This is a genomic window from Nonomuraea sp. NPDC050663 (genome assembly GCF_044456985.1).
Taxonomy (GTDB): domain Bacteria; phylum Actinomycetota; class Actinomycetes; order Streptosporangiales; family Streptosporangiaceae; genus Nonomuraea.
In genome coordinates this window covers 1-115343 of record NZ_JBITGL010000021.1, presented here as the reverse complement: position 1 = coordinate 115343, position 115343 = coordinate 1, and the positions used below count along the sequence as shown (strand labels likewise).

At 69.2% G+C, this 115343-nt stretch carries 107 protein-coding genes, 1 tRNA gene and 2 pseudogenes (1 of these 110 running past the window's edge); 60 read left to right on the top strand and 50 right to left on the bottom strand.

All coding sequences use genetic code 11. The features are described 5' to 3' along the window. Positions 1–938, top strand: the 3' portion of a protein-coding gene (locus ACIBH1_RS42150) for an RNA polymerase sigma factor (RefSeq protein ID WP_397319699.1). The gene continues 259 nt to the left of window position 1, outside the view; 938 of the gene's 1197 nt are visible here — the last part of the coding sequence; the start codon falls outside the window, past its left edge; its stop codon occupies positions 936–938. Between the two features lie 24 nt (positions 939–962). Here ACIBH1_RS42150 and ACIBH1_RS42145 read toward each other — a convergent pair whose 3' ends face one another. The 4 genes from ACIBH1_RS42145 to ACIBH1_RS42130 form a co-directional block, all read right to left on the bottom strand. Beyond that, on the bottom strand, positions 963–3728 hold the full coding sequence (locus tag ACIBH1_RS42145) for a P-loop NTPase fold protein (protein ID WP_397319698.1): 2766 nt from the start codon (positions 3726–3728) through the stop codon (positions 963–965). Between the two features lie 40 nt (positions 3729–3768). Continuing rightward, positions 3769–4983, bottom strand: coding sequence for an MFS transporter (locus ACIBH1_RS42140; protein ID WP_397319697.1), 1215 nt, complete (start codon positions 4981–4983; stop codon positions 3769–3771). A gap of 136 nt (positions 4984–5119) precedes the next feature. Then, positions 5120–7060 carry a tetratricopeptide repeat protein gene (locus tag ACIBH1_RS42135; RefSeq protein ID WP_397319696.1) on the bottom strand — a complete coding sequence of 647 codons (1941 nt, stop codon included), beginning with the start codon at positions 7058–7060 and terminating at the stop codon, positions 5120–5122. 57 nt (positions 7061–7117) lie between these two features. Beyond that, on the bottom strand, positions 7118–7270 hold the full coding sequence (locus ACIBH1_RS42130) for a hypothetical protein (protein WP_397319695.1): 153 nt from the start codon (positions 7268–7270) through the stop codon (positions 7118–7120). 141 nt (positions 7271–7411) lie between these two features. Here ACIBH1_RS42130 and fxsT point away from each other — a divergent pair, with 141 nt between their 5' ends. After that, a complete protein-coding gene (fxsT, locus tag ACIBH1_RS42125; RefSeq protein WP_397319694.1) occupies positions 7412–9958 on the top strand; it encodes an FxSxx-COOH system tetratricopeptide repeat protein in 2547 nt (848 codons plus the stop codon). Here the strand turns inward: fxsT and ACIBH1_RS42120 are convergent. Both ACIBH1_RS42120 and ACIBH1_RS42115 read right to left on the bottom strand, forming a co-directional pair. Next, positions 9927–11207, bottom strand: a complete 1281-nt coding sequence (locus tag ACIBH1_RS42120) for an HEXXH motif domain-containing protein (RefSeq protein WP_397319693.1) — start codon at positions 11205–11207, stop codon at positions 9927–9929. The genes fxsT and ACIBH1_RS42120 overlap by 32 nt on opposite strands. A 9-nt stretch (positions 11208–11216) precedes the next feature. Continuing rightward, complete coding sequence (locus ACIBH1_RS42115) at positions 11217–12443, bottom strand: FxsB family cyclophane-forming radical SAM/SPASM peptide maturase (RefSeq protein WP_397319692.1); 1227 nt, start codon at positions 12441–12443, stop codon at positions 11217–11219. Positions 12444–12667: 224 nt separating this feature from the next. Between ACIBH1_RS42115 and ACIBH1_RS42110 the strand changes: the two genes are divergently transcribed. The 4 genes from ACIBH1_RS42110 to ACIBH1_RS42095 all read left to right on the top strand — a co-directional run bounded on the left by ACIBH1_RS42110 (position 12668) and on the right by ACIBH1_RS42095 (position 15778). Continuing rightward, positions 12668–14074 (top strand): serine hydrolase domain-containing protein, encoded by a 1407-nt coding sequence (locus ACIBH1_RS42110; protein WP_397319691.1) that lies wholly within the window; start codon positions 12668–12670, stop codon positions 14072–14074. Between the two features lie 13 nt (positions 14075–14087). Then, the gene (locus ACIBH1_RS42105) at positions 14088–14807 is read left to right on the top strand and encodes a MerR family transcriptional regulator (protein WP_397319690.1); all 720 of its coding nucleotides are present in this window, start codon (positions 14088–14090) and stop codon (positions 14805–14807) included. A 61-nt stretch (positions 14808–14868) separates the two neighbouring features. Continuing rightward, a complete protein-coding gene (locus tag ACIBH1_RS42100) occupies positions 14869–15411 on the top strand; it encodes a DUF305 domain-containing protein (protein ID WP_397319689.1) in 543 nt (180 codons plus the stop codon). 10 nt (positions 15412–15421) lie between these two features. Beyond that, a complete protein-coding gene (locus ACIBH1_RS42095) occupies positions 15422–15778 on the top strand; it encodes a DUF5655 domain-containing protein (protein ID WP_397319688.1) in 357 nt (118 codons plus the stop codon). A gap of 17 nt (positions 15779–15795) precedes the next feature. On the opposite strand, the gene ACIBH1_RS42090 is transcribed toward ACIBH1_RS42095, so the two are convergent. Beyond that, on the bottom strand, positions 15796–18450 hold the full coding sequence (locus ACIBH1_RS42090; protein ID WP_397319687.1) for a LuxR C-terminal-related transcriptional regulator: 2655 nt from the start codon (positions 18448–18450) through the stop codon (positions 15796–15798). Between the two features lie 172 nt (positions 18451–18622). Here ACIBH1_RS42090 and ACIBH1_RS42085 point away from each other — a divergent pair, with 172 nt between their 5' ends. Continuing rightward, a complete protein-coding gene (locus ACIBH1_RS42085) occupies positions 18623–19525 on the top strand; it encodes a hypothetical protein (protein WP_397319686.1) in 903 nt (300 codons plus the stop codon). Here ACIBH1_RS42085 and ACIBH1_RS42080 read toward each other — a convergent pair. From ACIBH1_RS42080 to ACIBH1_RS42065, 4 genes are read right to left on the bottom strand one after another with little or no spacing between them, the layout of a single operon-like run. After that, positions 19509–19850 (bottom strand): DUF4387 domain-containing protein, encoded by a 342-nt coding sequence (locus ACIBH1_RS42080; RefSeq protein WP_397319685.1) that lies wholly within the window; start codon positions 19848–19850, stop codon positions 19509–19511. The genes ACIBH1_RS42085 and ACIBH1_RS42080 overlap by 17 nt on opposite strands. Then, complete coding sequence (locus ACIBH1_RS42075) at positions 19843–21228, bottom strand: acyclic terpene utilization AtuA family protein (protein WP_397319684.1); 1386 nt, start codon at positions 21226–21228, stop codon at positions 19843–19845. Before ACIBH1_RS42075 ends, ACIBH1_RS42080 begins: the two co-directional genes overlap by 8 nt. Continuing rightward, positions 21225–22250: an NAD(P)-dependent oxidoreductase gene (locus ACIBH1_RS42070; protein WP_397319683.1), complete on the bottom strand. Its 1026-nt coding sequence runs from the start codon at positions 22248–22250 to the stop codon at positions 21225–21227. The genes ACIBH1_RS42075 and ACIBH1_RS42070 overlap by 4 nt, the downstream gene beginning before the upstream one ends. Beyond that, positions 22247–23542 carry an MFS transporter gene (locus ACIBH1_RS42065; protein WP_397319682.1) on the bottom strand — a complete coding sequence of 432 codons (1296 nt, stop codon included), beginning with the start codon at positions 23540–23542 and terminating at the stop codon, positions 22247–22249. The genes ACIBH1_RS42070 and ACIBH1_RS42065 overlap by 4 nt, the downstream gene beginning before the upstream one ends. Before the next feature lie 134 nt (positions 23543–23676). Here ACIBH1_RS42065 and ACIBH1_RS42060 point away from each other — a divergent pair, with 134 nt between their 5' ends. From ACIBH1_RS42060 to ACIBH1_RS42045, 4 genes are all read left to right on the top strand, one after another. Next, positions 23677–24402 (top strand): GntR family transcriptional regulator, encoded by a 726-nt coding sequence (locus tag ACIBH1_RS42060; RefSeq protein ID WP_397319681.1) that lies wholly within the window; start codon positions 23677–23679, stop codon positions 24400–24402. A 128-nt stretch (positions 24403–24530) separates the two neighbouring features. Further along, complete coding sequence (locus ACIBH1_RS42055) at positions 24531–25658, top strand: tartrate dehydrogenase (protein ID WP_397319750.1); 1128 nt, start codon at positions 24531–24533, stop codon at positions 25656–25658. Between the two features lie 13 nt (positions 25659–25671). Continuing rightward, entirely contained in the window at positions 25672–26154 is a 483-nt protein-coding gene (locus tag ACIBH1_RS42050; RefSeq protein WP_397319680.1) for a pyridoxamine 5'-phosphate oxidase family protein, read from the top strand. A 163-nt stretch (positions 26155–26317) separates the two neighbouring features. After that, complete coding sequence (locus ACIBH1_RS42045; RefSeq protein ID WP_397319679.1) at positions 26318–26548, top strand: hypothetical protein; 231 nt, start codon at positions 26318–26320, stop codon at positions 26546–26548. Here the strand turns inward: ACIBH1_RS42045 and ACIBH1_RS42040 are convergent. Next, positions 26506–27288: a class II aldolase/adducin family protein gene (locus ACIBH1_RS42040; protein ID WP_397319678.1), complete on the bottom strand. Its 783-nt coding sequence runs from the start codon at positions 27286–27288 to the stop codon at positions 26506–26508. The two genes, ACIBH1_RS42045 and ACIBH1_RS42040, sit on opposite strands and share 43 nt — an antisense overlap. A gap of 117 nt (positions 27289–27405) precedes the next feature. Between ACIBH1_RS42040 and ACIBH1_RS42035 the strand changes: the two genes are divergently transcribed. Next, the gene (locus ACIBH1_RS42035; protein ID WP_397319677.1) at positions 27406–28632 is read left to right on the top strand and encodes a helix-turn-helix domain-containing protein; all 1227 of its coding nucleotides are present in this window, start codon (positions 27406–27408) and stop codon (positions 28630–28632) included. Positions 28633–28658: 26 nt separating this feature from the next. Further along, complete coding sequence (locus tag ACIBH1_RS42030; protein WP_397319676.1) at positions 28659–29186, top strand: carboxymuconolactone decarboxylase family protein; 528 nt, start codon at positions 28659–28661, stop codon at positions 29184–29186. A 42-nt stretch (positions 29187–29228) separates the two neighbouring features. Here the strand turns inward: ACIBH1_RS42030 and ACIBH1_RS42025 are convergent, their stop codons facing one another. Genes ACIBH1_RS42025 through ACIBH1_RS42015 form a run of 3 tightly spaced genes read right to left on the bottom strand, consistent with a single transcriptional unit; the run spans position 29229 to position 31836 of the window. Further along, entirely contained in the window at positions 29229–30410 is a 1182-nt protein-coding gene (locus ACIBH1_RS42025) for an MDR family MFS transporter (protein WP_397319675.1), read from the bottom strand. Continuing rightward, positions 30407–31441 (bottom strand): PLP-dependent cysteine synthase family protein, encoded by a 1035-nt coding sequence (locus ACIBH1_RS42020; protein ID WP_397319674.1) that lies wholly within the window; start codon positions 31439–31441, stop codon positions 30407–30409. The genes ACIBH1_RS42025 and ACIBH1_RS42020 overlap by 4 nt, the downstream gene beginning before the upstream one ends. Before the next feature lie 56 nt (positions 31442–31497). Beyond that, positions 31498–31836, bottom strand: coding sequence for a hypothetical protein (locus tag ACIBH1_RS42015; RefSeq protein WP_397319673.1), 339 nt, complete (start codon positions 31834–31836; stop codon positions 31498–31500). 66 nt (positions 31837–31902) lie between these two features. Here ACIBH1_RS42015 and ACIBH1_RS42010 point away from each other — a divergent pair, with 66 nt between their 5' ends. Further along, the gene (locus ACIBH1_RS42010) at positions 31903–32913 is read left to right on the top strand and encodes a hypothetical protein (protein ID WP_397319672.1); all 1011 of its coding nucleotides are present in this window, start codon (positions 31903–31905) and stop codon (positions 32911–32913) included. A 7-nt stretch (positions 32914–32920) separates the two neighbouring features. On the opposite strand, the gene ACIBH1_RS42005 is transcribed toward ACIBH1_RS42010, so the two are convergent. Next, positions 32921–33919 carry a LacI family DNA-binding transcriptional regulator gene (locus ACIBH1_RS42005; protein ID WP_397319671.1) on the bottom strand — a complete coding sequence of 333 codons (999 nt, stop codon included), beginning with the start codon at positions 33917–33919 and terminating at the stop codon, positions 32921–32923. A gap of 96 nt (positions 33920–34015) precedes the next feature. Between ACIBH1_RS42005 and ACIBH1_RS42000 the strand changes: the two genes are divergently transcribed. The 3 genes from ACIBH1_RS42000 to ACIBH1_RS41990 are packed head-to-tail and all read left to right on the top strand — an operon-like array spanning position 34016 to position 37156. Next, positions 34016–34963 (top strand): alpha/beta hydrolase, encoded by a 948-nt coding sequence (locus tag ACIBH1_RS42000; protein WP_397319670.1) that lies wholly within the window; start codon positions 34016–34018, stop codon positions 34961–34963. Between the two features lie 2 nt (positions 34964–34965). Then, complete coding sequence (locus tag ACIBH1_RS41995; protein ID WP_397319669.1) at positions 34966–35895, top strand: alpha/beta hydrolase; 930 nt, start codon at positions 34966–34968, stop codon at positions 35893–35895. 19 nt (positions 35896–35914) lie between these two features. Further along, positions 35915–37156, top strand: coding sequence for an MFS transporter (locus ACIBH1_RS41990; RefSeq protein WP_397319668.1), 1242 nt, complete (start codon positions 35915–35917; stop codon positions 37154–37156). Between the two features lie 4 nt (positions 37157–37160). On the opposite strand, the gene ACIBH1_RS41985 is transcribed toward ACIBH1_RS41990, so the two are convergent. Continuing rightward, a complete protein-coding gene (locus ACIBH1_RS41985) occupies positions 37161–37706 on the bottom strand; it encodes a carboxymuconolactone decarboxylase family protein (protein WP_397319667.1) in 546 nt (181 codons plus the stop codon). 86 nt (positions 37707–37792) lie between these two features. Here ACIBH1_RS41985 and ACIBH1_RS41980 point away from each other — a divergent pair, with 86 nt between their 5' ends. Beyond that, positions 37793–38632, top strand: a complete 840-nt coding sequence (locus ACIBH1_RS41980; RefSeq protein ID WP_397319666.1) for a helix-turn-helix domain-containing protein — start codon at positions 37793–37795, stop codon at positions 38630–38632. On the opposite strand, the gene ACIBH1_RS41975 is transcribed toward ACIBH1_RS41980, so the two are convergent. From ACIBH1_RS41975 to ACIBH1_RS41965, 3 genes are read right to left on the bottom strand one after another with little or no spacing between them, the layout of a single operon-like run. Beyond that, positions 38573–39001: a DoxX family protein gene (locus tag ACIBH1_RS41975; protein WP_397319665.1), complete on the bottom strand. Its 429-nt coding sequence runs from the start codon at positions 38999–39001 to the stop codon at positions 38573–38575. The genes ACIBH1_RS41980 and ACIBH1_RS41975 overlap by 60 nt on opposite strands. A gap of 35 nt (positions 39002–39036) precedes the next feature. Further along, positions 39037–39390: a hypothetical protein gene (locus ACIBH1_RS41970; RefSeq protein WP_397319664.1), complete on the bottom strand. Its 354-nt coding sequence runs from the start codon at positions 39388–39390 to the stop codon at positions 39037–39039. 1 nt (position 39391) lies between these two features. Beyond that, entirely contained in the window at positions 39392–40033 is a 642-nt protein-coding gene (locus tag ACIBH1_RS41965; protein ID WP_397319663.1) for a winged helix-turn-helix transcriptional regulator, read from the bottom strand. Between the two features lie 90 nt (positions 40034–40123). On the opposite strand from ACIBH1_RS41965, the gene ACIBH1_RS41960 reads away from it, so the two are divergent. After that, positions 40124–40504, top strand: coding sequence for a nuclear transport factor 2 family protein (locus ACIBH1_RS41960; RefSeq protein WP_397319662.1), 381 nt, complete (start codon positions 40124–40126; stop codon positions 40502–40504). Here the strand turns inward: ACIBH1_RS41960 and ACIBH1_RS41955 are convergent. Further along, positions 40480–42579 carry a sensor histidine kinase gene (locus tag ACIBH1_RS41955; RefSeq protein WP_397319661.1) on the bottom strand — a complete coding sequence of 700 codons (2100 nt, stop codon included), beginning with the start codon at positions 42577–42579 and terminating at the stop codon, positions 40480–40482. The genes ACIBH1_RS41960 and ACIBH1_RS41955 overlap by 25 nt on opposite strands. 127 nt (positions 42580–42706) lie before the next feature. Between ACIBH1_RS41955 and ACIBH1_RS41950 the strand changes: the two genes are divergently transcribed. From ACIBH1_RS41950 to ACIBH1_RS41940, 3 genes are all read left to right on the top strand, one after another. After that, positions 42707–43054: a luciferase family protein gene (locus ACIBH1_RS41950; RefSeq protein WP_397319660.1), complete on the top strand. Its 348-nt coding sequence runs from the start codon at positions 42707–42709 to the stop codon at positions 43052–43054. 51 nt (positions 43055–43105) lie between these two features. Beyond that, positions 43106–43519, top strand: a complete 414-nt coding sequence (locus ACIBH1_RS41945) for a DUF3592 domain-containing protein (protein WP_397319659.1) — start codon at positions 43106–43108, stop codon at positions 43517–43519. A gap of 88 nt (positions 43520–43607) precedes the next feature. Beyond that, positions 43608–44123 (top strand): hypothetical protein, encoded by a 516-nt coding sequence (locus ACIBH1_RS41940; RefSeq protein ID WP_397319658.1) that lies wholly within the window; start codon positions 43608–43610, stop codon positions 44121–44123. Here the strand turns inward: ACIBH1_RS41940 and ACIBH1_RS41935 are convergent. Together ACIBH1_RS41935 and ACIBH1_RS41930 are read right to left on the bottom strand one after the other, a co-directional pair. Then, a complete protein-coding gene (locus tag ACIBH1_RS41935; protein ID WP_397319657.1) occupies positions 44120–44452 on the bottom strand; it encodes a YciI family protein in 333 nt (110 codons plus the stop codon). The two genes, ACIBH1_RS41940 and ACIBH1_RS41935, sit on opposite strands and share 4 nt — an antisense overlap. A gap of 73 nt (positions 44453–44525) precedes the next feature. After that, entirely contained in the window at positions 44526–44963 is a 438-nt protein-coding gene (locus ACIBH1_RS41930; RefSeq protein ID WP_397319656.1) for a YdeI/OmpD-associated family protein, read from the bottom strand. Between the two features lie 205 nt (positions 44964–45168). On the opposite strand from ACIBH1_RS41930, the gene ACIBH1_RS41925 reads away from it, so the two are divergent. After that, positions 45169–47337: a hypothetical protein gene (locus tag ACIBH1_RS41925; protein WP_397319655.1), complete on the top strand. Its 2169-nt coding sequence runs from the start codon at positions 45169–45171 to the stop codon at positions 47335–47337. Between the two features lie 83 nt (positions 47338–47420). Here the strand turns inward: ACIBH1_RS41925 and ACIBH1_RS41920 are convergent, their stop codons facing one another. Then, a complete protein-coding gene (locus ACIBH1_RS41920) occupies positions 47421–47846 on the bottom strand; it encodes an MFS transporter (protein ID WP_397319654.1) in 426 nt (141 codons plus the stop codon). Positions 47847–48059: 213 nt separating this feature from the next. Here ACIBH1_RS41920 and ACIBH1_RS41915 point away from each other — a divergent pair, with 213 nt between their 5' ends. The 18 genes from ACIBH1_RS41915 to ACIBH1_RS41830 all read left to right on the top strand — a co-directional run bounded on the left by ACIBH1_RS41915 (position 48060) and on the right by ACIBH1_RS41830 (position 67374). Then, on the top strand, positions 48060–50960 hold the full coding sequence (locus ACIBH1_RS41915; RefSeq protein ID WP_397319653.1) for an AAA family ATPase: 2901 nt from the start codon (positions 48060–48062) through the stop codon (positions 50958–50960). Positions 50961–51064: 104 nt separating this feature from the next. After that, positions 51065–52624: a BTAD domain-containing putative transcriptional regulator gene (locus ACIBH1_RS41910; RefSeq protein ID WP_397319652.1), complete on the top strand. Its 1560-nt coding sequence runs from the start codon at positions 51065–51067 to the stop codon at positions 52622–52624. Between the two features lie 23 nt (positions 52625–52647). Then, positions 52648–53469: a S8 family serine peptidase gene (locus ACIBH1_RS41905; protein ID WP_397319651.1), complete on the top strand. Its 822-nt coding sequence runs from the start codon at positions 52648–52650 to the stop codon at positions 53467–53469. A gap of 10 nt (positions 53470–53479) precedes the next feature. Further along, positions 53480–54106, top strand: a complete 627-nt coding sequence (locus ACIBH1_RS41900; protein WP_397319650.1) for a GAF domain-containing protein — start codon at positions 53480–53482, stop codon at positions 54104–54106. Positions 54107–54121: 15 nt separating this feature from the next. Next, the gene (locus ACIBH1_RS41895; protein WP_397319649.1) at positions 54122–54307 is read left to right on the top strand and encodes an aroma-sacti cluster domain-containing protein; all 186 of its coding nucleotides are present in this window, start codon (positions 54122–54124) and stop codon (positions 54305–54307) included. Continuing rightward, positions 54307–57177: an AAA family ATPase gene (locus tag ACIBH1_RS41890; RefSeq protein WP_397319648.1), complete on the top strand. Its 2871-nt coding sequence runs from the start codon at positions 54307–54309 to the stop codon at positions 57175–57177. Before ACIBH1_RS41895 ends, ACIBH1_RS41890 begins: the two co-directional genes overlap by 1 nt. Then, complete coding sequence (locus tag ACIBH1_RS41885) at positions 57174–58190, top strand: RimK family alpha-L-glutamate ligase (RefSeq protein WP_397319647.1); 1017 nt, start codon at positions 57174–57176, stop codon at positions 58188–58190. Before ACIBH1_RS41890 ends, ACIBH1_RS41885 begins: the two co-directional genes overlap by 4 nt. A gap of 45 nt (positions 58191–58235) precedes the next feature. Beyond that, positions 58236–59039: a thiopeptide-type bacteriocin biosynthesis protein gene (locus ACIBH1_RS41880; protein ID WP_397319646.1), complete on the top strand. Its 804-nt coding sequence runs from the start codon at positions 58236–58238 to the stop codon at positions 59037–59039. Further along, on the top strand, positions 59036–61510 hold the full coding sequence (locus tag ACIBH1_RS41875; RefSeq protein ID WP_397319645.1) for a lantibiotic dehydratase: 2475 nt from the start codon (positions 59036–59038) through the stop codon (positions 61508–61510). The genes ACIBH1_RS41880 and ACIBH1_RS41875 overlap by 4 nt, the downstream gene beginning before the upstream one ends. A 17-nt stretch (positions 61511–61527) precedes the next feature. Next, entirely contained in the window at positions 61528–61662 is a 135-nt protein-coding gene (locus ACIBH1_RS41870; RefSeq protein ID WP_397319644.1) for a hypothetical protein, read from the top strand. Positions 61663–61674: 12 nt separating this feature from the next. Next, a complete protein-coding gene (locus tag ACIBH1_RS41865; protein ID WP_397319643.1) occupies positions 61675–61812 on the top strand; it encodes a hypothetical protein in 138 nt (45 codons plus the stop codon). A gap of 17 nt (positions 61813–61829) precedes the next feature. After that, a complete protein-coding gene (locus ACIBH1_RS41860) occupies positions 61830–61967 on the top strand; it encodes a hypothetical protein (RefSeq protein ID WP_397319642.1) in 138 nt (45 codons plus the stop codon). 45 nt (positions 61968–62012) lie between these two features. Then, complete coding sequence (locus ACIBH1_RS41855) at positions 62013–62147, top strand: hypothetical protein (protein WP_397319641.1); 135 nt, start codon at positions 62013–62015, stop codon at positions 62145–62147. A gap of 88 nt (positions 62148–62235) precedes the next feature. Further along, positions 62236–62370 carry a hypothetical protein gene (locus ACIBH1_RS41850; protein ID WP_397319640.1) on the top strand — a complete coding sequence of 45 codons (135 nt, stop codon included), beginning with the start codon at positions 62236–62238 and terminating at the stop codon, positions 62368–62370. A 16-nt stretch (positions 62371–62386) separates the two neighbouring features. Beyond that, complete coding sequence (locus ACIBH1_RS41845) at positions 62387–62545, top strand: hypothetical protein (protein ID WP_397319639.1); 159 nt, start codon at positions 62387–62389, stop codon at positions 62543–62545. Between the two features lie 119 nt (positions 62546–62664). Next, a complete protein-coding gene (locus tag ACIBH1_RS41840; protein ID WP_397319638.1) occupies positions 62665–63771 on the top strand; it encodes a lanthionine synthetase LanC family protein in 1107 nt (368 codons plus the stop codon). After that, complete coding sequence (locus ACIBH1_RS41835; protein ID WP_397319637.1) at positions 63768–65561, top strand: ABC transporter ATP-binding protein; 1794 nt, start codon at positions 63768–63770, stop codon at positions 65559–65561. The genes ACIBH1_RS41840 and ACIBH1_RS41835 overlap by 4 nt, the downstream gene beginning before the upstream one ends. Then, the gene (locus tag ACIBH1_RS41830) at positions 65554–67374 is read left to right on the top strand and encodes an ABC transporter ATP-binding protein (protein WP_397319636.1); all 1821 of its coding nucleotides are present in this window, start codon (positions 65554–65556) and stop codon (positions 67372–67374) included. The genes ACIBH1_RS41835 and ACIBH1_RS41830 overlap by 8 nt, the downstream gene beginning before the upstream one ends. A gap of 461 nt (positions 67375–67835) precedes the next feature. On the opposite strand, the gene ACIBH1_RS41825 is transcribed toward ACIBH1_RS41830, so the two are convergent. Then, positions 67836–69674: a NosD domain-containing protein gene (locus ACIBH1_RS41825; protein ID WP_397319635.1), complete on the bottom strand. Its 1839-nt coding sequence runs from the start codon at positions 69672–69674 to the stop codon at positions 67836–67838. A gap of 297 nt (positions 69675–69971) precedes the next feature. Between ACIBH1_RS41825 and ACIBH1_RS41820 the strand changes: the two genes are divergently transcribed. Together ACIBH1_RS41820 and ACIBH1_RS41815 are read left to right on the top strand one after the other, a co-directional pair. Then, positions 69972–71102, top strand: coding sequence for a sensor histidine kinase (locus ACIBH1_RS41820; RefSeq protein WP_397319634.1), 1131 nt, complete (start codon positions 69972–69974; stop codon positions 71100–71102). Then, a complete protein-coding gene (locus tag ACIBH1_RS41815) occupies positions 71099–71749 on the top strand; it encodes a response regulator (RefSeq protein WP_397319633.1) in 651 nt (216 codons plus the stop codon). Before ACIBH1_RS41820 ends, ACIBH1_RS41815 begins: the two co-directional genes overlap by 4 nt. Here the strand turns inward: ACIBH1_RS41815 and ACIBH1_RS41810 are convergent. Next, positions 71746–72351: a DUF2306 domain-containing protein gene (locus ACIBH1_RS41810; protein WP_397319632.1), complete on the bottom strand. Its 606-nt coding sequence runs from the start codon at positions 72349–72351 to the stop codon at positions 71746–71748. The genes ACIBH1_RS41815 and ACIBH1_RS41810 overlap by 4 nt on opposite strands. 134 nt (positions 72352–72485) lie before the next feature. Between ACIBH1_RS41810 and ACIBH1_RS41805 the strand changes: the two genes are divergently transcribed. Continuing rightward, complete coding sequence (locus tag ACIBH1_RS41805) at positions 72486–73472, top strand: NAD(P)-dependent alcohol dehydrogenase (protein WP_397319631.1); 987 nt, start codon at positions 72486–72488, stop codon at positions 73470–73472. A gap of 436 nt (positions 73473–73908) precedes the next feature. Here ACIBH1_RS41805 and ACIBH1_RS41800 read toward each other — a convergent pair. The 9 genes from ACIBH1_RS41800 to dnaA all read right to left on the bottom strand — a co-directional run bounded on the left by ACIBH1_RS41800 (position 73909) and on the right by dnaA (position 86279). Beyond that, positions 73909–73985, bottom strand: a tRNA-Ile gene (locus ACIBH1_RS41800). Positions 73986–74082: 97 nt separating this feature from the next. Then, complete coding sequence (locus tag ACIBH1_RS41795) at positions 74083–74805, bottom strand: DUF3566 domain-containing protein (protein WP_397319630.1); 723 nt, start codon at positions 74803–74805, stop codon at positions 74083–74085. A gap of 3 nt (positions 74806–74808) precedes the next feature. Next, positions 74809–77304, bottom strand: coding sequence for a DNA gyrase subunit A (gene gyrA, locus ACIBH1_RS41790; protein WP_397319629.1), 2496 nt, complete (start codon positions 77302–77304; stop codon positions 74809–74811). Between the two features lie 33 nt (positions 77305–77337). Beyond that, a complete protein-coding gene (gyrB, locus tag ACIBH1_RS41785; protein WP_397319749.1) occupies positions 77338–79260 on the bottom strand; it encodes a DNA topoisomerase (ATP-hydrolyzing) subunit B in 1923 nt (640 codons plus the stop codon). Between the two features lie 306 nt (positions 79261–79566). Then, positions 79567–80028: a DUF721 domain-containing protein gene (locus tag ACIBH1_RS41780; protein ID WP_181610574.1), complete on the bottom strand. Its 462-nt coding sequence runs from the start codon at positions 80026–80028 to the stop codon at positions 79567–79569. Positions 80029–80533: 505 nt separating this feature from the next. After that, positions 80534–81805 carry a DNA replication/repair protein RecF gene (gene recF / locus ACIBH1_RS41775; RefSeq protein WP_397319628.1) on the bottom strand — a complete coding sequence of 424 codons (1272 nt, stop codon included), beginning with the start codon at positions 81803–81805 and terminating at the stop codon, positions 80534–80536. Positions 81806–82066: 261 nt separating this feature from the next. Then, a complete protein-coding gene (gene gnd, locus ACIBH1_RS41770; protein ID WP_397319626.1) occupies positions 82067–83002 on the bottom strand; it encodes a phosphogluconate dehydrogenase (NAD(+)-dependent, decarboxylating) in 936 nt (311 codons plus the stop codon). 108 nt (positions 83003–83110) lie between these two features. Next, complete coding sequence (gene dnaN, locus ACIBH1_RS41765) at positions 83111–84247, bottom strand: DNA polymerase III subunit beta (protein ID WP_397319625.1); 1137 nt, start codon at positions 84245–84247, stop codon at positions 83111–83113. A 514-nt stretch (positions 84248–84761) separates the two neighbouring features. Then, on the bottom strand, positions 84762–86279 hold the full coding sequence (gene dnaA / locus ACIBH1_RS41760) for a chromosomal replication initiator protein DnaA (RefSeq protein WP_397319624.1): 1518 nt from the start codon (positions 86277–86279) through the stop codon (positions 84762–84764). A gap of 476 nt (positions 86280–86755) precedes the next feature. Between dnaA and rpmH the strand changes: the two genes are divergently transcribed. From rpmH to ACIBH1_RS41715, 9 genes and pseudogenes are all read left to right on the top strand, one after another. Continuing rightward, complete coding sequence (gene rpmH / locus ACIBH1_RS41755) at positions 86756–86893, top strand: 50S ribosomal protein L34 (RefSeq protein ID WP_181610579.1); 138 nt, start codon at positions 86756–86758, stop codon at positions 86891–86893. A gap of 54 nt (positions 86894–86947) precedes the next feature. Beyond that, positions 86948–87313: a ribonuclease P protein component gene (rnpA, locus tag ACIBH1_RS41750; protein ID WP_397319623.1), complete on the top strand. Its 366-nt coding sequence runs from the start codon at positions 86948–86950 to the stop codon at positions 87311–87313. Then, positions 87313–87576, top strand: coding sequence for a membrane protein insertion efficiency factor YidD (gene yidD, locus ACIBH1_RS41745; RefSeq protein WP_397319748.1), 264 nt, complete (start codon positions 87313–87315; stop codon positions 87574–87576). Before rnpA ends, yidD begins: the two co-directional genes overlap by 1 nt. Positions 87577–87580: 4 nt before the next feature. Beyond that, on the top strand, positions 87581–88522 hold the full coding sequence (yidC, locus tag ACIBH1_RS41740) for a membrane protein insertase YidC (RefSeq protein ID WP_397319622.1): 942 nt from the start codon (positions 87581–87583) through the stop codon (positions 88520–88522). 15 nt (positions 88523–88537) lie between these two features. Then, positions 88538–89041 (top strand): protein jag, encoded by a 504-nt coding sequence (locus tag ACIBH1_RS41735; protein WP_397319620.1) that lies wholly within the window; start codon positions 88538–88540, stop codon positions 89039–89041. A gap of 229 nt (positions 89042–89270) precedes the next feature. Then, positions 89271–89573, top strand: a pseudogene (locus ACIBH1_RS41730) (RsmG family class I SAM-dependent methyltransferase); the annotation flags it as partial. Between the two features lie 111 nt (positions 89574–89684). Further along, positions 89685–90152 (top strand): annotated as a pseudogene (rsmG, locus tag ACIBH1_RS41725) (16S rRNA (guanine(527)-N(7))-methyltransferase RsmG); the annotation flags it as partial. 227 nt (positions 90153–90379) lie between these two features. Next, on the top strand, positions 90380–91225 hold the full coding sequence (locus ACIBH1_RS41720) for a ParA family protein (RefSeq protein ID WP_397319619.1): 846 nt from the start codon (positions 90380–90382) through the stop codon (positions 91223–91225). 1032 nt (positions 91226–92257) lie between these two features. Continuing rightward, on the top strand, positions 92258–93244 hold the full coding sequence (locus tag ACIBH1_RS41715) for a ParB/RepB/Spo0J family partition protein (protein WP_397319618.1): 987 nt from the start codon (positions 92258–92260) through the stop codon (positions 93242–93244). Between the two features lie 410 nt (positions 93245–93654). Here ACIBH1_RS41715 and ACIBH1_RS41710 read toward each other — a convergent pair whose 3' ends face one another. After that, positions 93655–94701 carry a threonine aldolase family protein gene (locus ACIBH1_RS41710; RefSeq protein ID WP_397319617.1) on the bottom strand — a complete coding sequence of 349 codons (1047 nt, stop codon included), beginning with the start codon at positions 94699–94701 and terminating at the stop codon, positions 93655–93657. A 181-nt stretch (positions 94702–94882) separates the two neighbouring features. Between ACIBH1_RS41710 and ACIBH1_RS41705 the strand changes: the two genes are divergently transcribed. Continuing rightward, positions 94883–95023: a hypothetical protein gene (locus ACIBH1_RS41705; RefSeq protein WP_397319615.1), complete on the top strand. Its 141-nt coding sequence runs from the start codon at positions 94883–94885 to the stop codon at positions 95021–95023. Between the two features lie 284 nt (positions 95024–95307). Here ACIBH1_RS41705 and ACIBH1_RS41700 read toward each other — a convergent pair whose 3' ends face one another. Together ACIBH1_RS41700 and ACIBH1_RS41695 are read right to left on the bottom strand one after the other, a co-directional pair. Then, the gene (locus ACIBH1_RS41700) at positions 95308–96261 is read right to left on the bottom strand and encodes a D-alanine--D-alanine ligase (protein WP_397319614.1); all 954 of its coding nucleotides are present in this window, start codon (positions 96259–96261) and stop codon (positions 95308–95310) included. Between the two features lie 361 nt (positions 96262–96622). Beyond that, positions 96623–97855 carry a PLP-dependent aminotransferase family protein gene (locus ACIBH1_RS41695; RefSeq protein WP_397319747.1) on the bottom strand — a complete coding sequence of 411 codons (1233 nt, stop codon included), beginning with the start codon at positions 97853–97855 and terminating at the stop codon, positions 96623–96625. 240 nt (positions 97856–98095) lie between these two features. On the opposite strand from ACIBH1_RS41695, the gene ACIBH1_RS41690 reads away from it, so the two are divergent. After that, positions 98096–98713, top strand: coding sequence for a GNAT family N-acetyltransferase (locus ACIBH1_RS41690; RefSeq protein WP_181610589.1), 618 nt, complete (start codon positions 98096–98098; stop codon positions 98711–98713). 93 nt (positions 98714–98806) lie between these two features. Here ACIBH1_RS41690 and trxA read toward each other — a convergent pair whose 3' ends face one another. From trxA to ACIBH1_RS41650, 8 genes are all read right to left on the bottom strand, one after another. Then, complete coding sequence (gene trxA, locus ACIBH1_RS41685; protein ID WP_397319612.1) at positions 98807–99121, bottom strand: thioredoxin; 315 nt, start codon at positions 99119–99121, stop codon at positions 98807–98809. A gap of 16 nt (positions 99122–99137) precedes the next feature. Then, entirely contained in the window at positions 99138–100067 is a 930-nt protein-coding gene (trxB, locus tag ACIBH1_RS41680; protein ID WP_397319611.1) for a thioredoxin-disulfide reductase, read from the bottom strand. 114 nt (positions 100068–100181) lie between these two features. Then, positions 100182–100976, bottom strand: coding sequence for an anti-sigma factor family protein (locus tag ACIBH1_RS41675; protein ID WP_397319610.1), 795 nt, complete (start codon positions 100974–100976; stop codon positions 100182–100184). After that, complete coding sequence (gene sigM, locus ACIBH1_RS41670) at positions 100966–101589, bottom strand: RNA polymerase sigma factor SigM (protein WP_397319609.1); 624 nt, start codon at positions 101587–101589, stop codon at positions 100966–100968. Before sigM ends, ACIBH1_RS41675 begins: the two co-directional genes overlap by 11 nt. 15 nt (positions 101590–101604) lie before the next feature. Beyond that, positions 101605–103095, bottom strand: coding sequence for a protein kinase family protein (locus ACIBH1_RS41665; protein ID WP_397319607.1), 1491 nt, complete (start codon positions 103093–103095; stop codon positions 101605–101607). 85 nt (positions 103096–103180) lie between these two features. Beyond that, a complete protein-coding gene (murJ, locus tag ACIBH1_RS41660) occupies positions 103181–104770 on the bottom strand; it encodes a murein biosynthesis integral membrane protein MurJ (protein WP_397319606.1) in 1590 nt (529 codons plus the stop codon). Further along, positions 104767–106848: a DUF6049 family protein gene (locus ACIBH1_RS41655; protein ID WP_397319605.1), complete on the bottom strand. Its 2082-nt coding sequence runs from the start codon at positions 106846–106848 to the stop codon at positions 104767–104769. Before ACIBH1_RS41655 ends, murJ begins: the two co-directional genes overlap by 4 nt. 47 nt (positions 106849–106895) lie before the next feature. Beyond that, the gene (locus tag ACIBH1_RS41650) at positions 106896–107324 is read right to left on the bottom strand and encodes a hypothetical protein (RefSeq protein WP_397319746.1); all 429 of its coding nucleotides are present in this window, start codon (positions 107322–107324) and stop codon (positions 106896–106898) included. Between the two features lie 159 nt (positions 107325–107483). Here ACIBH1_RS41650 and ACIBH1_RS41645 point away from each other — a divergent pair, with 159 nt between their 5' ends. Both ACIBH1_RS41645 and ACIBH1_RS41640 read left to right on the top strand, forming a co-directional pair. Continuing rightward, positions 107484–108893, top strand: a complete 1410-nt coding sequence (locus tag ACIBH1_RS41645) for a CCA tRNA nucleotidyltransferase (protein WP_397319604.1) — start codon at positions 107484–107486, stop codon at positions 108891–108893. An 11-nt stretch (positions 108894–108904) separates the two neighbouring features. Beyond that, positions 108905–110083 (top strand): adenosylmethionine--8-amino-7-oxononanoate transaminase, encoded by a 1179-nt coding sequence (locus ACIBH1_RS41640; RefSeq protein WP_397319603.1) that lies wholly within the window; start codon positions 108905–108907, stop codon positions 110081–110083. Here the strand turns inward: ACIBH1_RS41640 and ACIBH1_RS41635 are convergent. After that, complete coding sequence (locus ACIBH1_RS41635) at positions 110028–111329, bottom strand: MFS transporter (protein WP_397319602.1); 1302 nt, start codon at positions 111327–111329, stop codon at positions 110028–110030. The two genes, ACIBH1_RS41640 and ACIBH1_RS41635, sit on opposite strands and share 56 nt — an antisense overlap. An 85-nt stretch (positions 111330–111414) precedes the next feature. Here ACIBH1_RS41635 and idi point away from each other — a divergent pair, with 85 nt between their 5' ends. After that, the gene (idi, locus tag ACIBH1_RS41630; RefSeq protein ID WP_397319601.1) at positions 111415–111999 is read left to right on the top strand and encodes an isopentenyl-diphosphate Delta-isomerase; all 585 of its coding nucleotides are present in this window, start codon (positions 111415–111417) and stop codon (positions 111997–111999) included. On the opposite strand, the gene ACIBH1_RS41625 is transcribed toward idi, so the two are convergent. Then, on the bottom strand, positions 111947–112336 hold the full coding sequence (locus ACIBH1_RS41625; protein ID WP_397319600.1) for a winged helix-turn-helix transcriptional regulator: 390 nt from the start codon (positions 112334–112336) through the stop codon (positions 111947–111949). The two genes, idi and ACIBH1_RS41625, sit on opposite strands and share 53 nt — an antisense overlap. Before the next feature lie 92 nt (positions 112337–112428). On the opposite strand from ACIBH1_RS41625, the gene ACIBH1_RS41620 reads away from it, so the two are divergent. Further along, on the top strand, positions 112429–113025 hold the full coding sequence (locus tag ACIBH1_RS41620) for an NAD(P)-dependent oxidoreductase (RefSeq protein WP_397319599.1): 597 nt from the start codon (positions 112429–112431) through the stop codon (positions 113023–113025). Between the two features lie 69 nt (positions 113026–113094). Here ACIBH1_RS41620 and ACIBH1_RS41615 read toward each other — a convergent pair whose 3' ends face one another. After that, positions 113095–114174 carry an inositol-3-phosphate synthase gene (locus ACIBH1_RS41615; RefSeq protein ID WP_397319598.1) on the bottom strand — a complete coding sequence of 360 codons (1080 nt, stop codon included), beginning with the start codon at positions 114172–114174 and terminating at the stop codon, positions 113095–113097. 13 nt (positions 114175–114187) lie between these two features. Next, on the bottom strand, positions 114188–114745 hold the full coding sequence (locus ACIBH1_RS41610) for a PadR family transcriptional regulator (protein WP_181610604.1): 558 nt from the start codon (positions 114743–114745) through the stop codon (positions 114188–114190). A 134-nt stretch (positions 114746–114879) separates the two neighbouring features. On the opposite strand from ACIBH1_RS41610, the gene ACIBH1_RS41605 reads away from it, so the two are divergent. Continuing rightward, positions 114880–115269 carry a DUF5318 family protein gene (locus tag ACIBH1_RS41605; RefSeq protein WP_397319596.1) on the top strand — a complete coding sequence of 130 codons (390 nt, stop codon included), beginning with the start codon at positions 114880–114882 and terminating at the stop codon, positions 115267–115269. The last annotated feature ends 74 nt before the right edge of the window (positions 115270–115343 follow it).

The window sequence follows — 115343 nt, the reverse complement described above, 5'->3', positions numbered from 1 at the left end:
CGTGGCCCGTGCTGCCGGAGCCGGACGACCGGCTGCGGCTGGTCTTCACCTGCTGCCACCCGGCGCTGCCCCGCGAGGCGCGGGTCGCCCTGACCCTGCGCGTCGTGTGCGGCCTGACGACGGCGCAGATCGCCGCCGCCTTCGTCGTGCCGGAGACGACCGTGGCCCAGCGCATCACCCGCGCCAAGCGCAAGATCGCCGATGCGGGCATCCCGTACCGGATCCCCCGCGGCGAGGAGCTGCCCTCCCGCGTCCACGAGGTGCTGACCGTCATCTACCTGCTGTTCAACGAGGGCTACCTGGCGACCGCCGGCGAGCCGGCGCACCGGCGTGACCTGGTCGACGACGCCGAGTGGCTCGCGGCCCTGCTGCACGGCCTCATGCCCGACGAGCCGGAGGCGGGCGGCCTGCTGGCGCTGATCCGCCTGCACCGGGCCCGCACCGCCGCCCGCTTCGACGCGGGCGGCCGCATCGTGCTGCTCGCCGACCAGGACCGCGCGCTGTGGGACCACGAGGCCATCGCCGACGCCGTCCGGCTGCTGACCCGTACGGCACAGCGGCACCTGTCGCCCGGCCCCTACCAGCTGCAGGCCGCCATCGTGGCCTGTCACGCGGAAGCCCCCCGGTGGGAGGAGACCGACTGGGAGCAGATCGTGCTCCTCTACGACATGCTGCTGATCCTGGCCCCCTCGGCGGTGACCCGGCTGCACCGGGCGATAGCCGTACGGCATGCGCGGGGGCCCGGGGTCGCCATGGCGCAGCTGGACGAGCTGGGTGAGGCGCTGGACAGGTACGCGCTCTTCCACGCCACCCGCGCCGAGTTCCTGCGCGAGCTCGGCAGCCACGACGAGGCGCAGGTGGCCGACCGGCGGGCGCTGGAGCTGACGGCCAACCCGGCCCAGCAGGCTCTGCTGGAGGAGCGTCTGACCTGGGTCTGAAGCCACATGGAGGAACGGCCGTCGTCAGCCCCTGGAGCGTCGGGCCAGGTGGTTGAGCAACTCAGGGTGCAGGAAGTGATACATGCCGGGGGCGACCTCGCGGATCAGGCCTGCCTCGGCCATCGACCGGACGGCAGCCGCGACTTCCATGCCACGCACCCCTCTGGTCCGGAACAGGCTCCTGATCTCCGCGTCCTCGATCGAGAAGATCTCCTTCCCCTCGACCGCGAGGTGCTCAGCCAGGTAGCTGAGTACCGGTCCCAGGCTCGCGCCACCCGCTTCAGTCAACCTGCGTGTTGCCCAGTCCGCGTACGCCTGGAACAGATCCACGTCTTCACCACCAGGTGACGCGATCAGTCCGTCAGTTGCGGCAACGAGCGCGGACAGCAGGGCCGGGCTCTCCAGCGCCTTGTCGAACCCCTTCAACCTGCCGGCATCCAGACCCTCTTGGACCAGCAAGGCGGCCGCATCCTGAGAAACGACCCCTTCAATGCGGACGACTTCGAACGACTCGTCCTCGATGAGTTGGCCCCGCAACTGACGGCCACGGTCGGTCAGGACTATGCGGGCGCCAGTTACGTGCTGCCACCTCAGGAGCGCACTCACCAATCGGCCGCGGGCCGACACCTCCACCTCGTCCAACCCGTCGAGCACCACCACCAGTGGTGCCCGGGAGACGAGTGCGAACGCATCAGTGCTCGGGATGCGGTACTCGTCGGTCAGCGCTCGAGTCATCCAGAGCTCTAAGCCTCCTTCGGCGGGCTTCAGCCAGCGGCACCGGATGAAGACGGGAATCTCACCGCCGCTTCGACGCTCCAGCAAGCGCTGCGTGATCCGGGCCGCCAGCGTGGTCTTGCCACTTCCCGGCGGGCCGACGATGAGCAAGCCGGGTCGCTCTCGGGACACCATGTCGTCCAGGCTCAATACTTGCGAACTCACGACGTCACGCACAATGAGATCCAGGAGTCGGCCTCCCTCTGCCACGAGCTGGCCGACGTGGCGCTCCACACGATCCGCCAGAAGGCTCAGAGTGTCCTCAAGCAAGGGGTTGCCCAGGCGCGAGAGAATGGGTCCGGTCACGGTCACGGAGTCCGACGACATGGGTTCGGGCTCCGTGACCGACGTCGATACCTTCACCAGATCGATGTAGGAGCGGACATCGGCAGGAATCGGACGCTTGAGGCTCATGAAGCAGCGCACGAGGTCCACAGCGAGCGGGCTCCAGTCCGGAATATCCTCGCCCTGCGCGGTCTCGATGTCCTCAGCCACTCGCTGGAGAAGCGTGGCGTCTTCATTGAGTCTGCCGTAAAAGGCGGCGTCGCCATCCCGGATAAGAAGGATCGATGTGAGAACTCCGACATCATAGGGGTTGAGGCTTCTGGCTCTGGCCACCCGATCTTGAAGGATCAAGACGTTCACGAAGCGCTTGATCGTGCGGGGATTACGGGGCAACCCGATCGCGAGCAGGGGACGGGCGTGCTTGATCTCCGGCGGCAGGAGAGCCGCCAGATACCCGTTGAACTCATCCTTCGAAAGCCGGGGCATCTCGAAGGGAAACTGGATGATCTTGTCGAGATAGTTCACCGCATGCGGCTCACCGTACTTTTCCCGGATGGCGGCGATCAGCGGATCCTTTGCGACACCGAGAACGAAGACGCAGTTGTCCCGGTTGAAGTGGAGTGTGAGGGCCTCCAAAAGCGTGGTGATCTGCTCTGCCGCGCAACGATCGAGGTCATCGACGAAGACCACCAGTCGGTCCTTGCCTGATCTCTTCAATGCCCGTTCGATGAGCAGGCTCAGCTGTTCATCGAGTCGGGTCCTTTCTGAGCGGACACGAAAGCTGGTCTCGTCATATTCGCGCAGTGATCTGCGCACGTCATCCAAGTTCAGCCCCACGGACTTCTGCAGCACGAGGGAGCTCATGGACACGGAGATCGAGCGGAGCACCCGGCTGATGTCTTCCCGGTGGCTGAGCCCGAGTTCGGCCACGATGGTATGGAGCAGGGGGAGAACCGGGTTGCCGTCGTACTGGTGGGGCCAGGGGTCGAACCACACATGAGCGCAGCGCTGGTGATTGTCCTCCAGGGCCTGTCTGACCTGTCGCATCAACGAGGTCTTCCCCATACCCCATTCGCCGAAGATGCCGATGACCATCGGCGGCGTGGCCGCGCTCGCCAGGTGGGCCAATTCGCTGGCGTACTCGGCACGGTTGAGACCGTCGGACGCGCTTGGTTCATCGCTGTGGGTAAAGACGCCGAGAACCTCGTCTGTCCCGTCGTCGGTGGGCATAGCCTGCGCAGCCGTACGGCGACGCTGCCGTCGTACATGACGAAACGCCCATATTGTCAGGCCACTGATGAGCACAAGGATGCCTACACCCCAGTAGATCGCGGGGGTGAGATACTCCCACCATGTCTCAGTGACAGCCAGCGGACGCCGGTCGATTCCGGCCGGGGAAATCAGCAGCAGTTGGCCGCTGGCCACCCCGAGGTGCTTGCCCGGGGCGATGACGACTTCGGCCACGCCGCCGGCCGGGAGGCGGACCAGGCCATCCTGCGGAACCTGGAGAACAGTGGCCACCTTGCCGACCACCTGTATCCGAACCGCGGTCTCCGGCCCCGGGTTGGCGATGAGGACCGAGAGCTTTCGCCCGTTCACAAGGTCGGCCAGCGGAATGCTGAACGAGGTGGTTTCGACGAACTCCGGTTTCGCCGGCTCAGCGAGCGCCTGAACCACGCCGCCGAAGAGAAACATCAGTAACAGCGTGCAGGTGATCCACGCATGACGCATATCTAGATTTTTACTCACGTAGGCCACACGAGCGGCACGACTAGTGAATCAGGCATTCCCGAAGGCGGCGCACCGTGGTCATCATGACGGCCAGCACACCCGTGGTGGCGGCCATCACGATGATGGTGATTCCTGGATCGGTGAACTCGTACAGAAGAGTTGCAAGGACAGGACCGAAGGCTATCGTGCTGTAACTACCCAGCCGCGAGACGCTGATGACCCTGCCAGGCACATGGCTCATGAGCCTCCTGACGGTCACGTTGCTGAGCCCGCCTGCCGTACCAATCATGAAAAGGGCGACGGCGAACGTCCATGGAGCCAACCCGAAGCTGGGAATGAGGGCGAGCGCCAGGCCGCACACCCAGAGATGAGCCAGGAGCGTGACGCTGTCCGATCTCAGTCGCTGCAGCGGCGCCAGCAGAGCGCCCAGGACTCCGCCCACACCCGACATCGCCAAGATGATGCCGATCGTTGCGGTGTGAAGGCCGCGTGCCGACTGATAGGAAATGAACACCACGATCAGCGATTGGACGAAAAGGTTGATGACGGCGGTCAAGAGGGTCGCCGTTCGCAGGGGGAGGTTGGCCCACAACTCCGTGAATCCCAATCGCATCCGGCCGTCGGACGATGCCCGGGAGGTGGCCGTGGGCTCTGGGGACTCCCTCGAAACCCGACGGAGGAGTCGAGAGGATCCGATGAAGGCCACGGCGTTCATCACGAATGACACCGAATGGTGCAGGCCGTGGAGAGCACCGGCCAGTGGGCGCCCTGCGAGGACGACCGCGTGCGCCGTGGTCTCATGAAGAGCAAGACCCGTCACGACGTCCCTGCGACCAGCTGTTACAGCAGGAATGAGAGCCGTCTCGGAGAGAGACGAGACAACCGACAAGCATCCCTCGAGGAAAGCGCCCCCCAGAAGAACCCACATGATCCACTGACGGTCGAACGGTGCGGTCCACACCACACAGAAGAGGACCATGACGACCGCGCCACGAACAGCTTCACTCCGGATCATCACCCTGACCGGACCGAGACGGTCGATCAGCATGCCAGCGGGCACGTAGCAGAAAAGCCCCGGCACGGTTGCGGCGAATACCACGACGGCAGTCCATGTAGCCGAGTCCGTCAGGCTGTATCCGAGCAGCGGATACGTGACGCTCAGGGTGCGGGTTCCCAGCATGGAGAGAGCTGACGCACTCCATGAACGGCGAAATTGGACATTTTTAACCAGGAGCCGCTGATAAGGACGAATCACCCCCCGTTTGGTCCCCCTGGATTCGCCCGTCGCGGAAATCCCCAACGGTGGATACGCTACGCGCTCATCAGAGGTCAGTAAGGGCGTTGACACTCGTCAGAGAGTAAAGCATCCCGGTCCCGATCACGATGGTTAGTCAGCCTTGGCGTCCCAGTCGCGCGGCTTCTTCCACCAGGCCCGGCGGCAGAAGAACAGGATGACCCTCACCTTGCTGGGCCCGGCGAGCCAGTCGCCCCGCTTCCGAGTGACGCCCTGCCACGTGCATGACCCTGGCAGCGCGAAGCAGGGTGGAACTGTCACGTTCGTCGTCCATCGCAGGAATGACCTCAAGTGCCTTCGCGACATTACCGCTGAGTGCCATGGCGAGCGCATAGGCCGTCTTGGTGGAGGCCGGGTGCGGGGATCTCACCCGGTTGAGATCACGCAGGGCCATTTCCGGTTGGGTGAGGTCTGCCATGATTTCGGCTCGTGCGCGCAGCGCCTCATTCGCATTCCCCTGCATCGCCAGGGTGTCGTCGAGGACGTCAATGGCGCCGTTCGCACTACCCGAAAACCACAACCCCCAGGCAAGCTCAGTCTGGATGGCGGAATTCCTCGGCTCTCGTCTGACGGCGGACTCCAAGGTGTTCACGGCCTGGTCGAAGAGCCCTCTTTGGATCAGGATCCGTCCGACAGCAGTGAGCAGCGTTGCGACCGTCCTATTCGACGCGGGACCCGCCGCGGCGGTCTGGTAGTGGGACTGCGCCGCAACCAGGTCGTTCTCGCGATAGGCGATGTTTCCCAGCAGGACTTCGACCGCGGCGGCCGGTGGTCCTGACTCCGTCAGCCGGGCCGCTTCAGCTCGGACGGCGGCGATGTCGTACCAGCCCGTGTGATACGCAGCAACGGCGATGCGGAAATGGTCATCGCCGGTCGGTTCTGTCGGGTGGGGGACTTCCTGGAACGTCAACGGAACGATCAAGCGCTCATGTCGGATCCGCAGGGTCCCCCTCGATAAGGAGAGGAGCCGCCCGGCGACCAGGGCGTCCAGGGCACGGCCCGGCATACCGGCAGCCACGGCGACCTCGCGCTGAACACCTTCCGGCAGCCCTTCGGAACTGACGAACACATCCCATAGTCGTTTTCGGAGATCGGCGCTCTCTCCGGCGAAATGATCCTCGGCCACCTCCTCGAGAAGGCGGTCACAGTATGCGGCCAGGGACCGGTCCGCAGGAGCCAGATCCTGATCGGTGATCTCCAGCCGATCCGAAGGTAGGTGTTCAAGGGCAGATGTGCAGGCGAGCTGCAACAACAGTGGATCCACGGCGGACGCCGCCCCGCGCAGATCGTCGATCAGTGATTCGGCCACGCCCGGAGCGAAGGTACGGCCGTCGTCCTCGACGGGCTGCACCAACGCATCGAGAGCTCCCTTCACCGTCAACGGCTGCAGCACGAACGATGGTCTGGTCAACAGCCGGCTCAGCCTGGAGTGGTCCAGCAGGGCGTCGTGGTGCTCGTCATCCGCAATGATCAGCAGGTGCAACGGTAAGTCGCTGTCCAGGGCGTCACACACTTGGTCAAGAAGATCGGCCGCATGGTCAGTCATTTCCCGGCCGTCGAAAAGGCCTGCTACATCATCGATGGCTGCCAGGACCGGGACTTTGTTCCCCGAGGAGTCGCGTCTGACCGGCCTCCCGCTCAGAAATGTGTGGAGCGATTGGTTCGACAGCGTCGTCACGGGTTCGTGGGGCGCCCAGGACGACACCAACGCCGTGACGAGCGGATTCCCGTCCTCGCGGATCAAGGCGATCGGCATCCAAGGCGGCATCCACAGTCGTCCGGCGGGGAGCACATCTGTCCGATACGGGGCCAGCAAGGGTGTGATGCCCGCTGCCAGGAGCGATGACTTCCCGACGGATGCCGCACCGCGCAAGATCGTGACCGGGTTCGTCTGCCACGCCGTCGCAAGCTCGGCGGCCTCGGTTTCCCTACCGAAGAAGCGGAGGGAGTCTTCGCGGCGGAAGGCGTGAGCGCCCACGAATCCCAGCTCCCGGTGTAATTGGCGGCCGTGTGGATTCATCGCCAGTGTCCCGTCCACGCAGCGATTCTGCCAGTCTGTTCGGCTCCATCCGAGGGGCAGAGAAGAACCTGTGCATCACAATGCAGATTGAAAGCCGGCCGTGATGTCGTTGCTGGCCGCGGCCAAATGCTCGTATGCCCTGATCAGAGCGGGTGACTGTGCATTGAGAAGAAGTTCGAGGTCGATCTCGTTCACGTCTAGCAGCCCCTGAAAGGAGTCTTCACCCATCTGCGCTCCTGGATTTCGGACGAACCAGTATTGAAGTTTCGGCACGCACTTCTGATCTTGTGTCTTATCTCGATTGTGAGGCGGCAATTGGGCGAAATCAATCTAGGATCTGACATAGCGGGATGTTCCACGGGAGGCAGCGTGAGTGAGCAGGCAAACGAGCGACCGGTGCTGCGGAGGCCGAAGGTCTGGGGAAACGTTCCGCCCAGGAATCCCAACTTCACAGGACGCGCATCCCTGCTGGAACAACTGAGATCCCGTATGGGCGCACCCGAGCCCACTGCGGTCATCGCCGAAGCGCCCACTCCTCACGCCCTCCATGGCCTGGGCGGCGTCGGAAAGACCCAGTTGGTGACGCAATACGCCTGGGTGTATGGCCACGAATATGACGTTGTCTGGTGGATCGTGGCCGATCAGGCCCACCTGGTTCCCGCCGCGCTCGCCGACCTCGCACCTGAACTCGGACTGCAGAAAGCCAGCCTGGTGGGCATCGACGAGGCGGTGGTCTCCGTACGGCGGGCGTTGCAGCAGGGCAGCCCGTACGGCCGGTGGCTACTGATCTTCGACAACGCCGACGACCCGGAATCCGTGCGTCAGTTCTTCCCCGACGGCGGCCCCGGTCACGTCCTCATCACCTCCCGGAACACCCGGTGGAGTGCCGCCACGCACAGCGTGCCGGTCGATGTCTTCACAAGAGAAGAAAGCGTCGAGTTCCTCCAGAAGCGTCTCCGTAGGGGGATCACCGCGGACGAAGCCTTCCGGCTCTCAGACGCGCTGGGCGACCTCCCCTTGGCCCTGGAACAGGCTGCTTCGTTCAAGGCCGAGACCGGCATGTCCACCGACGAGTACATCGACGCGCTGACCGCGCAAGCTAGACGGACCCTGAACGTGGGTCAGTCCACCGACTACCCGCAGTCCCTGACAGCGGCGTGGCAACTCTCCGTGCAAGCAATCGAGTCGCGAATGCCATCAGCAGCGACTCTGCTGCGATGCCTTGCGTTCTTCGGCCCCGACCCGATCCCCAGAGACCTGTTCCGGCTGGGGAACAGCGCGGGCATCGCGGGCGAACTCGGTGAGATCCTCAAGGACCCGTTGATGCTGTCGAGCGCCTTCGGCGAGTTGAACCGATTCGCCCTCGCTCGGATCGACAACGAAGCCGGTACTGTCCAGGTGCATCGGCTGATCCAGGCATTGCTGCGAGACGCCCTCGGCAAGGAACTGCAGGAGCAGTTCCGACACGATGTGCACCTGCTGCTGGCCGCCAGCTCGCCGGAGGACCCCGAGAACACGACGATGTGGCGACGCTTCGGCGAGCTGGTCAGCCACATCGGGCCGTGCCGCCTCCGCACGTGCCCTGCTCCTGGCCCACGCTCGCTGTCCATCAAGCTTGTCCGGTTTCTGTACCGCCGAGGTGACTATCAAGCCGCCAAGCTCCTGGCCGAGACTCTCTCGGACGAGTGGACACGCGCCTCCGACGAGAACGATCTCGACGTGCTCCGGGTGAACCGGCACAGGGCGACCGTGCTCTGGTACCTCGGTGAATTCGCCGAATCTCGACGGATCAGCGAGGAAACTCACAGGCTGCTCAGTGCCAAATTCGGCCCCGCGAACGACGAGACCCTGCGCGTCGCCGCCATCTACGGGGCGAATCTGCGCGCAAAGGGCGACTTCAAGGCCGCGCTCGATCTCGATTCAGCCTCGATGACTGCAAGCGAGGAGAACTTCGGCGCTCGTGACCCGCTCACATTGCGCGCAATCAACAACCTCGCCCTCGACTACGCACTGCTGAGCGACTTCCGCAGGTCCCAGGACCTGCACAAGCTGGCATACCTTGAGCAGAGCAGCGCAAGAAAGGGCGTCGGCACCGCGGACGTCCTGGTCGCCTGGAACGGACTGGCCAGAGTTGTAAGGCTCAGCGGCGACTACGAGCAGGCGATCGAATTGGGCAAGGAGGCCTACGAGTTCGGGCGTCGGGAACTGTCGGCTGAGCATCCACTCACTCTCGTCACAGCCAAGGAACTCTCCATCGCCGAGCGCAGCAACGGCGACCTGGAGGCCGCGCACATCCGTGCTGAAGAGACCCACGGCCGGTTGCTGAGACTCCTCGGAGCCGACAACCCCGACACCATGGCGGCAGCCGTGGCGGTCTCCAACTGCCTCCGCGAAAGCGGCCATTTCGACGAGGCACTGCGCTGGATCAAGGATGTGCAGCCCAGATACATTCGCGTGTTCGGTGAGGAGCACCCCTTCGTCTACGGGTGCAGGACCAACATGGCCCTGGCGCTTAGACTCCGCGGCGACGTCTCAGCAGCGAGAAAGCTCGACACCAGCGTCCGGACAAGCCTGCTCACCCGACTCGGTGCCTTCCATGAATACACATTCGCCTCGACGATGAACCTGGCCAGCGACTGCGCCGCGCAGACGGATTGGGACGAGGCCAGGCGTTTGGGCGATGACACACTGCGCTCACTCACAGCCACGTATGGCCCCGAGCACTACCTCACGCTGTCGGCGGCCATCAATCTGTCCATGGACCTGCGTTCCTTGGGATCCACACAGGAAGCCGAGGATCTATGGAAGCGCACCATGGAGCTGTACGAGAAGACGCTCAGGTCTAGTCACGCAGAGGCCAGGCGTGCCAACAGCGGTGAGCGGTTCAGCTGGGACTTCGATCCAGTGGTGCTGTAGCCGGACGACCGTTGCGGCTCGTCCAGGCCACACGGTGTGCCTCCGCTTGGCGGTGCGCCTCCATCAGTGCGTCCCCGGGGACGGCCTCGTCCAGCCAGGTGGACAGTGTTCGAGTCATGCCCATGACGAACCGTTCGCCCTGAGGGGTCAAACGTTCGCTGTCCAGTAGCGTGCGACACGCGTCAAAGGCCGAACGGCGCCAGTGCGCGAACTCCGCATGGGACCGTGGTTCGTTGTCGGCCTCCCGCTGCCTGCGCCAGAAGCCGGCGACGCCGAGGTATGCGTAGGTCCCTTGCAGCAGTCCGCTGAGCGGCCGTGGGTCCGGACGCCATGGAGCGTAGTAGCGACGCTCGTCCGGCCTGGTCAACGGCGTCATATCGAGGATGGCGCCGAGCTTGGCGTGCTGCACTTCATGGGCCAGCGTCGACGCCAGCCATAGACCGTCGAAGGGTGTGGATGCGGCCATGGCGCCGAAGGCAGTGCGCGATGACGCGCTGTTCTGGCTTCCTGCCGGCGCGCTGATCGGAACGAATGCCGACAGGATCAGCTGCGACTCCATCGCGATGGTCCAGTGGTCCTTGGCCAGCAGGCCCCATGCCTCATCCAGGCACGACTGCCACGTGGCCACCTCCGCACCCGAGAGCCTGTCTCGTAGTTCCTCGGTCTGAGGCCATCGGTGTGGGTCGAGATCGTCGATCACGAAGCACGGGCCGCCCTGTACCCCGATACGGCGCAGTGGCACCCACCACTCACGGTCCTGCGGGATGTCGACGAACCGCCCGTCAACGCTGAGTGCACCGTCCCGGACTTCGATCTCGACCAGTCCCGTCACGCCAGTCATCACCCTCCCGACAGAGGGCATCGTCAGACCGTTCCCATCCGTCGGCACCTGGATTCTGCAGTCGACTCTGGCGTGAACGGCAGCCGCGGCCGCCACGGCGCCCAGCCGTGCCGGTTCGACCATGACCCGCTCCCCGTGAAGGAGCGCGCGAAGCGTGCGCAGGGCCCAAAGTCCCACAGCCGGGTAGGTGATCACCGCCCTCACCGCGTCAGGCGCCTCCCTGGCCATCTCAGCGAGCAGCTGGAATCCGGGCTGCGCACTCTCGGCCTGGTCTGCGATGCCCGTGATGAGGGTTCGGTTCTTGCTGTGCTGGGCCGCGACGAGGAGGGCCGCCGCATCGGCACCGCCGGCACCTGCTGCGAGCAGGTCGAATGCCCTGGCGGGTAGCTCGTGCAGACCCAACTCCATGAAGTCTCCTCAGCGTGTCGACTGCCTCAGGTCCGTGGCCAGGCGCCGGCGGATGTGATCAATCAGGTGGTAGAGATCGGCACTGTAGACAGAGGGGTTGAGGAAGCCACTCCCGCTCCGGTACCTGTGCGGATACAGGCCCGCGCCGCAGACGCGACCGTAGTCACAGGCCTTGCAGGTGTCGCTCAGCCCTTCCCAGCCCATTTGCCTGGCGACGACGCCCGGGTGCCGGAGCACACGATCAAACGTGTGGTCCACGATGTTGAAACCGGTGGCGGGCGCACCTTCGGCTACCACCTTGAGTGAGTCCGTCTGCTCAATCGTGCCGTCGGTTTCGATCACGACCAGAGTGGATGGGGTCAGCCCGACGGACTCACTCGCCGACGCCCCGCCGAGCAGCAAATGGATAATCTCTTCGAACAGCCTGATCACGATATCGGTACCGCTGGCGTACCAATAATCGTAGATGGCGATCAACCAGTCCGCATATGGCGTCTCGCCAGAGTCCCGGCCTCGCCCTGGAGGAGGAGAGTCCCAGGTCGCGTGCGGCAACAGGAAATCCACAGAAGGGGGCGCGAACTCCGCCAGCGCCCGATACGTCTCGATGGGATCGTTGGTCAGGTCGATGGTGCACAGGAGACCGCTGTAGAGCCGCCTGTACGGAGCGCTCATGAGCAGGTGCAGTGCACGTGCGACGGCCGCGTAGCTACCTCGTCCGTCGGCGAAGCGCCGGTTCCTGTCGTTCGTGTCCGGGTTGCCGTCCAGGCTCACACCGACGCGGACACCCAGCGACAGGAAGGTCTGCAGGGCGCTCTCATCGAGCAGCACCGCATTGGTCTGCACGGCCGCCTCGACCTGAAGTCCTGGTCCTGCCTCCCCGCGGACGACCTCCACGACCTTCCCCAGATAGTCGTGGCCCGCCAGCAGTGGTTCGCCCCCGTGCAGGATTACGCGAACAGAAGACACCCCGTGTGCCGTGGCGTGTTCAGAAATGCGCTGGGCCGCCACCGAGATGAGTTCTGGGCTCATAACCATGGGTTTGGTACGCCAGCTCTGGTCGGCAAGCGTGTAAACGTAGCAGTAGTCACAGGAGAGATTGCAGCGACTGTGAACCTTGAGAAGAAACTGCCGGAACGGATGACCACGCCAGCCATCGGCACGCATCGCGTCGATATCGAGCGAAGCCGGCCACTCTTGCGAAGAATCCCCAATGGTGGTCATCAGCTCGAAACACACCCCGCAACCCCGCCAATGAGTGCATCCCGATGCTAACCGAGACGCCCGAAAAGCGGGAGACCTAGAGGTATGACACATAAGTCATGATTTGTGGCACTTCTGGCAGCCAAGGTGATCGACACCAGGCGCGACGGTTTGCAGGAGGGGCGCTGGATCGGTGTGCGCACAAATTTCTCGTCAAGGGCTTGACCCTGCCCCTAGGGCAACCTTCGACGATTGCTCACATGAATGCCAACGCGCTGAACACCACCGCCACCAAGATCCGTGACCACATCGCCGCCGCCTGCGAATCCGACGCCATCCCCGGCTTCGTGGCCGGCATCCACCAAGGGGGCGAGCAGGTCGTCGTCGCCCACGGCACCGCCAACGTCACCACCGGCGCCCCGATGCTGGAGCACACCGGCTTCCTCCTCGGCTCCGTCACCAAGGTGCTGACCACGACCCTGGTGCTGCAGCAGGTCGACCGCGGAGTCCTCGACCTGGATGCCCCGGTGGTGACGTACCTGCCCGAGTTCGCGGCCGTGTCCGAGAAGATCCTGGTCCGCCACCTGATCGGCCACACCAACGGCATCGACGCCGACCTGTACTTCCCCGGCGACAAGGGCCGCGACGCCCTGAAGGCCTACGTCGAGGGCATGCCGACGGGCACCCTGTTCGAGTCCGGCGAGCAGCTCAGCTACTCCAACGGCGGCATGATCGTGGCCGGGCGCCTGCTGGAGGTCGTGACCGGCCTGCCGTACCCCGAGTTGCTCGCCCGCGACGTCTACGGCCCGGCCGGCATGACGGACTCCAGCACCTCCGCCGAGCAGGCCATCCTGCGCAGCACGGCGGTCGGCCACTTCCTCGACCTCGAGACCATGGCCCCCAGGCCCACCACCATGTTCACCCTGCCCGACACCTGGGGACCGGCCGGGGGAACGCCGATCGGCACCATCGCCGACCTGCTCACCTTCGGGCGCACCCACCTCGCGGGCGGCGTCTCGCCGTCGGGCACGAGGGTCCTGTCGGCCGGGTCTACCGCCCTCATGCAGCAGGTCTCCTTCGACATGGACAGCCCCAACACCCCGCCGATCGGCCTGGGCTGGGTCCTGTACCCGTTCGGCGGCACGACGGTGCTGGCCATGTCGGGCGCCTCCCCCGGCGGGGTCTCCCTGCTGTGCGTCATCCCGGAGCACGACCTGGTCTTCGCCGCGTACGGCAACAGCCCGGGGGCGATCATGCTGCAGGACCGGCTCCTGCAGCTGATCCTCACCGAGCACCTGGGCGTCGAGCTCCCCCGGCTGGTGGCAGGCGAGGAGCAGGACGTCGATCTCACGCCGTACGCAGGCACCTACCGCTCGAACCAGCTCCGCATCGACGTCAGCGTCGTCGACGGCCAGCTGGAGGAGGTCACCACCTACGAGCCAGCGGACCCCTCCCAGGAGCGGATCTTCACCGAGTTCGCCGGCGGCACGACCTCGGCGCCGCCGCAGCGCTACGTGCCCGTGGGCCCAGGGCTGTTCGCGCCCGCCGGATACCCGCTGGAGGCCTTCGACGGTTACCTGCGCCTGCTGCTCGTCTCCTACCACGACGTCCGCGACGGGCAGGCGCGCTTCCGCAACGGCGGCGGCCGGCTGGCCCGCCGGTCATGACAGGATCTCCCCCATGCTCACGATCGGCCAGCTCGCGGCCTATGCCGGAGTGACCATCAAGGCCATACGCCACTACCACGAGCGCGGCCTGCTCACCGAGCCGGAGCGCGACTCGTCCGGCTACCGCCGCTACAGCGCCGGCGACGCCGTCACCCTCATCAAGATCCGCACGCTGGCGGGGGCGGGCGTGCCGCTGGCGCGGATCAAGGACCTGCTCGACGCCGACCCCGACACCCTGGCCGCGGCCATCGGCGAGATCGACCGTGACATCGACGAGCGGATCGCCCAGTTGCAGGTGACCCGCGACCAGCTCTCCCAGCTGCGCGGCGGCGACTGGCTCTACGTCTCCCCGCAGGTCGCCGACTACCTCGACGACCTGCGGAGCCTCGGCGTCAGCGAGCGCGCGGTCCGGGTGGAGCGAGACGGCTGGATCCTCATGCAGACCGCATCGCCCGACGCCGCCGCCTCGTGGATCGCCGAGAAGCGCGAGCTCATGGCCGACCCGGAGTTCCGCGACCTCTACCTCGCCCACGACGCCGCCTACGACTGGTCGCCGGACGACCCGCGCCTGCCCGGCCTCGCCGACCGCACGCGGACCTGGCTCATGATGCATCCGAGCCGGTCGGAGTGCGAGCCGGTCGACAACCCCGAGATCGCCAAACTGGCCGCCCAGACGCAGCCCGGAGCGTCGTCCCCGGCCTGGGACCGGCTCGCCCGACTGATGGGCGGCTGAGGCGTCGAACCGCGACGGGTGCCGGCGCGTATCTCCCCGTGAACCTCACGAAGGGAGTGCCATGTCAGCCGTGCGCCTGGCGGGGATCGTCCTGGTGCTGGCCCTCACGGGCGCCTGCGCCGCGGCGGCGAGCCCGCCCGTCCCGTCGGGCGCCGGCTACAACCCGGCCGATCTCGCCTTCTCCCAGCAGATGATCCCGCACCACCTGCAGACCATCCAGCTCGCCGAGCTCGCCGTGGAACGATCGGGTGACGGCGGGGTGCGCGGGCTGGCCACGGACCTGATCAAGAAGGAGAAGGCCGACATCGCCCTGATGTCGGGGTGGCTGCGCGGCTGGGGCGCGGCGGTGCCGTCCAAGGCGCCCGACGGCGGGCACACGATGCCGGGCATGCTCTCCCCCGTGCAGTTCGACGTGCTGGAGCGGCGCGATGGCTCGGGGTTCGACCGGTTGTGGAAGTCCGTCCTTGCCGCGCATCTGGGGAGCGGGATACGGATGGCCGAGACGGTCAGGGCCGGCGGGCAGCACCCGCCGACGGCCGCGTTCGTGGAGACGCTCATCGCCGAGCAGACCGACCTGATCGGCGAGCTCGGCGGGCCTGCGTAGGCTGATGAGGGTGCCGACTGTCGAGGAGTTCTTCGAAGATTCCCCGGAGGGGCCGGCGATCTATCAAAAGATCGCCGGAGCCGTCGAGTCCATCGGTGAGGCCACCGTCCGGGTGTCCAAGAGCCAGATCGCCTTCCGCCGCCGCAAGGGCTTCGCCTACGTGTGGCGGCCGGGCACGTACGTCGATTCCGATGTGCCCGTCGTCCTGAGCATCGTGCTGGACCACGCGATCGACTCGTCCAGGTTCAAGGAGGTGGCCCATCCCGCGCGTCAGGTGTGGATGCACCACATCGAGATGAGGGCCGTCGCCGACGTCGACGACGAGATCAGGCGCTGGCTGGGTGAGGCGTACGGCCAGGCGGGCTGACCGCCGCGTGGCCGGTGCTAGACCAGGACGCGCTTCAGCTCCGCGCGGCTCGTGACGCCGAGCTTGCCGTACACGCTCTGCAGGTGGTTGTCGACCGTCCGAGTCGACAGCACGAGCTGCTCGGCGATCTGCTTGCTCGACAGGCCCGCGCACGCCAGCCTGGCGATCTCCGCCTCGCGCCGGGTCAGGCCGGGAGCCGTCAGGCCCGCGACCGCCGGGGTGGCGAGGCCCTCGCATCGGGCGGCGAGCGTCCAGGCCCGGCCCGCCGCGACGCGCGAGGCCGTCGCCCGGCCTGAGCGTTCCCACGCGGCAGCGGCCTGGGCCAGCGCCTCGGCCGCGAACGGGATGCAGCCGAGCCGCTCGAACGCCGCGGCCACCTCCTCCAGGGCGGCGCCGTCGCCGGCCGCCGCGGCCCGGCAGTGCGCGAGCACGACGGGCGCGTAGAGGCCCTCCAGCGGACCCTCTTCCAGGAATGGCAGGTGCTCGGCGGCCAGGTCCGCGTAGCCGAGCCGGGCGACCGTGTGCAGGGCGGCCGTCACGAACGGCAGCAGCCCCATGCCGCGGCCATGGGCGGCGGTCTGCGCCGCGAACGCGGCGGCGCCCCGGGTGTCGCCCTCGGCGGCGAGCAGCCACGGTTCGGTCAGGTAGCGCCACATGGCGTGCAGCGAACCGTGGCGCGACTGCCCGGCCACCCCCGAGTCGAAGGCCACGCGAGCACCGATCGCGTCACCGGTGAGGGCCAGCACGTGGGCACGCTCGATGAGCACCATGCCGGACAGCACGTCGTCGCCCTTCGGCTCGTACGGCAGGGCGACGTGCCTGCGAGCCTCGGCGAACCTGCCGCGCAGGCGTGCCGCCGCCGATCGCAGGATCGCGATGTTGTCAGCCGCGTAGACCGACCCCCTGCCCCGGCCCAGCAGCGGCTCCATGCGCTCCAGCACGTCGTCGGCGCCGTCGAGGTCCGCCGACATGAGGCAGGTGAGCGCCCAGTTGGAGTACAGCGGCTGGACGATCACCGGGACGGCGTCGTGCCATTCGGGCAGGTCGTCGAGCGCGTCGCGGATGTCGGCGATCGCCTCCCCGTAGCGGCCCAGCGTCCCGAGCGTGGCCGACCGGCAGTTCAGCGCCTGCGCCTTGACGGCAGCCGTCTCGGGAGGCTCGGCGAGCAGGGCCTCCGAGAGCGAGAGGATACGGCCGAGATCGCCGGAGCCGCCGACGATCACCAGGAGCAGGCAGCTCAGATCCTGGCGCAGGGACCGCTGGGTGATCTCCTCGCGGACGCGGGTGAGCAGGCCGACCGCCTCGTCCAGGCGGAACTGCCCGAAGGCCAGGCTCCAGGCGCGGGTGAGCGTCAGCTCGGTACGGCGGCGCTCGTCGCAACCCTCCTCGGGCACCGACTCCACCAGGGCCAGCGCCTCCTCCGCGCGACCCGAGTAATTGAGCAGCGTGCCGTACATGATGGCGGCGTCGGCGCGGTACCCGTCGGGCACGTCGGCGCCCGAGCTGTTGTCCCACGCGGCCCCGGCCAGGCGCAGCCCGAGCGGGTAGTCGTGCGCGGCCCACGCGGTCCGCGCCGCCCGCAACAGCGGGGCGGGCCGGGTGGGAGTCCCGCTCTCCAGGCGCCAGGCGGCGACGCGCAACACGTCCTCCCTGCGGCGGGCGCCGGTCGCCTCGACGGCCTCGGCCAGCTCCCGGTAGCGGCGGCGCAGGCGCAGGACGGGCGCGCGGGCACGGACCACCTCGCCGTACAACGGGTGGGCGAGCCTGACCTCCGTACGCCTGCCACCCGCGACCACCTGGACCAGGCCGCGCTCCTCCGCCTCCTCGACGGCCTCGTGTCCGGCCACGGTCACCAGCGGGGCCAGGCCGATCGGCTCGGCCAGCGCGACCAGCTCCAGCACCGCCGTCACCGCCTCGCCGTACCTGCCCATCCGGCGCCCGATCACCTCGATGAGACGCGGGGCACGCGGCACCTCCCCGTCGAGCCGCCACACCTGGCCAGGCCGCGCGAGAACACCGCCCTCCAGCGCCGCGGCCACCAGCTCGCGCAGGAGCAGCGCGTTGCCCTGGCTCAGCTCGTGCAGCCGCACCGCCGCCGACCGGTCGACCTGGCCGCCGAGCACACCCGACAGCAGCTCGGCCGTCTCGTCCTGCGCGAGCGGGTCGAGGTCGAGACGGGCGCCCCGGTCGTCCTCCCACAGGGCCGCGACCGAGTCGGGGCACTCCTGGCCCGTCCGCACCGTCGCCAGCACGCGCACGCGGGCGGACAGCTGGTGGGCCAGGGCGGCGGAGGAGGCGTCGAGCAGATGCGCGTCGTCGACGACCAGGAGGGACGGGTGGCGTGCCAGGATCGCGTCCGCGGCCCAGCGCAGCGGGTTGGCGCCCGGTTCCCCACCGGGCAGCAGCGGGGCGAAGGCGCCCAGCGGGAGCGCACCGGCCGCGTGGGTGCCGCGCACCCGGACGGGCGCCTTGAACGAGGCCGCCAGTTCCGACGCCAGGCGGGACTTGCCGACGCCCGCGGCGCCGGCGATCACGATGTTGCTGCGCCGCAGGATCGTCAGGGCACGCTCGCGCTCGGCCACCCGGCCGACGAACGGCCACGCGTCAGGCGCTCTCCCGGCCGTCGCGCGGCCCGCAGGTGTCGTGCCACTTGCCCATGGCCCCGTGCTCACGGCGACTCCCACGTCCCTCGCTGACGTGCCGACGAGCAAATCGTACGACCGCGACACCCGCCACGGCCTGAGTAATCACCTGAGTAACCGACTACTCAGGCCCCCCGCCACCCCACGCGCGACAGTCATGAACAGGGCGCCCACCCGATCCGACTCCCCAGAGGAGACCGCGATGACGAACCGCTTCCGCCCGCCCTGCGGACAGGCCAGGCCGATGCTGATCTTCTGCCTGCTGAGCGCCACGATGGCCACAACCCTGTCGGACGCCTCCGCGAACGCCGACGTCCACCCCTGGTCAGGCATGTACTTCAACGGCTTCAAGCACCCCTACCAGGACGGCCAACCCAGGCGCCGCCCGTCGGCCGCCGAGGCGTCCATCACCGTCCCGTGCCTTCCCGACACCGCCCCCGCCGGAACCTACTACGCGTGGGTCGGCCTGGGCGGCGTCTGGGAACGCCCGATGGTCCGCGCGGGCCTGGCGGCGCGGCTCGTCCGCGACGGCGACCGCGTCGAGAAGTCGTACTTCGCGTTCGGCGAGTACCTGGTCAACCGGCCGGCCTTCGCCGACACCCCGCGCGGCCCCCGTCCCCGCTCCCGCGTCCCGTCGGACGGCGCCCGCATCGACGTGGGCGGCGACAACCTGGCCATCACGTGCAACACGTCGGTGTTCTTCCGCGTCCACGCCGGGGGCGACGTGATCGTGGGCACCCGTCGCGCCCGCGTCGCGAACTACCCCGCCCGATGGCGTCCGCGCTTCAGCTCGGCGCAGTTCGTCGTCCAGGACGCCGTGGGCGCGCCGCTGTTCCGGGCGGCGGGCGGGGCGGCGATGGACAACCCCCGGGTGCTGCACGGCACTTCCACGCTGGGCGTCGGCGAGCTCGCGTGCCTCCAGGGGACGGTCAATCCGTGCGCGAAGTGGGTGCAGGCCGGGGTGAACGTGGTCCCGCCGAGCGCGGACCGGCCGTCGAACCTGTGCTTCCGCCCGGCCGCCACCCGGCCCGCCGCCCCGCCGCCCGGCTACCCGGGCGAGCTGTTCCCCGGCGGCGACGCCAGACCCGTCAGGAACCTCTGCTGACTCGCGGAGGAACGAGCGCCGCCAGCGGGACGTGGTGCTGCCCGGCGTGGATGTCGCGGTCGCGCAGCGATCCCTGCGCGACCGGGCGGGGGAAGGAGATCTTCACGACGTTCAGCGCAGGGATGCGGAAGATCAGCACGGCCGCCGGATCCAGCGCGTACAGCCGGGCCACGACCTCCTCGTTGACGAACTCCTCGTCGGCGACGATCGCGTAGTCCTCGGCCGAACGCATGAACAGCTCCATGGTGATCCAGAACGGCCCCGCGTTCTTGGACCGCACCTCCAGGGCCAGCTCTCCGAGCGTGAGCTCGCGATCGTCAGTCACGTGACGCCTCCTCGGCGATCTCGACGCGGAACAGCTCGGACGGCTCGTCGACGTCCACGACGTGGTTCAGCACGAACTCGTACGCCGGGCCGCGCTCGATCTCCGCGGGCGAGGTGGCGAAGGCCAGGCTCGGCAGGTAGGCCATGTCAGGAGTCGGCAGGTGCAGCATCAGCGGGTTGGCGATCTTGGCCACGGCGGTGGCCGTCGCCTGGTCGGGGGCGTTGACCAGCAACATCGCCCCCACCTCCCGGGGCGGCCCGGTCGCGGGGTCGAGGTCTTCGAGCACCGCGTTGTAGCCGTACAGGCGCAGGTCCACGGCGTACTGCGGCGGTTCGAGCCCGAGCGTCTGCCGCACCCTCGCACGCAGGATCCTGTGCATCAGCGCCGCCCACTCCTCGATCTTGGACAGGATGTGCGGGTCGCGGATCGCGGTGAACGACATGGTCTCGTACCCCGTGACCCGCGCCCCCTCAAGCTTGATCGTGTGCTGATCGGCGAGCTCGAAGCGCGAGCCCTCGACGCGGACGCGCCGCTCGTCGAGCGCCGTGTAGACCGCGCCGGAGACGTCGAGGGTGCCCGCCGGCTCCCGCATGCGGAACGGGTCGACGGTCTCGTACAACATGTGCGCGGCCACCGACGTCGGCGTGCAGGAGTTGGCCGGGTCAAGCGGCTCGATAGTGAAGCCGTCGTGGTCGATGGTGGCCAGGACGCCTCCCGCGCGCGGGTTGGTGGTGCACTGGCCGCCGCACTCGACGATCTTGGAAGCGTGCCAGGTCGGCCCGGCGGGCATGCCCAGCATCAGCGGGTACGCGGCCGCCACCGCGGTGTCGGTGGCCCGCCCGGCGAGCACCACGTCGGCCCCGGCCCGCAGCGCCGCGACGATCGGCTCGTGGCCCATCATGCCGACGATGTGGCTGCAGGAGTCGAGCGTGGCGGCGTCGAGATCGCCCAGCGGCGGGAGCGGATGGATCCGCCCCTCGTTGAGCCGCTCCTTCAGGGTCTCCGCCCGCTGCTCGCTGTAGATGCGGGCGATCCTGAGAGACAGGCCCTCCTCGCGCAGGATCGTCTCGGCGATGCCCGCAACCCAGTCGACGCCCGAGTCGGTGCCGCTCGTGCCGCACGAGCCGATGACCACCGGGATGCCGGCCGCCGCCGAGGCGCGCAGCAGGATCCGCAGGTCGCCCGCCACGGCGGCCGCCGCCGTCTTGGCGGTGCCTGAGCCCAGGTAGTAGGGCCCCGAATCGGTGGAGCCGCCGTCGACGGCGATCACGTCGGCGCCCAGCGCGATCCCCCGGTCGACCGTCTCGGACGGGAAACCCGCCCCGAGCATCCCGACCGGGGTCAGCACCCTGACCGACTCCCGTGGAGCTTCTGTCATCTCGTCCTCGTTTCTTCGGTGGTCAGCAGGTGGGCGTTGAGCGAGCAGCGAGGCCGTCCCCGCAGGGCGGCCACCAGCTCGCGGGCGCCCTCGACGCCTGCGGCGCGGCGGGCTTCGGCGGTCTGGCCGGCCAGGTGGGAGTAGACGGTGATGCCGGGCACGTCGCGCAGCGGGCTGCCGGCGGGGAGCGGCTCGGTCTCGGTGACGTCGAGGGCCGCCCCGGCGATCCGCCCGGCCCGTACGGCATCGGCCAGGGCGTTCTCGTCGACGATCGCGCCGCGCGCGGTGTTGATCAGGTGGGCGGTGGGTTTCATCCTGGCCAGCGCGGCGGCGTCGATCAGGTGCCGGGTGGCGGGGGTGAGGGCGGCGTGCAGGGACACGAAGTCGGAGGCGGCGAGCAGGTCATGGAGCTCCACAAAGGCGACACCGGCACCGGTATTGGCACCGGCATTGGCACCGGCACCGGGACCGGGACCGGTGGGCGATGCCGGCGCGCTGGCCGTGGTGCACAGCACCCGCAGCCCGAAGGCCGTCGCCAGCGGCACCACCGCGCGGGCCGCGAAGCCGTACCCCAGAAGCCCGAGCGTCTTGCCGCGCAGCTCGAAACCGTCCTCGCGCGGCCACCGGCCATCCCGCACCCCCGCGGCCACCGGCACCAGCCGGCGCGCCTGAGCCAGCAGCAGCGCCATCGTGTACTCGGCCACCGCGTTGGCGTTGACCCCCGGCAGGTTGCTCACCGAGACGCCCGCGCGCGTGGCCGCCTCGACATCGACGGAGTCGTAGCCCACCCCCGTGCGCACCACCGCCCGCAGCCCGGAGGTCCGCGCGAACACCTGCGCCGTCATCGGCTCGTTGGCGATCAGCGCGCCCTCCGCGCCGTCGAGGATCGCGACCAGCTCGTCGTGCCCGCGGGGCCCGCGCAGCGGGTGGTGTCGCGTGACGAAGCCCTCCTGTCGCAGGAAGAGATCGACCTCGTCGCCCGGCACCAGGTAGTCGGTGGTGACCACGACCGTGCGCGTCACAGGGCCCTCCCCTCCGCCGCGGCGCCGCGCTGGAGCCGGTCGACGCGGATGACCAGCACGATGGCGATGACGGCCAAGACCGTGATGTGCAGGAGCATCAGGTGCCAGCCGGTCAGGTCGACCGCCAGCCCGACGAGCGCGGGACCGGCGAGCGCGCCGCCAGCCCAGCCGACGGTGTACAGACCCGTGTAGGTGCCGACGACCCTGGCCGACGGAGCCAGGTTCCACAGGACGACGACCGCGTTGATCATGAAACCGGCCGCTCCGGCGGCGGCGAGACACAGCGCGACCATGGTCGCGACGGGGTTCTGGACCACGGCTCCCAGGATCGTCCCGGCCGCGAAGATCGCCATTCCGACCATGATGACCCGCAACCGCCCGAACCGCTCGGCCAGCAGGGCGGCGGGGAAGGCGGCCAGGATGTAGGCGATGCCGCTGGGCAACGTCAGCCCGCCCGCCTGGCCGTCGGACAGACCCAGCGCCTCGACGCCGTAGGGCGTCATGAGGGCGCGCGATGCGGCCCAGGCGCCGCCGAAGACGAACACGGTGACGATCATCAGCAGCCGGCTGCGGTCGGGGTCACGCGCCAGGTCACGAAGAATCGCCCCGATCTTCGTCCCGGGGACCCGCCCCTCGGCACCGGTCGGCGCGGCGGCGCCCTTCGCTCCCGCGTCCGCTGTATCGGCCGCGTCCGCTGTGTCCGCCGCGTCCTCGGCGAGGGCCGCCTGGTAGCCCGCCGAGTTGCTGTCGCGAACCTTCCACACCAGTACGGCGGCCGCCGCCAGCATGAGCCCCGCGGGTACGGCGAACGCCAGCTGCGGATGGTCGTCCACGAGCAGCAGACTGACCAGCGCCGCGACGATCACCGTCAGCGCCGCCGCCGTCTTCACCGCCGCGTTCGCCCGGCTCCGGCGCTCCGGCCTGATGAAGTCGGGCAGGAGCGACTCGCTGATCGGCTTGAAGCTGTTCATCACCACGGCGTAGAGGAAGATCAGCAAGATCAGCCACCCCAGCGAGGCGGCATGCGGGATGAGCAGGAACAGCAGGGCGCCCAGCGGCATCATGACCGCCAGGTAGGGGATGCGCCGCCCCCACACCGTGCGCGTGTTGTCGGAGCGGTTGCCCATGGCGGGCTGGATGAAGACCCCCAGCAGGTTGTCCATGCCCATGAGCAGCCCGATCACCGCCGCGCTCGCGATGTAGTCGCGCAGCAGCTCGGGCACACGACTGTCGTAGAAGTTCCAGGTCGACTCCTGCGCGAATACGGCGAGGGCCACGTAGAACGTGATCATCCTTCCGGAGTGGACCGCACGTCCTTGGGTTTCGCTGCTCACTGACGACCTCCTCGGGGGGTGTGGCAGGCGTCACAATACTTGCTATAGCAAAACTGTCAAGCAACAGCATCTGGCTTTGCTACGGTGAACCCATGACGGTCAAACCGCCAACCGACGCGGGCAGCGAAACCCGGGCCGATCTCGCCTACCAGTCCCTGCGCGAAGCGATCGGGTCCGGCGCGCTGCGCCCGGGGCAGAAGGTCACCGAGCGCGGCCTCGCCGAGCAGCTCGAAGTCAGCGCCACCCCCGTGCGTGAAGCGCTGCGCCGCCTGGAGCAGGACGGGCTCATCCAGCGCACCGGCCCCCGCACAGTCGTCGTCGCCGACATCGCCGAACGCGCCATCGCCGACCTCGCCGAGGTCGAGATCGGCCTGCGCGGCCTCGTCGCCCGCTTCGCCGCCAGACACGCCACCGCCGACCAGCTCGACACGCTCGACGCGATCCTCGACGCCACCGACGACCTCCTGATCGTCATCGTCACCCGGCACCGCAACGGCGAGAACGTGGAGCGGCAGCTCATCGCGCTGCTCGACCACATGCAGGAGTTCAACGAGACCCTGAACGCGTGCGCGGCCAACCCGGTGCTGGTGCGGCTGCTGGAGCAGTCGCAGGTGTTCTCCAAGCCGGAGCGGCGGGCGCGCATTCTTGAGCAGATCGCCGTGAACGACCGGTTCGGCCTCGACCGCTACTCCACCCACCGCGCCCTGGTGCGGGCCCTGCGCGAGGGCGACTCGGTGAGCGCCGAGCGGCTCGTCATCGAGGACGCCCAGGGCTCGCTGACGGACCTCGGCGCCCACACGGAGCGGAGACCCCGATGACGAACACCCACCCACCCGAAGCGACGCCCCCGACCCCCGCAAGCTCGCCGGGCACGACCACGCCCACGCCCGGCCCGCTCGAAGCGGCCGCCCCGGCTCCGGGCTCGCGGCCCCGGCGCCAGGCCCCCATGTCCGACCCCGCCGCCCCACGGCCCCGCACCCACCGCATCGCCGTGATCCCCGGGGACGGCATCGGCACCGAGGTCGTGCCGGAAGGCCTGCGCGCCCTTGAGGCGACCGCCGGCGTGTACGGCCTCGACCTGCGCTTCGACCACTTCGACTTCGCCAGCGCCCCCTACTGGCAACGCCACGGCGCGATGCTCCCCGACGACTGGAAGGAAACCCTCGCCGCCTACGACGCGATCTTCTTCGGCGCCGTCGGCTGGCCCGCGGTCGTCCCTGACCACGTGTCGCTGTGGGGCAGCCTGCTGCAGATGCGGCGCGGCTTCGACCAGTACGTCAACCTGCGCCCCTGCCGCCTGATGCCAGGCGTGCGCAGCCCGCTCGCCGGCCGCGAACCGGGCGAGATCGACTTCCTGGTCGTGCGGGAGAACACCGAGGGCGAGTACTCCAGCATCGGGGGCCGCATCTTCGAGGGCACCCCGCGCGAGACAGTCCTGCAAGAGACCGTGATGACGCGGTTCGGCGTCGACCGGGTCCTGCGCTACGCCTTCGAACTCGCCTCCCGCCGCCCCGCCCGGCACCTCACCTCGGCGACCAAGAGCAACGGCATCTCGATCTCGATGCCCTACTGGGACGAGCGGGTCGAGGAGATGGCCAAACACTTCCCCGAGGTCGCCCACGACAGGTGTCACATCGACGCGCTGGCCGCCAACTTCGTCCTCCACCCCGACCGCTACGACGTCGTGGTCGCCAGCAACCTGTTCGGCGACATCCTGTCCGACCTCGGACCCGCGTGCACCGGCACGATCGGCATCGCCCCGAGCGCCAACATCAACCCCGACCGCACCTCCCCCAGCCTCTTCGAGCCGGTGCACGGCTCGGCTCCCGACATCGCGGGGCTCGGCATCGCCAACCCCGTCGGGCAGATCTGGTGCGCTTCGATGATGCTCGACCACCTCGGCCACCCGGAGGCGGGCGCCCACCTGCTGGCCGCCATCGAGGACGTCCTCGCGGCGGGGCCGGCCGACGCCCCGCTCACCCCCGACCTCCACGGCACCGGGACCACGGAGGAACTGGGCGCCGCGATCGCCGACCGGATCAGGGAGCGGGCGCCGATTGTCGGTCGGGGATGACATCATCCGGCTCATGACCGAATCATTCAGCGCCTTGAAGGACGAGTTCCTGACGTTCACCTCGGAGATCATCTGGTGCACCGTGACCACGGTCGACGGCCAGGGCCGCCCCCGCTCACGCATCCTGCACCCGATCTGGGAAGTGATCGACGAACGCCCGGTGGGCTGGATCTTCACCGCCAACGCCGGCGTCAAGGGCGCCCACCTGGCCGCCAATCCCCAGGTGGCCTTCTCCTACTGGAGCCCCGAGCAGAACGTCGTCCTCGGCGAGGCTGCCACGTCGTGGGTCGACGACGTGGAGACCAAGCGCCACGTGTGGGAGATGTTCACCACCGCCCCGCCGCCGCTCGGCTACGACCTGCGCGAGTTCGGCCTGCCGGGGCCGGAGTCCGAGGGGTTCACGGTGCTGCGGCTCGATCCGTGGCGGGTCCAGGTCCTCGACGCGGCCAGCTTCGCCCGCGGCCACTTCACACCCCGGACGGCGCTCTTGAAGTGAGCCCGCCCCGGATGGCGCTCCTGGATCGAGGCCGCCCCGGAGGCGGTGACACCCTGCACGGCAACCCTCGGGGCGGCACGGCAACCTGAGGCTCTCCACGGGCCAGCGCGGCAACAGGGGTCTCTCCTCATGCCCGCCCGCCCCGTCTCTCAATACTGGCCGCGTGAGCGAACTCCCTTGCTGGCCTGACGATTTCACCGCCGTGGTGCGGCCGCCTGCCGTACGAGCGGGAGCCGATTTGATTCGCCTCATCCCCGAGGCGGGCGCAGGCGGGCACGAGGAGCTGACGGCGGCGGGAGACCTGTACACGACGCTGTACGAACTGCACGCCAGGGGATGCCGGACGGAGGCTCAGTCGAACATGTCGGTGTCGGAGCGCACGATCTGGTCGTAGAGCGGCTGGAAGTTGATCCAGCCGACCAGGTCGTTGCCGATCTGGCCGTGGGTGAGCTTGGCCTGGTCGTGCTCGATGGACACGGTCGGGCCGGCCGCCTTGGCCAGCAGCTGGGCCTGGCACGAGCGCTCCATCGTGATGAACCACCAGGCGGCGGCGTCGACGGAGTCGCCCACGGTCAGCAGCCCGTGGTTGCGCAGGATGACGGCCTTGTGCGAACCGAGCGCGGCGGCGATCCTGCGGCCCTCCTCGGTCTCCAGCACCACGCCCGTGTAGTCGTCGAACAGGCCGTGGTCCTCGTAGAAGGCGCAGGCGTCCTGGGTCAGCGGTTCCAGCTGGGTGCCGAGCGACGACAGCGCCTTGCCGTACACCGAGTGGGAGTGGGCGGCGGCGACCGCGTCGGGGCGGGCCTGGTGCACCATCGAGTGGATGGCGAAGGCCGCCTGGTTGACGTGGTACCTGCCGTGGACGACCTGGCCCTCGTGGTTGACCAGGATCAGGTCGCTGACCCTGATGTGCTTGAAGCTCATGCCGAACGGGTTGACCCAGAAGTAGTCGGAGTGTTCGGGGTCGCGGGCGGTGATGTGCCCGGCCACGCCCTCCTCGAAGCCGAACCTGCCGAACAGGCGCAGCGCGGCCACCAGCCGTTCCTGGCGGTGGCGCCGCTCGTCCTCGACGTTGTCGAACTTCTGCGGGAGGCGGAAGGTCAGCTGGTCGGTGGGGATGGGGTCGAGGTTCACGTCGTCTCCGCATCGAGCGAGGGCCGGGGTTCCAGAATCCCGCTCGGTGCCAGGGGTCACAACGGGCACGGGTCGTGAATCTGACAGCCGTGATTGTGCGGTGGCACAATGCCCGGCGTGAACGGACCAGGACCTGCGGCGTTGACCGCACGGCTGCTCGCCCGAGTCGACGAGCTGGCGATCGAGCTGGCCCGGCGGGTGCGGGCGGCCGAGATCGAGCTGACCGTTGTGCCGGAAGACGACGTCGCCACGGTCTGCGCCGAGCAGTTGCGGGTCTCCCTCGCCCACCTCGGCGGCGGGGCGGCGTCGCCGACCGACGTCGCCAAGGCCAACGCGCGCAGGCGGGCGCTGCGCGGCATCCCGCTGGCGGCGCTGCTGCACAGCTACCGGATCGGCACCCAGTTCCTGTGGGAGCGCATCGCCGCCGAGACCACGCCCGCCGAGCATGCCGTGCTCATCGAGAGCGCCGGGGAGCTGTGGCTCGGCCTCGACCTGCTGTCGGAGACGATCCGGGAGGCGTACAGGGAGGTGGAGGCGGAGCGTGAGCTGCGTGACCGGCTCGATCGTGACCGGCTGTTCGACGCGCTCCTCGGCACGGACCCCGCGCGGATCCGGGAGGCGGCCGACGCGCTGGGGCTGCCGCAGCGGGGGCGCTTCCACGTCATCGCCACCGACGCCACCGCCGACCTGCCGCCCGCTGCCGTGCAACGTCACCTGCCCACCGAACGCCTGGCCGTCCTCGCCATGCCCGCCCCCGCCCCAGGCGGCCATCCAAGCGGTCAACCAGGCCGCCTGCCCGATGGATCACGCGGCGGCCGACCAGGCGGCGCACCCGAGAGCTCACTCGGTGGCCCGCCCGGCAGCCCGCTCGCCGGCCCGCCCTCGTCTTTCCCGCCGCTCGCGGGTGGGCGCTTCGGGGTCAGTCCCGCCTATCACCAGCTCTCCCAGACCGCCGCGGCGCTGCGCCTGGCCCGGCTGGCGCTCGCGGCCGTGCCGCCCGGCGCCGAGGCCGTCTGCCATTACGGCGACCGCCCGATCGCCACGCTGATCGCCGGGAGCCCGGAGACCGCCGACGACCTGGCCCGCCGGGTCCTCGGCCCGCTGCTCGACCTCCCTCGCGACGAGCGCGACACCCTCCTGTCCACCGCGCGCGCCTGGTTCGACGCCGCCGGTTCGACACCGGCCGCGGCGACCGCGTTGTTCTGCCATCGCAACACGGTCCGCTACCGGCTCGGCAAACTACAGGAGCTCACCGGCCGCTCGGTCGACCACCCGGTGCAGGCGGCCGAGCTGCTCCTGGCTCTGGAGACGATCACCTTGCTGGAATACCCTAAGGGGGTATAGCGTTCCGAGTGATCGAGGAGGACACGATGAGACGCCTTCAACCACTCGACCCGCAGCAGGCCCCCGACCAGAAGTCGCGCGAGATCCTCGGCGACATCGTCGCCAGGCGCGGCGGCGTGGGCGACATGGTGGCCACGATGGCCCACTCGCCCGCCCTGCTCCAGGGCTACCTCGACTTCTCCCGCGCGATCAAACGCGTGAAGATCCCCCGCCCGCTGAGCGAGAAGATCTCCCTCGCGCTCCAGGAGTGGATCGGCTGCTCGATGTGCCTGTCGGCGCACACCAAGGCCGCGCGGGCGGCGGGTCTCAGCGAAGCCGACATCGAGCTGGCCCGCCAGGGCACCTCCACCGACGCGCGCGAGGCCGCCCTGATCGGCGTGGCCGTGCGCGTGCTGGCCGAGCCCTCGTCCCTCACCGACGCGGACGTGGCCGAGCTGCGCGCCCACGGGTGGAGCGACCGGGTGATCGCCGAGATCGTCGGGCTCGTGTCGCTGAACCTGCTGACCGGCGCCTTCAACCTGCTGATCGGCCTGGAGCCCGAGCCGGCGGACTGAGCTTGGAGCCGAGCCGCCAGCCCCAGGCAGCCCCGGCCCGCCTCAAGCCGTCTGGCCGACCTTGCCCGGCTCGCTCGCCCGCAGCCTTCCGGTGCGGGCGAGCGTGCCCATGGCCAGGGCGCAGGCGCACCCCAGCACGACCATCCCCCACCAGGGCAGGCCCGGCACCCCGGTGTCGAAGGCGGCGCCGGTGAGCAGGGTGCCCGCCGCGATGCCGATGCCCGACAGCGTGTTGTAGAAGCCGTAGTACGTGCCGACCAGTCCGTCGCCCCCGACCGTGGCGATGGTGGCCATCTCGAACGGATACACGATCATCGTCGCCACGGTCAGCAGGCACGTCGTCATCAGGGCGGGCACGAGCCCGGAAACCATCCCGAGCGGCACGAACGCCACCCCCATGAGCCACAGCCCCCTGACGATCGCCTGCTCGGCCGTCCATCGGGCCTTCACCCACGCGGTCAGCCGTACCTGCCCTGCCATGGCCAGCCCGCCGGAGACGGCGAACAGGATCGCCGTGCCGTACGGACTGCCCGTCGCGAGCGGCAGGGCCAGATAGATCTGGAAGGACAGCACGTAGGAGCCGATCATCGCGAGCGAGAAGAGCACGAAGGCCCGGTTGCGCAGCACCTGCCGCCAGTCGCCGAGGACGGAGCCCCGCGCCCCGGCGCCGCCCGCGCGGGCGGGCAGCGCGCGTGCCTGGACGGCGGCGAGCATCGCGAACAGGCCCGCCGCGACCAGGCAGGAGACGCGGAAGCCGACCGCCTGGAGCGCCAGCCCGATCAGCGGCCCGATGAGGATCCCGCCCTGGTAGAAGGCGTTGAACAGGGCGAAGGCCTCGACCTTGCGCTCGCCGGCCTCCTGCGCCAGGTAGGCGCGGGCGGCCGGGTTGAAGAAGGCCCCGGCCAGCCCCGTCAGCACCGACGCGACGATCAGCACCGGCACCGATTCGACCAGTCCGAGCAGCCCGAAGCCGATCGTGCGCAGGATCAGCCCGGTGAGGATCATGGGCTTGTATCCGAGCCGGTCGGCCAGCGTGCCGCCGATGAGGAACAGGCCCTGCTGGCTGAGGTTGCGCACGCCGAGGACCAGGCCGGTGAGCCAGAGCGCCAGGCCCAGATCGCCGGAGAGGTAGGCGGCCAGGTACGGCATCAGCATGTAGAAGCCGATGTTGATGGTCAGCTGGTTGATCAGGAGCAGCCGGACGGGCCGGCCGAACGACTTCACCTGTCACCGCCGATCGGGTCGACGACGGTCGTGCATCTTGTCCATCGCTCCACCTCGACGGTGGGATGCGCGATCTCGTCCGGCTCGGGTTCCGGCTTGCCTCCCAGCAGGCCGTGTTCGGCGCAGTAGACGTCGTCGAAGACGGTCTCGGCGTAGCGTTCCGGTCCGTCGGGGAAGACCGCCGCGATGGCGGTGGCCGCGGGTTCGGTCCTGGCCAGCCACGACGCGACGAGGGCGACGGCTCCGACGCTCCACCCGCCGGAGGCGTAGCGAGTCGCGGCGAGCCGGCGGCTGGCCCACACGGCTTCCGCCGGGGCGACCCAGTGGACCTCGTCGAAGGCGTCGTAGTCGACGTTGCGCGGGTGGATGCTGCTGCCCAGCCCGCGCATCAGCCGGGACCTGGCGGGCTGGCCGAAGATGGTGGAGCCGATCGTGTCCACCCCCACCAGCCGCAGGCCCGGCCGTACCTTCTGGAGCGCGCGGAAGACGCCCGCGCTGTGCCCGCCGGTGCCCACGCTGCAGACCAGCACGTCGATCCGGCCGAGCTGCGCGGCGAGCTCGGCGGCCAGGCCGGCGTAGGCCGCGACGTTGTCGGGGTTGGCGTACTGGTCGGGGCAGTAGGCGCCCGGATGCTGGGCCAGCAACTCGCGCACGCGCATCCGCCTGGCCTCCTGCCAGCCTCCTGCCGGGTGCGGGTCGGGGACGGTGTCCACGGTGGCGCCGTAGGAGCGCAGGAGCCGGAGCATCAGCGGCTCCATGCCGGGATCGCCGACGAGGATCACCGGATGCCGGTGGATGATGCCGGCCAGCGCGAGGCCGAGCCCGAGTGTTCCGCTGGTCGACTCGATGATGGGGCGGCCGGGGGCGAGCTCGCCCCGTCGCCTGGCCTGCTCGATCATGTGCAACGCCGGACGGTCCTTGATCCCGCCCGGGTTGCGGCCTTCGAGCTTGGCCCAGAAGCCGCGCTCTCCCGACCAGAGTTCCGGCACCCACAACACCGGGGTGTTGCCGACCAGGTCAGCCGTGTCCATGTGAAGATTTCCCGCCTTCGTGAAGCCGCGACAGATGCCCGTACCACCGGGCCGGTCTACGTGCGGGCTTTGCACAGAAGGTCGAGAAGTCCCTGGCCGGCGGGGAGATGGGCCGCCGGAGCGCGGCGGCGGTCGGGCGCCGCGTCGGGCGGGCCGAACTGCGGCGACGACGTCACGGGCAGCCTGGCCGGTGGAGCGGGGAGCGACGACTGCGGCTGCACCGTCGGGGTGTCGCAGCTGTGCTCGGAGTCGTGGTGGTGCACGTCGTCGACCGGCTGGCTCATCGCGATCGCGGCGGCGGTCGCGGAGTCCGCGTGGGAGTGCGGGGTGACCATGCAGAGGAGCATGATGAGCATGGCGAACACCCACGACCAGGCCCGGGTGTCGACTCTCACGGAGAGTCACGCTACATCACTCTGAGTCAATGCCAACCTTTGCACGGAAAGGCGCGTCTCACCCGCATGGGACTGTTGTTCTCCGGCACCGCCGCGACCGTCGCCCTGCTTCTCACCGCGGCGCCCGCCGTTCAGTGGAAGGTCGTCCACCACGACCGGCACGCCTCCTACGACGCGGTGACCGTGACGCCCGGCGGAGCGGTCTGGGTCGCCGGGACCAGGAGCGGCAAGCCCGTTCTCCTCAAGAACCTCAAGCGGGTCGCCGGACCCGGCTTCCGCGTGCGGCGCCTCGCGTCGGCCTCCGACACCAGGGTCTGGGCCTTCGGCACGTCGCGATACGCCCGCTGGGACGGCAGACGCTGGCAGGTCAAGCCGTGGCCCTACGGCCGGGTCGACCGGGCGAACTCCATCGGTAAGAACCTGTGGGTCATCGAGGACTCGACCATCTTCTCCGGCAAGGCCGGCTGGAAGGCGCGCTCCACGCTGCGACGTCTGGACGGCTCGGCGTGGCGCAAGGTCCCCACCCCGATCGTGGTCAAGGGAATCGACGGCAAGTGGGCGGCGGGCTCCGTCCGCGGCACAGCGGCCATGGCCCGCTGGTCGGGCACGGCCTGGCGCGCGGTCCCCCTCCCCGCGGTCCCGTCCTCGCACGCCGGCCAGATCTCCGAGCTGACGGATGTCGCCATGGACGGCGAGACCGGCCGGATCATGGCCGTCGGCTGGACCGCCTGGCCGTGCGGCACGGTCAAGCCCGCCTACTGCGGCGAGACCCTGCTGCTGTCCGGCTACCCGGGCAGCTGGACCTTCGAGGTCCGCAGGGAGCCCGGCATCCAGCCGCGCGCCCAGGCAGAGCCCGACGGCAGGGGCGGCGCCTGGATCGTCTACGACGCCAAGGGCGGCGGCAGCGGCTTCCTGCACATCCTCCCCGACGGTGTCGAGGCCGGCGGGTTCCCGGCTCCCGCGAATAGGGGCGCGGCCGTCCGCGACCTGGCGGTCAAGCTGGGCAGCGGTTCGGTCTGGGCGGTCGGCGGCACGCCTTCACGCCGCGACGGCTCCGTCTGGGCCTACCGCCCCTGAGCGGTCGTCAGGCGGTGCCTCTGACGACGAGTTCGGGCGCGAGGGTGATGCGGACCGGCGTGCGGTCGGGTGTCTCGATGACGAGCCTGAGCAGGTCGGCGGCGTTCCTGCCCGACTCGACCAGGGGCTGGCGCACGGTGGTGAGGTCGAGGCTGTCGGCCAGGAGCCCGTCGTCGAAGCCGGCGATCGCGAGCTGCCCGGGAACGCTCAGTCCGGCCCTGCGCGCGCTGGTGAGCAGGGCGGCGGCGAAGCCGTCGTGGTGGGCCACCAGCGCGGTGGTCTCGGGCGCGGTGTCGAGCAGCGCGGGAAGGGCCGACTTCGCGGCGGCCGGGTCTCGCTCGGTCAGCTGGAACAGCTCCAGGTGGTAGCCGGCCTCCGCCCCGCCCGCCTCCTGGAGCGCGCGGCGGATGCCGTCGAGGCGGAGCGAACCGGCTGAGTCGTAGGCGGTCGCCACGTAGGGCTCTAGCACGTAGCCCAGGCGGCGGTGCCCGCGTCGCAGGAGATGATCGGCCAGCAGGTGTCCGGCCGGCTCGTTGTCGAAGTCGACGCTGGAGAAGCGCGGGTGCGCGACGTCGACCAGGACGGTGGGCGGGCCCCAGTCGGCCAGCCAGGTGGCGCGCTCCTCCGAGACCGGCAGGCCCATGATGATCATGCCGTCGACGTCGCCGCGCACGGGCAGCGCGTCGAGGAGCGGCTCCTCGATCACGGTCGCGGACGGCGTGTCGTGGACGACGACCTCGAACTCCGAGCTCGTCAGCGCGGAGAGGATGCCCGACAACCGCGTGCGGTAGGACTCGTAGCTGGTGAACGGCGCGATGACCGCGATCTTGCCGACGCGCTCCCTGGCGCGCTCCGAGGCGGTGGCGCGGGGGCGGTATCCGAGCTGGCCCGCGGCCTCCACCACCCGCGCTCGGGTGCCCGCCTTGACCCGGTCGGGATGGTTCATCACCAGGGACACCGTCGAGATGCTGACACCCGCGCGCTGGGCGACGTCGTAGATCGTCACTTCGCCTCGGCCGCCCACATTGTCACCCTAGCGCATTGACCTGGTCGGCTCTGGTTCATAAAGTGCTTTATCGAAGCACTTCGAAAGGAGTCGGATGTGACGAGAGCCGACGTGGCCCTCGCGGCGGGTTGCGAGCCCGCCGTCGTGGAATGGGTGCGTGACGCGGAAGGGATCGCGGCCACCCTGCCCGACCTGGCCTCCCCTGACGCACGACTGTGGCGCAAGGCGGCCACCGTCCTGTCCGACGAGCTCGCCAGGAGGTACACCCTCCCCGCGCCCGAGGACTGCCGGGTGACGGAGCACCTCGTGCCCACCAGGGACGGGCAGGTCACCGTCCTGCGCTACCAGGCGCCGGGCGGCTCCGGCCCGCGTCCCGCGCGGCTCAGCCTCCACGGCGGCGGCTTCATCCTGGGCAGCGTGCGGGAGGAGGTCAATCACCGCATGTTGTCCGCCATGACCGTGGAGGGCGGCTGGGACCACTTCGACGTCGACTACCGTCTGGCGCCGGATCATCCCTTCCCGGCCGCCCTCCACGACAGCCTCGACGTCCTGGCCTGGCTGATCGGCAACGCCGCCGACCTCGACGTCGACCCGCGGCGGGTCGGGGTCGTCGGCACCTCGGCGGGCGGCAACCTGGCCGCGATGGTCGCCGTCCACGCCCGTGACGTGCTGCACCACCAGATCCTCAACGTCCCGATGACCACCATGGACCTGGAGGGCGACGCGTCCTACCAGGCCTATGCCGCGCTGGAGGGCTCCCTTGACCTCGCCGCCCTGCGCCGGATGTACCAGGGTCCCGAGGAGACGGCCATGCCGATGACCGCCGACCTGACCGGCCTGCCTCCCGCGCTGGTGATCACCGCGGAGGCCGACCCGCTGCGCGACTCCGGCGAGGCCTATGCCGTACGGCTCGGCGAGGCGGGCGTGGACGTCACCCACTGGCGGGCGCCGGGCCAGGCGCACGGCTCCTGCTCGCTCACCAGAACCTCAGCCATCGCCAGGGAGTGGCAGTCCCGCCTCGCCCAGTACACCGGAAGGAACTGACCATGGCCATCGACCCCGCACTGATCACCGCACTCACCGGACTCGGCGTCGCCCCGCCCGAACCCTCCCAGGAGCCCGCGGAGTACCGCGAGCGGGCGCTCGCCTACGAGCAGGCGGTCTACCCGGCGCTCGGGCTGCCCGCCCCCGACGTGCCGACCCGCGAATTCACCGTCGACGGCGAGCTGCCGGTCAAGGTCCGCCTGTTCTACCCGCGCGAGGCGCACGGCCGCCTTCCGGTCAGCATGTTCCTGTTCGGCGGCGCCTGGCGGCAGAGCGGCATGCACCACCCCTACCCGGCCGCGCTCTGCGCGCTGCGCGCCGAGCGGGCCGGCGTCGTCATCGCCGCCGTCGACTACGCCCTCGCTCCCGAGCACCGCTTCCCCGCCGCCCTGGAGCAGACCTACCGCGTGCTGGAGTGGCTGGTCGCGGAGGCGGAAACGCTCGGCGTCGACCCCGCGCGCATCGCGTTGTCCGGCCAGTCGTCGGGAGCGAACCTGACCGCCGCCCTCACCCACGTCAACCGCGACCGCGCCAACCACCCCATCGCGCTGCAGATCCTCGAGGTGTCGGCGCTCGACCTCAGCGGCGGCCACCTGGACTTCACGGCGGGACCCGGCTCGCTGGAGGACTTCCAGCTGGTCGTCGACAACTACCTGCCGACGGGCGTCGCGCCGAAGGACCCGTACGTCTCGCCGCTGCTGGCGAGCTCCTTCGAAGGGCTGCCGCCCGCCCTCGTGATCACCGCCGAGCACGACGTGCTGCGCGGCGACGGCGAGGCCTACGTCACCGCGCTCGCCGCCGCGGGCGTCCCCGCGGCCGGGATCCGGATGGTCGGCCAGACCCACGAGAGCGGCATGTTCGAGCAGGTGCTGCTGACCGCCCGCATCGGCCAGGGCATCGTCACCGACGCCCTCCGCGGCCTGCACGACTGATCAGATGGAACCCCCCACCATGACTGCGGTCGCCGACATCCCAGGAACCAAGCAGCGCGCCTGGTTCCTCCCCCTCTTCCTGCTCTCCTATCTCGGCGTGGCCTTCGCCACCCTGTCGGCGGGCGGGGTCTCCATCCCGCTGCGGCTGGCCGTCCTCGATCCCGCGAACAAGACCCAATGGTTGTCGATCACCACCGCCCTCGGCGGCATCGCCGTCATGGCGGTCACCCCGCCCCTCGGCCGGCTCAGCGACGGCTCGGCCGGCCGCTTCGGCATCCGCCGGCCGTACATCGTCGCCGGGGCGGTCATCGGGTCGGCGGGCATGCTCTTCCTCGCGCTCGCCCCCAGCGCGCCGGCCATCGTGGCCGGCTGGATCCTGACCCAGGTCGGCTTCGCCTCGGCGAGCGTCGCGCTGAACGCCCTGATCGCCGACCAGATCCCGAGCCGGATCCGGGCGCGCGTGGCCGCCGCGTTCGGGCTCGCCACCACGCTCGGACCGCTGTTCGGCAGCGTCATGGTCGCCGCCCTGCCCGGCCAGGAGCCGCTGTGGTTCCTGATCCCCGTCGTGGCGGTCACCGTGTCCAACGCCGGGCTCGTCCTGGTGCTGCGCGACATCGTGCGGACCGAGCGTGTACGGCTGGACGTGCGGACCCTGCTCGCCAGCTACTGGGTCGACCCGCGGCGGCACCCCAACTTCGCGTGGGCCTGGTTGTGCCGCTTCCTGGTCACCATGTCGATGGTCACCGTCGCGACCTACCTGCTGTACTACCTGATCGACGTCCTGGGCATGTCGCAGCAGGAGGCGGCGGAGAAGTTCAGCCTCGCCCTGGGCGCCTTCCTGGCCGCCAGCGCCGCGACCACCCTCGTGGCGGCGTGGATCTCCGACCGGACGGGCCGCCGCAAGACCATCGTCTGGACCTCCGCGGCCTTCACCGGCGCCGGGCTGGCGATCCTCCTCGTCGCGCCCACCTTCGGCATGGTGCTGGTCGCCATCGTCATCGCGGGCATGGGACAGGGCGCCTACATCTCCGTCGACGTGGCCCTCATGACCGAGGTGCTGCCCGCCGACACCTCGGCGGGCAAGGACCTGGGGGTGGTGGCGCTGGCCTACCAGCTCCCCCAGGTTCTCGCGCCGCTGATGGCCGCACCGCTGATGGCCATCGGCGGGGGCGGGCCGAACTACTTCGCGGTCTACGTCGCCGCTGCCGCGCTGTCGGTGCTCGGGGCGCTGGCCATCCTGCCCGTGAAGGGAGTGCGGTGACGGGTCATTTCCAGGCCTGAGCACGCAGGGGCTCGTCCAGTTCGATGCGCCCGGCGAGGTTGTCGACCAGGCCGACCAGCGTCGCGAACGCGCACTCGGTGACCAGTTGCAGCAGGTCGTCCTGCCCCAGCCCGGCGGCCGCGGCCCGCCGTACCACCGCCTCGTCGACGGCGCCGCGGGCGAGCACCAGGGCCCTGGCGAAGGCGTAGACCCCGGCGTGGACCTCGTCGCGCGGTTCGGCGCCGCGCCGCATCGCCTCGATGTCGCCCGGGTCTACGCCCAGCCGGACGAGCACGGTCGAGTGGAAGGCGACGCCGTACGCGTTGCCGACGGCGACGCCGACCGCGACGCCGGCGATCTCCCGCCGCACGGGATCGAACGAACCGCCGCCCACGGCGCGGCGCAGCCCGTCGAAACCCGCCAGGAGGGTGGGGCTGGCCGCGATCGTGGCGGCGAAGTTCGGGACGAAACCGAGGTCGGCCTCGATGCCGTCGAGGATCGCCCGGGATTCTGCCGGGACGGATTCAGGGGTGAGAATCGTAAGGTTCATGGATGGACCTTCACCCCGGCCGGTGCGCGGTGGCGATTCCCTCGCGGGGAAGGGACGCGCGCGGGAGCCGGTCGTAGGGTCGGTCCATGGAGTCGTCCTTCGGCGCCCTGGTGCGCTACTGGCGCAGGGTGCGCGCGATGAGCCAGCTCGATCTCGCCTCGGCCGCGATGACGACCCCGCGGCACATGAGCTTCCTGGAGACGGGCCGCTCCAACCCGAGCCGGGAGATGGTGCTCAGGCTGGCGGGCGCGCTGGACGTCCCGCTGCGCGACCGCAACGGGATGCTCCTGGCGGCCGGGTTCGCGCCGCTGTTCGCGCACAGCGGGCTCGACGACCCGGCGCTGCGGCGGGTGGCGTCCGCCGTCGGCCGGATGCTCGACCGGCACGATCCGCTGCCCGCCGTCGTGCTGGACCGCGGCTGGAACGTGCTGCGCGCCAACCGGGGCGCGGCACGCCTGTTCGGCACGCTGCTCGCGCCCGCGCCCGTCCCGGCCGACGCCAACGTGCTGCGGCTGATCATCGAGCCGGGGCCGGTCCGCGACGCCGTCGCCAACTGGGAGGAGGTCGTGCCCGCCCTCCTCGAACGGGCCAGGCGCGAGGCCGTGGGCGGCGTGCTCGACCTGGCCACCGCCGAGCTGGTGATGGAGCTCAGGTCACGTCCTGACGTCGGGGCGCTCATCGCGGCGCCGCGCACCACACCCGCGCCGATCCCGATCGTCGACGTGCACTTCCGGGTCGGGGACGGAGTGGTGCGGTTCTTCTCGGTCGTCTCCACGATCGGGACCCCGGTCGACGTGACGGCGCAGGAGCTCCGGATCGAGGCGTTCTTTCCCTCGGACGACGAGAGCGCCGATCGCTGGAGCGGCTCAGCCGGGACCGGCCAGGCCGAGGAAGGCCCGTACGGCAGGCCCGTAGTCGCCCGCTGACTGGACGGCCACGCCGGCCTGGAGCCGTACCAGCAGCACGACGACGGCGAGCAGCGCGAAGGCGACCGCCCCGGGAAAGCCCGTGGCGGGCGCGAAAGCGCGAGCACGCACGTGCACCCCGATCGCGACGAGGAAGTACAGCAAGACGCCGACCGCGGCGGCCAGACCCACCCACGGAACGACGAAGCCGATCACCAGCCCGGCCGCTCCAGCGGCCAGGAGAACGCCGAACGGGCGGGTCAGCGACCGGGACAGGCCCAGCCTGTCGGCAGTGACGATCGCCGTCTTGTGGTGAATCAGGTTGAGCACCGCCGCGACCCCGAGCGCCAGCGCGAGCACCGATCCCACGACCACGTAAGCACCAGACACGGCCGCCCCCTACCCCGGCACGATCCGAGAAACGGCTACGCGTCTCCTCGTGCCAGAGCGGCCACGTAGTCGTGGGCGTCGCGGGCCGCGTTCCGCCACAACGTGAGGGTCGCCGCGTCGTTCTCCTGGGCCGGGAGTGCGATCCATTCGCGCATGGTCCGCTTCCCCATGGTCACCCGCTCGGCGGTCCCCGCATCGAGGTGCCGCCGGACCCCGTCCTCGGGCAGCTTCACGATGAGCTCGCCCCCGTGGCCGAGGAAGGCGAAGATCTTGTCGCCGGTGCGGAGGCCGGGATTGCGGAACATCGTTCCCAGGACGACGTCGGGTTCCGCGCCGAAGTCCGCGGCGATCTCCTCGAGGAGACCCAGCGCGTCATGCTCGTCGGTCATCTCATCGTCCTCCGTTCGGCAGGAGGCGTCGGAAGGCCTCGGCGGAGCCGTCGACGGCCAGGCCCTGCGCCTGGGCCGTCGACAGAGTCATCAGTCCGGTGAAGAGCGCGACGAGTACCTGCGGCGGTGCGGTGATCGTCGCGTCGACGTGCCGTCCGCTCGAAGGGGGGCGCACGTCGATCTGGCCGTGCTCGGCTGTGACGTCGCAGCCGTCGTGCAGGTCGCCGACGCGAACCGTGACCGCCGGCTCGCCGGGTGAGGCGTCGCGGCAGAGGTGGCGCAGCGGCAACGCGAACCAGTGCACCCTGAACTCGTCGTCGTCGGGCGGGTCGAGCATCAGCGGGGCGCCCCACCGGACCAGCTCGCGGACGACCCCGCCGAGGTCGCGCCCGCGGTCGGTGAGGCTGATCAGCGTCGCGGCCACCGGAGGCGGCTCGTCGCTCCGGGCGATCAGCGCGGCCGCCTCCATCTCGCGCAGACGCTCGGCCAGCAGGTTGCTGGCGATGCCGGGCAGGCCGCGCCGCAGGTCGGAGAAACGGCAGGGGCCTTGCGACAGGAGTTCGCGCACGATCAGCAGGGTCCAGCGGTCACCCACCACATCCAGGGCGCGCGCCATCGAGCAGTACTGATTGTACGAACGCATGCCTTCGAGTTTAGCGCTGATGGTTGAGAAATTAAATCTCGTAGTTTAGTTTTTCAACCATACCAGACCAGACCAGATGAGGAGATCGACATGCCTGTCGTCAGCATCGACGCGCCTTCGGTGATCCAGGCGTACTACCGAGTCCTCACCAGCGGGATCGAGGCCTACGGGGAAGGAGAGGAGCTCGCACCCCTGCTGGCCGACGACCTCCGGTTCGAAGGGCCGATCGCCGGACAGGTCACCGGCGCGGCCCGCTTCCTGCAGGGAGTCAAGGGGTTCATCGCCAATGTCGGAGCCATCGATCTGATCCAGGAGGTCAACGACGCCGACGAGACGGCCGTGCTCTACGACGCCCACCTGCCCAAGGGAGTCGTCAGGCTCGCCGAGTTCTTCACGCACGCCGAAGGCAGGATCCAGCGGCTGCGCCTCCACTACGACCCCGCCGATTACGTGGCCAAGGGCGGCCGCTGAGAGGGCCGCGCCGCAAGCGGAAGCGTGACCGTCACCGTGGTGCCCCCGTCCCGATCCCCTGTGATGAGGCAGATCCCACCGAGCTCCGCCGTACGCTCGCGCATCAAGGCCCGCCCGCTGCCCCGCAGGCTCCCCGGTGGCGGCGCGTCATCGTTGATGACCAGGTGCAACGCCGAGGGTTCGCGCCGCACCGAGACCCTGACCTCGGTGGCGTGATCACGAACGGTGCTGAGCGCCTCGGAGACGATCCGATAGACGGCCACCTCGACCACGGCGGGCAGGTCGGACAGGTCACCGGCGAACGTCATCTCCGTGGCGGGCCCGCCAGGCCCCGCCAGAGCCCGCAGCGCGTCCTCCAGGCCCAGGTCGTCGAGAGCAGGCGGACGCAGACTGTGCACCAGCTGCCGCAGGTCGTCGGTGACCGTGTCCATGGACGAACGCAACTCCCTCAGCAGCCCGTCGGCGGCGTCAGGAGAGTCCTTCAGGGTGCCGCGGGCCTCGCTGACGATCGTGGCCATGCCCGTGAGCGCCCGGCCCAGGCCGTCGTGCAGGTCGCGGCGCAGGCGCCGCCGCTCCTCCTCGCGGGCCACGACGAGCCGCTCACGCGAACGCTGCAGGTCGGCCGCCATGCGTACGGCATGCGCCACGTCGGCCACGTACGGCACCAGCGCCGCGAGCACCCGCTCGTCGTGCGCGACGGGGAACCTGCGCGGCGTGGGCGAGCCCACCAGGAGCCGCCCCACCCACTCGCCATGCCAGACCAGCGGCACCTCACGCGGGGAGCCACCCCCCTGCCCGCCTGCCGTACCCCGCTCGTGCGGCGCGCCCTTGGAGTCGCCCGCCTGGTCGCCTGGCGCACCCGTCGAGACGCCGGGTTGATCGCCTGGCGCACCCGTCGAGACCAGGCGCACGCCGGTCACCTCGACCGCGACCCACTGCACCGCAAGCCCCCTGCGCAGCACCTTCGCCACCGACGCCAGCGCCTGCTCGGGATCGCCCTGCCGCACCTCCTGGATCAGGAGCGCGACCAGCGCGCCCGGATCCCCCACCGGCCCGTAGAAGAGCCGGTCGACGGCCCGTTGCAGGGTACGGCGCAGCGGCTGGAAGAACGCGCCGGTGAGGAGGGCCGACACCAGCCCCGCGATGTGGTCGTATCCCGACATCAGCAGGCTCGAAACACCCGCCACCCCCAGGTACACCGCGGCGATCACCACCAGCAGCCCAGCCGCGACGAACGCCCTGCTCAGCACGGTGTCGATCCCGTACAGGCGGTAGCGCATCACCGAGAACACCAGCGCGACCGGGATGAACGCCGCCCAGACGATCTGCACCCAGTCCAGCGCGGGCACGACCAGGCCGACGATCATGAAGACGATGTAGCCGCCCAGGGCGAACAGCGGCCAGCCGATCTGCCGCCTGCTCACCGGATCGGCCCGCCGGAAACGCACCAGCAGCGACAGGGCGGCCAGCGGCAGCGCCACCAGGATCCCGGCCCACGCCACGGTCCAGATCGCCGCGTCGTACGGCCCCAGCGTCGCGATCTCCAGCGGGTTGGGGATGCGGGCGGGCAGCGGGTATCCCTTGGCCGGTGGGCCCGGCCTGAACACCTGGCGGACCAGCTCGACGCCGATCGAGGCCACGCCCAGCCACGCCACCCAGCGCCAGCGCCGCGACGGCAGCCGGCCGTCCGGGGAGTAGAGCGGGAGCAGCACCTCCAGCAGGAGACTGGAAGCCGCCCACCCGAAGTGCGCCGGGAACCGCACCCACCCCGCCAGGACGGGGTCCCCGGCGGCCGCGGTGGTCAGCATCAGAGCACGAAAGAACTCGTAGACGGCGCCACCCAGCCCACCCAGGCACATCATCCACGCCAGCCTCAGCCGCGGCCGGGACGCCAGCAGGAAAGCCCCGAGCACGGGGAAGGCGAATCCCGCGACGCTCAGCGGCGTGAACATGCCGGGCAGCCGCCACTCGTCGGGCAGGACGGCATTCATGACCAGGGCCGCGGCGGCCAGAACCGGGGAGACCACGGCCAGGACGACGGCTACGGCGAACGTCCGGGTTGATGCCCGCGCCATCCCGCTCCTGCCCCGCTTGTGGCTCCGATCCTGGCCCGACCCTAGCCTGCTCGCGGATGTCGTTGAAATTGATAACAGTTGAGGAACGGCTCGTGACCAGACGTGCAGCGGCGAGCAGCATGAAGGCATGGCACGGACTCCTGTCGGTCGTCCGACGGTCCAGCACGGCGCGTATGTCGCCCGCGCCGTTCGCGAGTTACGGCACTGGTCAGCGCTCGCCGTCCGGGAGACGGCCCGCGGCGTCGCCGCAAGCGTTGCGGGGACCCCGATCCTCAGGTCCATCGGCCGGGACGGGATGCTTCTCCACCTCACCGCCCCCGTGATCCAGAGGCTAGAGCCCCAGCTGTGGGAGTCGGGTCAGGTGCATGCGTGCGGTGACGAGGCCTGGGTGTCGTTGAACATCGACAACGAGCCGGACCTGGAGTTGCTGCTCGCGCTGACCAGCGTGGCCATCAAGGCTCACGCACCGGGGTGAGTCGCCTAACCGTTCTGCAGGTATCGATGCCTGGCGACAACCGGGGGTGGAGTGTCTCTAGAATTCCGGGCCTTCTTAACCGCTCTGGTCGCGCTCTTCTTTCTCGGCACGACCGTTTACTCGGTCGCTGAGATGCGACGGAGTGCGACCATCTTGGACGGCGGGATACGCACCACAGCGTCGATCGCCACGGTGGAGGATCGCGCGCGGGGCAAGGATCCCATCTCGGTCTTCTTCAAGACCGAGACAGGTGAAACGATCTTCGCCGCGTTGTCCGACTCGACCGACGCGCAGGGCCTACGGCCCGGAGACACGATGGAGGTCATCTACGACCCCAGGAACCCCGAGCATGTCATCGCCGCCCGGATCGCCGACCTGACTCACCACTACGTCATGATCGCCTTCACCGCCTTGCTGGCGCTCGGCGCGGCGTGGTCAGGCATCCGAGACTGGCGCAACCGGTAGCCACCAGTGGTTGATGACCGGTGCGAACCGTGGACCGCGCCGGCTATCGACTGGCCGGTTTCGCGGCGAGACTGGACAATCCCCTGTCGTGATGGGCATCCCCGGCTACGAGCCGACCTTTCTCGTCGGCCTCAAGGCCATCCGCAAGCAACACGGACCGGCCCTGGCCGCGCTGGCGGGCCGAACCCTGACTCGCTCTGCCGTGGTGCGTTTTGTCGAGGACGGCGACTGGTATGCCGAATGCCCTGTCGTCCTGGGCTTCGACGGCATCCAAGCGGAGATCACCCACTCGAAGTTCGACGAGCTCTCGATCACCTGGAACACCATCGACACCACGGCCGCGATCTCCGGCTGGGAGGACGACGAGCTGACTCCGGCATGGTCCGGCGACGAACGGCTTGAGCCCTTTGGCGGCCAGACGTTGCGCGAGGTCACCCTGCTTGAGTGGCGGCCTTCACGTCGCGATCTCGCAGCGGGAACCCTGGCCGTGGAGTTCGTGTTCGAGACAGGCCGTTTCCACATCGCCAACGCTCTCGACGAGAACAGCATAGAGGTCGGCGAGCCCCACCCCGAGTGGGTGCGTCACCGCCTGGGCCACTGCTAGGGCGCCTCGCTCAACGGCCACACCTCGACCACGCCCTGCGCCACCGCGCACGGCGTCTTCGACACGAGCTCGATGGCCTCCTCCAGGCTCGCCGCCTCGATGATCCCGAACCCGGCCACCGGCAGAGCCGAGGACATGTAGGAGCCCTTCTCCACGGTCACACCGGCACCGTCGTGGTTGCGCACCCGCACAGGACTGCCGGCGATGCCCGTGATGGCCCCGCCCTCCACCAGCCGGGCGTCATGCGCGTGCGCCTCGTCCCGCACCGCCGCATCCGTGCTGTCGTAGCCGTCCTGGTCTCCGTATCCGATGGTCACGAATCTCGCCACAGCAGAGTCCTTCCCCTCGTCCGTGTGAACTGCTCACGGGTACCGACTCCGCCCGACGAGGGAATTCATCGGTTCACCCGTCCCGCAGTGCCGCCAGCGCCTTCTCGATCCGCCGTGCGCGCGTCTCGGGCTTCTTCGCCCCCTCGATGGCCAGCACGTGCTCGCGCTTGCGGCTGTGGGCCAGCCGCTCGTAGGCCGCGCGTGCGTTCGGGTCGGCGTCCAGAGCCTGGGCGAAATCCTCGGGCTCGACCACCACGGGAGGCTCGGAGTCGAGCTCCACCTCCACTTCGACCTCATCCCCCGTCACGACGCCGGCGGCCTGCCGGTTGGCGTTGCTCAGGCCGAGCAGGTACCGGCCACGCATGATGGCCACCCGGCTCTTCCACGAGTGCCCGTTGACCGTGATGATCACCCTCGGCCGCTTGCCTCCCCCGAGCGCGTCGACGACCTCTTCGGGCACCTCCAGCCCCCTCATGGGCTCCACGGGCTCCACGGCGGCTCGAAACTTCATGACCTGCTCCAGCTGTCTCGTCGGGTTGCCACGGAGGCTATCGCCCTCCCGCCGACCCAGGTTGGAGGCCAGGTACGGCAAGCGACACGCGCCGCGACGACGACGGCTATGCAAGGCAATGACCGCCCTTGCGCAGATTAATCCTCGGTCAGGGTTGCGTGGCGTTCGCGCGGCTTACGCTGCCACCCGGCACAAAGTTGATCACATGTTGACATCGTGGATGGCCCCGTTGATCGCCCTGGTGCTCGCGGCCGGCGGCGTCGCCGTACCCGCGGCGGCTTCGCCCCCGACGCGCACGGCGCCGCAGAGAGCGGAAGCGAGCCAGTCGAGCCCCGTGCGAAGTACGGCGGCGGCAGCGGTCAAGCGGGCGCCGAAGCGGCGCGCCGACCAGCCCCGGCAGGTGACGTTCGTGGCCCGCCAGTGCCCTGAGTACACGGACATCATGGCCAATCTGGCCCGCAACAACATCCAGGAGTCGCTGCGCGACCTGGGCAAGGATTCTGTCTACACCGCAGGCCAGCCGATCGACCCGGCCATCGAGGAGCCCAACCACCCCAACTGCGACCCCCTGATCGGGTGGCGCTTCACCTGGGGCAGCGGGATCGCGGGCAACCGGGTGGACCTGCTGAGCGTGGTGAGCGGCGCGGCCGGCACGACCCCCGGCACCCTGCCTTCCACGCCGTGGCTCGACGGCCTGGGCCAGCCGACCGGCAACGACCTTGAAGGCGCGGTGACCGTCACCCTGACCCAGGCCCAGCTGAATCTGCTCAACCAGGGACGGCTGTGGGTGCAGGGCGGATACACGAACGACCCGCTTCTCGCCTCGGTGTTCGGCCGCGGCGTCTATGGTTTCGGCGCGCTGCGCTGCGCCGTGGACGATCTCAACGGTGACAACGTCGAGAGCATTTCCTTCCCGGCCGGCCGTACGCACGTGTTCTGCTACTACTACGCCGTCACCCCGCCGCCCGACGCCGGGACGATCATCGTCCGCAAGGAGGTCGTCGGGGGCGGCCAGGACAAGCACACCTTCTCCTACAACGGGAACGTCTCCTACAACCCCGGGGGCGCCTTCGACCTCAGCGCCGCTCCGGGATCTCCTGGGTCGATCACCTTCTACCGCGGCGAAACGCGGCCGGTCGACGAACCCTGGGACTTCACCGAGAACGTCCCGGATGGCTGGGAGCTGGACTCGGTGACCTGCACGTCCGCCACAGGCCAGAGCGAGACCACGGTCAGCGGCGCGAGAGTCGAGGTGACGCTGGCGGGCGAGGACACCGTCACCTGCACCTACGTCAACACGCGGGTCTTCGCCAACGGCATCTCGCTGTTCAAGCGGACCATCGGCGGAGTCGGCGGTCCGTTCAGCTATGAGGTGACCCGGCCGAGGGGCGTCACCGAGCCGGTTGGCACGGCCACCACCACGCAGGAAGGTGTCAGCGAACTCGCCGGCGTGGTGACCAATGCCGTCGCCGGCGACTACGTCCTCACCGAGACGCTGCCCGCTCCGACCGAGGCCGGCTCCTGGTCACCCTTGGGCATGGAGTGCGTTGACGTCGACGACGTGGCCTCGCGCGGCAGGATGTCCCGCGCCACGGGCATGCGCGTCGAGTATCGGGTGACGCTGACGGACAGCCCGGTGAACTGCGTGTTCACCAACGAGTTCACGCCCAACGAGCGACTGCGCGTGGAGAAGCTCACCATCGGCGGGTACGGCAGAGCCGACTTCCTGATCCGCTCCGCAGACCCCCGCATCGCCGCCCGGGCGAGGGAGCGCGGCCCCCAGCGCGAGAGCGTCACCACCGCCCCGGGGCGCAACCCGGACTCCTTCACCCTGAACAACCTCACGCCCGGCCGCTACTTCGTCACCGAGCTGGACCGGCAGACCGCGTCCGGCTACTGGGAACTGACGTCGATCGTGTGCGACGGCGAGTCCTTCCCGATCGTCGACGCCACCGCCAGCGTCGACATCAGCCCGGGTAGCCCGGACCACACCTGCCGCTTCACTGACCGTTTCGTCCCCTGGGGCGGCAGCCTCGCCCTAGAGAAGCTGATCAAGGACCCGCGAGGCTTGCGCACCGGCCTGGTGCGCATCGAGGCGGTATGCCAGGACGGCCACCGGGCCACCTGGAGCGTCGCCAGGGGCCGGACCGGCCTGATCCGCCTCCCGCGCCCGCTGTCCCTCCCCCAGCCGACCAACTGCCGCGTCACCGAAACGGCAACGGGCGCGGGACGACCGATCAGGGTGGCGATCAGCCACCGCGTGAACGGCGGCCCGTCATCCCCGGGCCGCAGCGTGATCGTCAGCGCGGGGGGCCTGGGGACGACCACGGTCCGCTTCGTCGACCGCTACCGCACCAGGGCACGGATGAAGTGACCTGACCGTCTAAGGTCGTCAGACACGCAGAACGGCCGCTGTCCGACGCTCGGGCAGCGGCCTTGTGCTGGACAGACCGCTGGTCACCGCTCGGTGATCCAGCGGGCGGCCAGCAGGCCGGAGGCGGCGGTGAGGACCGCGGCCGCGATCACCGTGGCGTTCAGCCCCAGGGCGTCGGCGAGGACTCCGGCGACCAGGGCGCCCGCGGCGTACCCGATGTCCCGCCAGAACCTGTAGGTGCCCAGCGCGTGGATGCGCCACGCGGGATGGGCGTGGTCGGAGACCGAGGCGATCAGCGTCGGGTAGACCATGACGGTACCGATGCCGAGCGCGACAGCTGAGAGGATGCCGGCCAGGAGCGGCCGGTCCAGCAGGGCCAGGGCCAGGACGAACCCGCCCGACTGGACGAGCATGCCACCGACGATCAAGGGCTTGCGGCCGATGCGGTCGGCCAGGTGACCGGCGGGGATCTGGCCGACACCCCACAGCAGCGGGTTGACCTCCCTCACGTGAGTGCCCCGTCGTGCGTGGTGAGCACCGCGGAGCGGTCTCCGCTTCACCGTGACCGCGACGACGACCGTCGACTCGCTCGCCATAAGGGTCAATAGGTGCTCAAGAGGTGATTTCGGGCTATTACTAACCACCCGCAGTCGCGGAGTAGCCGATCGAAACCCGCCGCGCGGGTGATGATCTCCTGATCAAGCGGTGCCTAACCTGACGCCATGCGCTTTCGCTCACCCCTGCTGATCGGCCGAGATCGGGAGAATGCGCTTCTCACCGCGCACCTGCACGACGTACGGCAGAGGCGCGGCGGCGCCGTCTTTCTGATCGGGGATGCCGGGATCGGAAAGTCCAGGCTGGTCGCCGACTGTACCCTTCAAGCGCTGGACGACGGCATGGTCGTGCTACGTGGCCGCGGTAGCGGCTCCAGCCGCGATGTGTCGTTCAAGCCGCTCAGGGAGGCTCTGTTCTCCTTCGCCAGAACCCATGGCCCCCCGAACGATCCCACGCTCGACGCCTACCTGCCCGCGCTGACCACCCTCCTGCCGGAGTGGCGGAGCACGCAGGGCCCCGAGCATCTCGAATCGCTCATCGTGCTGTCGGAGGCCGTGCTCCGGCTGCTGATCGCGATCGGCCGCGACCGGGGTGTCGTCCTGGTCCTGGAGGATCTGCACGACGCCGATGCACAGACGCTCGCGGTGGTGGAGTATCTCGCCGACAACCTCGACGGCCTGCCGATCATGCTCCTGGCCAACCTGCGTGGGCACAGCAGCCAGGCGCAGCGGGTGGCCGACGACTGCGCCCGGCGACGGGCTGCCACCCTGATCGGGCTCGAACCGCTGACCGGCGCCGACCTGGGCGCCCTGGCCGCCGCCTGCCTCGGCTGCGATCCCGACGAGTTGCCGCCCCGGCTGCTGCGCCATCTGGAGCACACCGCCGACGGCAACCCGTTCGTGGTCGAGGAACTGCTCAGCGCGATGGCCGGGAACGGCGCCCTGGAACTGGAGGCTGGGCGATGGCAGCTGACCAGCGACCCCGCCACCCAGGTGCCGGTCACGCTGATCGAGAGCATCGCCGTACGCGCCGAGCAGATCGGCCCGGCCGGCCAGAAGATCCTGCACGCTGCCGCGATCTTCGGGCGGCGTTTCCCTGTCGCGCCGCTGCAGGCGATCGTCGGGCTGTCGGATCGCGACATGCTGGCGTTCCTGCGCGCGGGGGTGGCCGCGCAGCTCATCAAGGCCGACGAAGCCGAGACCGGCTGGTACACCTTCCGTCATACGCTCACCGCCGAGGCTCTGCTCGGCAACCTGATTCCGACCGAACGCACGATGATCGCCCGCCGGGCGGTGGCCGCGGTCACCGCCCTCCAGCCCGGCCTTCCCGGCGAGTGGTGTCGGGTGGTGGCCGGCCTGCACGTGGTGGCCGGCGAGCAGTCGGAGGCGGGACGGCTGCTGGCCGACGCCGGGATACGGCTGCTGGAGATCGGCGCCGCCGGGGCGGCGATCAGCCTGCTGGAGAACGCCTACGAGCGGCTGCGGGACGACCTCCCCGAGGTGCGGGCGGAGGTGCTGGTCTCGCTGCTGCACGCGCTGTCCGAAGGCGGGCAGGCGGCGCGGGCCGTGGCGCTGGCCGATGAGGTCTCCGAACTGGACTGCTCGGGTGTCCCGTCGGCCTGCCGGATCGCACTCCGCGTCAAGGCGGCCTGGGTCGCCGCAGAACTCGGCCGCTTCGACGAGGGGATGACCCACGTCGCCGCGGGACGGGAGCTGCTGGAAGCCCACTGGGACGAGGCTCCCGCCGCTGCCCTGGACGTGGTCGAAGCCCGTCTCCTGACGCGTCTCTGCGACCGGCAGCCGGAGCGGCTCGCCCGCCGCGCGGCGCAGACCGCCGCGCGGCTGCCCCTGCCCGAAGTGGCCTGCCAGGCGTGGGAGCTGCTGGCCCACCTGGTGCGGCAGCAGGGCCTGGCCGAGGCTGACCGGCACCTCGCCAAGGTGCTCGCCACCGCCGAGGAGCACGGTCTGGGCCTGTGGCGGATCCGCGCGCTGTTCCGGCTGGCGGTCAACGCGAGCCTGCGCGACGGCGACACCTCCCATGTGGAGCATGCGATACGGCAGGCGGTCGGGGCCGGCGCTGTGACCACGGTGTACACCGCCCAGGCAACGCTGGCGATGTTGCACGCCATGCGTGGCGACTTCGCGGAGGCGGAGGCGCTGGCGGTGTCATGGGCCGAGACCAACATCCGGCTCAGTCATGCTGACTACACCCAGTACATGCTGCTCGCACAGGCGACCTCCGCCGCACACCAGGGCAGGCGCAGGGAGATGGACGAGGCTCTGACCGCGTTCCGCAGGTGGGGCGGTGAGGACAGCGACTACGTGGCGCTGTCGCACGGCCTGTGCCAGGCAGTCTGCGCGTTACTCGAAGAGGATCGGATGGCCGCCGCCGAGTCCCTGGGCCGCGCCAGGGAGTGGGAGGACGGGCGCCCGGGGTTCTATTCGTTGACCGGCCGGTTCGGTCTGGCTCTGCTGCTGGACGCTCTGGCCGATCGGACGGATGCGGCCGAGTGCGCGGAGATCGGGGCGAGTCCAGCGGGGATGCTGAGGTGGAACCGGCACTTCGCGCTGCTGGCGGAGGCGGTGGCGCTGGGCAGGTCAGGGCGGGGAGAAGAGGCGCGCGCCCTGGTCGAAGAGGCCAGGGAGACGGCGAGGCCGTACCGGATGGCAACGAACCTGGGGTTGCGGCTGGTAGCGGAAGCGGCGGTCGCCGATGGGTGGGGTGATGCGCCCACCTGGTTGCGCACGGCCGAGGAGTACTTCTACGAGGCGGGCGTCCCGGCGGTGGCCGGAGCGTGCCGGACGTTGCTGCGCCAGGCCGGGGTGGGGGCGGCGCACCGGCGCAGCGGGCACGAGCGCATTCCCGAGCAACTGCGGCGGCTGGGGGTGACCGTGCGGGAGCACGAGGTCTTCGCGCTGCTGGCCGAGCGGCGGGGGAACGTGGAGATCGCCAAGCTGCTGTTCATCTCGCCGCGAACCGTGGAGAAGCATGTGGCAAGCCTGTTGCTGAAGACCGGGCGCACCGATCGTGCCGGGCTGTGCAACCTGGCCGCCGAGCTGCCCCGCTGACGCTTTCTGGGGCACGATCCCCCATCAATGACGAAAACACTACAATTTATGGGGGGTTGGAGCGCCGATGTCGCCCCTCAGCAGGCGGCCGCACAGTGGAAAACATGATCGAGATCCGCCTGCTCGGTGCCGTCGAGGCCTACCACGACGGACACCGCCTCGGGCTGGGGCCGCGCAAACAGCGACTGACCCTGGCCATCCTGGCGCTGGAGGCCAACCGGCCGGTTCCAGTGGCCCGCCTCGTCGACCTCACCTGGCCGGAGTCGCCACCGCGCACGGCCGAGCACGCCATCCGGGTCGCCGTCTCCCAGCTCCGGACAGCCTTCAGGCAGATCGCCGAAGTCGACCTGGTCTCCCAAGGATCGGGCTACCTGCTGCGCACCGATCCACGCGCGATCGACGTGTACCGCTTCCGCGAGCTGGTCCAACAGGCCCGCCTCGCCGCCGACGACCACACCCGGGTGACCCTGCTGGAGACCGCGCTGGGCTTGTGGCGCGGACCGGCGCTGGCCGGGGCGGCCCTTCCGCAAGTGCAGGAACGCCTGGGCGGCGGCCTGGAGGAGGCTCGGCTGACCGCGCTGGAGGACAGACTCGACGCGGAGTTGCGTCTGGGCCGTCACCGCGACCTGCTGGAGGTGCTCACTGAGCTGACCCGCGCGCACCCCTTCCGGGAGCGGCTGACCTGCCAGCTGATGACCGCGTTCTACCGATGCGGCCAGCCCAACGTCGCCCTCGAAACGGCCCGGACGGCCCGGCGGGGTCTGGCCGAGGAGATGGGCCTCGACCCCGGCCCTGATTTCCAGCGGCTGGAACTGGCAATCCTGCGCAACGACCCGAACCTCCTGCCAGATCAGGCATCCCCTCCACGGGAGTGGCCGGAGACGCGCGTCCCCGCCCAGCTCCCCCCGAGCGTCTCCGCGTTCACCGGCCGCGCCGGCCAGCTCCGCTGGCTCGACGACACGACCCGCGAGCTCTCGACGCCGCTCACCGTGGCACTCCTGGGTGCGGCGGGGACCGGCAAGACCGCGCTCGCGGTGCATTGGGCGCACCTCGCCCGCGACCGCTTCCCCGACGGGCAGCTCCACCTCGATCTGAACGAGTACGGCTCCCGCCGCGCTCTCTCCCGCCTGCTGCGAGCCCTGGACGCCAGCGAGGACGACCGAGACCTTGACCCGGAGGAAGCCGCCGCGCTCTACCGCACCCAGATGGCTGATCGGCGCATGCTGATCCTGCTCGACAACGTGGTCACCTCCGAGCAGGTCAGGCCACTCCTGCCGGGTATCGGCGGCAGCCTCACCCTGGTCACGAGCCGGGAGAGCCTGAGCGGGCTGATCGCGCTGAACGGCGCCCGCCCTCTGCGGCTGCCGCCGCTGTCCGCCGGCGAGGCGCGTGAGCTGCTGACCCGCCTCATCCGGCCCGACCTGTTACACACGCAGGTCGAGGACCTGGACCGGCTGGCCCTGCTCTGCGGCTACCTGCCCTCCGCGTTGCGCCTGGCGGCGGCCGAGGTGTCCGCCAGCCGGACGATCTCCGACCTGGTGACCGAACTCGAAGAGGAGCAGGACGAGTTCGTCCTGCACGCTGAGCCGCCGCCCAAGCCGCATGGACGGCTCAAGCTCGGCCTGGCCGGGCTGCACTGTAACCGGACTATGAGGCAACTCTGAACGACAGTGCCGACCATGCCGGTATGACCGCCCAGATCTTCCGGATCGCCCACGTCTCGCGTGGCGCGGCCATGGACTCCTCCCAGCTCGCCCTGCCATGCGAGATCACCCGCGAGTGGGCCTGGGGCTCGTCCAAGGGGTCCGGGGTCCGGGTCTGCTTGATCGACAGCGGCGTGGACGCCACGCACCCCGGTCTGGGCGGGCCGGTCACCCCGCTGACCGTGGCCGGCGAACCGGGCGACGACGGCGTCGAACGCCTGCGCGTCGTCCCCGACACCGAGGTGGACCAGGTAGGTCACGGCACCGCCTGCGCGGGCGTGATCCGCGCGGTCGCCCCCGACTGCGACCTGACCAGCGTCCGGGTGCTCGGCAGCGGTCTGCGCGGCAGCGGCGAGGTGTTGCTGACCGCGCTGAGCTGGGCTATCGACCAGGGCTTCGATCTGGTCAACCTGAGCCTGTCCACCCGCCGCACCGAGTATAAGGAAGCTCTGCACGACCTGGTGGACCACGCCTGCTTCGCCGGGGTCACCATCGTCGCCTCCGCGCACAACAGGCCGGTGCGCAGCTATCCGTGGAACTTCGCCGGCGTCGTCTCGGTGGGATCGCACAACAAGCTGGACGGCGAATACCTGGAGGCCAACCCGGAGCCACCGGTCGAGTTCTTCGCCCGTGGAGTCGCCGTCGAGGTCCCCCAGCCGGGTGGTGGACGGTCACGCCTGTCCGGCAACAGCTTCGCGACTCCGCACATCACCGGAATGTGCGCCCGCATCCTGGGGCACCACCCCGGCCTGTCCACCGGCCAGCTCAAGTACGTCCTGGCCGCGATCGCCGACAACAGGATCTGAGGAGACCGACATGGGCCGAGAAATGCCCGACTCTCTGACTGCCTCGCTCGGTCGGGTGCTGCTGCCCGGCGCGCACACCGAGGTGATGCGGTCCACTGTACGGCTGGGCAGGCTGACCTTCTCAGCCGCTGCGGCCTCGATCTTCCTCTACGACGAGCGACGCGACCAGCTGATCTTCGAGGCCTCGTCGGGAGAGGGCGAGGATCGCCTGCTGGGCCTGACCATTCCGCCGGGACACGGTGTCGCGGGCTGGGTCTTCCAGACCGGCGAGACCGTGGTCTGCGACGTGAGCGACGACCCCCGTTTCGACCGCGAGTTCGCCGCGCGCACCGGCTATGTGCCCGAGACGCTCATGGCCGCCCCGCTGGAGCTCGACGAGCACATCATCGGCGTGCTGCAGGTGCTCGACCCGGCGCTCGACCGTTTCGGCGAACTGGCCGCGATCGATCTGCTCACCGAGCTCGCCAACCAGCTCGCGATCACGCTCGCGCTGGTGACGGCCATCCGGGGGCGTGAGGTCACCCCGCTGCACCGCCTGGAATCCGCGCTCAGCCGTACCGAAGCACCTGTCTCCGCCGTCGACGAGCTGCTCGACGCGCTTGGCAAGTTCGTGCTGACCAGTTCAGGCCGTGTGTAGAAAGGACCACCCATCATGCCCTTCGATGCCCTGACCGCCTTGCTCGAAGCCGGTCACCCGCTGGAGTTCCTCACCGACGGCCAGCGCGCCGTCTTCGCCGCGTTGAGCGAGCCCGAGGTCGAGATGCTCAACTCGATCAAGGCCAAGCTGGAGGAGGCCGACGACACCGACGTGGAAGGCCATGAAGTCAAGGTGGTCTGATGTGCCCCGGCTGCCGGACGGAGACCACGCCGCAGGACCGCTTCTGCCGCCACTGCGGCGCCAGCTTGGCCGTCGTCCCCGCGCTGAGCAGCCGCAAGAGCGTCGTGGTGCTCTTCATCGACCTGGTCGGCTCGACCACCCTGGCGGAGGGGATGGACCCCGAGCCTCTGCGCGTCCTGATGGACCGCTATTACAGGGTGTGCACCGAAGCCATCGGCGAGCACGGCGGCGTGATCGAGAAGTTCATCGGCGACGCCGTCATGGCGGTCTTCGGGATGCCGGTGGCACACGAGGATGACGCCGCCCGGGCGGTACGAGCCGCCCTGGAGGTGACGGCGGGCGTCCGCGGGCTGGGCGGCGGGCTGGACGTGCATTCGGGGATCTTCTCCGGCGAGGTGATCGCCACCTCGCTGCCCACCGGCGATCTGCGGGTGGTCGGGGATGCGGTCAACACCGCCGCCCGGCTGCAGTCGGCCGCCGGGGCCGGGGAGATCCTCATCGGCAAGAGCGTGGCGCAAGCCGTACGCGATCTCATGGAGTTGCGTCCGGTGCCGTCGCTGACGCTGAAGGGAAAGGCCAAGCCGGTGCCCGCGTGGCTGGTCATCGCGCGGAAAGCGGCGCCTGAGCGGGCTCGGGCGCCGTTCGTCGGCCGGGCCGGGGAACTGAAGGAGCTCGAGCATGCGTTCCGGCGGGTGGTGCGAAAGCTGGAGTGCAGGGTGGTCACCGTGCTGGGCGTCCCGGGGCTGGGCAAGACGCGGCTGGTGCGCGAGTTCCTGGCCGCGTTGCCGCCGCGGGCGGCGCGGGTGCTGACCGGGCATTGCCAGTCGTACGGCAAGGGCATCACCTACCAGCCGATCGTCGAACTCTTCGACGACCTGCCGGGCGGCGCGGAACTGGCCGCGTACCTGGCCGCCGACCGAGGGGTGGAGGAGATCGCCTGGGTGGTGCGCCGCCAACTCGAGGAGCTGGCCGCGCGCATGCCGCTGATCGTGGTCTGCGAGGATCTGCACTGGGCCGAACCCACCCTGCTGGACCTGCTGGAAGAACTGGCCGCCGGACTGTCCGGGCTACCGGTGCTGCTGATCTGCGTAGCCAGGCCTGAGCTGCTCGAAACACGTCCGAGCTGGGTCTCGGCGGCGACAGTGGACCTCGGCCCGCTCGCCCCCGACGAACTCGACCTGCTCCTGGCACACCTGGAGCCGGATGTCGTGGCGCACTCGACGGCCGGGACGCTGGACCGGGTGACGGAGGCCAGCGGCGGCAACCCGCTGTTCGCCGAGCTGATGATGGACATGCTGGCCGAAGGTGACGAGAACGCCATCCCGCCCACGGTCCAGGCGCTGCTGACCGCCCGGATCGACCGGCTGCAACCCCGCGAACGCAAGGTACTGGCCCTCGCCTCCGCGTTCGGCCGCCACTTCAGCGGCGACGGGGTGGCCGCACTGCACGACGTGCCGGAGGAGGTGCCGGGCGCTCTCGCCCAGGTGCAGCGCCGCCGCCTGGTGGAGCGGGACGGGGGCGGCTTCCGCTTCGCGCAGGCGCTCACCCGTGATGTCGTGTACTCGATGACCCCCAAGGCCGAGCGGCGCGGCTGGCATCTGCGGATCGCCGACCGGGTGAAGGGCCTGCCCGAGACGGCCTACCATCTCGAAGCCGCCTGCCTGCTGGCCAGAGAGGTCAGCCCGGCCGACCCGGCCAACGTGCCGCTCGCCCGGCGCGCTGCCGCCCACCTGGCCGAGGCCGGCACCCAGGCGCTCACCCGCAAGGACCTGTCGGCCGCGGTCAACCTGCTGGAACGGGCGCTGGTCCTGATGCCGGTCGAGGAGCCCGGACATCGGGTGCTGGTCATCCGGTTGTGCGACGCGTACGTCCTGCTGGGCCGCCGGGAGGAGGCCGCGGCCCTGTTGGAGCGCAGCACGCCCGCGTTCGCCGACACGCGCGGGCGGCACGTCCTCGCCATTCAGCGGCATCTGCTCGCGCTGCGGTACGGCTCCGTCATGCCGTACCGCGGGGCGGAACCCGAGGCGGGTGACCACTTCGGGTGGTGCCGGATGCAACAGGTGCGAGCGCTGACGTGGCTCGCCTCCGGGCAGATCGGCAGGGCGGAGCAGGCCATGCGGGCGGCGGTGGACCATGCCCGTGCGCTGGGCGATCTCTATGAGGAGAAGCGACTGCTGATCGCGCGGTGCGAGCTGGCGCAGTGGTCACCTGCGCCGCTGGAGGAGGGCCTGTCGCTTTGCGCGGGGCTGGCGGAGCGGTTCGCCGGCGATCGGGCGCTGCTGGTGATGGTGCACTTCACCGAGGCCAGGCTGCGGGCGCTGCGTGGTGAGATCGAGGTGGCCCACGGCCTGCTGGATCGCGCCGACGGCCACACCCGCGACCTCAACCTGGGCCTGGCGGGGGCCGCGGTCGTCCAGGTTCGCGCACTCGTCTGCTCGCTCGCCGGCGATCACATCCGGTCCGCCGACCTGTACGGCGAGGCCGCTCGGGCCCTGCACACGATGGGCCTGCTCGTGCCTGCCCAGACGTTGCGTGTGTACGCGGCCCGCGAGCGTTTCCAGGCCGGAGAAGGTTTCGACGACGTGCCTTTCGACGGGCTGGAGCTCCGCGCCGAGCTGGTCGTCTGCTGCCTGCGCGCCCGCATCGGCAGTATGGAGCATGCCGAGACCGCTCTCGCCCTGCTGGACGGCACGGACGATCCATGCCTCCGCGGCGACGTCCTGGCCGAGATCGCCCGCGCCTGGCACGATCATGGCCGGACAGCCGAGGCCGCGGTCCTGGCCTGTCGCGCGAGGGATCACTACCTCGGACGTGGCGCCACGCTTCCAGCCGCTCGGGTGGCTGCCTGGATGGAGAGCCCGGACCGGTGACCCAGCCACTGGAGTGGCAGCTCGGCGATCGATCGCGGATGATCGACCTGCGGCCCTCCGCAGGGGGCGAACGAGCCGGCACGCCTGCCGTCCCATGTCCGGTCTTCCTCGCCCGCGAACGCGACCCCGAAGTGGACGCGCTCCAGGCTGGGCTGTGGCGGTTGGGCATCCCTTCGCTGCGAGCCGGGCTGGACACGCCGCTCCTGGTGGACGCGGACGGCTTGCTCTTCGACGGGGTACGGCCGACCGTGCTGTGGGTCAGGCACCTGTCGCCGCGTGCCGCGCCCGAGCATCCCATGAGCGCGGTGCGCCGCTACCGCAACGACGCCTGGCGCGCCCTGCTGAGCCAGCTGGACACCGTCGCCGCGGCGCCCGTGCTCGGCACCGGACCGGGTCTGCTCCGCCAGCTCGCCGTCGCACGAGACCTCGGCATCCAGGTTCCGAAGACGGTGGTCACCACGCGGCCCGGCACCGATGTCGTCCTGCTGCGCACGTCGCGGGTAGTGGCCAAGGCCCTGGACAGTCACGCCGTCGAAGCCGCTCCCGGGCTGCTGGCCGGCGCCTTCGCCCAGGTCGTGCCACACGACGAGGTGCTGGGCTGGACCTGCCAGGCGCCGCTGGTTCTGCAGGAGTACGTCCCCCATGACTGCGAGCTACGGGTCTACCACCTGCGGGGGGAGATCCACGCCTTCCGCGTGGTCAAGGAGAGACCTGAGTCGCTCTGGCTCGACGAGGACGCCGTCCAGGTGATCGTCTGCCCGGTGCCCGAGCCGGTCGTGAACGCCACCCGCCGGCTGGCGGAGGCGCTCGGGCTGGGGTACGCGGCCTTCGACTTCCTGATCAGGCAGGACGAACCGGTCTTCCTGGAAGCCAACGTCACCGGGGACTGGCGCTGGTTCGAGCGCCGTGCCGACACGCGAGCGCTCACACGCGGGGCGGTCAAGATGATCGCCCGCCTCCACCGCGCAGGCGGCGGCACACGGCTGCGCCCGCTGTCCTTCCTGGCGCTATGAGCGGACTATGATCCGGCTCTGAAGCGCCCGGTCGACAGTACTCATGTGCGACTGATCGAACCGAAGGCCCCGTCGGAGCCCTGGATCCAGTACGGGCTCAAGGCCCACCGCGACGTGTACGCGGACCTGGAGTCCCTCGCGCGCCCCGCGCTGGCCGAGGGGGCGGCGACCGAGTTCTTCTTCATGCACAAGGCCCCCGGACTCCGCATCCGCTTCCAGGCTCCCGCAGGCTTCGGCGACCTGGTGACCGAGCGGCTGACCGGCTGGCAGCAGGAAGGCCTGATCGAGCAGTGGCGCCCCGGCGTCTACGAGCCGGAGACCTACCTGTTCGGCGGCGAGTCCTCGATGCGCAGCGTGCACCGGGTCTTCACCGCCGACTCCCTGGCCTGGCTCGGCTTCCACCGCTTGACCTCGCCCGGCCCGACCTGGGCGATGTCGCTGCTGATGATCCAGTCGCTGCTGTCCACGCTGAAGGTGGTCGGCTGGGAGGACCTCGACGTCTGGGACCGGCTGCGGCGCCACGGCCGCGCCGCACCGGGCGCGCTGAGCGATCCGCGTGTCCAGACCCTCGCCGCGGCCCTGCGCTCGGCTTGGCCCTCCAGGGAGAAACTGGCGGCCAAACTCTCGCCCGAGGCGGTCGCGCTGGCCGACGAGTACGACGGCGTGGTGCGGGCGGAGGGGCCCCGCTGGTTCGAGGAGTACTTCGAGAGCGGTCATGCCCTCATAGGCCCGCGCGAGGCGGCGGCCTTCGTGATCATCTTCCACTGGAACCGCGCGGGGCTCACCGGCGCCCGGCAGTCGCTCCTCACCGAGGCCTTGCTGATCCGCGGGGTGGAGGGAAGCGTATGAGCGCCCTGCTCCGGATCGCCGGCCTGCCGATCAGGACGTGGCTGGCCGGCTCGGCCCCCGGCCTCTTCGAGCTGATCCGTCTCCTGGAGCAGGCCGACGCGCGCTACCGCGCCCAGGCCGCCACCCTCGCCGATCGCCTCGGCGAGCTCGTGCCCACCCTCCCCGTCGCAGAACGCCGCCTGGTCCTGTCCGTACGGCGGAGCCTCCACCAGGGCAAGCACCCCGCCACCACGGCTCTTCGCCCGATCGTCCCCGAAGCCCTGCGACCCGCCCTCGACGAGCACGAACGCCTCTCCGGCTTCGTCCGCGACCTCGAACAGCAGGCCGGCCGCCACCTCGACACCGAGCACGAGCGTCTCCTCTCCCTCCCCTGGGACCTGATCGGCTCCAGCCTCACCCACGACCGCGAGAGCTTCGACATCGCCGCCGACATCCGCCGCCGCCTGGCCGCCGGCGAGCCCTGGACCTCCAAGCGGCTCCGCCGGAGCAGCGAATACCTCTGGCGCATGATCGCCCGCGGCACGGTCAAGACCACCCCGCGCGGCTGGCTGGGGCACGTCGCGCTGCTCCACCTCTCCGAGGTGGAGCTACACGGAGTCGCCGGGATCTCGGTGACCGACGAGGCCGCCGTCGAGTGGACGCAGAACGTGCACACCCACCGGGTCGATCTCGCCGGCGCGGAACCGCTCGACCCCGAGCACCTGATCTCGCTCACCCCGCTGCACTGGCTCGACGACGGCCGCCTGGCCATCTGGACCCGTGACACCACCAAGCCCGGCTCGCGCGACATGATGTCCTGCAAGGTCCGCCTGGCCGCCGGCCTCGACAGGATCGTCGAAGCCCTCGGCGCTCGCGCCCGCAGCGTCGGTGACCTGACCCGCGAGCTGCCCCAGGTGTCACCCGCCTTCCTCGGCAAGCTCGCCCGGCGCGGCATCCTGGACGTGTCGGCTCCTCCGCACCGTCAGCGGCGCCCGTGGCGGACGATCACCGAGCAGGAGACGCCGCCGGAGACCGGGTTCGTAGACGTGTACCGGCGGGCGAAAGAGCCCCTGTCGGCCGACCTGGCGACGCTGCAGCACGCCTTCGAGCAGTACCGCCGGATCCACGCGCTGATCAGGGCCGAGCACTCACCGACGCCGCCCGCCTTCCTCGACCGCATCGGCGAACAGCCACGGCCGCTCATGGACGTCTTCGTGGCGGAGGCCGCCGGCCAGGAGTCGCCGCCCCCTCGGGGGCGGCACAGGACAGGCTGGCCGGCCGCGAAGAGCCCCGGCTCCGCCTACGGTCGGCTGCTCGCGCTGATCGCCGCCGCCGACGGCCCCGTGGACATCGGCGCCGACACGCTCGACGAGCTGGGAGCGCCGCAGGCGGCGCTCGCCTGGCCCACCGACGTCATGCTCAGGCCGCTGGCCTCGGGCGGCTGGGTGCTCGACGGATCGAGCCCGGCCGGCGTGCTCGACTCCCGCTTCGTCGACGCTCTGCGCTGGCTGCACGGATCCGTACCCGCCGCCGACGACTATCGGGCCTTCCTCCACGAGCTGGACCGGCTGACCGGACTGCCCTCCGTGGAGGTGCTCTACCCGCCGCTGTCCGAGCGCGCCGCAAACGCGGTCCGCCGCCCCCGCTACACGAGGTCGTGGACCGGAGACCCGTACTGCGGACAGTACTGGCCCTCCTGGGACCCGGACGGCTTCCTGCCACTGGGCGAGCTGACCGTGCACCAGGCCGACGGACGGGTCGTGATCTCCCACGCCGGCCGCCCGGTGCGCATCGTGCAGCACGCGACGCGTACCGCGACCGCCCCCTGGACGGTCCTGACCGAGATCCTCAACTCCGGCTCCCTGGCACGCGCCTCGCACACCCCGCGGCTCGGCTTCTCGCTTGGCGCCCATCCCGGCCGCGACTTCGTCCCCCGGATCACGGTGGCCGGCACGCTGATCGTCTCCCCGGCCCAATGGTCGCTCGACCCCGCCCGGCTCTCCTTCATCGGCGGTGGCGACCTGACCGAACTCCGCGCCCTCGACCGGCTGCGCGCCGAACTCGGCCTGCCCCGCTGGGTCTTCTTCTCCCATCACCGGTACGGCACGCAGCCGGTCGGGTGCGACCTGGAGAGCGTGCGCGCACCCCGGGTGATCGAGCAGATGGTCAAGGCCCTCGTGAAGGCCGAGGACCATCCGCAGCGCCTGATCATCACGGAGATGGTCCCATCGCCGGGAGACCTGCCCGTCCGTGCCGCCGGGGACGCGGTGGCCGCCGAGCTCCTGATCCGCCTGCCGTACAACCTCTCCCCCCAGGAACTGGCCGCCCGAGCGGTGTCAGAAGAAGCGCACAGGAGGCTCCTCATGCCAGAACCCACCACCTCTGAGCCCAGCGAGGACCGGGTCGACGCCCTCATCGACGACCTGGAGCTGCACGCCTCGCCGGCCATCGAGGAGCCCGTCAACTGCACCCGAATCTGCGCCTTCGGCTGATCGAAAGGACACCCGTCATGCCGGACAACCCCACCCCTGAGGACCAGGTCGACGAACTGATCGACGACCTCGAAGTCCACGCCGCGAACCAGGGCGGATCGTTCTGGAGCGTGGAGATCTGTCTCACCATGATGACCTGCGACTGCGGCTGAAAGGGCGAACCCATGTCAGACCACCTTGCTCCCGAACCTGAGAACCAGGTCGACGAGCTCATCGACGACCTCGAAGTCCACGCGGTCAACCAGGGCGGATCGTTCTGGAGCGTCGAGATCTGCAACCCGACCGCCTCCTGCCCCTGTTGATCCGCTGAGGAGCCGCCATGCCCGACAACAGCGTTTCCGATCCTGGCCAGGACGGCGTCGAGGAGCTCATCGACGACCTCGAGACCCACGCCGTCCCACCCAGGGCGTCCGCCTTCACTGAGGACTGCACCGCCCTCACCTGGGACTGCGGCTAGCCACCCGAGCCACCCTCAACACCCCGCAACCGAAAGGAAACCTCTATGTCCGAGAACACCACCCCCGAGCCCGCCCAGGACAAGGTCGAGGAGCTCATCGACGACCTAGAAGTCCACGCCATCCGCGAAGGCGGCACCGTCACCGAGGACTGCAACCTCACCAGCACCTGCAACTGCTGACCGGAAAGCCACTCCCTGGCGGAGAGGCCACCCTCGATCCCGATCTGATTCCGGCACCTGCGCTGCTGAACCCTGAAAGGAAACCTCTATGTCCGAGAACACCACCCCCGAGCCCGCCCAGGACAAGGTCGAGGAGCTCATCGACGACCTGGAAGTCCACGCTGTCCGCGAAGGCGGCACCGTCACCGAGGACTGCCAGATCACCAACACCTGCAACTGCTGATCCGACAAGGGCTCACGTGTCCGCGAACACCGTGCCCGAGCCGGGTCAGGAACGTGTCGACGAGCTCATCGACGACCTCATCGACGACCTGGAGATCCACGCTGCGACGCCGGTGGAACCCGAGCTGGTGGTGGTGCGGAAGCAGTTGCCTCCGGACCGCGCCTCGCTGATCTGACCAGCCGGGTTCACCCAAGGGACGCCACCCCCCTCCACGTCCCTGATTCACCGGGAAAGTGATGGCGGCGCACGCCCTGTGCGCCGCCATCTTCTGGCGAAAGGCCCTCCATGCCCTACGTGAAGGAACGATCACCCAGCCTGGCTCGCCTCGGACGGCTGCTGGACGAACTCCCGCAGGTCGCTCCCGACGCGGCCATGCCGGTCGTAGCCGAGGCGCTCTCGGAGCAGGACGCCACTCGCGCGCTGACCTCCTGGTTGCGGGGGCTGAAGCAGGCACCCCGAGGGCTGGGCCTCTTCGGCGGCTCCGCCGAACGCCTGCTCGCACTGCGGATTGCCGCGTCCACCTGGCCCAAGCTCACCGGACCCGTCGGCGCGCAACGCGAGGCGCTGATCGCGCAGTTGGCCGCCACGACATGGCGGGACAGCGAGGTCGGGTGGCCGGACTACGACCTGATCGTGGGCCCGTCGGGCATCCTGGTCGCGCTGGCCGCCGATCCGGAGGTGCCCGCCACGGCCCGCGCGCCCTTGACCGGCCATCTGCTCCGGCTCTGCGCCACGCCGGACCTCGCACGGCTGCGGGTGGGCGAGCACCAGAACGATCACCCTCGCCGGTGGAACATCGGCCACGTCAACCTCGGCCTGGCCCACGGCCTGCCCGGGATCATGATCGCCCTGTGTGCCGCCGCCGAAGCCGACGGGCTGAGCGACGACCTGGCCACCACCCTGGCCCGCCTCGCCGGACGCCTCATCGCCGAGTGCCGTCCCGACGGCCGCGGCGTCTACGCCTGGTCGCACGGCATCGGTGTCGACCTCCCGAGCCGCCCGCTCCAAGCCTGGTGCTACGGCTGTCCCAGCAACGCCTGGGTCATGTGGGAGACGGCCCGCATCCTCGGCGATCACGAACTGGCCGCGTTCGCGCTCGAAGCGGCGGCCTCCTTCGTCACCGCCTACGACGACGATCGAGACCTGCGGAATCTGGCCCTCTGCCACGGGGCCGCCGGCATCCTGCTGATCTTCGACGCCTTCGCCAGGCACACTCCGCTCGGCGGGGCGCAAGCACTCGCCACACACCTGACCGACTACCTGCTCGACCGCCACGAGGAGGTCGCCGAGCTGGCGGCCACCGACTGGTCGCTGATGAACGGCGCAGGCGGCGTGCTGGCCGCCCTGCTCACCGTGGAGGGGGGCGACCGGCGATGGCTGGCGACGCTGGGGCTGCGATGAGCGACAACACGACCAAGAACCACACCGGCGTGCTGGCCGTGATCCGCGCGCTGCCCGCGGTATCGCCAGGGCTGACCGCGGCGCTGTCGTTCCTGGTGGTGCTGGACGCGCTGCTGAGCGCGGGCTTCATCCTCACCAGCGGCGCCATGGTGGCGGAGCTGGCGACGCGCTCGGGCGCGGTCGGCTGGTACCTGGCCGCCCTGGGAGCGATCTACGTGCTCCGGCTGGCCCTCGACCCCGTCGAGACCGCGCTCGGCAACTCGCTGGCCCGCCGCTTCACCGCGATGCTCACACAGACCACGCTGGAAGGCACGCTCCGGCCGATCGGCATCGAGCATCTCACCGACCCGGTCGTCTCCGACCGCATCCAGCTCGCGCAGGGCCTGAACACCGGCTACCCGCCGGGCAACGCGGTGACCTCGCTGGCGCGGCTCGTCTCCAGCCGGTTGGGCGGGCTCGCCGCGGCGATCACCCTGGCCACGGTCGAATGGTGGTTGCCGCTCCCGCTGGCCGCCGTGTGGATCCTGCTCTCCCGGTGGCGGCTGCGTGACCTGAAGAAGACGGTCGCCGCCAGCTCCGGGACGATGCCCGTACTTCGCCACGCCGCCTACGCCAGGGACCTGGCCATCGGTGACGCGGCCGCGAAGGAGATCCGGGTCTTCGGCTGGCAGGACTGGCTGCTAGACCGTTTCACCCGCGCCTGGCACGAGGGCACCGGCACAGCGGGCAGCATGGGCAGCACGCTCGTGAAAACGATCAGTCTCGCGCTGGTCGGGGTCGCGCACGTCGCCGCTTTCCTGTACCTCGCCTTCGCGGTCACCGACGGCCGACTCGGCGTCGAGTCGATCGTCGTCGCGCTCCAGGCGATCACCGGGATCTCGCTGCTCGGCTTCCTGGGTGACGTGCAGTGGATGCTGACGCACGCTAGCACCGCTGTTCCCCACGCGGTCGCCGTCGGGCGGCTCGGCATCGAACCCGCGCACCGGCGGCTTGCCGTACTGCCTGGTGAGGGTCTTCCCGCGCAGGGCATCCGGCTGGAGAACATCAGCTTCGGCTACCCGGATCGTCAGGTGCTCCAGGGGCTCGACCTCGACATCCCCGCCGGGTCGTCGCTGGCCATCGTCGGGGTCAACGGCGCGGGCAAGAGCACGATCGTCAAGCTGCTGTCCCGCCTGTACGAGCCGGACGGCGGCCGGATCACCGTCGACGGCGAGGACCTGCACGCGCTGGACGTCAAGGCGTGGCGCAGGCAGCTCGCCGTCGTCTTCCAGGAGTTCCTGCGCTACGAGCTGCCCCTGCGCGACAACGTCGGCTTCGGCAGGCTCGACGCCGATCGCTCCGACGCCGCGCTGGCGCGGGTGGCCGCCGTCTCCAAGCTCGACCAGGTCCTCCCCCGGCTGGCCGCCGGCTGGGACACCCCGCTGAGCCGTCGGTTCGAGGGCGGCACCGACCTGTCCGGCGGGCAGTGGCAGCGGGTCGCACTCGCCCGCGCGCTCCTGGCGGTCGAGCACGGCGCCAAGCTGCTCATCCTCGACGAGCCCACCGCCAACCTCGACGTCCGGGCCGAGGCCGAGATCTACGAGCACTTCCTCGACCTCACCCGTGGCCTGACCACGATCCTCGTCTCCCACCGCTTCGCGACTGTACGGCTGGCCGACCGGATCTGCGTGCTCGACGGCGGCCGGGTGATCGAGTACGGCTCGCACGACGAGCTCATGGCGCTCGGCGGCCAGTACGCCCACATGTTCACCCTCCAGAGCGCACCGTTCCAGGAGACGCACCGTGTCTGAGCTGGTCGATGACCGCATGACCCCGCGCAAGCTGGGGCGGAGCACCGCCCTGCTCATCGCCGCCGCCTTCCGCGCCGACCCGCGCAAGGCCCTGCTCGTCCTCGTGCTCACCCCAGTGAGCGGGGCCATCGCCGCGGTGACCGCGATCGGGCTGCGCCTGATGGTGGACTCCGCGACCGCCGCCGACCTGGCCGGCATGACGAGTGCCGCCGCTCTGATGGCCGGCGCGCTGGTCGTCGCCTTCCTGGCCAGCACACTCGTGGCCGAGGCGCGCATCCAGTTGCAGCTGCGCGTCGGGCTCGTCCTCGACCAGCGCATCATGACCCTCTGCGGGTCCCTGCCCCAGCTCGACCACCACGAGAACCCCGCCTACCAGGACCGGCTCGACCTGCTGCGCAACCACCGTCAGGGGCTCGGCGGCGCGTTCGGCATCATCGTGGAGAACGCGCGCACTCTCATCACCTTCGGCCTGACCGTGTCGCTGCTGATGAGTGTCCGCCCAGAACTGCTTTTCCTGGTGCTGCTCGCCTTGCCTACCGTCCTGGCGGTACGGCGGGGCGAGCGTGCCACGGCCCAGGCCGAGGAGATCACCACCGAGCCCAACCGGCTGCGCAAGTCCCTGTTCGCCCTCGTCACCTCGCCGCTGTCGGCCAAGGAGATCCGCGTCTACGGTCTGCAGGGCGAGCTCGCCGAACGCCACCGCGACCTCCAGGAACGGGTCGACGGCCCCAAGCGCCGCGCGGAGTGGCGAAGCACCCTGTGGACCAGCGGCGGCTGGACCCTCTTCGGCCTCGGTTTCGCCGGCGCCCTCTACCTGGTCGTCTCCGCCGCCCTCCAGGGCAAGGCCACCCCCGGCGACGTCGTCCTCACCCTGTCGCTGGGCTCCCAGCTCACCTCGAACGTCTCGGGCATGATCACCATGCTGTCGTTCCTGCAACGCTCCGTCCGCACGGTGGGCTACTACCTCTGGCTCGACGACCACGCCAAGGCCGTCGCCACGGCGGAGAACGGCTCGATTGTCCCCCCGCCGCCCGGTCACGACCTCGTGCTCGACCGCCTCACCTTCCGTTATCCCGGCGCCGCGCGGCCGATCCTGGACGACCTGTCCCTGCGGCTGCCCGCCGGAAGCACCGTCGCCATCGTGGGCGAGAACGGCGCCGGCAAGACCACGCTGGTCAAGCTGCTGTGCCAGATGTACCAGCCCACCTCGGGGCGCATCACCTATGCCGGGCGGGACATCACCGACTACGACCTGCAGGCATGGCGCAGCCGTACGACCGCGTGCTTCCAGGACTACCTGCGTCCCGAGTTCCTCCTGCACGAATCGGTCGGGCTCGGCGACCTGCCCCGGATCGACGACTTCCCCGCGGCGGAGAGCGCCCTCGACCGGGCCGGCGCCTCGGCGCTTCCAGGGCTGCTCCCCCACGGCCTCCGGACCCAGCTCGGGGCCACCTTCCCGGGCGGCACCGACCTGTCCGGCGGGCAGTGGCAGAAGCTGGCGATGGCCAGGGCCGGGATGCGAGCCGCACCGCTGCTCCGCGTCCTGGACGAGCCGGCGGCCAACCTGGACCCGGCCGCCGAGTACGAGATCTTCAGGAGCTTTCAGGCGACGGCCGCCCAGTCGGACGAAGGCACGATCACGGTCTTCGTCTCCCACCGATTCGCCACAGTCCGGAGTGCCGACCTCATCGTGGTGCTTGATGAGTGCCGGATCCGGGAGGTCGGGAGCCATGAGGAGCTGATGGCGGCGGGGGATCTTTACGCCACGTTGTACGCGTTGCACGCCAAGGGCTATCAGGACTCCACGACGTGACGGCGCAATGAGTCACCGACAAGCGAAGCGGACCGGCCGCAGGCACGTGGCGAAGGTCGTCACCTCCACCTTGCGCTCGACCAGCGCCTCGGCGACCTGCTCGATGCCGGAGACGACCAGGTGTCGTGGGTGTCGTCGAGAAAGGCGCCGAGGCGATCCATGCGCTCCGACCACTGCTGGGCCCGCTTGGTGACCTCGACGACGCCCGCCTCGGACAGCAGCCGCAGATGCCGGGGGCAGCGACACCATCCTGATCCGCGCGGCGCTCTTGCACGACGTTCTTGGCGCCTGAGAAGGCCCGGGCCATGGTCAGGGAGACGCTGGAGGTCCTCGTCCCCCTCCCCCACCGGCTGGAGCTGAGCCACCCCCGAGATGTTCATCACCGCAACAGCTGCCGTTCAACGGGGACGTGGCGCTCGGGAGCGAGGCCGCGGCCGTGATGATCATTGTCTCGATGGGCTTCATTCCCGGATCACCATGCACTCGGAGAACTCTGACGTGGATGTCGGACTGCCGTCGGCTGCGAGTGGGGTGGCTGTGGCGGTGATCACGCCGGAGGTCGGCAGTGCAGCCAGTTCGGCGGTGCCGTCGGCATGACCGGCTGGGCCGGTGGTGATCGTGGTCAGGCCGCCGGGAAGATGGAGAAGACCCTCGCCGAACCCGATCGGATCGCAGGCGCCGCTCCAGTAGAACTCGATGCGCATCTCCGTCCGGGGCAGGCTGTCGAGGGTCCAGGTGGCCTGGATGGCAGTGGGAGTCCGTACAGCACTGACGAGTGACGGGGCGTTCTGCAGATCGTTGGCGCCGACATCGCCGTCGAGCGGGTCGAGTTCGAGACTTTCGGTGTTGTGCCCGTCCGGGGCGAGGTCGATGCCGAGTCCGCTGTTACGCCGGATCGAGTTGACCAGGATGGAATTGTGCGTCCCGTTCGTGATCTCCACACCGTCGTGGCCGTTGTGGGCGATGACATTGTGGCCGGCGACACTGCCGTCGCCCACCTGGTTGCCACTGCCGCCAATCTCGATGCCGCTTTCGGAGTTTCCCAGGTCGGCGGTCCCGGTCAGGTCCGTCCCGATCCGGTTGCCGATGACGCGGGTTCCGGTGGACGCGGGTGAGAGATCGATACCGTCTCCCGTGTTGGCGGAGACCACGTTCGCTGCGCTGGATTCTGCGCCACCGATGACGTTGGCGGTTCCGGCGGCAACCGTGATGCCCTTGCCGAAAGGGATCGCACCGCCGTTGGGCAGCGGCACCGCTCCGGAGACATCGACGCCGATTCTGTTGCCTTGGATGACGTTGGCGTCGGGCAGTTCGAGGTTGTTCTGGGAGAGTTCGATCCCGAACCAGTCGTTGCCCGAGATGATGTTTCCTTCGCCGGGACCGGTACCGCCGACCTGGTTGCCGTCGCCACCGTGGATCCAGATTCCCTCACCGTTGCCGATTGCCCTGGTGCCGGTGACATCGGTACCGATGAGATTGCCCCGCAGCTTGTTCTGGTCTCCCGCAACGTACACACCGGTACCGCAGTCTGAGATCAGGTTGTCGCTCACCGTAGTGGCGTCGGCTTCCTCGATCGAGATGCACCGGACGGCGATACCGGCGCCGAGACCTCCGGATCCGAAGGCGTCGGTGCCGATCCGGTTGGCGGCGATCAGATTGCGGGTTCCTCCCGTTACCCACACGCCGTATTGGCCGGAGATCACGTTGCGTTCGACCGCCGAGCCGCCGATGACGTTGTCGTTGCCGTGTATCTGGACGCCATATCCGGCGGTGACGGCTGCTTGGCCGTTCATGTCCGTGCCGATATGTGACGCGGTGACCCGGTTGCGGTGACCTGTCAGCTTGATGTCGGTGTGAAGCGCTCCGCCGGCCAACGGCGCACCGTTGATCACGAGCCCGGTCAGGAGACTGTCATTGGTCCGTACGTCGAGCCCGATCCCTGCGTTCACGTTCGAGGCGTCGATCTCGATCTTGAGTGTCGCAGGCGCCACCTCACTGGGCGGAATCGCGCCGGACTGGGTGAAGCCGTCTATCGCGACAGGGTCGGTGATCGCCGGGAGCGGGCGTCGTCCCGGGACGATCACATGTGGGCCCGCCCCTGGAATCCTGAAGGCGATCACATCCGCACCTGCGTTGTCGTTGGCCCGCGTGATGGCGTCGCGGAGGCTCCCGAATCCGGAGTCGCTGGTGTTGAGGACGAGGTACGTGCGCCCGACCGCCAGAGCGGGCAACGCCGGGAGCGGTGCCACCGTCCCGATCACGCCGGTTACGACGATCGCAACCCGCCACAGTGCCACCATCGCGCCTCTTCTCGCACCGATCGTTCTCGACCTGCGTGCTTCGTCCTCCGACGGTGCGTGAACCGCTGGCCACATGGCTGTTCCTTCCTCGGACACAGGCCCTGCCGGGTCCGCCCATCCTCCGCATTGTGGGCTCCACCAGCGGACATTGACCGCGTACTACTGCACACACGGCTGAGCTCGCGCTCGATCTGGTCCGGTGGAATGGCCGCGCAGGCTGGTCAGCCGTGCGTGCAGACGGCGTACGGCCTGCGTCGGCGGATCCCGAGCTGAGCGGGCAAGTCGTACCATAAGGCCGTGCACGCCGTTCTTCTTTCCCTGTGGAACGAACCGCGTCCCCCCGATCCGCCCGCGCGAGTGCCGCGTGACTGGGTGCTCGTAGGCGTGCTCGTGCCGGTCGCGCTGCTCGAGGGCTTCCTCCGCCCCGACCTGCCCGACCGGTTCGTCGCCGTGACGCTCAGTCTCGTCCTGGTGCCCACGCTGCTGTGGCGGCGGACGCATCCGTTGCGGATGCTCCTGATCGTCTTCGCCGCCACGACGCTGGCGCCGCTGCTGACCGGCGGCGTGCCCTCGGAGGCATATTCCCTCGTCTACCTGCTGATCCTCGTCTATGCGCTGGCCCGCTGGGGATCGGGACGCGAGATCGCGATCGGGCTGGCCGCCATGATCACGGCGCTCGGGCTCTCGACCGCTTTCGGCCGTACGCAGCCTTCCGACGTGGTCGGCTCGCTCGCCGTGATGTCGGCGGCCACCACGCTCGGCATCGCGCTGCGATACCGGGCCAGAGCTCGCTCGCGCGAGCTGGACCAGGTCAAGCTGCTCGAACGCGCCCAGCTCGCCCGCGACCTGCACGACACCGTGGCCCATCACGTCTCGGCCATGGCGATCCGCGCGCAGGCCGGGCTGGCCACCTCCGCGTCGCGGCCCGACGCAGCGACGGACGCGCTGAAGCTGATCGAGGAGGAGGCGGCTCGCGCGCTGGCCGAGATGAACAGCATGGTCCGCGTGCTGCGCCAGAACCAGCCGCCCGAACTGGCACCCGGGCGCGGGGTCGCCGATCTCGCGGAGCTGGCCACGCAGGGCTCCGCCGTACCGGCCGTGAAGGTGAATCTCCCCGGCGACCTTGGCGAGTTGCCGCCGTCGGTCGGCGCGGCGCTCTATCGGCTGGCGCAGGAGTCGGTCACCAACGCCAGGCGGCACGGACGCCACGTCGAACTGATCGAGGTGAGCGTCAGCGCGGATGAGGACTGCGTACGGCTGAGCGTGACCGACGACGGCTCACCCCCGGCCGCCCCCAGACCCGGCTACGGCATCATCGGCATGATCGAACGCGCCGAGCTGCTCGGCGGCACCTGCCAGGCGGGTCCCGGCCCCGAGACCGGCTGGACGGTCACCGCCGTCCTCCCCCGGGCGGGCAGGCGGTCGTGAGCGTGCGGGTGCTCGTCGCCGACGACCAGGAGATCGTCCTCACCGGCCTCACCATGATCCTCGACGCCCAGCCCGACATCGAGGTCGTCGGCCAGGCTGGCGACGGCAGGCGCGCGGTCGAACTGGCCCGGCGCCTGCGCCCGGACGTCTGCCTGTTCGACATCCGCATGCCCGGCCTCGACGGCATCCAGGCCACCCGATGCCTGGCCGGGCCCGACGTCGCGGACCCGCTGGCCGTGGTCGTCATCACCACCTTCGACCTCGACGAGTACGTCTACGCCGCACTGCGCGCCGGGGCCAAGGGCTTCTTGCTCAAGAACGCGGGCGCGGCCCTGCTCTCGCAGGCCGTCCACGCCGCGGCCAGCGGCGAGGCGCTCATCGCGCCCAGCGTCACCGCGCGGCTGCTCGGCGCCTTCTCCCGCACCGGGCCCGCCTCTCCGCCCGTGCGGCCGATCGAGACGCTGACCGAGCGGGAGGAGCAGATCTTGCTGACCGTGGCGCGCGGACGCACCAACGGCGAGATCGCCGATGAGCTGCATATTTCGCTCAGCACGGTCAAATCACACATCGCCAGCCTCATGGCCAAACTCGGCGCCCGCAACCGCGTCGAGATCGCCATGTGGGCCTACGAGACCAACCGCCTCTAGGCCCGGCGGATGACCCACTCGGCGACCGCCAGATTGATCAGCCAGCCCGCAGCCGACAGCAACGCCTTGGGCAGCTGTCCAGGCGTGCCGACGATCAGAAACCACGGCAGCAGCGTGAACGCCTGCGTGCCCGCGCCCAGGCCGATCGCATAGGCGCGCATCATCCAGGCCCGGTGGGCGGCGATGTCACGGCGCCGGATCGCGAGCAGGCCGAGGACCAGCGAGGCGGCCATGGCCGTACCGAAGATCACGCGAAAGACGCCCAGCAGCGTGCCGTCGGCCTCGGGCAGCGAGCTGAACAGCGTCATCCACATCCCGGCGAGCGCTGCGATCAGCCCCGCGGGCACCAGCACCCGCCCAGCGGCGCGATGCCAGCCGGCACGGCTACGCCGCAGAGCGGGCGCGAACTGGAAAGCGCCGACCACGGTATAGACGGTCGCGCCCGCGATGTGCAGGCTCACCGGAAGCGGCGAGGCGAAGAAGCGCGCGTTGTCCGGCGTGATCGCCGCGCCCACGGACAGTTCAGTCATGCGGATCGCGCCCGCGACGATCGGAACGGCACTGAGCGCCAGTAGCGCGGCCGGAATGGTACGACTCCTCATGCCTCGATCGTGGCGAGCCGAGCCGCTTCGGGCATCGCGCGCGAGGCTGCCTCGGAGGCGTTCTATCGGCTGCCAATCAGGCGTACTTTCGGCTGATGAGCGGCGCGGGTGCCGTTCTTACGCTGACGAGTGTGATGAGAGCATTCCTTCTGCGCTCGTACGGCTCAGCCGACGCGCTGCACCTCACCAAGATCCAGAAGCCCGAACCCGCCGCCGGCGAAGTCCTGGTCAAGGTGCACGCCACCTCGGTCCAGCCCTACGACTGGCACCTGATGCGCGGTCAGCCGTACATCGCCCGTCTGATGGGCGGCGGCCCCGGCCTGCGCCGCCCGAAGATCTCCATCCTCGGCGCCGACGTCGCCGGCACCGTCGAGTCGATCGGCAAGGGCGTCACCGCCTTCCAGCCGGGCGACGAGGTCTTCGCCATGCCCAAGCAGGGCGGCTTCGGCGAGTACACCTGCGTGCCCGCCGGTGAACTGGCCTCCAAGCCCCGCAACCTGTCCTTCGCCCAGGCCGCCGCGGTCCCCATGGCGGCCAACACCGCCCTGATCGCCCTGGGTGACACCTATCCCGGCCAGAACGTCCTCATCAACGGAGCATCCGGCGGCGTCGGCACCTTCGCCGTCCAGATCGCCAGGGCGCTCGGCGCAAAGGTCACGGCCGTCTGCGGTCCCCGCAACCTCGCCATGGTCGCCTCGCTCGGACCGGAGGAGGTCATCGACCGTACGCGGGAGGACTTCACCCAGCGCCGCCAGCGCTACGACCTCCTGCTGGACATCGCCGGCGGTCCCTCCACCGCCGCCTGCCGTCGCGCCCTCACCCCCAAGGGCGCGCACGTGCTGGTCGGCGGCCCGGGCGGCCGCTGGATCAGCCCGGCGGGCCGGATGCTCGCCACGATGCTCGCCGGGCCGTTCGTCTCCCAGCGGGTCGCGGTGGCCGACGTGGTCCGCTGTACCGACAACCAACGCAATCTGACCACGCTGACCACCCTCCTCGAATCCGGTGAGATTTCTCCGGTGATCGACCGCAGCTACCCGTTCGAGCAGATCCCGGACGCGATCCGCTACCAGGAACAGGGCCGCTCAGCAGGCAAGGTCGTCATCACGTTCGGCCATTCATGACCTCCCTGACCTGCTGCGCGGGGCTCGGAGACCAGATCCGCCCTCCGTTGAGCCGTCCTCAGGACACGACCCTTTTGCGCCCGCCGAGACGTTGTCGAGCTCGGGGTACGGCCTCGGGTAGGTCGCGCCGACGGAGAACCACCAGGCCAGCGCGTCTGCGAAGGCGGCGGCGATGCGAAGCTCGCCGGCCACGGCGCTTAAGCGGACCAAACCGCCTCTTCGTTACAGCCGGGTCGGCCTACGGCCGCAGGAGCCGTGGAGGAGGAGTCCCTCGCGCACAGGCTCAGGCACCGAGGCTTGCGCTCCCACGGCTGGTGAAGTTCTCTTGAACACGGACGTTGCGAGCGTCGGCGATGGACTCACGGTCAAACGACGGTCAGATGATCAAAAAGCCGGATCCCTGATCATGGGATCCGGCTTCTGAGCTGGACTTCGATGGTGGGGCTAAGAGGACTTGAACCTCTGACCTCTTCCTTATCAGGGAAGCGCTCTAACCGTCTGAGCTATAGCCCCGCACTCACCAAACCGTACCGTATCCCGGCCAGTTGCGGCGACGGAGAAAAGCTTACCAACACCTGGGGGCTGCTCGCGCCGCCCCCAGGCATCGGACTTACTCGGCTTCGCTGAAGGTCACCTCGACGCCGCCGACCAGGTCGGCCGCGACGTTGTAGATGACCGCCCCCAGGGTGGACAGCGCGGTGATCAGCACCACGTTCACGGCCCCGATCAGAGCCGTGTACCCCAGGATGCGCACCGGCTCGAACCACGACTTGATGTCGAACCCGAGCGTGTTCTGCCCATCGGAGTTGTTGAGCTGGTTGAACATCGAGATGATCGAGTCGAACACCCCGAGCGCGGACAGCACGCCGTACAGGACGGCCACCGCGACGAAGAGCACCACGAAGCAGACCAGCGACAGCACGAAGCTGAACTTCATCGCCGACCAGGGCTCCACGCGGCGCAGCACGAGGTGTGCCTTGCGCGGGAGTCTGGCCTGGGCGGTCTTGGACTTCTTGGGTGTCTCCACGGGCGTGGCGGGAGGGGCCGGAGGCGGGGCCTCCGAGGTCAGGACGGGGCGGACCCGAACGGTGTCGTTCGTGTCCTCCTCCTCGACCCTGATCTCGGCGATCCTGGTCTCGGCGATCTTGTTGTCGGCCTTGAGCGGCCGGTCGGCCTTGAGCGGCTTCTCCTCTGGCGAGGTGTTCTGCTGCTCAACAGTGGCCGTTGTCTCGTCGACGGACTCTTCCTTGGGCTTCTGGCCGTTCTCACGAGCCTGCTGCCCGTTCTCCCGTGCCGCGGACTTCGTCTTGGCAGAGCTGCCCTGGACGCTCATGGCCTACTCTCCTCCCCCGTTTTCCTCTGCCTCCACCGCAGCCTCCATCGCCTCGGTGTTGCGAGCGAGGGCTACCACGCTGTCGCGATCGGCGAGATTCATCAAACGCACTCCCATGGTCTGCCGGCCGGACTGCTTGATGTCTCCGGCTGGAGTCCGGATGACACCGCCGTTGGACGTGATCGCGAAGATCTCGTCCTCCGGGTTGACCATGACGGCTCCGACCAGCTTGCCACGTGCGCTGACAATTTTCGCCGTCAGCACGCCCTTACCGCCACGACCTTGAAGCGGGTATTGCTCTACGGGTGTCCGTTTCGCGTACCCACCCTCGGTCGCGATAAGCACATCCTGGCCATCTGCGACCCGGTTCATGGCGAGAAGTTCGTCACCGTCAAGGAACCGCATGCCGATCACGCCGCTGGTGGCGCGTCCCATCGGCCGCAGGGCCTCGTCGGAGGCGGTGAAGCGGATCGCCTGGGCGTGGGTCGAGACCAGCAGCAGGTCGTCTTCCTCGGAGACCAGGCGCGCGGCGATGACCTCGTCGTCGTCGCGCAGGTTGATCGCGATCAGGCCGCCGGACCTGGGGGAGTCGTACTCCGACAGCCTCGTCTTCTTCACCAGACCGGTCCTGGTCGCCAGGACGAGGTACGGCGCCGCCTCGTAGTCACGCAGGTCGAGAACTTCCATGACTACTTCGTCGGGCTGCATGGCCAAAAGGTTCGCGAGATGCATGCCACGCGCGTCGCGACCGGAGTCGGGCAGCTCGTAGGCCTTGACCCGGTAGACGCGGCCCTTGTTCGTGAAGAACAGCAGCCAGTGGTGCGTCGTAGTGACGAAGAAGTGGTCGATGATGTCGTCTTGCCGCAGCTGCGCCCCGCGCACGCCCTTGCCGCCGCGCTTCTGGGCGCGGTAGAGGTCGGTGCGGGTGCGCTTGGTGTAGCCGCCGCGGGTGATGGTGACGACGATGTCGTCCTCGGCGATCAGGTCCTCGATGGACATGTCGCCGTCGTAGGCGATGATCTCCGTGCGGCGATCCTCGCCGAACTTGTGGACGATCTCGTCGAGCTCCTCGCCGATGATCTGCCGCTGGCGCGTCTCGGAGGCGAGGATCGACTGGTATTCGGCGATCTGCGTCATCAGGCCGTCGAACTCGTCCTGAATGGCCTGCCGCTCCAGGGCGGCGAGCTTGCGCAGCTGCATGTCGAGGATGGCCTGCGCCTGGATCTCGTCGATCTCCAGGAGCGCCATGAGGCCGCGCTGGGCCTCGGCCGCCGACGGCGACTGCCGGATGAGGGCGATGACCTCGTCCATGCGGTCGAGCGCCTTGAGCAGCGCGCGCAGGATGTGGGCGCGCTCCTCGGCCTTGCGCAACAGGAAGCGCGTGCGCCGGACGATGACCTCGATCTGGTGCACCACGTAGTAGCTGATGAACTGGTCGAGACGCAGCGTACGCGGCACGCCGTCGACCAGGGCCAGCATGTTGGCGCCGAAGGTGTCCTGCAGCTGGGTGTGCTTGTACAGGTTGTTCAGCACGACCTTGGCGACCGCGTCGCGCTTGAGCACGATGACCAGGCGCTGGCCGACACGCGACGACGACTCGTCACGGACGTCGGCGATACCGGTGATCTTGCCCATCTTCACCAGGTCGGCGATCTTCAGGGCGAGGTTGTCGGGGTTGACCTGGTAGGGGAGTTCGGTGACGACGAGGGCGTGGCGGCCCTTGTTGTCCTCCTCGACCTCCACCACCGCGCGCATGGTGATCGAGCCGCGTCCGGTGCGGTAGGCGTCCTCGATGCCGCGGCGCCCGACGATCAGCGCCTTGGTCGGGAAGTCGGGGCCCTTGACCCGCTCGATGCAGGCCTCGAGCAGCTCCTCCTCGGTGGCGTCCGGGTTCTCCAGAGCCCACTTGACCGCCGACGACACCTCGCGCAGGTTGTGCGAGGGGATGTTGGTGGCCATGCCGACCGCGATGCCGCCCGAGCCGTTGACCAGCAGGTTGGGGAAGCGCGCAGGCAGGACCGTCGGCTCCTGCGAGCGGCCGTCGTAGTTGGGCTGGAAGTCGACGGTGTCCTTGTCGATGTCGCGCAGCATGTCCATGGCGATGGGCGCGAGCTTGCACTCGGTGTATCGCATCGCCGCGGGCATGTCGTTGCCGGGGGAACCGAAGTTGCCCTGGCCGTCGACGAGGGGGTGGCGCAGCGACCAGTGCTGCGCCAGCCGTACGAGAGTGTCGTAGATCGAGGTGTCGCCGTGGGGGTGGTAGGAACCCATGACGTCACCGACGACGCGCGAGCACTTGAAGTAGCCGCGGTCGGGGCGGTAGCCGCCGTCGTACATCGCCCACAGCACCCGGCGGTGCACGGGCTTGAGTCCGTCACGAACATCGGGCAGCGCACGCGCCACGATCACCGACATCGCGTAGTCGAGATAGCTGCGCTGCATCTCGGTCTGGATGTCGACCGGCTCGATGCGCTCCACGGGTGGAGTCACTTCCGTCACGTGCAAAGATCCTTTTCTGAGGTACGGCTAGCGCTACACGTCCAGGAAGCGGACATCTCGGGCGTTGCGAATGATGAAGGACCTCCGGGCCTCGACGTCCTCCCCCATCAGGACGGTGAACATCTCGTCCGCCTGGGCGGCGTCGTCGAGCGTTGCCTGACGCAGGAGCCGGGTCGACGGGTCCATCGTGGTCTCCCACAGCTGCTGGGCGTTCATCTCGCCCAGACCCTTGAATCGCTGCACGCCGTCGTGGGCGCGCGGGTCGCGGCGGCCGTTGGCGATGCCCTCGGCGATGATCGCGTCGCGCTCACGGTCGGAGTAGGCGTAGGAGGCGTCGTCGCCCCGGCGGTCCCACTTGATCTTGTAGAGCGGGGGAGCGGCCATGAAGACGTGGCCGTTCTCGATCAGCGGGCGCATGAACCGGAACAGCAGCGTCAGCAGCAGCGTGGTGATGTGCTGGCCGTCGACGTCGGCGTCGGCCATGAGGATCAGCTTGTGGTAGCGGAGCCTGGCGATGTCGAACTCGTCGTGCACGCCGGTGCCCATCGCGGTGATCAGCGACTGGACCTCGGTGTTCTGCAGGACCTTGTCGATGCGCGCCTTCTCGACGTTGAGGATCTTGCCGCGGATGGGCAGGATCGCCTGGAAGCGCGAATCACGGCCACCCTTGGCCGAGCCGCCGGCCGAGTTGCCCTCGACGATGAACAGCTCGCACTTGTCGGGCTCGTTCCACGTGCAGTCGGCCAGCTTGCCGGGCAGGCCGGAACCCGACTCCAGCAGCGACTTGCGCCGGGTCAGGTCACGCGCCTGGCGGGCGGCCACCCGGGCCCTGGCGGCCTGGACGGCCTTGTTGATGATGTCCTTGGCCTCGCCGGGGTTGCGCTCGAACCAGTCGCGCAGGTGGTCGTTGGCGGCCTTCTGCACGAACGACTTGGCCTCGGTGTTGCCCAGCTTGGTCTTGGTCTGGCCCTCGAACTGCGGGTCGGCCAGCTTCACCGAGATGATCGCGGTCAGGCCCTCGCGGACGTCCTCACCCGAGAAGTTGTCGTCCTTGCCCTCCTTGAGGAACTTCTGCTCGCGCGCGTAGCGGTTGACGATCGACGTCAGCGCGGCGCGGAAGCCCTCCTCGTGAGTGCCGCCCTCGGCGGTGTTGATCACGTTCGCGAAGGAGTAGACCGACTCGGCGTAGGAGTTGTTCCACTGCATCGCGACCTCGACCGAGATGCCGTCGCCCTCCTCCTCGAAGGAGATGATCGACGCGTGGGCCGGCTCCTTCTTGCCGTTGAGGTGCTGGACGAAGTCGGACAGGCCGCCCTCGTAGTGGTACTCGACCCGGTGCGGCTCGCCGTTGATGTGATCGGGCCGCTCGTCGGTGAGCGTGATGGTCAGGCCCTTGTTGAGGAAGGCCATCTCCTGGAAGCGACGCGAGAGGGTCTCGAAGTTCCACGTCGTGGTCTCGAAGATGTCGGGGTCGGCCCAGAAGGTGATGCTGGTGCCGGTCTCGTCGGTGTCGCCCACGATCTCGAGCGGAGCCACCGGCTTGGCGTTGACCAGCTTCAGCTTGTGGATGTGGCCGTTCTGCTTGACCTCGACGTCCATGGCTGTGGACAACGCGTTGACCACAGCGGAACCCACGCCGTGCAGACCGCCGGAGACGGCGTACGACTGACCGTCGAACTTGCCGCCCGCGTGCAGAGTGGTGAGGACGACCTCGACGGCGGACCGCTTTTCCACAGGGTGGATGCCCGTGGGGATACCGCGCCCGTTGTCGACCACGCGCACGCCGTTGTCGGCGAGCAGGGTGACATGGATGTGGGTCGCGAACCCTGCCAGCGCCTCGTCCACCGAGTTGTCGACGATCTCCTGGACCAGGTGGTGCAGGCCTCGCTCGCCGGTGGAACCGATATACATACCTGGGCGCTTGCGGACCGCCTCGAGACCTTCGAGGACGGTGATAGAGCTAGCGTCGTAGGACAAGTGCGAAATCCTCCTGCCGCGGACACGCGGCGTGGGGTGGGCGCACCATGCCCCCCGCCGTGCCCGTCACCGTCGTGAGTGCCCCGATGCGTTGGCCACCCCAAGGGGAATCGGCTTCACACGCCGGGGGTGACACGCAAGCGGACGTGTCCGGAATCCGCTTTCATTCTACCGGTTATTCGGGGCCTAGGTGTGCATGAACGCGCCTGAACGCCTCTGTCGCTTGTTTGGCCCTCGTTCGGGCATCCCCCCACCGGAACGGGGGTCGTCGCGTCTCAGGCTTGATTAGCCGTAGGTGTCGCCAGGACCGGTGCTGCCGGTCACTCGCAGGCCCCCTGCTGGTCGCGGAGCGTTTTGCGGGCCTCTGACCTTTACTTTCGTGACCGTGCCGTCGCCGAGCTCCTCGTTGAGCCTCCGCACGAGGGTGCGGGCCAGGAGGCGGACCTGGGTGGCCCAGGCTGTGGAATCGGCCACAATCAGCACCTCGCCGTCCTCGAACGACTCGGGCTTGGTGTGCGCGGCCAGGTCGGGGCCGACGATCTCGATCCAGCGGCCGAACACTCCGCCCACCTTGGCGCTCTGCTCCCAGCCGCGGTCGGACAGCAGGTCCATGATGGCCCGGCCGAAAAGCTGGGGGTCTCCGCCTGAGCGGCCGGCGCCGGGGGCCTTCTTGCGGGGTTCGCGGCGGGGGAGCTGGCCGCGCCTGGCGGCGTCGGCCTTCGCCTGGGCGAGCTTCTCGCGCGCCATCGCGACGCCCCGCGCAGTCGTCGCCGCCTGCCCCCCGGCTCCGTCACCCCGCCCATCACCGGCGGCCGAACCGCCGGAGCCTGAACCGTCAGCTCCTGAACCGCTGGGCCTGGCACCACCAGCCCCTGAACCGCCGGCGGCCGAACCACTGGCCCCTGAACCACCGGTCGCCGACCCACCGGTCGCCGACCCACCGGCCGCCGACCCACCGGCCGCCGACCCACCGGCCGCCGACCCACCGGCCGCCGAACCGCCGACGACGCGTAGGCCGCGTGCCCCCGAACCGCCTTCGCCACCCCTGGAGGCCCCTGAAGCGCCCCCGCCGCCCCCAGAAGCGCCCGACAGACCCTCACGGCCTCGCGCCGCCCCAGGAGCTCCCTCAGCCCCTCGCGCCCCTCCAGCGGCCCTCTGAGGCGACCCCTCAGAGGACCCCCCGGCGGACGACCGCCCCCCGCGGCGGGAAGCGGACCCGTCCCTCCTGGATCCACGGCCTGTGGACAACCCGTCATCGGACACGTGTCACGCTCCCTTCCTCCACATCGAACCGAGCCCCGATCAACTCCTGGGGAACGTCGGCCGGCACCGCAGCCGTGATCAACACCTGCTCCGCGGGCGCCACGATCTCGGCCAGCCGCCGCCTGCGCTGCGAGTCGAGCTCGGCGAAGACGTCGTCGAGGATGAGCACCGGGTCACCCCCATCGGCGCGCAGCAGGTCGTAAGCCGCCAGCCGCAACGCCAGCGCGAACGACCACGACTCCCCGTGGCTGGCGTAACCCCGGGCGGGCAACTCACCCAGGCCGAGCACGAGGTCGTCGCGGTGCGGCCCCACGAGCGTGACCCCCCGCTCCAGCTCCGCCGGACGCACCTCGGCCAGCCGCTCCAGCAACCGCGCCTCGAGCACCGAGTGCGGAGGAACATCCACACCCTCGGAGGAAGTTTTCCCCAACTCTGTGGATAACGTCTGTGTATCGGGAACTCCCACTGCCGCGGAAGCCCCGTCCTCGCTGGTGTCCCCACCTGTGGACAACGTGCTGCGATAGGCGAGATCGGCCGGCGCGCTGGTGGGCGCCAGCGCGGCATAGGCGCTGGCCACCAGGGGTCGCAACGCCTCGACCAGATCGAGCCGGGCGCGCAGGAGCTCGGCGCCGTGCCGCGCCAGATGCTGGTCCCACACCTCGAGCGTGCTCAGCACATCGCCGGCGCCCGCCGCCTCGAATCCCGAGTCGCGCTCGGCCCTGCGCGGACTGCGCCCGCCGCCGCGCCGCGCCTGCGCCGCCGTACGCAACAGGGCGCCACGCTGCTTCAGCACCCGGTCGTAGTCGGCGCGCACCCCCGCGAAACGCGGGGTCCTGGCGACGAGCAGGTCGTCGAGGAAACGGCGGCGCTCCGACGGGTCGCCCTTCACCAGGGCCAGGTCCTCGGGCGCGAACAGGACCGTGCGCAGCAGGCCGATGACGTCGCGCGGGCGGGAGACGGGGGAGCGGTTGAGCCTGGCCCGGTTGGCACGGCCCGGGTTGATCTCCAGCTCGACCAGCGCCCGGCGGTCGTCCCTGTGGACAGCGCAGCGCACCACGGCACGCGCGGCGCCCTGCCGTACGAGAGGCGCGTCGTTGGCGACCCGATGGCTGGAGTGCGTCGCCACGTAGCCGAGTGCCTCGACCAGGTTGGTCTTGCCCTGGCCGTTGGGCCCCACGAAGGCCGTGACGCCCGGCTCCAGGCCGAGCTCCACGGACGCGTAGGACCGGAAGTCGGTCAGCGAGAGGTGGGCGACATGCACCCCACGAAGGTTAGTCGGCCACACCGACCACGTGGGTCACCGACGTGCCTACCTGTGGAAAACGCTATGACGACGGTCCCGCACAGGGTCACGAAGTGGCCCTAACGGTGCCCAGCCCGAGCTGGGGTTCCCAAAGGCCTTTCAAGCCGTACGGCGGGCAGCCTGTCGGTCGCCCGCCCGCCGCGAAACCCCCGGCCACCGCGAAACCCCGCCCGTCGGCGAAAACCTCTCCCGCCGCGAAACCTCGGCCTGCTCGGCGCGTCAGACGACCGGCGGCGTGACGTCGGCCCCGGGGGAGTCGGCGCCCTTTTCCACAGACCCCGCCGTCGACGTCACCGCGTGCCCGCCGAACTGGTTGCGCAGCGCCGCGACCACCTTCATCGCCGGCGAGTCGTCCTGCCGCGAGGCGAACCGGGCGAACAGCGCGGCGGTGATCACCGGCAGCGGGACCGCGTGGTCCACAGCCGCCTGCACCGTCCACCGGCCCTCGCCGGAGTCCTGTGCATAACCCTTGAGCTCGTCGAGGTGCTCGTCGTCGTCGAGCGCCCGCACCATCAGGTCGAGCAGCCACGAGCGGATCACCGTGCCCGTGCGCCAGCTCGAGAACGACCCGCGCACGTCCTTGACGATGTCGGAGGCCTCGAGCAGCTCCCAGCCCTCGGCGAAGGCCTGCATCATGCCGTACTCGATGCCGTTGTGGACCATCTTGGCGAAGTGGCCCGCGCCGACTTCGCCGGCGTGGACGAAGCCGTCCTCGCCCTCCGGCTTGAGCGTCTCGAAGATCGGCATGACCTGCGCGACGTGCTCGGGCGTGCCGCCGCACATGAGGGCGTAGCCGTTCTCCAGACCCCACACGCCGCCGCTGACGCCGCAGTCGACGAAGCCGATGCCGCGTTCGGCCAGCTCGGCGGCGTGCTTCTGGTCATCCACATAGTGGGAGTTGCCGCCGTCGACGACCAGGTCGCCGGGGGAGAGGAGTTCGCTCAGCTCGTTGATCGTCGCCTGGGTGGGCGCGCCCGCGGGCACCATGACCCATACCGCGCGTGGCGTCTGGAGCCGTTCGATGAGTTCTTTCAGGCTCCCGACGTCGCTGATGTCGGGATTGCGGTCGAATCCGACGACCTCATGACCACCGCGGCGCAGCCGCTCGGCCATGTTGCCACCCATCTTGCCCAGCCCGATCATGCCGATCTGCATGTGTACCTCCCCCTAAGGAGACCATCATCTCTCAAGCCTCTGCCCATACCGGCGGCAGGCATCCTCCCACGCGTGTCCCCATGGTTTATCCACAGGGCGGTGGATAGATCAGCTCGACAGGCGGATCGGCATGATGAGGTAGCGGTAGTCGGGCGTCCCCTCATCGACGGGTTTTCCACCGGTGAGGATGGCGGGCTTGGTCGACGTGGTCATCTGCAGCCTGGCCCGGTCGGAGTCGAGCGCGCCGAGTCCCTCCAGCAGGAACTGGTGGTTGAAGGCGATGTTCATCTCCTCGCCCTCGTAGTCCACAGGCAGCACCTCGACGGCCTGGGCCTCGTCGCCACTGCCCGCCTCGAGCACCACCTCGCCGTTGCGGAAGGCCAGCCGTACGGGCGTGTTGCGCTCGGCGACCAGCGCCACACGCTTCACGGCCTCGACGAACGGGCCTGTGGACAACTCCGCCTTGGCCGCGAACTCGGTCGGCAGCAGCGAGCGGTACTTGGGGAACTCCGGGTCGAGCAGGCGCGTGGTGGTGCGGCGGCCGGCGCTGGAGAAGCCGATCATGCCCTCGCCGGTGCCTCCGGCGGAGCTGAGCGCGATCTCCACCTCCGCGCCTGTGGATCCGAGCGCCTTGGCGGTGTCGGCGAGCGTCTTGCCCGGCACCATCGCGATGGCGGAGAAGTCGGGCTGGCCGGGGTTCCACTTCAGTTCGCGTACGGCGAGGCGGTAGCGGTCGGTGGCGGCCAGGGTGACGGTGTCGCCCTCGATCTCCATGCGCACGCCCGTGAGCATGGGCAGCGTGTCGTCACGTCCGGCGGCGACAGCGGTCTGAGCCACGGCGGCGGCGAACACGTCGGCGCCGATCCGGCCGGCCGCCGGGGGCATCGTGGGCAGGGAGGGGTAGTCCTCCACAGGCATGGTGAGCAGGGTGAAGCGGGCGCTGCCACAGGTGACGACGGCCTTGGGGCCTTCGACCACGAAATCCACAGGCTGTGCGGGAAGCGCGCGAGTGATCTCGGCTAGCAGCTTGCCGGAGACCAGCACCACACCCGGTTCTCCGGTGTGGAGCTCAAGGGTGACCTCGGCCGAGACCTCGTAGTCGAAGCCCGACAGCTTCAACTGCTGCTCCTCTGTCACCTCCAGGCGCATACCGGCCAGGACGGGGACGGACGGGCGGGCAGGGAGGCTGCGTGCCGTCCATGCCACCGCCTCAGCGAGGACGTCTCGCTCGATTCGGAACATCACGGTGATCAACCTCCTGGTCTCGTTGCTGATTCAAGTGTTCACTCTCCCGCACCTCTGGACGGGCGGAACCCCTCTATGGGTCTTGAGTTTCTTTGTAAGAGAGATATCTGGTCTTCACAGTAGGGGCGGTGGATACTGTGGATATCCCGCGTTTCCCCAGTTCAGACCCCCAGTTTTCATCCACCGCCGCTGTGTGTCGACGCTGGGGAAGACTGCGCGGCCTGGGGACAGCGCAGCGTTCCCCACAGGCCTTCCCCAGATCCGGGGGTCTTCATCCACCGGTTATCCACGAGGTTTCCACCGGTTGTCCACGGGGTAGAGAGATCCTTTAGCTGGGGTGGAACTTGTTCACACAGGGCGTCCCCAAGTCATCCACCGGTTGCCCACAGGTTCTCCTCAGGTTTTCCGCAGAGTTGTCCCCAGCCTCTGTGTACGATTTTTCCGATCTTGATTGCCTCGGACCCCGGAAATCTCAGGGATTTGCTGATCCACAGCGTTATCCACAGGGTGTGTATCACGAACTGCGCGACTGCTGCTTGATGCGCATCGTCAGCTCGTTGACCTGGTTGTACATCGAGCGGCGCTCGGCGATGAGCGAGCGGATCTTGCGCTCGGCGTGCATGACGGTGGTGTGGTCACGGCCGCCGAACTGCTGGCCGATCTTCGGCAGCGACAGGTCCGTCAGCTCTCTGGCCAGGTACATCGCGATCTGACGCGCGTTCACCAGCGCCCGGCTGCGGCTGCTTCCACACAGGTCGTCGATGGAGATGCCGAAGTACTCGGCGGTCTTCGCCATGATCACCGCGATCGTGATCTCCGAGCCGGAGTCGGAGGTGATCAGGTCCTTCAGCACCACCTCGGCCAGCTGGAGATCCACAGACTGCCGGTTCAGGCTGGCGAAGGCGGTGACCCGGATGAGGGCGCCCTCCAGCTCACGGATGTTTGTGGATATCCGCGACGCGATGTACTCCAGCACCTCGGGCGGCGCGGCCAGGCCCTCCTGGATCGCCTTCTTCCTGAGGATGGCGATGCGCGTCTCCAGCTCGGGCGGCTGGACGTCGGTGATCAGACCCCACTCGAACCGGTTGCGCAGCCGGTCCTCCAGCGTGATCAGCTGCTTCGGCGCCCGGTCGGAGGAGATCACGATCTGCTTGTTGGCGTTGTGGAGCGTATTGAAGGTGTGGAAGAACTCCTCCTGCGTCTGCTCCTTGCCCTCCAAGAACTGGATGTCGTCCACAAGCAGGATGTCGATCGCCCGGTAGCGGCTGCGGAAGCCGTCGGCCTTGTGGTCGCGGATGCTGTTGATGAAGTCGTTGGTGAACTCCTCGGAGCTCACGTAGCGAACCCGCGCACCGTCGTAGAGAGACTGTGCGTAGTGGCCGATCGCGTGCAGCAGGTGGGTTTTCCCCAGGCCAGAGTCGCCGTAGATGAACAGCGGGTTGTACGCCTTGGCCGGCGCCTCGGCCACCGCGACCGCCGCCGCGTGGGCGAAACGGTTGCTCGCCCCGATGACGAAGGTCTCGAACGTGTACTTCTGGTTGAGCCTGGCCGACTCGCTCGGCTTGTTGCTCTTGGCCTCCCACCTGTTCTGTGGCTGAGGCTGTGGATATTCGGTGGATGACGGCCGCGGCTCAGGCTGTGGAGAGTAGTACTGCGGAGGCTCCGGGGCCTGGTAGTGCTGGGGTTGCGGCGGCTGTGAATATTCACGGGGTGGCTCCACACCCTGGGGATAACTCTGAGCCACAGGCTGGGGAGGCGCGACCGGCTGGTCGGGGATCGTGGTGTCGATCAGTACGGCAAGCCGCATCGGTCGCCCGAGCTCCTGGGAGAGGGCGTGAGCGACGAGGGCCCGGAGCTTGCGCTCGATCAGGTCCTTGATGAAGTCGTTGGGGACGCCGAGCACGATGGTGTCGTCGGCCAGTGCGATCGGGCGCACCATCGACAACCAGGTGCGCTGCTGGATCGGCACGCTCTCGTCCAGGAAGTTCTCGAGCGCGCGCTGCCAGATCGGACCGAGGTCTCCTCCGGTCATGGAAGCTCCTTGACCGAGGTGCTGCACATGTGCGGCTCCCCTCCCTCTCTGTCGCGGCCCCCCGCGATTGTTATCCACATGCGACCTGTCGCCCCGAAGGTCGTCGGCGATGGATGTCCACAGGTGGGAGTCCACTCTGACTCCACAGGAGATCCACAACCTGTGCACAGCCCCACAAGCCCTGGGAATGGCCGACAGTAACCTTGTGCACACCTGTGTTCAAGACGTTGTCCACAGCGTAGTGGTAGCTGGATGCACATACTCTTGACCTAGCTGCGCCGGTGGAAAAGTCGCCTGTGGATTCGTGGATAACCTGTCTCGGTTTGACCTGGGGCGGGATCGCCCCGTAACGTACGACGGTCGGCTTGCGCGCGACGGTTCTTCGTCATGCCCTCGCGACTTCGGCCGGCCAACCATGAGTGTCAAGCGTCCTTGCACCTGGCGAGGGCGCACTTTTAAGCCCTGGAGCCCACCCGATGAGCAAGCGTACTTTCCAGCCGAACAACCGTCGCCGCGCGAAGACCCACGGCTTCCGGCTGCGCATGCGTACCCGGGCCGGCCGCGCCATCCTCGCCGCGCGCCGCCGCAAGGGTCGCGCGGTTCTGTCGGCCTGACCCCCGGCCCACTGACTTGATCGCCCGCCGGTGCAGTGTGCCGGCGGGCGATAGGTGTCTATCGTGCTATCGCCCGAGTCCCGAATGCGCCGCGGTGCGGAGTTCACGGCTGCGGTAAAACGGGGAACCCGTGCCGGCCGTCCGGCCCTCGTGGTGCATCTGACCGATTCCGGGGAAGAGGCACCGAGGGTCGGATTCGTAGTGAGCAAGGCCGTCGGAAACGCCGTGATCAGGAACAAGGTCAAGCGGCGGCTCCGACACCTGATCCGCGAGCGTCTCGACCGCCTCCCAAGAGGTAGCCTGCTGGTGGTACGCGCCAACCCGCCTGCCGCCTCCGCGCGGTACGAGCAACTGGGCGCCGAACTCGACCTCGCGTTGGATCGAGTGCTCAGACGGCGCTCGACGGATGGACAGAGATGATGGAGCAGCTTGCGGAGCCCGGCCTCCCCGCCCGGGTCCTCATTGCCCCGATCCGGTTCTACCGGGCGTTCATCAGCCCGCTGCTCGGTCCACGCTGCCGCTTCTACCCCTCGTGCAGCGCATACGGACTGGAAGCGATATCCGTACACGGTGCCCTGAAGGGCACCTGGCTGACCGTCCGGCGCATCGGGCGCTGCCACCCTTTCCATCCTGGAGGCCTCGACCCGGTGCCCCCACGGTCCCACGAAACGCAAGGGAGCTAGCTCGGTGGAGTTCGGCTGGCTGAATTGGCTCTATACGGCCATCGCACAAGTCATCACCTGGATTCACCAGGCGTATGGCACGTTCATCAACCCCGACAGCGGTCTCAACTGGGTGTTGACGATCGTCACGCTGACCGTGTTCATGCGGCTGCTGATCTTCCCGCTCTTCCTCAAGCAGATGCGCTCGTCGAAGAAGATGCAGGAGCTCGCTCCCAAGGTTCAGGAGCTCCGCAAGCGGTACAAGAACGACAAGCAGCGGATGAACCAGGAGGTCATGGCGCTGTACCAGGGCGCCGGAGCCAACCCCCTGGGTGGCTGCCTGCCGATCCTGGCCCAGTTCCCGATCTTCATCTCGATGTTCACGGTGCTCAACGCCATTGCGGATGTGAACCGTACGAACGTCTTCGGCATGCCGCCCGAGGTCGTCGCCAGCGCGCGTGAGGCGCATGTCTTCAGCGCCGGCATCTCCGAGACCTTCTGGTCCACCAACAGCGTGACCAGCAAGATCATCATCGGCTTCTTCGTCGCCGTCAGCTCGCTGACCACCTTCCTCACCGTCAGGCAGAGCGTCACCCGCTCCATGGCCCAGATGCCTGACAACCCCATGGCGCAGCAGCAGAAGATCCTGATGTATATCAGCCCGCTGTTCGCCATCTTCAGCCTGAACTTCCCGCTCGGCCTCATCCTCTACTGGGTCACCACCAACCTGTGGACCCTCGGCCAGCAGCACTGGTACTACACCCGGCACCCGATGCCCCAGTTCGACGACAAGGGCCGCCTGATCCCGCACCAGCCGAAGCCCGGCCTGCTGTCCAAGTTCAGGAAGAGCGAGCCCGTCGTCGAGGAAGCCCCTCCGGCCGCCGCCGCTCCCGAGGAGCCCAAGGTCGTCCGCAACCAGCCGTCCAGGCAGACCCGTAGTAAGCGCTCGGGCAGCAAGAAGTCCTAGACTCTGCGCTAGATCATGAAGGGGAGGCCTGTAGTGACCGAGGCCGAGCAGGTTAAGCCCGATGTCAACGCCCTCGAACAGGAGGGTGAGATCGCGGCCGACTACGTCGAGGGGCTGCTTGACATCGCCGACATCGATGGCGACATCGACATGGATGTCGAGGGCGACCGCGCGATGGTGTCGATCGTCGGCGTCAAGGGACACGACCTGGTGGGACCGGCCGGTGAGATCCTCGAAGCAATCCAGGAGCTCACTCGCCTGGCCGTGCACCGGCAGACGGGGGAGCGGTCGCGGCTGATGCTCGACATCTCCGGCTACCGCGAGAAGCGCCGGGCCGAGCTGTCGAGGCTGGGCTCCGACATCGCCGCCCAGGTCGCCAAGCTCGGCGAGCCCCGGTCGCTCCAGCCGATGACGCCGTTCGAGCGCAAGATCGTCCACGATGCTGTCGCCGCCGCCGGACTCCGCAGCGAGTCCGAGGGCGAGGAGCCGAACCGCTTCGTAGTGGTCATGCCTGCCTGACGTTCGCTCGCGCGCCGCCGGTATCCCTCGTGGATATCGGCGGTTTTCTTGTTTCTCGTGCTCTTGCCGTACGGCACAGCGGGGGAGAGGCCGTCACCCATCTCCACGGCCGGTCATTCGTTGACCCACACGACACCCCAAACCCGGACACCCCACCCAGCCGGGAACGAGAGGGCCCACGACCCCCTAGTCTTGGGACGACAATGCAGATGAGGAAGGTCCATCAGCTGTGAGCGACGAACTGCCGGCCCCACCGCCGATCGCGCGCGAGGTCTTCACCGGCGATGCCTGGGCTCGTGCTGAGGCCTACGCACAGTTGCTCGCCGGACCCGGCGTGGTCCGCGGCTTGCTGGGACCGCGCGAGGTGCCGCGCATCTGGGACCGCCACCTGCTCAACTGCGCCGTCATCGCCGAAGCCATCCCCGACAAGCCGGGCCCCCTGGACACGGCCTCCGAGCAGGGCCGCCACGATTCCACCCTCGGCAAGCCGGGCCCCCTGGACATCGCCCCCGGCACCAGCCCCGGCCTCGATGTCGCCGCCGGCCCAGGTCTCTCCTCTGAAGGCCCCTTCCCCGGAGGCCCCACCTCTGGCGGCCCCACCTCTGGCAGCGCCGCCCCGTCCGCCAGCCCCGTCCGAGTCGTCGACATCGGTTCCGGCGCCGGCCTCCCCGGCCTGGTCCTCGCCATCGTGCGCCCCGACATCACCGTCACCCTCCTCGAACCCCTGCTCCGCCGCACCGTCTTCCTCGAGGAGTGCGCCGCCACCCTCGGCCTCGACAACGTGGAGGTGCTGCGTGGCCGCGCCGAGGAGCTCAAGGGCAAGCGCGTCTTCGACGTCGCCACCGCTCGCGCCGTCGCCCCCCTTGGCCGCCTCCTGACCTGGTCCATGCCTCTCCTTCGCGAAGGAGGCGAGCTCATTGCCATGAAGGGGGAGCGCGCTGCCGAGGAGCTTGCCGAGTCCGATTCCGAATTGCGTGCCGCTGGAGCCCAATCGGCTGAACTCATCTCGGTCGGGCACGGTAAGGTCGAGCCGCCCGCAACGTTGGTTCGGGTGGTAGCCGGACGCCAGACTCCCCCAGACGGTGGCGGTCGGCGCCGTCGAAGGAGGTAACGGTTGTGCCAGGCGCATCCTCAGGCCTGGGCTGGCCGGGTGAACCCGTCACACAAAGCCCTTCCGGTGTAGGTTGGCCGGAATTGGGCGTGTCGCGGGGTGGATTTACCGGCAGTACCCCGCCTCCTGTTGAAAGGATGGCCATCGTGACCCAGACCCCCCTTAATCCCGGTGATTCGCCGCTGGTACGAGAGGCGCTCAGTTCAGTGGTTTCACGTGAAACATCCATGACCCAGACCGCCCCCTTGGCGGGCAACTCCCCCTCCGGGCAGGAGGGTCACTGGCCACGCCCGCCTAAGACCCGTGTGATCGCCGTGGCGAACCAGAAAGGCGGCGTCGGCAAGACGACGACCTCCGTCAACCTTGCCGCCGCCTTGTCGATGCACGGCCAGCGTGTGCTCGTCATCGACCTTGACCCCCAGGGCAACGCCTCCACCGCGCTTGCCACGGAGCACCGCGGTGACGTCCCTGACATCTACCAGGTCCTCGTCGACGACCTGCCGATGTCGGAGATCGTGCGCGAAGTGCCCGACATGCCCGGTCTCTACTGCGCCCCCGCGACCATCAACCTGGCCGGCGCCGAGATCGAACTCGTCTCCTTGGTCGCCCGCGAGGCCCGCCTCCGCCGCGCCTTGGCGTCGTTCGATTCGGTGGAGCTCGACTACATCATCATCGACTGCCCGCCCTCGCTGGGACTGCTGACGGTCAACTCCCTCGTGGCGGCGGAGGAGGTGCTGATCCCCATCCAGTGCGAGTACTACGCCCTGGAAGGCCTCAGCCAGCTCCTCCACAACATCGACCTGATCAAGGCCCACCTCAACGCCAACCTCCAGGTGTCGACGATCCTGCTGACCATGTACGACGGGCGCACCCGCCTGGCGTCCCAGGTCGCCGACGAGGTCCGCGTCCACTTCCGCGACACCGTGCTCGACACCGTGATCCCCAGAAGCGTCCGCGTCTCGGAGGCCCCCAGCTACGGCCAGTCGGTCATGACCTACGACCCGGGCTCCAGCGGCGCCACCGCCTACATGGACGCCGCCCGCGAAATCGCCTACCGCGCCGCTTCGGTCTAACCCCCGCCGCCTCGGTCCACCTAACCCCGCTCCGGTCCATCCAACCCCCGCCGCCTCGGTTCGGCTAACCCCCCGCCTCGGTCCATTCGACCCCCCGCGCCTACCCCACTGCCCAGCGCCGGCCCACCCCCCAACCTGCTCGGCGCCGCGTCCAATCTGGCTGGCCCCGCGCCACGACACCTTGCGGCACCCAGCGCCCGGACGCTGAGAGTTGGCCCATGCGCGCGCCTTGCCCACCGGCATTCGCGACTCGGGGCAAAGGTCGTGATCTCCGGCTCCCAACCCGCGGCTTGCGGTCCTCCTTTGACACGCGGCCTCCGCGCACGGCCTTCTGCGTGCTGTTTCCGGCAACCGACTTCTGTGCCGCAGCCTTCGCACAACCTGCTTCCGCGACCGGGGACCGGCGACTGCGCACGCCCGGCATCGCGCAACCTGTGCCACCGGCACGTCCGCGCGTTCGCACGTCCGCGCGCAACAGGCGACCCGCTCAGCCGGGCGCGCGTTCGCATGTCCGCGCGCCCGCACGGGACGGGCGACCCGCTCGGTCCAGCCTCAGAGCGAGCACACAGCCCCCGAGGCGCGAGTGGATCACCTAAGTTGGCTTATCACCTCAAAGTGGCGCATGAGGCGTCTGGGCGTCTCCTAAGCCACGCGCGGCGGACGTGGCGAGTGGGGCCAGCCGCAGAGAGCAAGTAGCCAGGCCACCAAGACACCAAGTCAAGCGAAAGGGCGGGGGAGAGGCCGCGTAGAGGCGGTTTCACAGGAGTCCCTCTCTCAAAATCCCCTTCGACGGATCGGAGCCGACCTCTCGGAGAATCGCTCCTGTGGAACTTTGCACACCACCTCTGAGCACGGGTTAAACGACCTTCCTGTGGATAACGAGCCGAGTTATCCACAGGCATTCCCAGCCCTCAAACGGCGGCGTCCTGAAATCAGATAGAACCGTGTGCGGCGAGCGGGTACTCCGTTGCGTGTGCGACGGTAACCTCTCCTGATGTGACCGGAAATTTGCCGGGGGAATGAGGAGACGCAGTGAGTCAGCAGCGGCGAGGGTTGGGCAAGGGACTCGGGGCGCTCATCCCGACCGGGCCGATCGTTGACGGAACAGGCGCGGTGGCAACGGGGGCAGGGTCAGCACCCGGCTCACCGTCCGCTCCCGAAGAAGCGAACGGCGGTCCCAAGCCGATCATCGGGGCGTACTTCAAGGAAGTCCCCGTAACCGCGATCGCCCCCAACCCCCGGCAGCCGCGTGACGTCTTTGACGAGGACCGCCTGGAGGAGCTCGCAGCCTCCATTCGCGAAGTCGGCTTGCTGCAGCCCGTGGTGGTGCGCTCGATCGGCGGTGGCCGTTACGAGCTCATCATGGGGGAGAGGCGCTGGCGAGCCAGCCAGCTGGCCGGGCTTGAGCTCATCCCCACCATCGTCCGGAACACCCAAGACACCGACCTCCTGCGCGACGCCCTCATCGAGAACCTTCAGCGCGAACAGCTGAACCCCCTCGAAGAGGCAGCGGCCTATCAGCAGCTCCTCGATGACTTCAGTGCCACCCACGAGCAGCTCGCCCAGAAGGTCGGCCGTTCCCGGTCGCACATCACCAACACTCTCCGCCTCCTCAACCTCCCGCCCGAAGTTCAGCTCCGCGTCGCGGCCGGCACCATCAGCGCCGGCCACGCCCGAGCGCTGCTGGGCTTGGAGAGTGCCGAGCAGCAGATCCTGCTCGCCAACCGCATCGTCGCTGAGCTGCTTTCGGTGCGGGCGGTCGAGGAGATCGTCGCCATGGGCAGCAGCGCCGCCGCCCCCAAGTCGGCCAGCAAGCGCCCTACGAACCGTCCGACCGCCCCCGGCCTCACGCATCTGGCGAACCGGTTGTCGGATCACTTCGAGACTAAGGTGAAGGTGGACCTGGGCCGACGCAAGGGACGGATCGTGGTGGAGTTCGCGACGATCGACGACCTTGAGCGGATCATCGGCACCATGGCTCCTGAGGCCGTCCGCGCGATGCGGGACGCTGAGAGCTGACTAGACGCCACAGGGTCTTCTCGGACGGTAGAAGGGGTCCGTGTTTCACGTGAAACACGGACCCCTTCTACGTTTACATGGCGTCGAGGGAGGGCGTGTTTCACGTGAAACATCGGCCCGGGGAGAGCCCCGTTTGGGAGCTGACGGCGACGTTGAGCGCCCCGGCGGGCCGTGGGCAAGTTGCGAAGGATGGATGCCTCCACGCTTAGAGGCATCGACCAGTCACGCCGATGCGGGCCCGCCTCCAGCCCATGTACTTGGCTACCCCCGGCACCCGTGGATCTGCGGGCGCCGTTTCACGTGAAACATCTCCCCGCCTCCGTACGGGGGAGCCGACCCCACGCCGAGCGACGCCCGTCTCCGGGGACGCGTTTCACGTGAAACACGCCCACCCGCAGACAACGACAGGCCTAGGCGCCGACCACTTTGCGGATGTCGTCCAGGAATTCGTCGACCTGATCCGGCGTCGAGTCGAACGCCGTCATCCAGCGGACGAGGTTCGCCCCCTCGTCCCAGTAGTGGAAGCGGTACCGCGACTGAAGAACCGACACCGCCGCCGCGGGCAGCGTGGCGAAGACGGCATTCGACTGCACAGGAAACGCAAGCCCAACCTCCGGGACGTCCCGAAGGCCGTCCGCCAGGCGCAACGACATCGAGTTCGCGTGTCCGGCGTTCTGACGCCACAGCTCATCAGTGAGCAGGGCGGTGAGCTGAGCGGAGATGTACCGCATCTTGGAAGCCAGCTGCAGCGACTGCCGACGAAGGAAGGGTGTCCCAGAGGCCAGCTCGGGGGAGAGCACGATGACAGCTTCGGCGGCCAGCGCGCCGTTCTTGGTGCCGCCGAAGCTGAACACATCCACACCCACATCGGTGGTGATGCTCCGAAGATCCGTGCCTAGATGAGCCGCAGCATTGGCCAGCCGGGCGCCGTCGACGTGAAGGAACAACCCGGCGCCATGGGCAGCCTCGGACAGGGCGGCGATCTCCTCTGGTGTGTAGACGGTGCCGAGTTCGGTCACCTCAGAGATGGACACGACCTTCGGCTGAGACTCATGCGGGTTACCCACGCCTCCCAGACGACTGGTGATGTCTTGCGGGAGGAGCTTGCCATCTGGTGTAGGGACAGTGATGAGCTTCACGCCCAACAGCCGCTCGGCCGCGCCCGCCTCGTGCGTGGCGATATGGGCGCTCGATGAGCAGATAATGGCGTCATAGCGGCCCAGCATGAGGGCCAGGCCGACCATGTTTGCCCCGGCACCGTTGAGCACGGCGAAGCCTTGGGCGGCGGGACCGAACTCTACGTGGACTCGCTCTTCGAAGAGCGCCGTCCAGTCGTCACCCCCGTACGCCGGGGCGTCGCCGTGGTTGGCAGCTGCGATGGCCGCAAGGATGGTGGGATGAACGCCGGCGTGGTTGTCGCTGGCGAAACTCTTTGGGAAGGGTGAATCGATCAGCACAGGGCCAACATTACGTCGGGTGCTGGTTGGCGATGGTGGCCGCAGCGGGCGTTGGGCGTCGCCGGACACCCGCCGAAATTGCGGGGAACCTGGGCGCACGGAGGCCTGAGGAAGGCGCGACGGGCTGGGGGGCACGGCTCTCGAATCGCGGTCGTCGTCACGTGGCCGTGGTTACCGTCACGTGGGTTACCGTCACGCGGTCGCGGTCGCGGTCGCGGTCGCCGTCGTGGTCGTGGTCGCGTGGTCGTGGTCGTGGTCGTGGTCGTGGTCGTGGTCGCGTGGTCACGGTCGTCGTCGCGTGCACGCCGGTGCGTGGGGGTGAGCCACGGGGAGGCGGACTGGCGGGGTATGCGGTGCTGGCGGGATGGTGAGTCCTGGCCGACGGGGTCAGGAGCGAGCGAGCGGGCGGCTCGCAGGCTGATGGCCCGCTTTGTGCGGCTGCCTACGCAGCTTGGTGCTGCGTAGGCAGAAGGAGGGCGAAGACGAGAGCCCGGCGCGAAGACGGCAGCCTCGCGCGATGACGGCAGCCTCGCGCGATGACGGCAGCCTCGCGCGATGACGGCAGCCTCGCGCGATGACGGGAATCCGGTGCGAGGCCGGGAGATGTTAGGTGGTGCGGGCGGCGGCGATTTCGAGGAGGCCGCGGCAGAGGGTGCCGAGGTCTTGGCCGGCCGCTTCCACTGCCATGGGGAGTAGGGAGGTCTCCGTCATGCCGGGGGCGACGTTGACTTCGAGGAAGTGGGGGCGGCCCGAGGCGTCGACGATGAGGTCGGTGCGGGAGAGGTCGCGGAGGCCGAGGGCGGTGTGGGCCGTGACTGCCATCTCGGCGCATGCCGCTGCTGCCTCCGCGGACAGGCGGGCGGGGGCGAAGAACTCGGTGTGGCCGGCTGTGTAGCGGGCGGCGTAGTCGTAGACGCCCTCGTCGGGGACGATCTCCACGGCCGGGAGAGCGACGGGGCCGTCGCCCAGGTCGATGACGGAGACCGAGACCTCGACGCCCTCGATGTAGCGCTCGATGAGGGCGGTGTCGCCGTAAGCGAAGCAGCCGACCATGGCGGCGGGGAGCTCCTCTGCGGTGCGCACGGCCGAAGCGCCGAGGGCGGAGCCGCCGCGGGCGGGCTTGACGAAGAGGGGGAGGCCGAGGTGCTCGACGATCCGCGTCAGGACGGCTGAGGCTCCGAGGTCGTGGAAGGTTTCCTTGGGGAGGGTCACCGAGTCGGGGGTGAGCAGGCCGACGGAGCGGACGACCGCCTTGGCGGAGGGCTTGTCGAAGGCCACGCGGCAGGTGTCGGGGCCGGCGCCCACGTAGGGGACGTGGAGGAGTTCGAGGATGGAGCGGATCGCGCCGTCCTCGCCCGCGCCGCCGTGGAGGGTGACGAAGACGGCGTCCGGGGGGTCGGCCAGGACGGAGGGGACCAGGGACGCGTCGGTGTCGCGGGTTTCCACGTCGACGCCCGCGGAGCGGAGCACCTCGCTGACCCGCCGTCCCGAACGGAGCGAGACCTCTCGCTCGTAGGACAGTCCACCGGCCAGCACCAGCACGTGGCCCAGATCGCTCATCTCAACGCCTTCCTCACCCGCTCAGACCGCCGTACAACCGTACCGGCGGGCGGTGGTGGATGTGGCATCGGCGTGGCATCGGCTTCTGCTCGAGTGCCCGCTCCCGCTCCCGCTCCTGCTTCGGCTTTGGTGCTGGCTGGAGATTGGCCGAGGATTTGGCGGCGGGCGGAGTGAGTGGCGGAGGTGGGTGACGGGTGGGGTGGGTGACGGGGGGAGAGGAGGCGGTGGAGAGAGGTGGCGGAGCAGGTGGCTGGGGGGAGGGGAGGACGGCAGCACGGCGAAGAGGCGGGATCGGCCAAAAGGAAACGGCAGGCGAGACCCCAGGTCCCGCCTGCCGTACCAGAAACGAACGAACCGATCGCTAAGCCAAGTCAGGCCCAGGCGTGTCCACCCCAGGATGGTCGGGCGCCGAGCCGGTCCCGAAGGTGTCTCGCAGCTGCATCTCCTGCTCGATCACCCCGGCGAGCCTCCGCACACCCTCCCGGATCCGGTCGGGCTCCGGGAAGCAGTACGACAGCCGCATGTTCCGCGCCCCGCCCCCGTCCGCGTAGAACCCGGTCCCGGGCACGAACGCCACCCGCTCGGCCACGGCCCGGGGCAGGATCGCCTTGGAGTCGAGACCTTCGGGAAGCGTCGCCCACACGAAGAACCCGCCGCCGGGCCGTGTCCATGTGACGCCGGGCGGCATGAGGAAGTCGAGCGAGCTGAGCAGCGCGTCGCGACGTTCCCTGTACAGCTCGCGGAACGACTTGATCTGCTCCTGCCACGGCTGCGTGGCGAGGTACTGGCCGACGGCCAGCTGGGTGAACGACGAGTGGGACAGCACCGCCGACTCCATCGCCAGTACGAGCTTGTCGCGGATGGCGTGCGGGGCCAGCGCCCAGCCCACCCGGAAACCGGGTGCGAGCGTCTTGGAGAAGGACCCCAGGTACACGACCCCGTCGGGGTTGTCGGCGCGCAGGGCGCGCATGGGCTCGCCGTCGAAGCCGAGCAGCCCGTACGGGTTGTCTTCGACGATGAGGACCCCGGCCTTGGCGCAGATGTCGAGCACCTGCTGACGCCGGGCGACGTTGAGCGTCACGCCGGCGGGGTTCTGGAAGGTCGGGATGGTGTAGAGGAACTTGATGCGCTGCCCGGCGGTCTGCAGGGCGTAGATGGTCTGTGCCAGGGACTCGGGCACGAGACCGTGCTCGTCCATAGCGATATGGACCACTTTGGCCTGGTATGCGGAGAATGTACCGAGTGCGCCCACGTAGGAGGGCCCCTCGCACAACACCACGTCACCGGGATCGATGAAGATCCGGGTGATCAGGTCGAGGGCCTGCTGCGAACCGACCGTGACGACGACGTCGTCCGCCCCTGCCTCGATCCCCTCCAGCGTCATGAAGTCGCAGATCTGCTCCCGCAGATGCGGATCACCCTGGCCCGAGCCGTACTGCAGCGCGACGGGACCACGCTGCCTGACCAGGTCGGAGACGAGTTCGCCCACCATGTCGAGGGGGAGGGCCGTGACGTACGGCATGCCGCCGGCGAGCGAGACCACCTCGGGCCTCGATGCGACGGCGAAGAGAGCTCGGATCTCGGAGGCGACCATCCCGGTAGCTCGCGCCGCGTAGCGATCCACATAGGCATCGATGCGCGACCCTTGGGTCACGGGCGTCCGACCGTGATCCGTCTCTTGTGTCACGGTCCACCTCCTAGGCGTAGAAAGAGCCGAGAGTCCAGGGTACGACAGGCGTGTCCGTGCAACTCCATCGGTCGGGCCTCTGGGCTACGATGCCAGCGGGATTCCGCTCGATTTCCGTCACCGCCACGTTCACGATGGGGAGCGTAGTTGTCGCGTCGGCTGGCCAACATCACTCTCGACAATCTCGGCGACCTGCCGCGGAAGTGCAGGCAGTGCGTCTTCTGGGAGCTCGACCCCGTGAGTGGTGATCGGGCCATCGGCGACGGCGACCCGGGGCTGGAGAAAGAGGCCTGGCTGTCGGCGACGCTGCTGGAGTGGGGGAGCTGCGGCAAGATCGCCTTCGTCGACGGGGTGCCCGCGGGCTTCGTGCTCTACGCGCCGCCGCTCTACTCGCCCCGGTCGGTGGCGTTCCCGACCTCGCCGGTGAGTGCTGACGCGGTGTTGCTGATGACGGCGCACATCATCCCCGAGTTCTCCGGCGGGGGGCTGGGGCGCATGCTGATCCAGGGAGTGGCCAAGGATCTGACCCGGCGTGGGGTCAAGGCCATCGAGGCGTTCGGCGACCTGAAGTGGGAGTCGCCGGGGTGCGTGGTGCCGGCGGAGTACCTGTTGTCGGTGGGGTTCAAGACGGTGAGGCCGCACATGCGCTTCCCGCGGCTGCGGCTGGAGCTCAAGACGGCCGCGTCGTGGCGTGAGGACGTCGAGGTGGCCCTGGAGCGGCTCCTGGGCTCCATGACCCCGGATCGGGCACTCCGACCCGTCTAAGACGATCTCAGAGCCCCGACCCGCCAACGAAAAGGCCCCCCGCGCACAATGCGCGAGAGGCCCCGGCGAAGGTTCAAGAAGACCCAGAAGGTCCTAGATGATGCCCTCGAGCTCCCGAAGCAGCATGGCCTTCGGCTTGGCGCCGATGATCTGCTTCACGACCTCGCCGCCCTTGTAGACGTTCATCGTCGGAATCTGGAGCACGCCGTAGTTCCGAGGAACCTCGGGGTTCTCGTCGATGTTCAGCTTGACGATCTCCAGCTTGTCGCCGTGCTCCTTGGCGATCTCCTCGAGGATCGGCGAGACCTGGCGGCACGGCCCGCACCACTCGGCCCAGAAGTCGACCAGCACGGGCTTGTCGCTCTTGAGGACCTCTGCCTCGAAGGTTGCGTCGGTTACTGCCTTCACGATGTGCTCCTTCTAACTAAAGGTTCTCGGCAAGCCAGCGCTCGGAGTCGAGTGACGCCGCGCATCCGGTGCCCGCTGCGGTGATGGCCTGGCGGTAGGTGTGGTCCACGACGTCGCCGGCGGCGAACACGCCGGAGATGTTGGTCCGGGTCGAGGGGGACTCGACCTTGATGTACCCCTCGTCGTCGAGGGTGATCTGCCCCTTGACGAGCTCGGTACGCGGGTCGTGGCCGATCGCGATGAAGAGCCCCTCGGCGGGGATCTCCGTCAGCTCGCCGGTCTTGAGGTTGCGCACCTGCACGGCGCTGACCTTGGTCTCGCCCAGGACGTCGACGACCTCGCTGTCCCACACGAAGCGGATCTTCTCGTTCGCGAAGGCGCGTTCCTGCATGATCTTGGAGGCGCGCAGGGTGTCGCGGCGGTGGATCACGGTCACGGACGCGGCGAAGCGGGTGAGGAAGGTGGCCTCCTCCATCGCGGTGTCGCCGCCGCCCACGACCACGATGTCCTTGCCGCGGAAGAAGAAGCCGTCGCAGGTGGCGCACCAGGACACGCCGTGTCCCGAGAGGCGCTTCTCGTTGGGCACGCCCAGCTCGCGGTATCCGGAGCCCATCGCCAGGATGACCGAGTGGGCGTAGAAGACGCCGGAGTCGGTCTTGACGACCTTGGGAGTCGCGTCGAGGTCGACTTCGACCACGTCGTCGGTGACCAGCTCCGCGCCGAAGCGCACGGCCTGCTTGCGCAGGTTGTCCATGAGGTCGGGCCCCATGATGCCATCGGGGAATCCGGGGAAGTTCTCCACGTCGGTGGTGTTCATCAGAGCGCCACCGGCGGTCACAGAGCCCTCGAAGACCAGCGGCTTGAGCTCGGCGCGCGCCGAGTAGACCGCTGCGGTGTAACCCGCCGGTCCCGAGCCGATGATGATCACGTTGCGGACTTCGCTCATTGTTCTTCCCCTTCAGCCAGTCGCATCAACAGATCCTAGGCGTCGGAGATTCCCACCCTGCCCACAAAACGAAAGAGCCCGACAAGGCCGGGCTCTCACGTGGGGAAACTTGGTTCACCAGGTGGCGATGCTGGTCTTTCTGAGCGCCTTGCAACTGGTCTGGTCGACGACGTCGACGTAGACCCTGCCGAGGACCTGGTCCTTCCAGGAGGCCATGATCAGCGCTTCGCTGCCGTTGTAGAAGGCGCGGTCGATGGCGAAGGGCTGGTGCCCCGTGCGCTTGAGGACCGTGCTCACGCAGCGCGCCGCCTCGGCCCGCTCGGTGGCGCCCACGGCGGCCGGAGCGGGGCCCAGCGAGCCGTACAGGTTCCGCTGGAGGTCGGCGTTGCTGTAGTTCCAGTTGCTCTCGGTCAGGGAGTAGGCGAGCGCGGCCGGGGTGGTCGGCTCTCCCGTGGCGATCAGGGGGGTCGCCGCGACGTTGCTGCCGCCGCCGGTGGCCAGGCTCGACAGCGCGACGCTGCCGATGACCGCCGCTGCGGCCGCCGCCGCGGAGGCGGGCAGGATCCACCTGCGTGCGCGGCGCCGGGATGGGCGCGCGGGCACGATCGTGCCGTCGTCCGACACCACTCCCAGCTGGGGAGGTGGGTCGAGCAACTCCACGTCGAGCAGGCCCACTGGGGCTCGCTCCGCTGCCAGAGCCATGTCGATGCGCTTCGCGACCCCGATCGGCATGGAAACCGACGGTGTCGCCGCCAGCACCTCACGAACCGCCGCCAGATCCGCCAGTCGCTCCCCGCAGGGGTCGCAAACCGCGAGGTGCTCGCGCACCCGCAGGGCAGTGGCAGCGTCCAGAAGATCCTCGGCCAGCTCGGCCAGGATCTCCAGATCGTAGTGCGTATCACCCGTCACGAAGTTCTGCTCCCTTCGCGGATGAGACGTTACTCAGCTCCGATCGGTTCCGCAGATGCGAAAGAATTGGGGCAAGTTTCGCGCGCCCCCGCGCGCACCGGCTCTTGACCGTGCCGCTGGGCACATCCAGCACGTGAGCTGCGTCTTCGACGGAATAGCCCATCATGTCGACGAGCACGAGCGCGGCACGCTGGTCGGGCGGCAGAAGTTTCAGAGCGGCCGAAACCTCCATCGACACCTCGCGCTCGACCGTCTGGTCGGGCAGCGGGTTGTCGCGTTCTGTGGCCTCGATGAGCTCGTCGTCGGCCACCGGACGCACCGACTTGCGGCGCATGCGGTCGAGGCAGGCGTTGACGACGATCCGGTGCAGCCAGGTGGTGACTGCGGCCTCGCCGCGGAAGCTCGCCGCCTTGCGGTAGGCGGAGACGAAAGCGTCCTGTACGGCATCGGCGGCTTCGTCGGGGTCGCCCAGGGTGCGGAGCGCCACGGCCCACATGCGGTCACGGTGACGCTTGACGATCTCGCTGAAGGCGTGAGCATCCCCGTTGATGTGCGCCGTCAGCAGCGCGGCGTCCGTCGCCGCGCTCGAAGGTGTCTCGGGTGGGGAGTTCACTGTGAGGGTTCCTGATCAGGCCGATCCGGGAGAGTGGACCACTACGTCATAGATGGTGCCACGAAAACGTCCCTCTTCTGCCGGAAGCCGCGTAAACCAGATCAAAACGTACTGGCCACTTGCGGGCGACGACGGGGTGAACGTCACCTTTCCTGACACGTCCTTCTGGGTCGCGACCGGCTTCAACGCGTCGAGCGAGGGCGAGTTGCCCACCCTCAGCTCCACGGTGGATCCGGGGGTCTCGGCCAGCGTGGCCACGACCTGGCTGACCTGAACCTGCTTGCCCATGTCGATGAGCAGGCCCACGCCGTCCTTCAGGCGTCCCAGCTCCGCGCTGTTGTAGTAGGTCGTCTGCCAGAAGGTGTTGGGCTTGCCGTCGATGGCCTGCGCGGCCATCTCGGGGTGTTCGGAGCGGTCGTCGCCGAGCGGGTCGAAGCCGTCGGCGCCCGCCGGCTTGAGCGCGACGTTCTGCGCCGCCGAGGGTTGCGACGCCGGGTCGGACGAACCGGTGCTGTTGCCCGCCGACGGACTGCTCTGGGTGCCGAGGTTGCGGCCGATGGTCCAGGCGCCGAAGCCGACCGCGACGATCACCAGCAGGACCACGAGGGTCATCAGGATCCGGTTGACCTTGCTCGGCGGCCTGGGCGGCGGGGTCCACGTCGGCGGAGCCTTCTCCTCCAGCCCTTCGGACGGAGAGGCGGACACGCTCGGCGGCGGCGAGGAGTAGGAGAGCGCGAGCGGGACCGGGCGCGGCACGTCGGACAGCGCCTCGGCCATCTCGGCGGGGCTGGTCAGCGACGACTGCCCGCGGCGCGACTCGGGCAGGCAGGCGCGCGAGGTGATCGTGTCGAGGTAGCCGGGCACGCCGGCGGTGACCTGGCGGGGCGTGCAGAAGTGCCCGTCGATCATCGGGGCGGCGGGCAGCCCGCCCTCCTCCTCGTCGCCGGGCCAGTGACCGGTCAGCCCGGCGTACAGCAGCCGGCCCAGCCCTTCGGCGTCGTCGAGCGCGGGATTGTCAGTGGTCAGCCCGGCCAGGGAGGCGTCGACGGCCACGCCCAGCACCTTGACGGTGTTGCCGGTGGTCCACACCAGATGGCTGGGCCGCAGGCACAGGTGGTGCAGGCCCTTCTCATGGGCGTGGGCCAGCGCCTCGGACGCCTCGGCGACCAGGCCGGCGGCGCGCTCGGGATCGAGCGGGCCCGCGGCCAGCAGGTCGGCCAGCGACTCGCCGGTGACCCACTCGCTGACGACGTACGCGAGGCCGTCGTCGTGGGCGGCGTCGAAGACCTGCGTGATCCGGGGGTCGGTGAGGCGGGAGGCGGCACGCGCGGCGGTGACGACCTCGGTCACGCGCTCGAAACCAGGGGAGAAGGTGAGGACGGCGACGGGACGGGCCAGGATCTCGTCGATGGCCTTCCACAGGGTGGCGCCGTCGGACTCGGTGACGCGATCTTCCAGGCGGAAGCGCTCGGCGAGTCTCGTCCCTGGCTGGACTGCCGTGCTCATGCCGCGATCACCGTGCTGAATCCGCCCACGCTCCTGCTTCCATTCGCCGCGCGTCGGTCACCATGGTAGTGCCGCGCCGCGCTCTTTACCGGCCTACCCGTCCGGCGACCATTCCAACGATCGAGTTGACCTCCGGGATGCGCATCCTGTGCGCGACCGTCAGATACAGCAGGCCTCCCAGGCCTCCGCCGACCGCCAGGATGATCAGCGAGTTGAGGACGGTGAGCGATCCGAACAACTGCTGCGACGCCCACACGGTCGCCAGTCCGAGCACAGCCGTGGGCAACGCCGCGATGTACATCTTGGTCAGCGCGCCGCCGATGGTCCAGCCTCCCAGGCCGCGCACCCTGCGCGAGGCGAGCATCCACGCCACGCCTGCGCCGACCGCGTAGGAGACGGCGTAGGCGAAGGCCAGGCCCATGACGACGTAGGCGGGCGGCACGAGGGCGTTGGCCACCAGCATCAGCCCGGCGAACACCGCGGTGGTGCCGGCGCCGACGTAGACGGGGGTACGCGTGTCGCCGAAGGCGTAGAAGACGCGCAGCAGCAGCTGGAACACCGCGAACGGCACCAGCGCCAGGCCGTAGACCTGCAGCACCTGCCCGATGTAGACGGCGTCGTCGATCGAGGTCTCGCCGCGCGCGTAGAGAGGCACGGTGATCGCCGGGCCGAGCACCATCAGCATGAGCGAGACCGGCACCATGACGGAGGCGATCAGCCGTACGCCCGAGCCGAACTCCGCGCGGACCTCGTCGAACCGCCCTTCGCCGACCGAGCGGCTCATGCGCGGCAGCATCGCGGTGATCACCGAGACGCCGATCACGCCGTAGGGCAGCTGGAAGAGCTGGAACGCCAGGGTGTAGGGCGTGATGCCGTGGCCCGCGACGATGTCGCCGGCGGCGCTGGCGAGGTTGGTGATGAGCACGAACCCGAGCTGCGTGACGACCACGTAGCCGATGGTCCAGACGCCGGCCCTGCCCATCTCGCCGAGGCGGGCGCCGCGCAGGCCGAGCCTGGGCCTGAACGAGAAGCCCGCCCGCTTGAGCGCGACGATCAGCACCAGGGCCTGCGCCACGATGCCGAGGGTGGTGCCGACGCCGAGGATCGCCAGCGCGTTCGTCGAGGTGCCGCGCCCGGCGACCATGTAGACGAGGAAGGCGCCGATGACGACGATGTTGTTGAGCACGGGCGCCCACATCGGGGCGGCGAAGCGGTCGCGGGTGTTGAGGATCGCCCCGGCCACCGCGCCGACGCCGAAGAAGGCCAGCTGCGGCAGGATGAACCTGGCCAGCGTGACCGCCCACTCGTAGTTGTCCTGGCCGGGACGCCAGTCGGTGTACAGGTCGATGAGCAGCGGGGCGGCCCACACGGCCAGCGCGGCGACGATGATGAGCGCCACGGTCGTCAGCGTCAGCAACCGCTGTTCGTAGGCGCGCCCGCCGTCGGCGTCTTCGCGCTGCGCCTTGACCACCATCGGCACCACGACGCTGCTCAGCACGCCGAGCAGCAGCAGGTCGAGGATCGCGTAGGGGATGGCGTAGGCGGCGTTGTAGGCGTCGCCCAGCGTGGCCGTGCCGATCGCGGCGGCGAGCACCATCGTCCGGACGAACCCGGTGACCCGCGACACCAGCGTGCCCGCGGCCATGATCGCGCTCGCGCGCAGGACTCGGCTCATACTCGCTCGGCCTCCCTGGACCGGCCCGCCTTCTCGACGCGTTTCTGGGACCTGCGGCGCAGCACCCGCATGACGACCGCCGCCAGCATGACCACCAGGGCGGCGCCCACGATGACGAGCGCGATGCCGGTGTATCCCGTGGTCCTGATGGTGAGTTTGTACGGCGAGCCGTACGCCAGCCCGTCGCGGGTCTGGAGCTGCACGCTGACCGTGGTGTCGGCGGCGGTCTTGACCTCCATGGGCACCTGGATGGTGCCGCTCTGCCCTGCCCCGATGTTCAGCTCGTCGGGGTAGTCGCCGATGCTCAGCTCGTCGGTCTTGTCGGCGGTCACCACGAGTCTCAGCGCGATGTCGTTGGGCGTGCCGTTGGTGACGCTGATCGGAACCCATCCATTGTTGCCGGCCAGCGCGCGAGGGCGGTCGACGCTCGGGACCAGGACGTCGTCGAGCTTGCCGGCCACGCCCTTGGCGACGGTCTTGCGAGCGGACTCGGCGGCGCGCAGCCGCTTTCGCCAGCCCGCCGAGGTCAGCCGCAGGATCGAGGTCTCGAACCCGGAGAACTTGAGCGAGGTGGTGACCTGCGCGGTCAGCTGGGCGTCGTGGGCGACCTGCTTGACCTGGTCGAGGTAGGCCTTGCCGAGCTCGGTCGAGGCGTTGGCGTCGGTGTAGGTGAGCGGGCCGCGCGGGGGCGAGTTGCGCACCGGCTCGATGGAGTCGAGCGGGGACATCGCCAGCCACGGCAGCGACGAGGCGGCCTTCATCAGCGCGGTCACGTGCGCGGCGTTGGGGTCCCAGCGGCGCGTGGGGGCCACGACCAGCGACTTGGCGGTGGCGGGCGTCTCGGAGGCGATGATGGCGGTCTCGGCGATGAACCGGTGCTTGGCGGCCAGCGTGGAACCCGCGACCGCGGTGTCGGGCTCGAGCGTGTGGCTCAGCACCGGGTCGGGGACGAGCGCGGTGACGCTGCCGCCGACCGTGTCGAGCGTCGCGGCGGCGTCGGGTGTGGTCAGCAGCTGCTGCGAGGCGGGCAGGTTCTCGGGGCTGAGCAGGACCGTGTCGACCTTGGCGATCGACAGCACGTCGAGGGCGTCGGCGTCGAGCAGTCCGGCGGCCGGCCAGTTGGCGGTGGTGCTGATGTCGGAACGCTTCAGCAGCGACGCCGCCGAGGCGGCTCCGGTCTCGATGGCGACCCCGGTCTGCTTGTCGAGGCCGTTGTGGGCCAGGGCGACGAGGTCGGGGTCGGAGTACGGCACGGCGACCACGGGCACGCCGGCCAGCGCCGCGCTCAGGGAGTTGAGCCAGGCGGTGGCCTCCGGCGCGCCCGCCTTGCTCTCGGGGTTGCCCTTCACCAGCACGCTGTAGGTGTCGGCCATCGACTGCACGTCGTCGAGGATGCCCGGCTCGACGAACCAGGTGGCGGTCTTGGGCGCGGTCTGGGCGAGCTTCAGCAGCCGTCCGAGCCTGCCCTTGTCGGTGATCGAGGTGCGCAGCTCGTCGTCGGTGAAGGTCGTCTTGTCGGAGCGGTGTGGTTCGTCGATGATCGGCAGCGCGAACGCGAGCTTGGTCTTGGGCAGTTTGGGTGCGTTGGCCGGGGCGTAGGTCAGGAAGCTGCGCCAGATGTCGATCTCGGTTCCCGACCACGAGTCGAAGGCCTGGATCGACAGGGGGTAGACGCCGAACTGCGAGAGGGTCAGCTGCGCCGGGGTGATCTGGGTCTGCCAGGAGACGGTCGCGCCCGGCTCGACGGGAGCCGACAGCGTCACTGATCCGGCGGTCCAGGCGACGTCACGGGAGACGAGCTGCCCGCTCTGGTAGCTCTCGAGCTCGGCCCGGCCGGTGAAGCGCTGGTTGGAGGTGCGCAGCCTGATCTGCGTGCCCTGCAGCGGTGTCGTGCCCCGGTTGGTGAGCGTGCCGGAGATCGTGATCGGCGTCGTGGGCGAGGTCGGCACGTCGGGCGTGAAGGCCTTGACCCACAGCTTGGTCTCCGCCCTCGCGGCAGCGCCCGGTGGCGCTACGACGACTGTCGTCGTCATCAGCGCGGCGAGGGAGAGGGCGAGCAGCGTGAGCTTTCGTATCACGTGTCTGCCCGGGCAGGTGTACGGCGCACGCCCGCAATGGTACGGGCTCAACGAGGCAGCGCGACCCTGGCTCTTGGCGGGCGCAGGTCCACCGACTTGCCGGGCAGCAGTGACAGGAGGTCGATGGAGCGCAGGGCCAGGGCGGTGAATCGTTCCCCGGTCGCGGTGTAGACGAGGCCGTCGTCGATGGGCACCCTGTCGTCGATCAGGAGTGTCAGCTCATCGGGCAGCAGGAGTGGGCAGACCAGGCCGTCGGCGTAGTCGGTCAGCGCGTTGACCACGAACGCCGGCGCGTGCCGTACTCTGCGTGCGCCCAGGAGTCCACCGACGATTCCTGGCTGCGGCGGTGCGGCGACGGTCGAGACCACCGCGACGGCCTCCCGCCCCATCCGGGTGGAAAGCTCGAACACCGTGACCGCGACGCACCTGTCCGGTGCGGCCAGGACCGACTCGGGCAGTTCGTCCACGCACGTCATAGGCCGCGGAAGGCGTACGATTTCATGGTGGACGAGGTGTGCCAGGAGCCAGCGGTGGATCGCGAGGGCGTCCTTCATATGCGCTCCCTTCTCCACAGACGGTAACCCGGACCCGGTGTGGCTCGGGGGATATGTTCCGGATCTGAAGGACTACCCAGCTTGTCCGACTCGAACCTGACCCAGCTCTTCCGCAGGATCGCCCCCGTGGCCGACGAACTCGGCGAGCTGTTCGCCGACCGTGGCCACCAGCTCGCCCTCGTCGGCGGCTCGGTGCGCGACATCCTGCTGAACCGCATCGGCAACGATCTCGACTTCACCACCGACGCGCACCCAGAACGCGTTCTGGAGATCGTCCGCGACTGGGCCGACTCCGTCTGGACCATCGGGATCGACTTCGGCACGGTAGGCGTGCGCAAGGGCGGCTGGCTGGTGGAGATCACCACCTATCGCAGCGAGTCCTACGACCCCAAGTCGCGCAAGCCCGAGGTCATGTACGGCGACACGCTCGAAGCCGACCTGGAGCGCCGCGACTTCGCCGTCAACGCCATGGCCGTACGCGTGCCCACCCACGAGTTCGTCGACCCCTACGGCGGCGTCTCCGACCTGACCGCCAAGGTCCTGCGCACCCCCGGCACCCCCCAGCAGTCGTTCGACGACGACCCGCTGCGCATGCTCCGCGCCGCCCGCTTCGCCTCCCAGCTCGGCTTCACGGTCGCCGACGAGGTGCAGGAGGCCATGACCGCCATGGCCGAGCGCATCGAGATCGTCTCGGCCGAGCGCATCCGCGACGAGCTCGACAAGCTGATCTGCGGCGCCCACCCGCGCGAGGGCCTCAAGCTCCTGGTCGACACGGGCCTGGCCGCCCATGTCCTGCCCGAGCTGCCCAAGCTGCGGCTGGAGATCGACGAGCACCACCGCCACAAGGACGTCTACGAGCACACCCTGATCGTGCTGGAGCAGGCCATCGCCCAGGAGCAGGCGGGGCCCGACCGCATCCTGCGCTGGGCGGCGCTCATGCACGACGTGGGCAAGCCCAAGACCCGGCGCAACGAGTCGGGCGGCCGCGTGTCCTTCCACCACCACGAGGTCGTCGGCGCCCAGCTGACCCGCAAGCGCATGCAGGAGCTGCGCTTCCCCAAGGAGGTCGTCGCCGACGTCTCCCGCCTGGTGGAGCTGCACCTGCGCTTCCACGGCTACGGCTCGGGGGAGTGGACCGACAGCGCCGTGCGCCGCTACGTGCGCGACGCCGACCACCTGCTCGACCGCCTGCACAAGCTGACCCGCGCCGACTGCACGACCCGCAACAAGCGCAAGGCCGCGGCGTTGTCGAGGACCTACGACCAGCTCGAGGAGCGCATCGCCCGGCTGGCCGACGAGGAGGAGCTGGCCAAGATCCGCCCGGAGCTCGACGGCAACGAGATCCAGCAGATCCTCGGCATCGGCCCGGGCCCGCTGGTCGGCAAGGCCTACAAGTTCCTGCTCGACCTGCGGCTCGACCAGGGCGTGCTCGGCAAGGAGGCGGCCACGGAGGCGCTTCGGCAGTGGGGCAAGGAGAACGGCGCCCCCTAGGCTGACTCGCCATGGACATCCTGGCGCTCGACCGCGAGCACGTCTGGCATCCGTACGCCGCCCCCGGCGCGCCCGTGCACCAGGTGGTCAGGGCCGACGGCGTACGGCTGACGCTCGCCGACGGGCGGGAGCTGATCGACGGCATGTCGTCGTGGTGGGCGGCGATCCACGGCTACAACCACCCGCGGCTCAACCAGGCGCTCAGGAGCCAGCTCGACTCCATGGCGCACGTCATGTTCGGCGGCCTGACCCATGAGCCGGCCGTACGGCTCGCGCGGCGCCTGGCCGAGATGACAGGGCTGGAGAAGGTCTTCCTGGCCGACTCCGGCTCCGTCTCGGTCGAGGTGGCGATCAAGATGGCCATGCAGGCCACCGGCCGGTCACGCCTGATGACCGTGCGCGGCGGCTACCACGGCGACACCTTCGGCGCGATGGCCGTCTGCGACCCGGTGAACGGCATGCACCACCTGTTCAGCGGCGCCCTGCCGCAGCACGTGTTCGCCGGCCTGCCTCCCGCGGAGCACGACGAGGCCTACCTCGACGAGCTCGACCGGCTCGTCACCCCCGACCTGGCCGCGGTCATCGTGGAGCCGATCGTCCAGGGCGCCGGCGGCATGCGCTTCTACCACCCGAGCGTCCTGCGCCGCCTGCGCGAGCTGACGGCCTCCAGGGGCGTCCTGCTGATCGCCGACGAGATCGCCACCGGCTTCGGGCGCACCGGCGAGCTGTTCGGCTGCGACCACGCCGGGATCCGGCCCGACATCATGTGCCTGGGCAAGGCGCTGACCGGCGGCTACATGACGCTGGCGGCGACCCTGTGCACGGCGGAGGTCGCCTCGCGGATCGGGGTGCTCATGCACGGGCCGACCTACATGGGCAACCCGCTGGCCACCGCGGTCGCCACCGCCTCGCTGGACCTGCTGGAGGAGCGCCCGTGGCGCGAGGAGGTCCGCCGGATCGGGGAGATCCTGCGCGAGGGGCTGGCCGAACGCGACAGCCGGGTCATGGGCGCGATCGGCGTGATCGAGATGCCCGAGCCGGTCGACGTCGCCAAGGTCCAGCGGATCGCCATGGAGTGCGGCGTGTGGCTCCGGCCGTTCGGCAGGCTGATCTACACGATGCCGCCGTACGGCATCAGCCGACAGGACCTTTCAGCGGTCGTCGAGGCGATGGTGCGAGCCTCCGCGTGAGCATCCGGTAACCCAGCCCGCCGAACACGTAGCCGAGCACGATGATCGCCAGGGCCACGTAGGACTTGCCGTTGTCGGGCAGGATCGTCGCCGACAGCGCGGCCGCGAGCACGAACGAGCCGTTGAAGAGCATGTCGTAGATCGAGAACGACCGGCCGAGGTAGATGTCGGCGACGTCGCGCTGGACGGCGGTGTCGGCGCAGATCTTCACGCTCTGCCCGGCGACGCCCAGGAAGAATCCGGCCACGGGCAGGCCCCACTCCTGGAAGGGCGTCACGAGCACGGCGGTGGCGATGCCCGCGCTGGCGAGCATCCACGGCACCCAGCGCTCCAGCGTGAAGCGCTCGGTGGCCAGCGGCGTGATGACCACGGCGAGCGCGAAGCCGATGCCCGAGGTGGCCACGACCAAGCTCATGCCCTGCAGCGCCGAGGTGGCGTCGCCGCCGGTGAAGTAGTAGCGGTACAGGATGATGCCGAGCGCCGTGGACATGCCGAACATGAAGCGGTGCAGCGCCATCGCGCCGACGGTGGCCGCGGCCACGCGGTGGTGGAGCAGGTGCTGCACGCCCTCCTTGAGCCCGACGGCCACGCCCCTGAGCGCCTGACGGGTGTCGGGGCGGTCGAGGGAGTCGTCGGGGCCCAGCAGGTCGCGCTGCATGGTCCTGGCGACCAGGGCGCTCAGCGCGAAGATCGCCCCGGAGGTGATCATCATGAGCGAGATGTCGGTGTGGAGGATCTCCCGCATCACGTAGCCCAGCGCGACGCCGCCGAAGGTGATGACCGTGCCCGAGGTCGGCACGACCGCGTTGGCCGCCATCAGCCTGTCGTGGGGCACCACGTGCGGCAGGGCCGCGCTCAGCGCCGCCATGAAGAAGCGGTTGACGCCCAGCACGCACAGGGCGGCGCCGTAGAAGACCGGCTCGGGCAGCCCGGCGACCAGGATGCCCGCGGTCAGCAGCAGGAGCGTGCCGCGCACGAGCGGCGCGACGACCAGGATCTGCCTGCGCGACCATCGGTCGATGAAGACGCCGACGAACGGGCCCAGAATGCTGTACGGCAGGAACAGGACGGCGAAACCGAAGGCGACGTCGAGCGCGCTGGTGTGCTTCTCGGGGTTGAAGAAGGCGAAGCCGAGCACGCTGAACTGGAAGATGCCGTCGGAGAACTGCGAGACCAGGCGGGTGGCGAACAGTCGCCTGAAGTCCCGGCCACGCAGGACCACACGGAGATCGGCGACAAAAGACACGGGACCAGACTACTGTCGCCGGGCGATCCACAGGCTTCGCCGAAGCGGCACGCTCACCGCAAACGATCACGTACGCTTTCGTAGCGTGACGAGCGTGGAACACGTGGTGTTGGTCGACGACCATGGCAACCGGATCGGGACCGCGCCGAAGTCCGTGGTCCACACCGCCGAGACCCCCCTGCATCTGGCCTTCTCGAGTTACGTCTTCGACCAGGACGGCAACGTCCTGCTCTCCCGCCGTGCCCTGCACAAGGTCACCTGGCCGGGCATCTGGACCAACAGCTGCTGCGGCCACCCGCTGCCCGACGAGCCGCTCGGCCAGGCCGTGCTCAGGCGGCTGTCCTTCGAGCTGGGGCTGCCGGTCACGCGCGCCGACCTGATCCTGCCGCGCTTCTCCTACCGGGCGGTCATGGGCAACGGCGTCGTCGAACACGAGCTGTGCCCGGTCTACCGCGTGGTCGTCGACCGCCCGCCGGTCCCCAACCCTGAAGAGGTCGAGGAGGTGCGCTGGATGCCGTGGAAGGAGTTCGTCCACGGCGTGAGCAGCCACCTGCTGGCCATCTCGCCGTGGTGCTACGAGCAGGTGCCGCAGCTCGAGGCGCTGGGCGCCGATCCTTTCAGCTGGCCGGTGGCCGAGGAGCGTGACCTGCCTCCCGCTGCGAGGGGATGACCCGCTCCCGGGCGTCGAGCAGCTCGTCCCAGTGCTCCTCCGCCCAGGCGCACGCCGCCCTGAGCGGCTCCAGCAGGCTGCGGCCGAGCGGGGTGAGCGCGTATTCTCCCGCCTCGCGCTCGACGAACCCGCCGCGCTCCAGGCCGCGCAGCGACTGCGTGAGCACCTTCGGCGTGACCCTGCCGAGCGGCACCCGCAACTCGGAGAAGCGGCGCGGGCCGTCCTCCAGGCAGGTCATCACCAGCGCCGCCCACTTGTCGCCGAAACGGAAGGGCAGCAGCCCCGACGGGCAGATCTCGTCGAACAGGTCAGGAGACAGCGGCCTGCGATCACCCATCATGACCTCCGTCGCGGTATCCAGGAGGTAACCGCCCTCCGGGCTACCTTCCGTGAGCATCGACATCGACTCGGCGGAAGGTATTCCTTGAGATGAGCAGGATCGTGGTTTTCGGCGCCGGAGGCAGGGTCGGCCGCGCGGCCGTGGCCGAGGCGCGGCGGCGCGGGCACGAGGTGACCGAGGCAGGGAACGACGAGGCGACCGACGTCCGCGACCCGCGGCCGGTGGCCGCCGTGGCCGCCGGCCACGACGCGGTGATCAACGCGGCCGCGGTGTACGGCGAGGGCACCGACCCCGCCGCCTTCTTCCCTGCGGCCGCCAGGGCCCTGCTCACCGGGCTGGCGGAGGCAGGGGTGCCGCGCCTGGTCAGCGTGGGACTGGCCGTCGTGAAGCCCGGCCCCGACGGCGTCAGGCTGATGGACTCCCCGGGCTTCCCCGCGGAGTTCCTGCCCTTCTGCCTGGCTCACGCCTCCGGGCTCGACGTGCTGCGCGCCGAGGGCGACGCGCTGGACTGGCTCTACCTCGCTCCGGTCGGCGACTTCGACGCCGAGGGGGAGCGGACCGGGCACTACACCGTCGGCGAGTACGGCGACATGGCCGCGCGCATCTCCCACGCGGACTTCGCCATCGCCCTGGTCGACGAGGCGCTGGCCCCGAAGCACCACCGCGAGCACCTGGCCGTGACGTGAGAGTCGTGACATGAGAGTCGTGACATGAGAAAGGGCCCGGGTTCGTCCCGGGCCCGTTTCATCATGGCGTCAGCGCTCGACCTCGCCGCGGATGAACTTCTCGACGTACTCACGAGCCTGGTCGTCGGAGTACTGCTCCGGCGGCGACTTCATGAAGTAGGAGGAGGCGCTCAGGATCGGACCGCCGATGCCGCGGTCCATGGCGATCTTCGCGGCGCGCACGGCGTCGATGATGATGCCCGCCGAGTTGGGCGAGTCCCAGACCTCGAGCTTGTACTCCAGGTTCAGCGGGGTGTCGCCGAAGGAGCGGCCCTCCAGGCGCACGTAGGCCCACTTGCGGTCGTCGAGCCACGGCACGTGGTCCGACGGGCCGATGTGCACGTCGGCCTTGCCCATCTCGTGCGGGATCTGCGACGTGACCGACTGGGTCTTGGAGATCTTCTTGGACTGGAGGCGGCTGCGCTCCAGCATGTTCATGAAGTCCATGTTGCCGCCGAAGTTGAGCTGGTACGTGCGCAGCAGCTCGACACCGCGGTCCTCGAACAGCTTGGCCATCACGCGGTGCGTGATGGTGGCGCCGACCTGCGACTTGATGTCGTCGCCGACGATCGGCACACCGGCCTCGGTGAACTTCTCGGCCCACTCGGGGTCGGAGGCGATGAAGACCGGCAGGGCGTTGACGAACGCGACCTTCGCGTCGATCGCGCACTGCGCGTAGAAGCGGTCCGCCTCCTCGGAGCCCACCGGCAGGTACGAGACGAGGACGTCGGCCTTCGTTTCACGAAGGATGCGGACGACGTCGACCGGCTCCTCGTCGGACTCCTGGATGATCTCGCGGTAGAACTCGCCGAGACCGTCGAAGGTGTGGCCGCGCTGGACGATGACGCCGCTCGGCGGCACGTCGCAGATCTTGATCGTGTTGTTCTCACTGGCGACGATCGCCTCGGACAGGTCGCGACCGACCTTCTTGGCGTCGACGTCGAAAGCGGCGACGAACTCGACGTCGCCGACGTGATACTCGCCGAACTTCACGTGCATGAGGCCCGGCACACGAGTGGCCGGGTCGGCGTCCTTGTAATAGTGGACGCCCTGCACCAGCGAAGACGCGCAGTTGCCGACACCGACAATGGCTACGCGAACCGAACCCATCGCACTCGCTCCTTTATTCATCAGATGCCTCGTTCGAGGCCCGTCTCTCTGTGGCGATCAGCTCATTCAGCCAACGCACTTCGCGTTCGACCGATTCCAGACCGTGACGCTGCAGCTCCAGCGTGTAGCTGTCGAGACGCTCACGGGTGCGCGCCAACGCGGCACGCACGTTCTCGAGCCGTTCCTCCAACCGGCTGCGCCTTCCCTCGAGGATGCGCAGCCGTACTTCCGCCTCTGTGTGGCGGAAGAAGGCGAAATGCACGCCGAAGCTCTCGTCCTCCCACGCGGCCGGTCCGGCCTGTGTGAGGAGTTCCTGGAGCCGCTCCTTGCCCTCCGCGGTCAGCTTGTAGACGATCTTCGATCGCCCAGTGACGGCCTGGGGGTGCTCTTCCACGATCAGACCCCGCTCCAGAAGGGTCTTGAGGCACGGATAGAGCGAGCCGTAGGAGAAGGCGCGGAACATGCCGAGCAGGGCGTTGAGCCGTTTGCGCAGCTCGTAGCCGTGTAGGGGAGTCTCGTGCAGCGACCCGAGCACGGCGAGTTCCAGGACCCTGCGCTGGTCAGTGGCCAACGGGAACCGCCTCCTCTCGCGTCGATGTATCGGGCCGATACATCTTGAGGATACGTCGAGTCGCTACATCTCGGCAATTAAGGTCTTTGCCAAGAGGTTGGGGGCATTAGGTAAAAAGACGTAATGTGGCGCCCATGTGGTCGCAGAGAAGGGTGGTGGACTATGCGCTCGCCAAGCGGGCCGTGGTCCGCTCGCTGAACTCTGGGCGCGCCTCACGCAGCGAGGTGTGCGACGCACAGCCGTACCTCCTCCGTGCCGCCAAGCACTTCGGACAACCGACGACCCGCCCCTGCCCGGTATGCGAGGTGGAGAACGTCACCGAAGTGACCTATGTCTACGGAGACGCCCTAGGCCGTCATGCCGGTCGGGCAAAGGTGGCAGCGAAGCTGGCCGCGATGGCGCAGGATTACGACGAGTTCCGGGTGTACGTCGTCGAGGTCTGCCAAAGTTGTTCTTGGAATCACCTGACGGTCTCGTTTGTCCTCGGGAACGGACCGCCGGACCAAGACGACCCCCAGCCATGACCTACCGAGGGCGGCGCAGAGACCGCCGGGCACCCCGACGACGATGCGAGGACGCGTGAGTAACAGTAGCCACA

Bases quoted from the DNA above. Each gene is read 5' to 3' on its own strand.
- ACIBH1_RS42145 (WP_397319698.1), bottom strand. From the start codon at position 3,728: ATGCGTCATGCGTGGATCACCTGCACGCTGTTACTGATGTTTCTCTTC.
- ACIBH1_RS42130 (WP_397319695.1), bottom strand. From the start codon at position 7,270: ATGGGTGAAGACTCCTTTCAGGGGCTGCTAGACGTGAACGAGATCGAC.
- ACIBH1_RS42120 (WP_397319693.1), bottom strand. From the start codon at position 11,207: ATGGAGTTGGGTCTGCACGAGCTACCCGCCAGGGCATTCGACCTGCTC.
- ACIBH1_RS42110 (WP_397319691.1), top strand. From the start codon at position 12,668: ATGAATGCCAACGCGCTGAACACCACCGCCACCAAGATCCGTGACCAC.
- ACIBH1_RS42105 (WP_397319690.1), top strand. From the start codon at position 14,088: ATGCTCACGATCGGCCAGCTCGCGGCCTATGCCGGAGTGACCATCAAG.
- ACIBH1_RS42100 (WP_397319689.1), top strand. From the start codon at position 14,869: ATGTCAGCCGTGCGCCTGGCGGGGATCGTCCTGGTGCTGGCCCTCACG.
- ACIBH1_RS42085 (WP_397319686.1), top strand. From the start codon at position 18,623: ATGACGAACCGCTTCCGCCCGCCCTGCGGACAGGCCAGGCCGATGCTG.
- ACIBH1_RS42075 (WP_397319684.1), bottom strand. From the start codon at position 21,228: ATGACAGAAGCTCCACGGGAGTCGGTCAGGGTGCTGACCCCGGTCGGG.
- ACIBH1_RS42065 (WP_397319682.1), bottom strand. From the start codon at position 23,542: ATGATCACGTTCTACGTGGCCCTCGCCGTATTCGCGCAGGAGTCGACC.
- ACIBH1_RS42060 (WP_397319681.1), top strand. From the start codon at position 23,677: ATGACGGTCAAACCGCCAACCGACGCGGGCAGCGAAACCCGGGCCGAT.
- ACIBH1_RS42055 (WP_397319750.1), top strand. From the start codon at position 24,531: ATGTCCGACCCCGCCGCCCCACGGCCCCGCACCCACCGCATCGCCGTG.
- ACIBH1_RS42050 (WP_397319680.1), top strand. From the start codon at position 25,672: ATGACCGAATCATTCAGCGCCTTGAAGGACGAGTTCCTGACGTTCACC.
- ACIBH1_RS42030 (WP_397319676.1), top strand. From the start codon at position 28,659: ATGAGACGCCTTCAACCACTCGACCCGCAGCAGGCCCCCGACCAGAAG.
- ACIBH1_RS42020 (WP_397319674.1), bottom strand. From the start codon at position 31,441: ATGGACACGGCTGACCTGGTCGGCAACACCCCGGTGTTGTGGGTGCCG.
- ACIBH1_RS42010 (WP_397319672.1), top strand. From the start codon at position 31,903: ATGGGACTGTTGTTCTCCGGCACCGCCGCGACCGTCGCCCTGCTTCTC.
- ACIBH1_RS41995 (WP_397319669.1), top strand. From the start codon at position 34,966: ATGGCCATCGACCCCGCACTGATCACCGCACTCACCGGACTCGGCGTC.
- ACIBH1_RS41990 (WP_397319668.1), top strand. From the start codon at position 35,915: ATGACTGCGGTCGCCGACATCCCAGGAACCAAGCAGCGCGCCTGGTTC.
- ACIBH1_RS41985 (WP_397319667.1), bottom strand. From the start codon at position 37,706: ATGAACCTTACGATTCTCACCCCTGAATCCGTCCCGGCAGAATCCCGG.
- ACIBH1_RS41980 (WP_397319666.1), top strand. From the start codon at position 37,793: ATGGAGTCGTCCTTCGGCGCCCTGGTGCGCTACTGGCGCAGGGTGCGC.
- ACIBH1_RS41970 (WP_397319664.1), bottom strand. From the start codon at position 39,390: ATGACCGACGAGCATGACGCGCTGGGTCTCCTCGAGGAGATCGCCGCG.
- ACIBH1_RS41965 (WP_397319663.1), bottom strand. From the start codon at position 40,033: ATGCGTTCGTACAATCAGTACTGCTCGATGGCGCGCGCCCTGGATGTG.
- ACIBH1_RS41960 (WP_397319662.1), top strand. From the start codon at position 40,124: ATGCCTGTCGTCAGCATCGACGCGCCTTCGGTGATCCAGGCGTACTAC.
- ACIBH1_RS41955 (WP_397319661.1), bottom strand. From the start codon at position 42,579: ATGGCGCGGGCATCAACCCGGACGTTCGCCGTAGCCGTCGTCCTGGCC.
- ACIBH1_RS41950 (WP_397319660.1), top strand. From the start codon at position 42,707: ATGGCACGGACTCCTGTCGGTCGTCCGACGGTCCAGCACGGCGCGTAT.
- ACIBH1_RS41930 (WP_397319656.1), bottom strand. From the start codon at position 44,963: ATGAAGTTTCGAGCCGCCGTGGAGCCCGTGGAGCCCATGAGGGGGCTG.
- ACIBH1_RS41925 (WP_397319655.1), top strand. From the start codon at position 45,169: ATGTTGACATCGTGGATGGCCCCGTTGATCGCCCTGGTGCTCGCGGCC.
- ACIBH1_RS41915 (WP_397319653.1), top strand. From the start codon at position 48,060: ATGCGCTTTCGCTCACCCCTGCTGATCGGCCGAGATCGGGAGAATGCG.
- ACIBH1_RS41910 (WP_397319652.1), top strand. From the start codon at position 51,065: ATGATCGAGATCCGCCTGCTCGGTGCCGTCGAGGCCTACCACGACGGA.
- ACIBH1_RS41905 (WP_397319651.1), top strand. From the start codon at position 52,648: ATGACCGCCCAGATCTTCCGGATCGCCCACGTCTCGCGTGGCGCGGCC.
- ACIBH1_RS41900 (WP_397319650.1), top strand. From the start codon at position 53,480: ATGGGCCGAGAAATGCCCGACTCTCTGACTGCCTCGCTCGGTCGGGTG.
- ACIBH1_RS41895 (WP_397319649.1), top strand. From the start codon at position 54,122: ATGCCCTTCGATGCCCTGACCGCCTTGCTCGAAGCCGGTCACCCGCTG.
- ACIBH1_RS41890 (WP_397319648.1), top strand. From the start codon at position 54,307: ATGTGCCCCGGCTGCCGGACGGAGACCACGCCGCAGGACCGCTTCTGC.
- ACIBH1_RS41875 (WP_397319645.1), top strand. From the start codon at position 59,036: ATGAGCGCCCTGCTCCGGATCGCCGGCCTGCCGATCAGGACGTGGCTG.
- ACIBH1_RS41870 (WP_397319644.1), top strand. From the start codon at position 61,528: ATGCCGGACAACCCCACCCCTGAGGACCAGGTCGACGAACTGATCGAC.
- ACIBH1_RS41865 (WP_397319643.1), top strand. From the start codon at position 61,675: ATGTCAGACCACCTTGCTCCCGAACCTGAGAACCAGGTCGACGAGCTC.
- ACIBH1_RS41860 (WP_397319642.1), top strand. From the start codon at position 61,830: ATGCCCGACAACAGCGTTTCCGATCCTGGCCAGGACGGCGTCGAGGAG.
- ACIBH1_RS41855 (WP_397319641.1), top strand. From the start codon at position 62,013: ATGTCCGAGAACACCACCCCCGAGCCCGCCCAGGACAAGGTCGAGGAG.
- ACIBH1_RS41850 (WP_397319640.1), top strand. From the start codon at position 62,236: ATGTCCGAGAACACCACCCCCGAGCCCGCCCAGGACAAGGTCGAGGAG.
- ACIBH1_RS41835 (WP_397319637.1), top strand. From the start codon at position 63,768: ATGAGCGACAACACGACCAAGAACCACACCGGCGTGCTGGCCGTGATC.
- ACIBH1_RS41825 (WP_397319635.1), bottom strand. From the start codon at position 69,674: ATGGTGGCACTGTGGCGGGTTGCGATCGTCGTAACCGGCGTGATCGGG.
- ACIBH1_RS41810 (WP_397319632.1), bottom strand. From the start codon at position 72,351: ATGAGGAGTCGTACCATTCCGGCCGCGCTACTGGCGCTCAGTGCCGTT.
- ACIBH1_RS41805 (WP_397319631.1), top strand. From the start codon at position 72,486: ATGAGAGCATTCCTTCTGCGCTCGTACGGCTCAGCCGACGCGCTGCAC.
- ACIBH1_RS41795 (WP_397319630.1), bottom strand. From the start codon at position 74,805: ATGAGCGTCCAGGGCAGCTCTGCCAAGACGAAGTCCGCGGCACGGGAG.
- ACIBH1_RS41780 (WP_181610574.1), bottom strand. From the start codon at position 80,028: ATGGCGCGCGAGAAGCTCGCCCAGGCGAAGGCCGACGCCGCCAGGCGC.
- gnd (WP_397319626.1), bottom strand. From the start codon at position 83,002: ATGCAGATCGGCATGATCGGGCTGGGCAAGATGGGTGGCAACATGGCC.
- dnaA (WP_397319624.1), bottom strand. From the start codon at position 86,279: ATGACCGGAGGAGACCTCGGTCCGATCTGGCAGCGCGCGCTCGAGAAC.
- rpmH (WP_181610579.1), top strand. From the start codon at position 86,756: ATGAGCAAGCGTACTTTCCAGCCGAACAACCGTCGCCGCGCGAAGACC.
- yidD (WP_397319748.1), top strand. From the start codon at position 87,313: ATGGAGCAGCTTGCGGAGCCCGGCCTCCCCGCCCGGGTCCTCATTGCC.
- ACIBH1_RS41735 (WP_397319620.1), top strand. From the start codon at position 88,538: ATGAAGGGGAGGCCTGTAGTGACCGAGGCCGAGCAGGTTAAGCCCGAT.
- ACIBH1_RS41720 (WP_397319619.1), top strand. From the start codon at position 90,380: ATGACCCAGACCGCCCCCTTGGCGGGCAACTCCCCCTCCGGGCAGGAG.
- ACIBH1_RS41700 (WP_397319614.1), bottom strand. From the start codon at position 96,261: ATGAGCGATCTGGGCCACGTGCTGGTGCTGGCCGGTGGACTGTCCTAC.
- ACIBH1_RS41695 (WP_397319747.1), bottom strand. From the start codon at position 97,855: ATGGTCGCCTCCGAGATCCGAGCTCTCTTCGCCGTCGCATCGAGGCCC.
- trxB (WP_397319611.1), bottom strand. From the start codon at position 100,067: ATGAGCGAAGTCCGCAACGTGATCATCATCGGCTCGGGACCGGCGGGT.
- ACIBH1_RS41665 (WP_397319607.1), bottom strand. From the start codon at position 103,095: ATGAGCACGGCAGTCCAGCCAGGGACGAGACTCGCCGAGCGCTTCCGC.
- murJ (WP_397319606.1), bottom strand. From the start codon at position 104,770: ATGAGCCGAGTCCTGCGCGCGAGCGCGATCATGGCCGCGGGCACGCTG.
- ACIBH1_RS41650 (WP_397319746.1), bottom strand. From the start codon at position 107,324: ATGACGTGCGTGGACGAACTGCCCGAGTCGGTCCTGGCCGCACCGGAC.
- ACIBH1_RS41640 (WP_397319603.1), top strand. From the start codon at position 108,905: ATGGACATCCTGGCGCTCGACCGCGAGCACGTCTGGCATCCGTACGCC.
- ACIBH1_RS41625 (WP_397319600.1), bottom strand. From the start codon at position 112,336: ATGGGTGATCGCAGGCCGCTGTCTCCTGACCTGTTCGACGAGATCTGC.
- ACIBH1_RS41620 (WP_397319599.1), top strand. From the start codon at position 112,429: ATGAGCAGGATCGTGGTTTTCGGCGCCGGAGGCAGGGTCGGCCGCGCG.
- ACIBH1_RS41615 (WP_397319598.1), bottom strand. From the start codon at position 114,174: ATGGGTTCGGTTCGCGTAGCCATTGTCGGTGTCGGCAACTGCGCGTCT.
- ACIBH1_RS41605 (WP_397319596.1), top strand. From the start codon at position 114,880: ATGTGGTCGCAGAGAAGGGTGGTGGACTATGCGCTCGCCAAGCGGGCC.